Genomic DNA, 115,343 nt, shown 5'->3' with positions numbered 1-115,343 from the left:
TGTTTTTTAATGCGATGCCGACTTCAGGACTACCGGTAAATGTGATTGCTTTCACGTCAGAATGTTTTACTAACGCATCACCGATTTCGGATCCCTTTCCAGTAATTAGGTTAAACGCACCTTTAGGTAAATCCGTTTTATCGATCATTTCAGCTAATGCAATAGCAGAAAGCGGAGTTTGACTAGCAGGTTTTAAAACAATTGTATTTCCTGCAGCAATTGCTGGACCAACTTTATGTGCGACTAAATTAAATGGAAAATTAAACGGGGTAATTGCACCAATAACTCCAACTGGCTCTCTGACAGTATATGTGACTCGACCTTCACCACCTGCTACTGCATCAAGAGGGATTGTTTCACCGTATATTCTTTTTGCTTCTTCAGCGGCTATTTTATAAGTTGCAATCGTTCGATCAATTTCACCTAAAGCAGCTTTTAGTGGTTTGGATGCTTCTAATGCTAAAATCTCAGCAAGTTTTGAACGATTTTGTTTAAACTGGTCAACTAATTGCTCTAGAATGATACTTCTCTCATATGAGCTCAAGCTTTCCATTTTAGTTTTCGCGTTATTTGCCGATCTAATTGCTTCTTCTAAATTCTCGATCGTTGCGACTGGTATTTCGGCTAAAACTTCACCAGAATGAGGGGCAACAAGTTTTTCATATTTAACCCCTTCCACCCAAGTTCCATCTATATAAAATTGCTTTTTCATTCTACTTCACCTCTGTTACAAGCTGACTAGCAACTTGATCTATTGATTGTTTTATAATATCTAATCCTTCATTTAATTCATCGTCAGAAATAATTAAAGGTGTTAAGAAACGAAGAACATTACTATGAACACCTGCGCTAAGAATAATGACTCCATTTTCACAACATTTTTTTGTTAATGCTGCAACAAACTCTTTTGCTGGTTGACCAGAATTAGGATCTATAAATTCGATTCCTACCATCGCTCCTAGTCCCCTAACATCATAAATAATTGGAAAATCATTCTTCAACTGATCAAAAAATGATCTAATTTTTTCTCCAATCGATCTAGCTCGAATCCATAATTTTTCACTTTCAATTTTTTCAATCACCTCAAGCGCTGCTACACAACCTAAAGGACTTCCGCCATAAGTTCCACCTAATTCACCAGGTGATGCCGCATCCATTATTTTTGAACAACCAGTCACTGCACTAATTGGTACACCTGCTGCAATTGATTTTGACATCGTGATTAAATCTGGTTCAATTTCAAAAATCGTTGATGCAAACAATTCACCCGTTCGCCCAAATCCTGTTTGAATTTCATCCGCTATAAACAAAATTCCATGTGACTTACAAATAGTATAGATTTCTTTTACAAATTTCTTTGGTGGAACAATAAATCCTCCTTCTCCTTGTACAGGCTCCATAATAACCGCAGCCACTTCTTCTGGTGACACATCTGTTAACAGAAAATCCTTAAATTGAGAAATACAAAAATTAATATATTCTTCTTCAGATAACTCTTTTGGTCTATTTGATAAATAAGGGAATTTAGCTTTATATGTAGCCGGAGCAAATGGTCCCATTTTATATTTATATGGTTTTACTTTACTTGTTAAAGACATTCCTAATAATGTTCGACCATGAAATCCTCGTGTAAACGAAATAATTCCTGAACGACCAGTGTACTTCCTCGCAATTTTAACGGCATTTTCAACTGCTTCAGCACCACTATTTAATAGAATTGTTTTTTTCGCAAAATCGCCAGGCGTTATTTCAGTTAATTTTTTAGCTAAATCAATATATGGCTTATACATTCCTACATGAAAGCAAGAGTGGATTAATCGCTCCGACTGATTTTTAATCGCTTGTACTACATTCTTTGGCGTATGTCCGACATTTAAAGTACCAATTGCTCCAGCAAAATCTAAAAATTTATTTCCATCAACATCCTCAACGATTGTACCGTTTGCTTTTTCTACAAAAACAGGCGTATTATTTCCAACACCATTTGGCACAAACTCATTCCGTAATTCAATGAGTTCTTTTCCCTTTGGCCCTGGAACACCTGCTGAGACATTAACAAATTTGCGATTATTGCTCATGCTAACTCTCCCTCTCATCAATATAATTTCATTTAAAATCTATGAATTTAGTAAATTATTAGCTTCATTACTAATATACTCGCTTTCAAACATTTAAGAATGAAATATAATTATCAAAAAGGGAAAAGCCACTCTGGAAAGTGGCATTTTATTTTATAACATTAATAATTCGCGAATGTCTTCTTCTGTTAAATTATACGAAGCTTTTCCATTCGTTTCGATAATTTCTCCTATTAATTGTTTTTTCTTCTCTTGTAGTTCATTCATTTTATCTTCGATTGTTCCTTTAGCGACTAGTTTGATCACTTGAACATCATTCATTTGACCAAAACGGTATGCTCGGTCCATTGCTTGATTTTCAACCGCAGGATTCCACCAATTATCATAAAGAATAACAGTATCAGCACCAGTTAAATTGAGTCCTACTCCTCCTGCCTTTAATGAAATTAGGAAAAAGTTATGTTCCCCAGCATTAAATCGATTGCATATTGATAATCGTTCTTCTGCCGGAGTTTGCCCATCTAGATAAAAAAATGGCTCTCCCATTATTGATAGTTCTCTGCCGATTAAATCTAACATTTTCGTAAATTGAGAGAATATTAAAACTCTCCTACCGGCTATTTTTGATGCCTCAATAAGTTGAAATAGTTGTTCAAACTTGGCTGAACTACCTTCGTAACCATCTATAAAGAGTGCAGGATGGCAACAAATTTGTCTTAAACGTGTTAAACCGGCTAAAATTTTAATATGATTTTTACCTAAAGTAAGTTTATCTACAGCTAAATGCTTTAATGTATCGTGTCGTAGTTTTGCTAAATATGCTGCATATAATTTTTTTTGTTCCGGTAACAACTCTACAGATTCCTTCGATTCGATTTTCTCAGGAAGTTCCTTAAGTACATCTTCTTTTAATCTTCTTAATAAGAAAGGTCGAACTCTTTTAGAAATTGTTTTCCTAGTTAAATTACTAAAATCTTTTAATCCCCCAAATAATTCAGGAAAAACTACATGATAAATTGCCCAAAGTTCTTCGAGTGAATTTTCAATTGGTGTACCTGTTAAAGCAAACCGTTGCTTGGCATTTAGCTTTTTAACAACTTTAGCTGTTTGAGTAAAAGGATTTTTAAAATTCTGTGCCTCATCAAAAAATACTGTATGAAACTTTTGCTTTTCGTACCACTTTATATCATTTCTTAACAACGAATAAGAAGTAATTAAAACATCGATGTTGACTAGTTCTTTTTGTATTTTTAACCTCTCATTTTTATTTCCATCTATGACAAGTGCTTGAATTTCCGGTACAAATTTGAATATCTCGCTTAACCAGTTATACGTTAATGCACTGGGACAAACAATTAGGATCGGTGTATTTAATGTACGGATTTCGTTTAATACGGATTGAATATACGTTAAACTTTGAATTGTTTTACCTAATCCCATATCATCAGCTAAAATTCCTCCAAAACCGAATTTAGCTAAATTCTTCATCCATTTATACCCAAAAATTTGGTAGTCTCTTAACCAATTTATTAAGGATTTAGGAACTTCTTCTATTAATTCATTTGGATTGATTAAACTATCATAAAAATGCTGCAAACGATCTTCAATTTTAAATAAACTAGTATCTTCCGCTGAATCTAAAAAATATAGACTATTTTTTATCGGTAAGTTTAATACACTTTCATAATCAAACTCTTGTTCAGGTACTGCATTTAAAAATCGTCTTATCTCTTGTAATTCTTTCGTTTCAAACGAGTACAAAGTACCATCTTGTAACCGATAATATTTCCGTTTCTCTTTAAGTGCTAATAATACTTCTTTGATTTGTTTTTCTGGAATGTCTAATTCAAACTTAAATTCCAACCAATTCGTTCGTTCTCTTTTTAAATTAACGCGTATTTGTGGTTTCTTACTTTCTTTAAAAATTCTATTTCGAACTGCACTCGTAGCATAAATTTCAGTAAGTTTTTCAAGTTTCGGTAATCTATTTCTTAAAAACTCGTATTCAAGTTCTTCATTTTGTAGGAAATAGCCACCTTCTGTTTTTGAAAAAGAACTATCTTCCATTAATTGTAGTATTTCTAATTCTTTTTCTTCATCTCTAATTAACGTTTTACTAGGTTGAATTTCTCTTTTATCTAGCGGATTAATCACGATGCGATCATAATGAAATTCGAGCCCTGCAAGTAATTTATTTTTTATACGATCTAAATATAGCTTTGCTCTTAACGGGGTTTCTGAGTACTGGTTTGATAATTTTGTAGGTAAATGCACCTTACCTAGTTTGATAAGCCCTGGAATTACTTTCTCAACGTAAAGGTGGATTTGATCTGTTGGAATATTTATTTTTTCATGTGCGGTATATTTAACAATTTGTTTTAATTCAACAAGTCGATTAAATTCTTCTACTTTTAGTTGATATATTTTCCCGCGATACAAGACTGTTGAATAAGCTTCTATTATTGTTAATTGCTCGATTCCATTGACAGTTAAAAAATATTGACCTTCTAATTGCTCTATTTCAAATTCCAATGGTAATTTATCTTCGGTAAATGAAATTCCATTAAATAGTATTCCATTTTCAATTATTTTGACGTTTTCCAAATCTTTAACTAAATTAATGAATTGGCTCCAAATGATCGGTGAAATGAACATATATTCTTTTTTCTTAGTTAAAGATCCATTAAACATTTTTTCATCATCTAACAATTTTATTAAAAGTTCCCATATACGATTAACTCCATTTTGTACACAGTGTAAATTAGGGTCAAATATACGATCAGCCGAAATTTCACTTGATTTCCCTTCTTTAACATCCTTTAAAAAGTTGCGTAGATTTTCAATTTTCTTTTTTTCATATGCCATGGCAATTCCAAGAATTTTTTGCCCTTTACCTATTTCAACGACTTCGCAAATAAACTCGAAATCAATTAGTTGCCGATCGTCAAAATGGTTTAATTGTCCGCTTTTACGAATCGTTTTATCTTGAAAAAGTTCTAAAATACCATTTGACTTATTTGTATCGGAATCTTCTATAAGAACATTAATTTCATTGAGATTCCCCTCATTTTTCTGCTGTTCAAAAATCGAAATTAAAACTGCAGCTATATGCTGACAATCCGTTTTAATTGAAGCTAGTTTAGGACAAGTGCACTGACAATAATAATCACCATTCTCTTCTTTTATTACTTTAACGGTAAAATCTTCATTTCCTATAACTGTAGCTGTACAATGATCAATAGTATATTTTTCGATTTGTACTTTATTTGCGCGATAAAAAGAGTCACCTCTTTTGAAGGAGACTGTACCGCAGCGTTCTTTTATGATTTTGTGATTTAATTTTATCTTCAATCTAACTGCTCCTTCCAAAATAAATAAAACGAATATAATTATATTACCATTAATTAATTATTTATCTAAAATATTGAATCAAATCTTCTTATAAAAATAGAAAAAAGAAGCCATTTTCGACTTCTTTTTGTGAATATATTTATTTTTGTTCTACAATTCCATGTCTAAATGCATAGATAACAGCCTGGGTTCGATCGACCACTTCTAATTTCGTTAATATATTACTTACATGGGTTTTTACCGTTTTTAATGAAACAAACAAAGTATCGGCGATTTCCTGATTTGATTTACCTTCAGTCATTAAATGAAGCACTTCTTGTTCTCTAGCCGTTAAATCATCATGTAATTCGCGTTGAGTAGATTTTCTCATTCTATTCATCATTTTCCCAGTAACAACTGGTTCTAAAACTGATCCACCTTTATGTGTCGTTCGTATTGCATTTGCGATATCACTAGCTCTAGAAGTTTTTAACATATAACTAATTGCACCTGCATCAATTGCCGGATAAACATTCTCATCATCAATGAAGCTTGTAACAATAATGATTTTTGCTTCTGGCCATTTTGAAATAATTTGTTTCGTCGCTTCAATTCCATCCATTACTTCCATAATTAAGTCCATTAATACAATATCTGGGCGTTTTTCTAATACAAGTTCAACGCCTTCTTTTCCATTACTTGCTTGACCAACCACTTCAATATCAGATTGAGTACTTAAATATGTAGAAACACCCATTCTCACCATTTCATGATCATCAACTAATACGACTTTAATCAAAATTTCCCACCTCTATTCAATTACTGGAACTTTTACTTCAATCTGTGTTCCTCTTTTTGGTATACTTACTATTTTTGCCGTTCCACCAATTTCAGATGAACGTTCACTTATTGATTGCAATCCATACGAACCAGTTTTTCGGTTCTCGACATCAAAACCAATGCCATCATCAATCATTCGAACTAATACAAAATCTTCAATTTTTCTAATTCGTATTTCAAAAGTTTTTGCATTTGCATGCCTTAAAGTATTTGATAATGCTTCTTGTATAATCCTAAATAAATGATCTTCTACTCCTTTTGAAAGTGAAATATCATCGATTTTCCACTTTAATTGAAGAGCTTGGCGATTTGTTAATTCAGTTAGTAACTTTTCAACACCCTCTTTTAAGCTTTTCCCTTCTAACTGAACTGGTCTTAAATGTAATAAAAGTGCACGCATTTCTGATTGAGCATTAATCGCCATTTTTTCAATATATTGTAATTGTTCTTTAAACGTAGTTTCACCAAGTTCATTAATTGCAGAAATCATCATCGAAATCGCAAATAACTGTTGGCTCACTGAATCATGTAATTCCCTTGCTAGTCTATGACGCTCTTTTGTTACAACATCTTCCATTGTTTGAGATTCAATTAACTTCTTTTCATCTACTAATTTTTGAACAGTCTTTCTTGAACCTTCAATTTGTTTAGATATTTTTTGTAGTTGTAATTCAATTTCGTTATCAATTGATCGAATTGAGTGCTCTGATTCTTTATGGTAAATTCCATTTTCTGCCTTCACGATCCCTTCCAATAAAGCTTTTTCATTATGACGAATCGTGCTTAAAACAGCCGTACTATAAACAATTGATATGATTATGATTGCTACAAATAGGATGAATAGCAACGGAAAATTTCCAATTTTATACAAAACCAATTTATCAAAGAAAGTCTGATCGATGAAATAATAAACAACTCCACAGATCAAAATACTTGATGTAAATGCGGCAAGACAGATTGATAAAAAAATACCTTTGTCAATTTTCATTTGTTTGTCACCTCAATGTTTCCGATTGCTAAAGAAGTGACAATTTTTAACTTTCTAGAAGCTTCTTTATAATCATTAGAAGTGAACTTACAATTTTTGTTAAACCCGTTCAATTTATTTTTAAGGATATTAATTTTACCAAATAAAGTTGAATGTTGGATCGAGACTTCTAAATCATACGGCACATATAAAGTTATATTACCAATGATTCCATTTAAAACCAGCACTGTCTCTCCTTCAGGAATAAATGACTCTGAAAGGTCAATTATGACATCACCAATACCAAAATAATGATCTACATCTTCTAATTCAAATGAATCATTCTTTAAATGGATATTTGTTAAAAATCGATTTGAAATGAGTGAATTTGTTTCAAAGACACCTGTAATCGTTGTTTCAACTATGTTAGGTATAATGACTTTTGCATTAAATTTCGAATTAACAAATATTAAATAACCAACATAAATCACAATAAATGATAATACACCTAAGATGGATTTCAATTGAAATACATTACTGATAAATAAAATGATTCCTCCAAAAAACGCGATATTCGCAGAGGTAGAAGGGTAAACTTTACGTTTTTTTGCCCCATACTGAAATAAATAAATACCTACCCCAGCTGCGATTATTGCAAAAGGATTCATAAATAGATCGAATAATAATCCTATGCCTGCAATTATGAATAATAATCCAGTTAATTCATTGCTAGACAATCGTCTAAATCGCTTCATATAGCTCTCCTCTATTCACTAAACTAGCTTGTTAATAGCAATCGAAAGCTTTTGTTATTAACTATTCTACTATGTAGTTTATCTATTTTTTGTTCGTTTTGATACAAACTTAAGTATTGTCTTATCTCGGTCTTAAGACTGAGATTTTTTAAAGAAATATGTAACTGATCTTATACTAGTTGTGAGTAAGTTAATTGTGATTTTTTTCTATTTACATACTTAAGAGCCTTATAATAGCCATTTAATAAGCTTCTTCTTGAATTTATATTTCCTCATGCACCCCATATAAATCACTAAATTTCAAAAAGAAAAAGAAGAGTATTAAAACTCTTCTCTCTTATTTATAAGACTTAGTATTCATCATTTTACTAATTTTTTTCCACTTATCTCTTTCCTGTCTAGCTAGAGATGCATCTTGTTTCCGTTCTGCATACGCTAGTTCTCTCATTAATTTACGATAGCTTGTGAGCCTTTGGTGATCTAACTCGCCGTTTTCGATAGCTCGATTGACTGCACATCCTGGTTCGGTTTCATGTGTACAGTCTGAGAATTTACATGATTTAGCTAATTGTTCGACATCTGTAAATGTCGAGTTAATATGCTCTTCTCCACCCCAAAGTTGTAATTCTCGCATACCTGGTGTATCGATGACCATTCCGCCAGATGGTAGGAAAAATAATTCACGGTGCGTTGTTGTATGTTTCCCACGATCGTCACCTTCACGTACGTCCCCAGTTATTTGTATTACTTCACCGATTAATGCGTTTAATAATGTAGATTTACCAACACCTGAAGAACCTAGTAAGGAAACAGTCTTCCCGGATGTTATAAGCTGTTTCAGTTCTTCAATACCTTCTCCATTTGTACTATTCACAGAATAAATAGGTACACCAAATGCAATCTCTTCAACAGCTGCAATTTTGGAAGATAGGTCAGTGCATAAATCCTTTTTAGTTAAAATAATAATGGGATTTGCCCCACTATCATATGCAACAAGTAAATATCGTTCTAATCTTCTTATATTAAAATCGTTATTTAATGCCATTACTAAAAACACGTAATCGATATTAGCAGCTACTATTTGTTCTTCAGTTTTTTCTCCTGCAGATTGCCTTGAAAATTGACTTATTCTCGGCAATACCTTTTGAATAATTGCTTTGTTCTCACTTTTTAACAGTTCAATAACAACCCAATCTCCAACGGATGGATAATCACTTTTTACTTTTGCCTGGAATTGAAATTTCCCAGAAACTTCACCAGTTAGTTCGTTTTCTCCATCATGCAATTTATAAATTTGTCTTTGTTCAGATATTACTCTTGCAACTACAGTATTTTGATCCTTTTCTCCGAACGCTTCGTTCCAACCTAATTGTTTTAAATTCATTTTGTCCTCCAATTATATAAGGACAATAATGAAGAATCACTCCATTTTTTGTCCTCGACTTTTTACCTTCATCTGAACTAAATTCATTAACATTCCCATAATCATCACTCCGTTTCGTATATAGTACTTTTAGTATATCCAAATTTTAGAAAATCGTCCATATGAATTAATTGAATATTAAAAAAGGACGAAACACTCTTTTTTATTTCGACATTTTTTGACAATTCCCATTTTTTTGTTTAATTAAACTTTTATAATATTAAAGTAAAAAATAATAAAAACCCTTGAAATATTTCAAAAACTTATTATTATTTAGATATAGGTCTTTTTATTCAGGCTGTACTAATACAGGTCAATCGACAAAGTCTAAAAATACTAGTTTAATGCGAAAAATCAGTATTGCGAGATTTGTCTGACAATATAAAAAACTTTACACAAATACGCTATTGTGTGTTATACTAAGATAGTAAATTGGTCCTAAGTTATTTTGGACGAATCTAGATAATAAAATTAGTAGCATTGTTCTGTTGGAAATAGTTAGAAATTTTTTTTAACTTAAATTGTCGAAATTTGTTGAATTCGGAAATTATTTTTTACAATAAATTGACAGAATAGTATATGAATTGGCGACAATAAATATTCATACAGAAAATTACACAGAATAGCAATTATGAGGGAGGAATTTGAATGAGCGTAGCAGCAAAACAAAACGTTTCATCAAACGAGCAAAATCAAAAAACGAAACACCCACCTGGCCTTTACTTACTATTTGCAACAGAGGCTTGGGAGCGCTTTAGTTATTATGGAATGCGTGCACTTTTAGTTCTTTACTTGACTACTTCAGTAGTTCAAGGTGGTCTTGGATTTAAAGATGCTTGGGCACTACAACTTTATGGATTATTTACTGGTCTTGTATATTTCACTCCAATCATTGGTGGTTGGATTACAGATAATTTCCTTGCAAAGCGTTCTGCCATAACACTTGGTGGTATTATAATGGCAGCTGGTAATATCGCATTATTCGGTATTCATTCTTCAACTGGTTTATACCTTGGTTTAATTTTAATGATTATCGGTAATGGTTTCTTCAAGCCAAACATTTCTACAATTGTTGGTGAACTTTATGAAGATAATGACCCACGTCGTGATGGTGCATTCACTATCTTCTACATGGGGATCAACTTAGGTGCATTCTTTGCTCCACTTGTTACTGGTTATTTAGCTCAAACTTTATTTATGTCAAAAAATGCTGCTGGCGATGCTTTATACGGTTACCGTTATGGTTTCTTAGCAGCTGCAATCGGTATGATTATTGGTCAAATCATTTTCAACTTATTAGCTTCAAAATATCTTGGTGATTTAGGTACAAAACCTAACGCTAAAGTTGTGAAAGAGGGTAACAGCGCTTCTGTTAAGGATGTACCTCTTACTAAAAAGGAAAAACAACGTACGACTGTTATCTTTATCTTAGCTGCATTCGTAGTATTTTTCTGGGCTGGATTTGAACAAGCTGGTTCATCATTAACGCTTTATACTCAACGTTTCTTAGATCTTCAAGTTGGAAGTTTCAATGTACCTTCTGCTTGGTTCCAGTCTGTAAATCCATTATTCATTATGCTTTTCGCTCCAGTTGTTTCGATGATCTGGATTAAAATGGCAAAAAGTGGTAAAGACATTAGTGTTCCTGCGAAAATGGCAATGGGTCTTATCCTATTAGGTGTTGGTTTCGCTTTCACAATTATGGCAGTTTTAAAAACAGGTTCTGATCCAAATCATATTACTGTAAAAGCAAATATGTTATTCATGGTTATGACATATTTCTTCCATACAATTGCTGAATTAGTACTTTCACCAGTTGGTTTATCAGCAGTATCTCGTTATGCACCAGCTAAACTGGCTTCATTATTAATGGGTGTATGGTTATCATCAAGTTTCATTGCAAACTTAGTTGGTGGTCAATTAGCTGCTTTTACAACAACACTTGGAATGTTACAAGTATTCTTAGCAGTAGGTGGAGCAGCAATCGTAGTAGGATTAATCTTACTTGCTATATCACCAAAACTTGCAAGAATGTTAGACTAATTACAAAAAAGAACTCGAGTCTACTCGAGTTCTTTTCTTTTTCTACATTTTTATTTACCAGTACTACCAAACCCACTTACTCTTTCTTCCCCTGCGAAATCATCATCAGCTAATAAGAACTTTTGGAAAACAGCTTGTCCAATTCTTTCACCTTTTTGAATGATTACAGGCTCCTTTGATACGTTGATTAACTGCATCATGATATGGCCATCGTTTGAAGGGTTGCTGTAATAGTCTGAATCAATTACCCCTACCCCATTTCCTTTCATTAAACCTTTCTTAAGCGGAGTAGAAGAACGTACAAATAATGCTAAAAATTCGTCTTTTTGCATATACGCTTTTAATCCTGTACCAACAAGTTTGATCTCGTTTGGATTAATAATTGTCTCTTCAATACTTTCAATATCATAACCAGCAGCATGAGTCGTTGCTCTTTTCGGAAGATTCACCCCACAATTTTCAAATCCTTTTGCTACTTCAAAACCTCTTATTTTTTCCAAATCTTTCACCCTTTACCATTTAATCCATTCCTAGTGTAACATAGATATTTTCGTAATGAGAGAGGCTGTCTAAAAAAAAAAGACAGCCTCTTACTAATTATTTGTTCATCTTATAATAATCTTGAGTGTTATATTGTCTAAATCCACAATCGATATATAATTTCTTCGCGTTGCTGTTTTCTAGAGCAACTTCTAAATGAATTTCATTTCCAATCTCGTGTTCTTTTTGAATGATTTGGAGTAAAGCATTTTTTCCATATCCTTTCCCTTGGTATTCTGGAAGTATTGCAAAGCCAAATATCCAACTTTCATTATTTTCACGAAGCAAGCTCATTTTACCAATTTTTTCATTATTTACTTCTATTATATAAATATGACGATTTGGTTCATTTAAAATGCGTTGATTGTACTTCTGTGCATCACTATTTTCAAATCCAAAACATACAACATCTAAATTTGAAATAAATGCGAAATCGACTAGCTCTGCTTTCTTAAATTTAACGATTGGTGTATATTCTTTTACCTCTTGGTTTTTCCAAACCATTTGATATTCAGAAAATGAATAGGAACAATTTTTTTGATGTCGAATAAACTCTTTCGCTGATGCTGAAGCTTTAGGGGCATTTAATAAAATAGTCTTGACTGAAGATAATGAATTTAGTGCTTCATTTAACAAACTGGAAAAAATACCTTTTCGGCGAAAATTTGGGTGAACCATACCACAGATTTCAACTTTTTCTCCAAAGTAGTAAGTCGCTAAAAATCCAACTAATTGATCTTCTTCATAATGAAAAAAATCTTCATTTACATCATTTTTTCGATTTCTTAACATTTCCCAGTTTAGCTTTAAAGTTATTTCATCAAATTTTTCGCATGTATCTTGCAAGACGGTTATTTCGTTAAATTGTTTGTCTGTCATCAAATTTTCCACCTTCTTATTTCAATATTACGCTTAGTCCCTTTAGATTTATTCAACAAAAAAGCATTACTTCCTTTATTTAGAAGAATGCTTTCATTGAATCAATTTCTATTAATTTCCTCAAGAAGTACATCAAGTGCATTATTTTGATTTGATGATTTCATATTGGTAATGAAAAAGTCTTTTTTAGTTTGAAGTTGTTCAATTGATGCTTGAAGTGTTTTGTCCGTTAAATCTTCTTCTTCTAACATTAATGCAAAGCCTTTTTCTTTAAAAGAATTTGCATTTACTATTTGATCTCCCCTACTTTGGTTCTTCGTAAGAGGGATGATTAACATCGGCTTATGTAGCGCTAAAAATTCAAATATTGCATTTGAGCCACCTCTTGTAATAATCATTTGAGATGCGGCCAATACGTCTGCTAGTTCGTCATGAACATATTCAAATTGCTTATATCCTTGAATATTTGTTAAACTTTCATCAACATTACCTTTACCACATAAATGGACAATTTGATACTTTTTAGTGAGATCCTGTAATGATTGTCTAACAGTCTCATTGATTTTCTTTGCTCCTAAACTTCCACCCATAATTGTTAATATTGGTATATAGCTTTTAAAATTAAGGAATTCTAAGCCCTTTTGTCTTGAGCCATTTAATAGTTCCCTTCTAATTGGCGAACCAATTACTGTTGTTTTATTTTTTGGAAAATAATTTTTAGCCTCTTCAAATGAAGTAAAAATTTTCGTAGCAAATCGCTGTGAAATTTTATTTGCAAGTCCTGGTGTCATATCACTTTCATGTATAAAAATTGGAATTTTCAATGTGCTTGCTGCAATGATTACCGGTACAGAAACAAAGCCACCCTTTGAAAAAACTAAACTTGGCTTAATTTTTTTTAATACTTTTCTAGCATCAACACACCCTTTTATAACTCGAAACATATCAATAATATTTTCAAAATCTATATATCGTCTTAATTTTCCGCTTGAAATGCCGTAATAAGGTAATTCAATTTTATTAATTAATTCCTTCTCAATTCCTTTTTTAGACCCAATATAATGGATATCCCAATCATTTTTATTTAACTCATTTATAATGGCTATATTCGGTGTTACATGCCCTGCGGAGCCGCCACCTGTAAATACAATTGTTTTCTTTGACATATTAACTCCTATCTTTGTTCGTTTTCATACTATTAACTTAATCACAAATTTTAAACAAAACCAATACTACGGTCAACTTATTCAACTCAAATTTTCAAATTGCCCACACTATTATGAACTACTGTTATTCTCAATTGTATATCTTTATGAATCTTTGTAGCTAAAAAATGCATAGTAAGGTAAAGTATTATCTTGATAAATTCACCAAATCAAAATGTGTTTCCTTCAAAAAGAAAAAATGCATTACTTCACTTTTTAGAAGTAATGCATTTTATATGCTTCAAAACATGACTGATTTCAATGCTGATCTAGTTCATGTATTGAAAAAATAACAATTAAAATAATCAACCGAATTTATCTCTTATCAGTAGGATCAATTTCAAACCATTCAGACATCGATAAGTTAGTAGTAGTGTCCTCCCAGTCATCTATTGATAAATCAGAAAAATCCGTTTCTAATAATTGTTCAGATGTTTTCTTTTCATTAGTGACGTTTGTATGATTGTAATTTTGATGTTGTTCTTCCTTATGATTTGAAAAAACAGATGATATTTCTGAATAATTTTTTTGATTCATGCTAGTTAATTCATTTACTATGCCGCTAGATTGACTTTCGTCCAATGTACTTGCAGTATACTGATTTAGATCTGAAGTTTGATTATTAAACTTTTTCCTATTAGCTACTCTTGAGTTATGCTGTTTTTCCTCGACATGACCGTGTTCTTGCTGTTCATCTTGATGTTGATGCTCTTTGTGCGTATGATGCTCTTTATCACCTTTATGGTTAGGTTCGAATATACTTGCTGAAAATTCCTCCACATTATGGATTAAATTTTCAGCCCAATTAAGATGATCTTGTTGGTGTTCATGACCTATGTGCTGCTTTTGATGTCTGTTTTGCTTTTGATGTTCTTTATGCTCGTTTTTATGGTGATGTCCATTATCTTTATTTTGAAGTGAGCTTGTTTCATTTTCACTTTTAATCATTGATAGTGTAGTTTTTAATTCTTTTTCTATATTAACAATTTGATGGTCAAAACTATGTAATTGCTTTTTAATTTCTTCCATATGGGACTCTATTTCATCTATTCTTTTGTTGACCTTATGCATATTTTTTTGATGTTCATTTTTTTTCAAATCAAACTGCTCTAATAATTTATCAAATGAAAGATCCATTTTTCCTCACCTATTTCGTTTTTTAATATTATGTGTAAATCCTCTTTATCCAAATCCTATTTAATGTAAAATTAACATTATGAAGTTGTAAAATACAAAAGGGACTCCTTTTAGAAGTCCCAATTCGATTTAGTCTCATTCATATAATTTAAATAAAATTTTACCAGTTATCACTGTTACATCGTTTTGATTCTTTGCATTTACTTTAAAATGTAGATTGTTTTCATCAATTTTATGAAGAGTTGAATTTAATGTAATGACATCATTTAGAAATACCATATTCTTAAATCTAATCGAGTAATGTTCAATAAATCCGCCTTCTAAATAATCTGAAAAAAGCTTTGCTAAATTCCCCATAGTCCACATGCCATGTGCAATTATTCCAGGTAAACCAGCTTTCTTTGCTTCCTCATCAATGGTATGAATTGGATTATAATCACCTGATGCTCCTGCGTATTTTATTAAATCAATCCGAGATACTGGGTCAAGAACAACTGGTTTCAACGAGTCTCCAGCTTGTAAATCTAATATTACCGTCATACCGTTAGCACCTTCCTAACCTCTTCAGTTATGATCACAACTGATTTAGTAGTAAATATTATATTACCTGCTTGATCTTCACCGTTATCAGACAGTACTAGAAATCCCATAAAGCCATGTCCACCACGTTTTTCATAATAGTCCTTAATTTCTGTGTAACAATTAATGGTTTCACCTACGAAAAATGGCCTTTTATATTCAAATGTTTGCTCACCATGAATTAATCCAACATTCGGTAAGTTGAAATTTTCGATTTTCCCATAGTCAAATACTCTTGGAAAAGTAGTCGGAGCAATATTTTGTCCATATCTAGATTGTTTTCCGTATTCTTCATCAACATAAATTGGATGTAAATCTCCAATTGCTTCAGCAAATTTTTTCACAGCACCACGTTCTACAGTATTTTTTACGGATTTAGAGCGTTTTCCAATAAACGATTTAAACATTGAATTCACCTCTTTTTTTATGCTTTAGGTCCACCAGCAACATATAAAACTTGCCCATTTACATAGGAAGACTTCTCATCTGCAAAGAAAGCCACTGCATTTGCTATATCCTCTGGTTTACCTGTTCTTCCGGCTGGGATTTGGCTTAAACTTGCCTCAACAAGTTGTTCAAACGTAATACCAATTCGTTTTGCTGTTTCTTTTGTCATTTCAGTTTCGATAAACCCTGGTGCCACAGCGTTAGATGTGATTCCGTATTTACCTAGTTCAATTGCAAGGGTTTTCGTTAAACCTTGTAAACCAGCCTTAGCAGTTGCATAGTTTGATTGTCCACGGTTTCCAAGTGCTGATGTTGATGAAATATTAATGATTCTTCCATATTTTTGTTTAACCATATAAACTTGTGCAGCACGTACGACATTAAATGAACCTTTCAAGTGTACATCCATAACTGTATCCCAATCTGAGTCTGTCATTTTAAATAATAAATTATCGCGAATAACACCTGCATTATTGACAACAATATCTATTGAACCAAATGTATCATGTACTTCTTTCATAGCAGTTTCAACTTCATTAGAATTAGTAACGTTTGCAACTCTAGTATATATTTCATACTCTTTAAATTCTGAAGCAGTTTGTGATAGTGCTTCTTCATTCACATCAATAATGGCTACTTTTGCACCTTCTTTTGCAAATAATTCTACGATTCCTTTTCCGATTCCTCGACTACCGCCTGTTACAAAGGCTACTCGACCTTCAAATCTTCCTGACATATTCTTCTCTCCCATCTTTTAAATGTATTGACCTAATTTTACATGCCCTTTTAGTAAATTACGTGAGATGATTAAACGTTGGATTTCATCAGTTCCATCGTAAATTCTCCACAATCTTGCTTCACGGTACCATCTTTCAATTGGTAGTTCTTTTGTATAACCGATTCCACCATGAATTTGAAGTACGCGGTCAACAACTCGATTTCCCATATTCGAACCATATAATTTCGCCATTGATGCTAAATGCCTATTGTCCTCTCCTTGATCGAGTGTATATGCTGCATTTAACACGAGCCATTTGGCTGCTTCTATTTCAACAGCAGAATCCGCTATTTGCCATTGTATAGCTTGTCGTTGGGCAATTGGTTTTCCAAATGTTTCTCTTTCTTTTGAATAGTCAATGGCCATTTGTAATAAACGTTCAGCTGCTCCAACTGCCGTAGCCCCTACAATCCATCTTGCAAATCCAATCCATTCAAGTCCTAAATTATAGCCACCATTTAATTCTCCTAAAATATTCTCTTTTGGCACACGGACATTATCAAATACTAAACCAGCTGGTCCCCATTCGCCCATCGTATGGATAAATTCAGATTTCCAACCCATTTCCCGGTCGACTATAAAACAAGTTACACCCTCTCTTCCACCAGTTTTTTGATGTCTTTCTCTATCCGTAATGGCAATGACCATTACAAAATCCGCTTCGTTTCCGCCTGTAATAAATGTTTTCTCACCATTTAATACCCATTCATCCCCATCCTTTACAGCGGTCATTTTAATGTTTTGAGTATCAGAGCCCGCATTAGGTTCCGTCATCGCAAAGCATGATTTTTTCTCACCATTTATTGTAGGAATCAGGTATTTCTTTTTCTGTTCTTCGCTACAATAAAATAAAATATTATCCGCGTAACCACCAAATTTAAAAGGAACGAATGTTTTTGAAATTTCCATATAAATAATTGCTAACATCATTTGGCCTAAATCTGCACCACCATATTCAGTAGGAGTATTAATGCCCCAGAAACCAGCTTTTTTTGCTTTTAATTGAAGTTCCTTTTCAACTTTAGGATCTAAGCTTGGTCTACCTTCACGCTCATTTCTAAGTACTTCATTTTCTAAAGGGATTAATTCTTTTTCAACAAATTTTCGAATTGTTTTTTGAATCATTTTTTGTTCGTCAGTCAGGCGTAAATGCATTTAAATTCCCCCCGTTTCATCTGAATCACCGTTTATCATATCAAAAATTCATTACTTTCTAGGCTCTAAAATCACCTTTCCAACAGTTTTCCTTGATTGCAATAACGTATGGACATTGGCAGCTTCACTTAATGGAAATACCTCGCCAATCGTGATTTTTAATTTTCCTTCAGCTAAATAAGTAAATAACTCTTCTAAGCTTTGTTTAATTAATGCCTTTTTTCTCAAAAGAGGCGGTAAGAAAAAACCAATTACTGATTGATTTTTTGCCATTAATGAAGATGGGTAAAACTTACTTTGCTCACCACTTGCTACACCATAAATAACTAATCTTCCGAAATAAGCTAAACAATCTAACGTTTTATAAAAAACATCGCCACCTGCCATCTCTAAGGCAACATCTACACCTTTTCCATTTGTAGCTTCTAGTACTTTTTGTTCCCAGCCTACTTCTGTATAATTGATTAATACATCGGCTCCCATCTCTTTTGCTAGTTGTAATTTTTTGCCTGTACTTGCTGTAGCGATTACTTTACCGGCTCCAAAAAGCTTTGCTAATTGCACCGCTAATGTACCAAGCCCACCTGCTGCTGCATGAACTAAAACGGTTTCACCTGGTTCTAACATACCCATCGTTTTTAAAATATGATACGCGCTTAATCCTTGGACAGGTAGTGCGGCAGCTATTTTAAAATCCATTTCGTTTGGTAAATGAATAATCGACCGCTCATTCGTCAATGCAAACTGTGAGTAACCACCACATTCCAACATTGAAACAACTCGATCACCAATTTTAACTGAAGTAACCTCATCTCCAATTCCCACAACAACTCCAGCAACTTCAGCACCAGGTATATATGGTAAAGTAGTTTTGACTATATACTGATTTTCTCTTCGTGCAGTATCAGCATAATTGACACCTGCTGCATATACTTCAATTAATACTTCATTCCCCTTAGGTACTGGTCTTTCGAGTTCTACCTCTTCTAATACTTCAGGACCACCAAATTGCTTAAATTGAATTGATTGCATTATTAACTTCCTTTCAGTTTTTTATTTACGTATAAAAATCTCTTTCATATGAATCTATTTAACTGCTACATGATTGGCAATTCTAATCAGATTTTCAGCAAATTGGTCAAACTTTGCAAAACGCTGATCATTTGTTTGTCCAGCTTTAAATCGATAGAAGATTTGTTGAACGATTACCGCTAATTTAAAATAGGCGAAAGCCATATAGTAATGAATGTTTGATAAATCTCTCCCACTTTTCTTTGCATATGCCTCAATAAATTGATTTCTTGTCATAAATCCTTCTTGAATCGTAACAGGTGGCTTACCTAAGCCAAATTTTAATAAATCAGGATCATCATTTTGAATCCAATAGCATAAAGCTACACCTAAATCAGCTAATGGATCACCAATTGTTGCCATTTCCCAATCAAATAGTCCAATCATTTCTTTTAAATCGAGACTAAACATCGAATTATTCAATTTAAAATCATAATGTATGATTGATGACTGATGATTTATTGGAACATGATTGATTAACCAACGCATTAGCTGATCAACCTCGGCAATTTCACTAGTCTTTGCCCTGTTATACCGTCCAATCCAACCGTTTACTTGTCTTTCCATAAAATTTTCAGGTTTCGTTATTTCTAGGAGTTTTGTTTTTGTATAATCAATGGAGTGTAATTCTACCAGCTTAGTTACCATTACAGTAGATAATCTTTTACAATCTTCAATTGTTACATTTAAATATGGAGGAAATGAAGAATCAAATACTTCACCATTTTTTCTTTCCATGATGAAAAATGGACTACCTACAATTAGTTCATTTTCTGAATATAAAATTGGTTTAGGTGCAGCCGAAAAGTGAGGATGAATTTCTGATAAAATACGAAATTCTCTTTTCATATCGTGTGCTTTTGGAGCAACTGGACCGAGTGGCGGCCTTCTTAACACAACTTCCCATTCACCAATTTTTAGTAAATAGGTTAAGTTTGAATGACCAGCTGAGAACTGGCGGATTTCTAATTCTCCATCTGGAAGACCTTCAATGTTTTTTGCTAAAAATCTATGTAAAACTTGAAGATTTAACTCTTCACCTTTACGAACTTGTATCGTTTCTAATTCTAATTTTTCAGCCATATTAGCCCTTCTTCCTATTAGAAAATTCAGTTTATTTTACAACTAAATGTCTTTCTAACTGCTCTCTAAATAACTCAGGAAGTACTTCACTACGCTGCTCTTTGAAATTAAAAAATACGATGATCGCATTACCGGTTGCGATTAATTGATTTGTCTCTTCACAACAAATTTCATGTTCGAGATGAAAGCTTTTATTTCCAATTTTTGAAATATAAGTAGAGACTGTCATTTTTTGATTAAAGTGACCTTGATTCACAAAATCGCATTTTGTAGATGCTAGAATAAACTTCCAATCATCTAAATTCATTGAATAACCAAGAGATTGGAAGAATTTAATTCGCGCTTCTTCTAAATAGATAAAGTAACTAGTATTGTTTATATGTCCTAATGCATCGGTTTCACAAAATCTAGGTGTAACGGTGAATTTTTTCATAAATCAACCTACCTTTATCGATTATTTTGTATTTTTCAATACTAACTAGTCGGTATGTAAAGGAAAAGGAGACAAATAATTACTCCTCTACTTTAATCCCTTTTAAGATCATTTCTTGGAATGACTTCGTTATTTCAAGTGCATTTTTTTCCCCTTCAGCGTTATACCATTCATAGCTCCAGTTCATAACACCTAAAATACCGAATGAAACAATTGGTACGTCTAAATCTGATCTTACATCACCATTTTTAATTCCTTCATAAAGAAGTTTCTCAATATTAAATCTGTATACATCTCTTTTTGCCTTAATTTCTGTTAAGCTTTCAGGACTTAAATGTCTCATTTCACGATAAAATACTTTGGCGCTTGGACCTTGCTTTTTGATGTCCATTAAGCTTAAATAAATCACTTCAAATAGCTTATCTGAAAAGCTTTTCCTTGAATCATTAATAACTTCTTCCTGTTCATTTAATAATTCCTCAATAAATTGAAGGTGAATTTCCATAAGAAGCTGTTCTTTGCTTGTATAATAATAATAAAAAGTCCCTTTTGTAACACCGATTGATTCGACGATATCTTGAATGGATGTACTCGTAAATCCTTTTTTATCAAATAGCTGTATAGAATGTGCTTTTATTTTTTGTTTCATAAGAAATCCTCGCAATCTTAAAAATTAAGTAGAATTATATCATGATACAAGGGATGTTTTGATCATAACCTCAATCTATCATTTCATTTAAATTAACTTTTTATTGATGAGAAGTTTTTTTCTACAGCATGTTTTTTTAATTCTAATCTGGCTAATTGTGCTCGATGTACTTCATCAGGACCATCAGCTAATCTTAGCGTTCTGGCATTTGCCCATTGAGCAGCTAATGTATAATCATCAGAAACACCAGCAGCACCAAAGGCTTGAATAGCTCGATCAATTACTCTTAAAGCCATTGATGGCGCGACGACTTTTATCATTGCAATTTCTGCTTTCGCTTCTTTATTACCAACAGTATCCATCATATATGCAGCTTTTAAGGTTAGTAATCTAGCTTGCTCAATTTCGATTCTTGAATTAGCAATCCAATCTTGAACTACGCCTTGATTTGCAATCGGCTTACCAAATGTTTCTCGCGTTTGAACACGCTTACACATTTCTTCGAGTGCCCGTTCGGCAGCACCGATCAATCTCATACAATGGTGGATGCGACCTGGACCTAGTCTACCTTGTGCAATCGCAAACCCTTTTCCTTCTCCCCATAAAATATTGCTTGCAGGAACTTTTACATTTGTAAATGTAATTTCTGCATGTCCATGCGGTGCATGATCATAACCGAAAACAGGTAATACCCGCTCGATTTTTACACCAGGTGTATTTAAAGGGACTAGAATCATAGATTGCTGTTCATATTTAGGTGCGTCCGGATTCGTTTTGCCCATAAATATTGCAATTTTGCATCTAGGATCACCGGCTCCTGATGACCACCATTTTCGACCATTAATAATATAATAATCACCATCTTTTTTGATACTCGCTTCAATATTTGTCGCATCAGAAGAAGCGACCTCAGGTTCGGTCATTGAAAAGCAAGAACGAATTTCACCATTTAAAAGTGGTTCTAACCATTTTTCTTTTTGCTCTTTCGTACCATATCTCTCTAAAACTTCCATATTCCCTGTATCTGGTGCACTACAATTAAACACTTCTGGTCCAATCAAAGATCGTCCCATAATTTCGCATAATGGAGCATATTCTAAATTCGTTAACCCTGCTCCTAAGTCACTTTCAGATAAAAATAAATTCCATAAACCCGCTTGTTTTGCTTTTTGTTTTAATTCTTCCATAATCGGAGGTATATTACACCACCTAGTTTCTTGTGCATTTAACTGTTGCTCGTATATCCGTTCATTAGGATAAATATAGTTTTCCATAAATTTCGTTAATTTTAATTGAAGCTCTTTACTTTTTTGCGAATAGAAAAAATCCATTCAATCATCCCTTTCACACCCTGTTTTTTATCAATCAAGTTTAAGAGTTTAATAGTACACTATTTAAATAGTTTCCTTTGAAAGATTGACATTCACTACGCTTTTACCATCTACAAATATTGGTACAACATTAAACATACTTTTACTACAAACAAATTTTAATTCCTCTTCAAATCCATAACGGATTAACATTTTACCAACATTCGATTCCGCTAAAATCTCATTACATTTTTCTTTCAATCCTAAGTAAAAATAATGTGCAGATTTAGCTGCTTCAGATAAATCGAAAAGACATGATTCATTTACTAAGCACTCAATAAAATAACCTGCACCATAAAAGTCTTCCATATTAAAATGTCCTGACGACCCTGAACAGACTAAAATAACAGACTCTTCTTTGTAGTTTTGTCTTAAGTGATTTGCAACTGCGCATGCATTTAAAATTGATGCGGCGTATACTCTCTTTGCATTTTGAGAATTTTTTAACGCTACTGTTCCATTCGTTGTTGATAAGACGATTGACTGATTTGAAACAACTTTCTTTAAAGTTAATGGATTAGGAGATCGAAAACCTTCAATTGTATTTCCTTCATATTCCCCTATTAATAAATATTCTTTATCAAAATTTTTATTTGTGAAAAGAACTGCCTCTTGTCTATTCATAACAGGTATGACCTCTTTAGCGCCAAACGCTAATGCAGCTGTAATTGTTGAAGTAGCAAGTAATACATCAAAAACGACTACTATTTTTTCATCGTTTAATTTTTGAACATCTATTTCTTCTTTTTTCATCAAAAGATGAAGTTTACCCATTTACAAAACTCCTTTTTGATTAAACGATTGATGTTCCACCATCGACAACTAGAACAGACCCAGTCACATAATTTGAAGCCGGCGCTGCTAAAAATAATGCCGCACCTTTTAACTCGTTTTCATTTCCAAATTTCTTAAGCGGTATCGATTCTATTATTTGATCCGTTCCGTGGGAAATAACATCTTTAGACATTTTTGTCGGAAAAAATCCAGGAGCTAATGCATTAACATAAATACCACTCGGACCCCATTTCGCAGCTAAATCTTTTGTAAAACTGATCACTGCACCTTTACTTGCACTATAACCAACTGCATTCATTACGTTTGGATTCGTCCCTACTAAACCAGCAATTGATGCAATATTGATGATTTTTCCGGATTTTTGTGCTAACATGATTTTCCCTACTGCTTGAGACATTAAAAACGTACCAGTTACATTCACATTCATTACTTTATTCCATGCCTCTAATGGCATCTCTTCAGCTGGTGCTCCCCAAGAAGCACCACTATTGTTTACTAATATATCAATTCGGCCAAATTTCTCTTTTGTTTCATTAACTACTCTTTGCACATCCTCTTTGTTTGTAACATCACACTTCAACGCGAAAGATTCTACACCTAGATTTTTCAATTCTTCACTGATTTCCTGGCATGCTTCTACATTTCGAGAACAAAGTACAACATTTGCTCCCGCTTCAGCAAATCCTTTCGCAATTTGTTCACCAAGACCTCGTCCACCACCAGTTATAATTGCTACTTTCCCGGTTAAATCAAATAACTCTTTAACGTGCATTTTATTTCCTCCTAAAATTAGTATAAATTTCAAAAGCCCCCTATTATAGCTCAAAACTACATACTAACCAGTCGGTATGTTAGCTAATTAGATAATACAAGAAAAATTCTGAATTTTCAATATTAAGTGTTATTTAGCTTTTAATGTTACTTTTCATCAAGACTCATAACCATTACTATACGGCTCCATTTGTTTGTAGCTCTACAATTGGTTTTTAGTATTATCTTTTATCCAACTCATTCATGCCAATTGCAACCCATGAAAAACAAATTGGAGCCGTTTCATTCATTATGAAGCACTTTATTCAATTTCATGTTTTATAATCTTTTAGTTTAATCGGATCCATTATCAGGTGATGGTGTTTTAGATGAGGTATTTGATTTATTTTCACTATTAAACGTGAAAGTGTAAAGAAGAAGAATGAGGATTAGTAAACTGGCGATAACATCTTGTATATAAAAACTTGTTTTGTGTTCAGCCCAAAGTGTTTTGCTTAAACCAACTTTTTGTTTAGATTCATAGATGTATCGTTTTACTTCTGGGTGGTTCGGATAGATATGTTGGACTGCTTCGAATTTTGACAGTGCATTTTTGTAATAGCCGGCCCAGTAGAAAGTTAACCCTTCTTTGAATAATTTATCAGTTTGGCCATTTGTATCTTTAACGTCTGCTTTACTTACAACTTTTTTCAAAGTGTTCACAGGTACCGCAAAATGAAATCCTTGCACTTCTTGATCATTTACTGTATTTCCTCGGAATGTGAGTAAGCCAATCAATTGTCCTTTATTATTGATGATGGGTCCGCCACTATTTCCATGGGTAGATGCTGCATTGATTTGAAGGACCGGACTACCAGTTAATGTTGTTTTTGATATAGCTGAGATTTGCCCCTTATTCATCGTCGGAATAACATAACTATGCATGGAAAGCAATCTAGAATCTGCCGCAGCCGGGTAGCCAATCACCCAAATATTGTCTTGATCTTGAATAGAATCACTATTTCCAAGTGGAATCGTAGGGTAGTTAGAACCATCGATTTTTAAAAGAGCTACATCTTTTCCATGATCGGTAGGCTGCTGATAACTTTTGACGACCGCGCTTATAGGATCATCTACAGTTGGTAAGTATACATCGACGCCTTTTTGTAAGATTTCGTAACTAATATACTTTTTTAAGTACGCATCTGTCGATTTGTGTGTCCAATTATTTTCCATTGCAACATCATCCACAAGAACTGAAAATGCCTCAGAAACAATATCATGATCGCTCAATTGATGAGAATAAATGAGAACATGAGCGTTTGTTACGATATAACCGTCCGAATTAATAATAGCCCCTGACCCAAAACCGTCAAGTTCGGTCTTATAATCCCATTTCTTCAACACCCTCGTTACGCGTTCATCCTCTAAAGTAATCGTCCACTTTACAATCGCATAATCAACAATTCGAACAACCGCAGGCTTTGTCGTTTCAGCTAATTGTTGAGGTTTGAGTATGTAAGGGGTAGATGGTTTCGTTGAAATGAGCACAAACGATGTAGCAATTAAGATCGCCAATACAATACAAAGTGGAATGGTCACGAATGCCTTTTTTTTCATTCCAAACACCCTTTCATTTGTTTTGCTTACGTTTATCTCCCAATCGAGAGTACATACAAAGCAAAAAAATGACATAAAAAAAACAGCCCTTTTAAATATTGGCACATAAATCATTTCTTTAACTATTAAGTTCAATCTTTAAATAAACTCGATTTTATTATATATATTCTTTAACTTTATCTTTAATGCAATAAAAAAAGCCGCAGATAAGCAGCTTATACTCTTCTATTATTGCACGGATTATTGAATGTTAATTCCAAGTTACTTCAGCAATAACTTCATCTCTATTCAACATACATTAATTAGGAATTGTTGTTACTTGCACATTTAATAACCATTTATCGATTGCTGATTTAGGATAGTAAAATTCATATCCAATTTTTATGTGAGGGAGTTCACTCGTATAACTACCGTCTCCATTAGATAACTCTGTTAGTTTTTGAATTTCTTCCTTACTTAATCCTAGATATTCAACTAATTCCGACTGAGTTAATAATTGATGTTGTACAGCTTGCTTGGCTGAAACTTCTGTTTTCAACCCTCTAGAAATCATCCAACTTCCAATCACAATGCATATTCCTAAAAGAAATATCGATATAGCTATTACATAATTTTTCATATGATCACCTCTGTTAGTTTAATTCAACATAGGTACACATTAACCTTTATTCAAAAATTTTTCTCTAAATCACAATCATCGATACAAACTATTATTCTTCTTCACAAATTGGCAAAACAGTAGAATATTTAATTTCTCTTAAAGCTAAACTTGTTTGAATTCTTGTAATTCCAAGCTGATTAAGTTTACGAATAAAGTTCTCTAATTCCTTCCGTTCCCTGTTCGCTACTTTTAATAAATAGTCGTACTCTCCTGTTAATAAGTGGCACTCTAATACTTCAGGCATGGATTTTAATTCTTTCTCTAACACTTCTAATTGTTCAGCTTGATGGATATTTGTATTGATAAAAATAAAACAAAGTAAGTCAAATCCTAGCTTTTCTTGATTTAAGATTGCCACTTGACGATCGATATAGCCTTCATTTTCTAATCGTTTAACTCTCGCATGTGTAGCTGGTGGTGACAAGTTCACATGTCTAGCTAGTTCTGTATTGCTTATTTGGCTTTGTTTTTGTAACTTATCTAAAATTTTAAGATCTACTTCATCTAATACTTTATTTCCTTGAAATTCCACTTTAACTACTCCCTTTCAATAATTCGGAAAACGCTTTGGATTCAACATATAAAGTGAATTATATTCCATAAAACGATACCATTAATTAATTTTATTTCGTATTTATTCTAATATACAAAATATTATACGGTAAAACATACAATTGTGTTAAACTATTTTAAAAATAGTAAGAAATCACTGTGTATAGTCTTTTTTCACCTTAAATGAACAGTGATTAGGGGGTTTAGATATGCCAATCTTATATATACTGTTGTTATTATTAACAAGTTTTTTATGGGGAGGAAATTTTGTCGTTGGAAAATCACTTGTTGGTCATGCTTCTCCAATGACGTTGACTACTCTAAGATGGGGAATTGCAGTTATCATATTATTACCAATCGTATGGTGGAAAGAAAAGAAAATTTTACCTCCGCCAAAAGCTATTCTTCCATTAATCATGATGGGAGTAACAGGTGTTGTCCTTTTTAATCTTTTTCAATTTATGGCATTAGAAAAGACATCTGCAACGAATGTTGGATTAATATCAACCTTAAATACAATCTCCATTGCGTTATTTTCATCTTTATTTTTAAAAGAAAGAATGAACTTTTTACAAATTTTCTCGATGATTATTTCCTTCTTTGGGGTAATTCTTGTGCTTTCAAAAGGAGATATGAATCTATTATTTTCAATGAAGTTTAATATAGGTGATTTATGGATGGTCATTGCCGTATGCATATGGGGAATCTATTCAGTATGTAGTAGATGGGCAACGAAACTTGTATCACCTATGCTGTCTACACTATACTCAGGAATATTTGGGCTTGTTGCAATCATACCTTTTAATCTCTCAAATTTTACATTTGTAAATATAAATGGCTCATTTATCTTCTCAATTTTATATACGGGGATTATTTCAACAGTCTTATGTATGCTCTTTTGGAATATTGGGGTCCAAAAAATTGGAGCAACTTCAGCAGGTATTTTCCTAAATTTCAATCCAATATTCACAGCTATTTTAGCGTTTTTCATATTAAATGAAAAAATGACATGGGTTCAAGGAATTGGCAGCATAATCGTTATATTAGGTAGTTTCTTATTCACTTACTTTAAAACAAATGGAATGAAAAACAATCAAATGAAAAGAGAAACAATAAAGGCTCCAGCTTAAAGAGTCAAACTTGCTTTAGTTAAATGAACAAATATTAAATAAAAGGCCGTCCAAAAGGTAGATTTCAGCCATGAAATTTAAAAAAACAAAACGAAAGAATGTTGATTTAACAACATTCTTTCGTTTAATATTTTATACTCAGAACAGACTTTTCCCTTCTACTAAAACAAACGCTAAAAACTGTATGATACTTAGTGTATAATAAGTATGAGGTGTTTATATGAGTAAAGCTAAAGCTAAAGGCGGTACAGGTAGAGGTACAGATAAGAAGGGTTGGAATAGGTGGCAAGCGAGTGCAAAGAAAGCAAAAAACGCGAAGCCATATGTTAGTAAAGGTACTAAAAAAAATGGCAGTTCCAAAACAACTAATAATAATTCAAATGTCTAATCATAATTAATAGTTATTTTTATCTTCATTTTATTTGGGCTATAACCATTTTCTTTACCACGAACCATGTTAAATAGTAACCTTTTTCTTTTTTAGAATAAGGTTTTTTTATTTTTGGCTCTAAAAAAGGTTGTCCATTTGAGTAAACCTTAGGACCTTTTATAAATTCCCTATTGATCTATTTTTTCTCTAAATTACTTATTCTTTGCTCTAATTCTTCAATTTTTTTATTTGAAACAAACAAATTTTTTGTTGCAAATAAGCTTATTTTTTTAACAATCTTAATCAAGATATACACTACTGCAAATAGAATTATTAATTGTGCTAACGTAATGATTAGACTCATATGATTCATTTTACGCTCTCCTTTTCAAACTCAATCTACAATATTTTCATTATCTTAAATCCTTCATTAAACAGTCGCAAGCGTTCATTCAATAAAAAAGGAATTTCAAAATAGTAATATTCCTTTATAAAGCAGTCTTTTCATAGAAAAGTAAGTGACAGACTAATTCCCATATGGAATTCATCTCAACTGCTATTTTTATCCTTTTTATGTATAAAAAAGGTATCGAATAACTTCACACATGAATTTAGATTATAACATTGGCGCGATGATACTAGTAGCACCAACTAAAACGCACATTGTTCCTCCAAATCGTGTACTCCATTTATAAAAAGAAGATGGTTCTGTTGCACCATCGGATTTCCAACTTTCTGTAACAACCCAAAATGCTTCAGGTGCCACTATTAGAAAAAATCCAAATAAAATGAGTAATATTCCTATAAACATATAAGATACCCTCCAAAATAGTTTTTGAAGTTGTTCCGCATTAAATATTCTATTACTCTTATACACTTATCAAAACTTTATAATCCTTTTTCTTTAAGATAATTTTCTACAGTACTCTTAATTTCTTGCTCAAAGTAATTGGGTGCTACTGAGTTACTACTACTTATAGTAAGAGTTTTTAATTCCGAATTATATTCAAGCTCAACAGTATCCTTTTGTGAAACACCCAGTTCCTTAATGATTGTAGCAGGAAGAATTATACCTAATGAGTTTCCAATTTTCACTATCTTTCTTTCCATGAATCCCACCTACCTTTTTGTAATTATGTAATTTAAATGCCTTATGTTATTTACTATATTTTACCATTTCCTATTAAAATTCGAATAGGTATTTTTTCACCTTTAATCCGCTTTTAAACTTTTTTCAAGGTTGAAGAGCAGGGTTTAAAAGTGGACCATATTCTAAAGTTTTCCACGCATCACCCGCTTTTCAAACAACTACAAATAAGATCGATACTACCTAAAGGATTTTTAAACGAAGTAAAGAATAAATTAAGGTAGTAGAAAAAATGGATTTACTTGTAGTTTGGTTTTCGTCTATAATGTTCTTCTTTTCTCGTATTCAATGAATCAATTGAATAATACATGAAAGTTCCTAGGGAGGTTAAGGATGAAAGAAAATAACAAGACTCTTATATTAATAGGACTAATGATTGGAGTCATCTTCTCAGAGCTAGACGAGACGGTCGTTGCAACAGCTATGCCAACAATTATTAGGGATTTGGGTGGTTTAGCGCTTTACGGCTGGGTCGGTGGGGTTTATATGCTTTCGATGACCTCCTTTATGGCAATACTCGGCAAGCTCGCGGATTTATATGGTAGGAAAAAAATATATTTATTTAGTATGGGATTATTTATGGCTGGATCGATTATTAGTGGTACAGCCCAATCTATGGAAGTTCTTTTAATCGGTCGTGGGATTCAAGGGATTGGTGCAGGTGGGTTAATGCCGCTTGCGATGGTCATTTTTGGAGATAGTTTCCCTGTTGAACAACGTGCTAAGCTTCAAGGTATTTTCGGAGCTGTCATGTTTATACCTCAACTACTTGGACCGCTTATCGGAGGTTATTTTGTACAGCATATTTCATGGCACTGGATCTTCTTAGTCAATATTCCAGTTGGAGTTTTAGCTGCAATTTTATTAGCAATAGGATTAAATGAAACGAAAGTAGACAAAAAGATTCATATAGATTGGTTTGGTGGGATTTTACTAGTTACTATGTTAATAAGTTATCTGCTGACTCCTGTACTTCATCAAACAGAAGGGTATGCATGGAGTGATCCTAAAATGATTGGTTTACTAATTTTAGGAACTATTTTACTAGGTTTATTTATTTTTGTAGAGTCAAAAGCAAAAGAACCTATTATCCCATTGCACTTATTTAAAAATAGAAATTTCGTTGTCATTTCGGCACTAGTATTTGTATTTGTACTTGCGATCATGGGGTCACTTTCATCTTTCCCATTCTTCTCGCAAAATGTACTCGGTTTAACACCTACTGAATCTGGTTATTTAAATTTACCAATTATGGTTGGAGCAATGGGTGCAAGTATAATTGCTGGTCGAGTAATGAATAAATTCCCTTATCGAAATATTTACGGTATTTCATTTATCATTCCAATAGTCGGTTTCTATTTACTTACAAATATTTCTGCTCACACATCAATTTTTACATTCGTTATTTATTTCATCATTCTTGGCCTTGGATTTGGTGCATTATTTAACAATGCATTAATTGTTCAAGAATCAGTTGAAAAGGATAATGTTGGGATTGCTCAATCTTCCGTTATGTTATTTCAATCCATTGGTATGACAATTGGCTTTAGTTTATTTGGTTCTCTATTAGCTACGAAAATTACATCAGGGATGAAGTCATTAGCTGGAAGTCTTACGATGGATCAATTACTACAATTAAAAAATGTAGAAAATGGTATGATTCCACCTAATCTTGATCCTAACTTACTTGAAAAAGTAAAAACAGTCTTTACACATGCATTCCAAGATTTATATTGGGTATCTTTTGTGCTTGCCATCTTCACATTTTTAATTTGTTGGGGTCTGAAAAAGGAAATTTTAATAAAGAAAGATGAAGCAAGTGAAGTAAAGGAAGTAAATTCTATTTAACGAAAAAAACCATTCCGTCTTTTTGTGGAATGGTTTTTTAATTTATATTACTTGTTTATTATATGCTTAATTACATCTTCTAAAGATTTTTCTGCCATAGATGATAATCTTAAACTATGATTCTCAAACTCTAAATGTGATGTAACTTGATTCGGAACGATTACACAGTGTAATCCTGCTTTTGTTGCAGCGATTAATCCATTCAACGAATCTTCAAATGCGATAGCTTCTTTAGCTTGAACACCAATTGCCTCAATTGCTTTTAAATATAACTCCGGGTCTGGTTTTACATTCTTCACATCATCTTTCGTCTTAATGACTGAGAAGTATTCGTAAATATTTAATTTTTTTAAGAAGCCCTCTACCCATTCTCTTGATGAGCTAGAAGCCAGCGCTATTTTTAATCCTGCATTTTTTGCTGAAACTAAATAATCTTCTACACTTTCTCGAAGTGCAGGCTCGAGTAGTTTCTCATCAACTAACTCTTTAGCCATTTCTTCGATCAGTTCTTTTTCAATTGGTTCTTTTAAATTTGAATTAATAAAATCGAATAAAATTTCATCACTTGTTCCTACAACTTCTGAAAACTTTTGAAAAGTTAACCCCACTTCATATCGTTGTAGTACTTCCTTATATGCTTCGAACCAAACAGACTCAGTATCGACAATTAGACCATCAAAATCAAAAATTACAGCTTTAATCATTCTATTTCTCCCTTTCCTTCATTGGACTATTTTACTATATTATGAATATTTCAATTTATTATTGTTCGTTTAATTTTTCCCAATCAGGTTTAATAAGTGAAAATACGTTTAAATCATATGACTGGTCTCCTTGAACTAAATAGCCTCTAAGTAATCCTTCTTTTCGAAACCGTAACTTCTCAACTAATGTCGATGAAGCTGTATTATCTGGAAAAATAATAGCTCCAATTCGATATAATCCTAGTTGATTAAAGCAATATGATGTAATTTCCTTAATTGCTTCTGACATATATCCCTTTCTCCAATATTCAGGTAATAAATCATAACCAATTTCCGTTCTTCTAGCATGTAAAACTAAATTATTTAATCCAATTGTTCCGATTAATTTTTTGGATTCTTTTTCTACTATTCCAAAACGCATTCCTTGTTGATTTTCAAATCTAGTTTGAAATGAATCGATCATTTTAACAGCTTGATCTTTTTCAGTAAAGGGGTCCATACCATAGAATTTCATTAACTCTTTATTTGAAAAAATGGAAAAAACCTCATCAACATTTTTTTGTGTAATTTGCATTAATGATAATCTTTCTGTTTCTAAAATTGGAAAGTCCATCAAATTACCCCTTTCTTACACGTCGAATAATCTCATAAACCTAGTTTGTATACTTGAAGTACCTTATTTTACCATAAATCATGATTTAATCTTCTTAATTTTCATTTGATTTATTTATTATTCATTTATACCTAATTCCTCATGAAAATCATTCAGTGGATAAGTATTCTTTTTTTATACCATCCAAAATTTGGTAATAATCCTTTTTCACAGAAATAGAAATAAATAGACTCATTTCATTTATAAGGGAGAACAGTTACATGAATAATCAGTTAAAAATGAATCCACAGCATTTTTACAAAGACCCATACTCATTTTTTAGTACCGCAAGAAAAATTAGTCCTGTGCTTTACACAGAGCTATTTCAAAGAACCGGTTGGCTAGTAACAGGCTATAGAGAAGCAGAAGTCATGCTAAAAGACCCCCGTTTTATAAAAGAAGAAACAAAAGTCGCTCCACCTGAACAAATACCTGAAAGTGTTATGCCCGCAATTGCAATAAATCGAAAAATGATGTTATTTCGAGATGCTCCTGATCATACAAGACTAAGAAATCTTGTGAACAAAGCTTTTTCTCCAAGAATGGTTGAAAATTTACGGGTTACGGTAAATGAAATTGCTGATCATATTATCGCAAATATGAAGGGAAAATTTACCCACGAACTCATAAGTGATTTCTCATATTTACTACCTGTCTTTGTCATAACGGACCTTTTAGGTGTTCCTAAAGAAGATCGCGATTTATTTCGCAATTGGTCAGAAGCATTTATAAAATTTATAGATTTTAATACGACTATGAAGGATTTAGAATTAGTGTCAAAGGATATTCTTGATGCTTCTAATTATTTCAGAAATCTTATATCTAAAAGAAGAATTGAACCTAAAGAGGATTTAATCAGCCATTTAATCGTAGCAGAGGAATCTGGAGATAAATTAAGTGAAGATGAAATGATCGCAAGTTGTCTTCTTTTACTAATAGCTGGCCATGAAACTACTGTTAATTTAATCACGAATGGATATTATTTATTATTAAAACATCCTGAAGCATTGGAGCTATTAAAAAATGATTTAACATTAATTCCTTCAGCTATTGAAGAAATATTAAGATATGAATCACCTGTTATTTTTACTTCGAGATGGGCTAGAGAAGACTTTAAATTCTTTGGAAATTCGATCAAAAAAGGTGATTACTTTATGGTTTCATTAGGTGGAGCCAACTACGATCCAGCAGTCACTAATAATCCTGAAACATTTGATATCACTCGAAAAATTATTAAACATTTATCATTTTCATCTGGTCCACATTTTTGCTTAGGTGCCCCTCTTGCTAGACTAGAAGGGCAAATTGCAATTGAAAAACTGATTAAACATTTAGTTAATCCAGTTTTAATTGAAGAACCGACTCGACGTAAAAATGTTGCATTTCGTGGGTTTGAAAGCTTAAAGATTCAGGCAAGTGTTCAGTAAAGTTCGATCAAATTCAGCTAGTTTCAAAGAGAAAATTTTTTATTAATTTGAGTAACAGCATAACAAAAAAGAGCATCGAGATCTCGGTGCTCTTTCTCATAGTTTGAAATCGTTTTTTATTATCAACACTTCCAGATACAAAACATATCTACCTCTAAATAATTACAGTTGACTTATTTGTAGTAAAATAGTTAACCCCTTTTTTAACTCTTCCAATGATGCATAGGCATACGAAAGACGAATATGGTATAAATCTCTTGGTTCGTAAATATACCCTGGATTAATCAATATATTTTCTTTAAGTAATTTTAAAAAGAAAGACTTATTTACAATCGGTTTATGAAACTTGAGCCATATGTAGAAACCACCTTCAGACTTTTTCCATGAAGCTATTTTTGTGTATTTCTTTTCTAAAATTTCTTCTACGAATAGTGCTCTTCTTTGTAATTGTTCTCGGAGGTTTATAAGATGCTTTTCGTATAGACCGCTTGAGATCCAGTGAGATACGATTTCTTGTGAAAAGGCACTTGAACCATAATCTGTTTGCATTTTTATATCAGCTAATCGTTCAATTACAGGTGAAGGTGCAACAACCCAACCAATTCTTAATCCTGGACTAAGTGTTTTTGAAACACTCCCTATATAAAGAACTTGTCCTGATTTATCAAACGATTTTATAGCTGGTAGAGTTGATTCAAAAAGCAATTCATGATACACATCATCTTCAATAATCGGAATTTGTAGCTCCTTGCATGTATTAAAAAGATATTGCTTTTCTTCCAATGACCAATTATAACCTGTTGGATTGTTAAGTGTTGGAACGCAGTAGAATAAAGATTGCCTCCTTCCTTTATGCGCCCGTAAATTATCTTTTAATTGACATTCCCTTGAAATTGAAATCATTTGCATTCCATTAGATTGAAAGGGATGTACTGAATTTAAATACGAAAAGGGTTCATGGAATAAAATGGATCCCTCTTCTAATAATCCAACAGCAATCAATTGAAGTGCTTGAAGTGCACCCGAAACAATTAAAATGTTCTCTGGTGTTGATTCAATACCACGTTTTTTTAAATAATTACATAAAATTTTTCGGAGCTTTTCACTCCCTTGCGGAGATGAATAGCCAATTGCTTTGGAATCAAGTGAAATCTTTCTTAACGAATCTTCTATTTGTTTAGTTGGTAGTAAATCTGGTGATAATTCACCTGTACCAAGCCGTATGATATGATCCATCTGCTCATATTCATTTATGAGTTGAATCGTATGGAAGTTTGGTTTATGAATACTTGATTCAATATGTCTGTGCCAATTTGGTTGATATTTTTTCAATAATACATTCCAAGAATTATTTGCTACAAATACCCCTGAACCCATTTTTGATTCGATCAAACCATCTGCCCTTAATTCATCAAGTGCAAGTTGTACAGTACTGCGGTTCACATCAAATTGCGATGCTAGATGCCGCTGTGATGGAATCTTTGTGCCAACAGACCAATCACCTCGTTCAATACGAGATTTTATCCAATCTACAATTTGGTCTTGAAGTGTCAAATGAGAATCACGATTTAGTTTCCATTTCATCTAACTCCCCCTAAATTGGGTGGATATAAAACCATCCAATTGGTTGTTTTCTTTTAGTTTTATCATAGTAAGATAGTAATTGAAAGGGAGTTGATTAGATGGAAGCCATTATTCATGGTCTAGTCCTAGCATTCGGACTTATTTTACCTTTAGGGGTACAAAATGTATTTGTATTTTCACAAGGTGCCACACAGCCCAAACTAATTCGAGCGCTTCCTGCGACTCTTACTGCTTCGATCTGTGATACTTTTTTAATTCTTTTAGCTGTTTTTGGACTTTCCACAATCGTACTACAATTTGAATGGCTAAAAATTAGTCTGATGATTGCTGGTATTTTGTTTTTAGTTTACATGGGGTATGTTATTTGGATGTCTAAACCAGCAGCAATTGAATCGAACAGTGCATTACCTAGTAGGCAACAAATCATTTTTGCATTATCAGTTTCCTTATTAAATCCCCATGCAATCTTAGATACTGTCGGAGTAATTGGAACAAGTGCATTAAAATATGTCGGATGGGAACAAGTTTACTTTACGATCGCATGTATTATAGTATCTTGGATTTGGTTTTTTGGATTAACATTCGCAGGCTCAGTCATGAAGAAGGTAGACAATACAGGAGGCTTAATGAACATATTCAACAAATGCTCCGCCTTGTTTATTTGGGGAACTGCTATTTATCTTTTAATTGGATTAATTTAATGTACATAAGGGGGGGATAATTGAATGATGATTATCCTCTACATATGTTCTATCACCAATTTAGACATATGTCCCTTCATCAATTATTCCTTGCTATTGATAATTGTTTGAACCTTTTTACAGCAATTGATAAATAATTGTTAATAGATTATGTTAGTAAGTTTCTTCAATTCTTACAAAATGGAGTAAAATTCATCACCGTTTTTGATTTTTTCTTTAATCACCTCCTTTTTTGGACAAAATAAAAAAGCCCCTAATATAAGTTGAAAGAGCACGAGCTACTTTAGCCATTGTATTACACCTCCCGGAAAATTTTTAGCTGCCAAACTTTGCAGCCGGATTCTGAACACCCATTGTACCATTCCCCTATTGGAGTAAAATTGGTGTCATATCAAATCATAGATATTATACACCTATATTTCCAACTCCAAATATAGTTTAGTAGGAATACTCGTTAGCAAATCTCTTTTCTTTGAATAAACATCATATTTATCACCATTTTTTAAGGCTATCCATTCATCTTTCACACTTTCTTTGATAGACAAAATATTCATACTTTTATTTTCTATTTCAACTGCAGCTAATTTATTTCCAATTAGATTTTCATCTCTAATAGAGCCTACTAAAAAGTAATCATTAGTTAGAATAGGTAATTTGTTCTCTTCAGCAAAAGTTAATTTAGGGATAAACTGTATAGGTAAACTTTTTTGTTCTGCACTAACATAAAGACTTGTAATGCTTTCCATGATTGGATTTGATTTAATAACTAAATAGTCTTTTTCTCCATATTCGCTTAGTCTGTATGCCTCATCTTTCACTGAAAACAAATTATATAGATCGAAGTTAATCCACTTTTTTTGGTAGTTATATTCATTAACAATTATTCCTAATTTATTACCTATTTGCTCATTAACTTCGGAAGTAATGTACAAATAATTTACTCCGTTATAAGACAGTTTTTTCTCATCCTCCCCAGCATAGTAACCAATTGGTTTAGGCGTAGTGATCGCTTTATACATATATAAGAAAAAAACAATTAAAAATAGTAATAAAAAAACTTTAGTTATTTTTTTCATTAGATATGATTCCTTTCATTTGTATGGCTTGGTTGTTAGTATCTAATACTTTTGAATCTATTAATCTAAAAAATGAAGATTTTATTTCTTTATATCCAACCAACAATCCTTCCAAATCTGTTCCATTATCATTATAGACACATGTTAAAAAATTCACAAAATCTACAAAAGTAACGATGTCTTCTTCAATATCTTCATGCGGGACAATACCACTAATATTGCCGCTGTAACAATTTTATCATTGTTTGTAAGCCTAGGATTATGATTTAAAGTACTATGAATATAAAGTAATTAAAGTCTAATTCATTATCTAAAAAAACTAAAGGGACAAATTGTTCCTACCTAGTCTTTTTCACTTTCATTTATAATTTTACTGAAATATCTTCTAATAAAGGAGGGAGTTTATATAAGATACGCAAAGTGGCTATGAATGCTTGAGAAAGATTTTTCGACTGTACAAATGTAGCAACGAGGAAGTTCTTCACTTTATCAATCCACCAGATAGTATATTTACTGAATTGGACAAAGAAAGTAGTTTTGAGAGATCATAGAGTCCACCGTTTTTAACTTTCTATTTTCAGTAGGATTACAAAATTTAATTTCGCATACTGCAAATGAAAATCCGCATTCCAACTATCCATCAACACTTCTGTTTAGAAATCATTTGATCCTCCTTTCATCATTCTACTTTATTTCAACAGTTATATTAAGAAAGCTTTAAATCATTAATTAAAAAAATAAGATCCCTTGCTAACGTCATTTAATAAGAAAAATGACAGACTATAATCATTATTAGTCTGTCATTTTCTTTAAACTATTCAATTAGAAGCAACTAATTCAATTTCAGCTTGATAGTCACCAAGTTTAATTTCTTTTCCGTTCACATGATTCTTTACAACTAGTTTTCTCATTAATAAGTTTTCCTCAAGCATTCCTTTAAACTTTTCAATGATTTCAATAAACTCTGTCCTTGCTGTTATTCCAATGTCTACACGCATATTTATTGGTAGGTTTAATTCTTTACGGTATTCTTGAATCGATCTAATTAGTTCTCTTACCGTACCTTCGTGGATAAGCTCTTCTGTTAGTAAGGTGTCGAGTGTTACTGTATATTCACCATTTGTAGCTGATGCAAAACCTTCTTTTGCGCTTTTTTCAACTAAAATATCTTGGGCGTCGACTTTAACCGTTTCTCCTGTTTCAATTAATAAAGTAACATATCCGCTCTCAATTACTTTTTTTGCTTCTTCATTTGTTAATGTTTGTAGTGATTTATTGATTAAATTTGAAAGCTTTCCAAATTTTGCTCCTGATTTTTTAAAATCCAATTTCAATTTTAAGATCGAAAACTCATTTTCGTTGTTTACTTGTTGGAATTTTTTAACGTTTAACTCATCTAATACAATATCTTTATATAAATCCCAATCGATCTCCTCATTGTTACTAACAAATGTTAAACTACCTAAAGGCTGTTTAATCTTTAATGAATTGGCATTTCGGATGCTTCTTCCAAGTTCGACTACTTTTAGAACTGCATCCATTTCCTTTTCAAGTTGAGCGTCGATTAGTGTTTCATCGCAAACTGGAAAGTCAGATAAGTGGACGCTTTGTTTTGTTAAATTAAAAAATACATCTTCCGCTAAGAATGGCGTAAACGGAGCTAATAATTGACTAAATTTTGTTAAAACTTCAAACAGAGTATAGTAAGCCGCTGCCTTCTCTTTATCCATTCCATTTGACCAGAATCTTTCTCTTGATCTTCTTACATACCAATTGCTTACTTCATCTACTAATTTAGCGATGTCTCTTGCAGCATTTGTAAATTGATAATCCTCTAAATTTTTAGATACATTTTTTATTGTGCTATGCAAACGTGAAATGATCCATTTATCCAATGTACTTGATTCATACTCATATTGTGTATTTGCATTAAATCCATCTAAATTTGCATATAAACTGTAAAAACTATATACATTGTCGAATGTATCGATGAGTTTCGATTTCGCTTCTTGAACAACTCTTTCAGAAAAACGCTTCGGGTTCCATGGCGCACTGTCTACTAATAAAGCCCATCGTAATGAATCTGCACCATATTTTTCGATTAATTCTACTGGATCAAGTGCATTACCTTTACTTTTAGACATTTTTTGACCATTTTCATCTAATACATGACCTAGTGATAATACTCGTTTATATGGTACTTTCCCAGTAAATAAAGTAGATACCGCAAGTAAACTGTAGAACCAGCCTCTCGTTTGATCAATCCCTTCAATGACAACATCCGCAGGGAATTGTTGTTCAAATTTTTCTTTATTTTCAAAAGGATAATGATACTGGGCAAATGGCATCGAACCACTATCAAACCAAACGTCAATTACTTCAGGTGTTCTTTTCATATGCCCTTTACAATTTGGACAATTAAGAATGACTTCATCAACGAAAGGTTTATGCAGTTCAATTGAATCATCAATTTCTTCAACTGAATGGCTACATAACTCATTTATACTCTTTGGCGCTAATTGATGATGACACAAATCACATTCCCAAACATTTAATGGAGTGCCCCAATATCTTTTACGGCTAATATTCCAATCTACCATTTGTTCTAAAAAATTACCAAATCTACCGTGTTTTATATGTTCAGGATGCCATGTAACTTCTTCATTATTTTTAATAAACTCATCCTTTAAAACAGTCGTTTTGATAAACCAACTTTCATTCGCATAATAAAGTAATGGTGAATCACAGCGCCAACAATGCGGATAGCTGTGCTCATATTTTTCTTTACTAAATAATAATTCGTTTTCGGCTAAATACCTTACTATATCTACATCACACTCTTTAACAAAACGCCCTTGAAAACCAGGTACTTCATCAGTATATTGTCCCTTTTCATTCACTACATTGACAAAAGATAACCCATTTTCTTGTACAACCTTATAATCATCTTCACCGTATGCAGGTGCGATATGAACGATTCCAGTACCGCTACCTTCAGTTACAAAATCTGCTTTCACCACTTTATGTCCAACTTCAACTTTTACGAAATGAAATGGTGGTAAATAACTAATTCCGATTAGATCGGCCCCAAGAAATTCTGATAAAATGACGTAATCAGCCTTTAATACTTTTTCTACTAAAGCCTTCGCAAGAATATATACTTCCTCACCTTTTTTAGCACGAACATATTCCATTGTTGGATTCACAGCTAACGCTACATTTGCTGGAAGTGTCCAAGGAGTTGTCGTCCATCCAAGGAAATAGACATTATCTTCATTTTGCAATTTAAACTTAACAGTTGCAGACAAATCCTTTACGTCTTTATATCCTTGAGCTACCTCATGTGAGCTAAGTGATGTTTGACAACTAGGGCAATAAGGTGAAACACGATGACCTTTTACTAATAAACCTTTTTCATGAATTGTCCCAAGGATATTCCATACACTTTCGATATAAGAATTATCTAATGTTACATATGGATCATCCATATCCACCCAATAACCTAATTGCTCAGTAAAGTCACGCCATTGTTTTTCATAAGTAAAAACACTTTCCTTACATTTTTCAAGAAAAGCTTTTACACCATAACGTTCAATTTCTGCCTTACCTGAAATACCTAACATCTTTTCAACGCCGAGTTCAACTGGTAATCCATGAGTATCCCAACCAGCTTTGCGAACAACTTGGTAACCAGCCATTGTTTTATATCTAGCTACCACATCTTTGATCGTACGTCCTAATGCATGACCAACATGAGGTAAGCCATTTGCAGTTGGGGGGCCTTCATAAAAAACAAATGATTGATTATGTTCCCTTTGTTCAACTGATTTCATAAATGTATTTTCTTTAGACCAAAGTTTACTAATCCTTTTTTCACGATTTTGAACAGATTCTTTCTTGTTTTCTTTTTTCATATGATATCGCCTCTCTTATTTTTTTAAAGCACACAAAAACCCGCCCCTATCATAAGGGACGGGTTTAACCGCGATACCACCCTAATTCTATTGAAAACAGTCCGTTCTTCAATAGCACTCTAGTCACGTACAATCATACGCGTTCCTTTTAACGGTAGACACCCGTTCAAACCTACTTATATTTTCAGTTTGACTTCTCGGAGAGGATCTTCATTTAAGTACTATTCACCGGATTTCAGCTGCCCCGGCTCTCTGTAGAACAGTAACAAAAATTACTTTTCTCGTCATTGAATTCATTTGTGTGCTTTAATTGTTAATTATTATATCCATCGACTACTAAAAAGTCAAAGTTTTCTTAAATTTATTTTTTATTTAGATGGCCTCTTTGTGGATATCATCTACTTTTTTTCCTTTGGTACCTGAATGTATAGGCACCTTAATTTAAAATTTCAATGAATCTGCTGTTTTTTCAAACATAACACTTTGATCAATTAAACCACAAGTTCCACATTGAACTAAATAGTCTGGACCTTTATACGGAACAAAAAATGGATCTAGCCCACTTGAAACATATTCTTCTATTTCAACATCTCCGCTTTGAGCATTTAATTTAACTGCTTTTGGGTTTTGTTCAATTAAATAAAATCTACTTTTGTTTGTTTTACAGCGTGGACATGCTAATTTATGCATTTTTTCACCTCATTTTATTCATATAAGGTTACTATTCCATTAAATTATTCTATTTATTCATATCAATTCGTATTTAATCTACCTTCAAATACAATCTTTCTTCCAGTTGGTTCAATTTCTACCTTACCATTAACCATTTGCTCTGAAAATATTGGTACTTCCATTCTTTTAACTGGTGTATAGCCTTCTCTTTGCATTCTCTCTAAGCAATCATTAATTGTTTCATTTTCAAAGACTTCAAATTTTTTCTTACTCATCTATTTCCCTACTTTCTACTTTTGTCATTCTATTGAATTATGATCAAATTAAAAATCAAAATATAGTAAAAAACCTTACTTTCATTTGAGAGTAAGGTCAAACTGACTAAAATTAGTTAATCGCGAAGCCTCGAAAGGAATCGTAGTGCTTCAATATAAACCCAAATGACTGTTACTAATAAACCAAAAGCACAATACCATTCGAATTCTTTTGGTGCACCTTGTCTAACACTTGTTGTAATTAATTCAAAATCCAAAAATAGATTTAATGAAGCAATTACTAGTATTGCCAAACTAACAAATATTCCGATTGGACCCGATTGATGAATAAATGGAATTGGAACATGGAATAGTTGTAGGACCATCGTAAGTAAATAAAATAAAAATACACCAATTGTTAAGCCTAAAACGATTGATCTAAAACGGTGCGTTACTTTAACTAGTCCAGTAGCATAACAAATTAATGTTCCTGCAATAATTGCAATTGTTAATAGAACCGCTTGTAGGACAATCATTCCATATGTTGCTTCATAAACAGCTGAAATATTTCCAATTAAAATCCCTTCAACTGCTGCATAAATAGGTGTAGTAATCGGCGCAATTCTAGGTGAAAAAGATGTTACTAATCCAAGAATGAGTGCAACGATCAAACATCCTATAAACACTTTAGAATTAAGTGTTCCAGTTGCCGTTAGATAAAATGAGTATCCCGCTGTTGCGATTAGTAAGATTAATGCGATGATCGTTTTACCAATTGTCCCACCAATCGTCATCGCTTTAGTAGAATGCCTTGATTTCGATAATCGTTCAGAATTTAAGATAGGATTCGAACTCCTCATTTAAACTCCTCCTTTATTTTATACCTTTATTTTACCATTTTTAGTAAAATTCTTAAACTTTAAACAAGCTTTAGTAAAATATATGAAAAAAGATGTCCAAAAGGACACCTTCATTCAAAAAACTAAATTAAAATTTAATTTTATTTGATAAAAATGATTGTAATTCACTTATTGCAACACGAGTTTGCTCCATTGTGTCACGATCACGAACTGTTACTTTACCATCTTCAATTGATTCGAAGTCATAAGTAATACAGAAAGGAGTACCGATTTCATCTTGACGTCTATAACGTTTACCGATTGAACCAGTTTCATCGAAATCAACATTGAAATCTTCTGCTAAAGAAGCAAATACTTCTTGTGCATTTTCTGATAATTTTTTAGATAATGGTAAAATTGCTGCTTTATATGGTGCTAAAGCAGGATGTAGACGCATGACTGTACGAGATGTACCATCTTCTAATGCCTCTTCTTCATAAGCATCAATTAAAAATGCTAACGTCACACGATCTGCACCTAATGATGGCTCGATACAATATGGAACGTATTTTTCATTTGTAATTGGATCATGATATGTGAAATCTTCAGTTGAATATTCCATATGTTGTTTTAAATCATAATCTGTACGAGACGCAATACCCCATAATTCGCCCCAACCAAATGGGAATTTATATTCAAAGTCTGTTGTTGCATTACTATAATGTGATAATTCATCTTCACTATGTTCACGTAAACGAAGGTTTTCTTCTTTCATGCCTAAAGCTAAAAGCCATTTATTAGCTGTTTCTTTCCAATAAGAATACCACTCTAGCTCTTCACCTGGTTTACAGAAGAATTCAAGCTCCATTTGTTCAAATTCACGAGTACGGAACGTGAAATTTCCTGGAGTAATTTCGTTACGGAAGCTTTTACCGATTTGAGCGATCCCAAATGGAACTTTCTTTCTCATTGTACGTTGAACATTTTTGAAGTTTACGAAAATACCTTGAGCTGTCTCAGGGCGTAAGAAAATTTCATTCGTACTTGATTCAGTAACACCTTGGAATGTTTTAAACATTAAGTTGAATTGACGAATATCTGTAAAATCATGGCTACCACAATCAGGGCAAGCTATATTATGCTCCTCAATTAATTTAGCCATTTCTGAAAATGGAAGACCATCAACGACAATTTCCATTCCTTTTTCTTCAAGTGCATTTTCGATTAATTTATCTGCACGATGACGAGCTTTACAATTTTTGCAATCGATCATTGGATCATTAAAGTTACCAATATGACCTGAAGCTTCCCATGTACGTGGATTCATTAAGATTGCAGCATCTAATCCAACATTATATGGACTTTGTTGTACAAACTTTTTCCACCAAGCTTTTTTCACATTATTTTTTAATTCAACACCTAGTGGACCATAATCCCACGTATTTGCTAAACCACCGTAAATTTCAGAACCTGGGAATACAAATCCTCTGTGTTTAGCATGACTTACTACTACATCCATCGATTTTTCTGACATTTCATTTGCCTCCAATTTTCAAATTGTTTTTTAGAAAATGCAAGAATGAAATAAAAAAGCTCTCATCCTTAGGCATTTTCTGCCTAGGGACGAGAGCTGTATATGCACCCGCGGTTCCACCCTAGTTGACAATTAAAAAAATTGTCCACTTTAAAAATTAACTCAGGAATGCCTTTCGCTAAAGGTTTTGATTGAGCTCACACCATCCTCAACTCGCTTTTACAAAATAATCTTTAGGTACTTCTTTCCGTCAACGTTATATGTAATAAATAATATGTAGTTATTTTAACAAAGTGACTATGATTAAGTCAAATATTATTATGAACAATTTTGATAGAAAAAAACGGTGAATTTTTTGAATTTTTTTTGGAAATATAACATGTAAAGATAAAACCTTTACAGTATGAGCATTACTTGGTATGATAGAAAAGTTGTTTTATTTATATACTATACTATCAGAAGGGAGTGCTAGTTTTGAGTAGCAGCATTTTTTTAAAGAAAAAGAAACGTTCAGCAGTATTGCTTGATAAACATCATTCCATTCGTTTATTAAAGACAAACAAAAAGCGAATCATTAAAAAAAGAAACAATAAAATAAAAGGGTTCGAACAATTACTTGTTAAAGAATTAAACGAGGAAATGATTTCAACTTCAAACAGTACGGTAAATGAAATTTCTGAAAATGTAAATACAGTAGTGATCGAAGGACTTCCAGTAACATTTCTTCTAAAGCTTGGAAAAGAGTTTTTCTCAGATTTAGAAGCAGTGAAGTACTATTATAATAGTAAACATGAAGATTTTTACAAGAATCGTAGTTTACTAGAGGAATCACTTCAATCTTCAATTAACAATGCGTCAAGTGAAGAACAATTAAAAGTTTCAGAATTTATTTCTAATAAATAATAAATTTGTATTAATGAGGGAGCCAAGGTGTTCCCTCTTTTTATTATTTGTAAGTTCAAATTCATTTACATCAAAAAAGGATGTTCACAAGTCAGTAAAACCTGACCAATGAAACATCCTCTTTTTTACGTTACATTGTTTATTATGCTAAATATGCTTTTTTCACTTCTTCATTATTCATTAATGCTTTACCTTCACCAACCATTTGAATCTCACCAGTTTGAATGACATAGCCACGGTGAGCAATTTGTAATGCTTGGTAGGCGTTTTGTTCAACTAATAAGATGGTCATTCCTTGTTTGTTTAATTGCTCAATGATTTCAAATATTTGTTCAACGATAATTGGAGCAAGACCCATTGATGGTTCATCAAGCATTAGCAATGATGGCCCCATCATCAGTCCTCGACCAATTGCTAGCATTTGTTGTTCTCCTCCACTCATCGTACCGCCTTTTTGGCTGATCCGCTCTTTTAGTCTTGGAAAATAATCAAATACCATTTCCATACGAGCAGCGATTAGTTTTTTATCTTTAACTGAGAAAGCACCCATCTCTAAATTTTCTTTTACAGTTAATTTAGAAAAGATTCTTCTTCCTTCCGGTACATGAGCAATTCCTTTTAAGGCAATTTCATGAGATTGTAACTTTATTAATTCTTCACCTTTATAAATAAGCGTTCCAGATTTTGGTTTAACTTGACCACAAATCGTTTTTAGAGTAGTAGATTTTCCTGCACCGTTACTACCAATTAATGTTACTATTTCACCTTCATTTACTTCAATGTTTATATTTTTCAGTGCTTGTATACCACCGTAAAAAGAGTTAATATCTTTTAATTGTAATAGTGTCATCTTTTTGTACTCCTTTCACTATGCAGTAGTCACTGCACTTTTTCCTAAATAGGCTTCAATTACTTTTTGATTATTACGAATTTCGAGAGGTTTTCCTTCTGCAATTTTTTCACCATGATCAAGTACAAATAAATATTCCGATATTTCCATAACAAGTTTCATATCATGCTCGATTAAGACGATTGTTAAGTTAAGGTCATCTCTCATTTGATAAATTAAATCAGTCAATTCTTTCGTTTCTTTCGGATTCATCCCTGCTGCTGGTTCATCTAAAAGTAAGATTCTTGGCCTAGATGCTAATGCGCGAGCTATTTCGAGTCGTCTTTGTGCACCGTAAGATAGACTTGATGCTTCTTCATTATAAACATCAGCCAATCCTACGTATTCTAACCATTTATATGCCTCTTTCATTGCCGATTTTTCTGCTTTTTTAAATTTAGGTAAATGGAAAATTGTTGAAAAAACACCATATTTTAAATGCTGATGCATTCCTACCATGACGTTTTCTAAAGCAGTCATACTACTAAATAAACGAATATTTTGGAATGTACGCGCAATGCCTTTTTTATTAACAGAATGTGGCTTTAATCCGACTAAGCTCTCATTTCCTAACAATATTTCACCACTAGTAGGCGTATATACACCTGTGATCATATTAAAAAATGTTGTCTTTCCTGCACCATTTGGTCCAATTACGGCTGTAATTGAGCCTTCTTTAATTTCAATATTTACATTATTAACAGCTGTTAGACCGCCAAAACTTTTCGTTAAATTCGTTGTTTTTAACATTTGACAACCTCCCTCCTAAAATGAAACTGAGCTTGTTTTTTCTTCGACTATAGTTTGATCTACGACATCTTCTTTTGGAACAATCTTATTTTTAGCAGGCAATAATCCTTTTGGCCTGAAGATTGCTACAAGTACTAAAATTAGCCCGAAAATCATACGTTGCATTTTAGCAGGCGATAAAGCAGGTGGTAAATTAATCACGCCATCTAAAGTTAATTGGTTTAAATAATTTGTAATTTCTGTTAATACTTGTAGGTTTAAGATAGTTACTAGTGCTGCACCAAGGATTACACCTGGAACGCTGCCCATACCGCCTAAAATAACCATTACTAAGATTGTGATTGATTCAAGTAATGTAAAGCTTGTCGGATCGATGAACATTTGCTTTGCAGAGAATACTACCCCCATCATTCCTGAGAACGATGCACCGATTGCAAATGCAATTAATTTCGTACGTACTAAGTGAATCCCTGATGCTTGTGCAGCGATTTCATTTTCACGAACCGCCTGCCAAGAACGACCAAGCTTAGAATCTTGTAATCTCGTAACAGCTAAAATGACGATTGCCAATACAACTAGTACCACATAATAAAATTGGCTTGAATTAACAATCTCTAATCCAAATAAAGTAGGTGGCGAAATAGAAGAAATACCTTGTGCTCCTCCAGTTATATTTACTGGTTTATCTAAGTTATTAAATACAATTCGAATAATTTCTCCAAATCCAAGTGTTACAATTGCTAAATAATCACCTTTTACTCGAAGTACTGGTATACCTAATAATACGCCTGCGATTGCAGCGATAATTCCACCGATTATAATAAATGCCCAAAATGAGTTTCCTGAAAAAGGAAGAAAGTCAAAATGTAAGAAATTCGTTACTTGTTTTGTAGAAAAGATTGCATAAGTATATGAACCGATTGCAAAGAAAGCTACGAAACCTAAATCTAATAAACCTGCTAACCCAACTACTACGTTTAATCCAAGTGCCATTGCAACATAGATTCCTACTAAAGTCGCTACACCCATATATGATTCAAGTGCTGTACCTTGTGATGCTACATACGGCATGATCACTGTTAAAACTAGTATCCCAATACTCCACTTTAATTTGACTGGAAAATTCGTTTTATATAATAAGTAAAGTGAGAATAGAATTAATAGAAATGCTGTTACTGATTCTTGCAATAGGTATAATCCTAATGATGTAACAATAATATAAGCACCTAAGAAAATTCCTTGTAGTTTATTTGATTGTTTTACCCCATTTAATAAGCTCTTCATCTAATTCACCTACACTTTCTCAGCTACAGGTTTACCTAATAAACCTTCTGGCTTGAATATTAGAACTAGAATTAAAATTCCAAATGCAACAACATCTTTATATTCTGATGGGAAGATGCCATGTGTTAAAGTTGATAAATTTGTTGCCGCAAAGACTTCGATCAAACCGATTAATAAACCGCCAAGCATCGCACCACGGATATTTCCGATTCCACCTAATACCGCTGCTGTAAATGCTTTTAGACCTAAAATAAAGCCGATATACGGATCAATTGTGTTGTACTGTAATGCAAATAGTACGCCAGTTGCACCACCTAATCCAGAACCTAAAAAGAATGTTAAAGAAATGACTTTGTTAACGTTTACGGACATTAATGATGCAGTCTCACGATCTTGTGCAACTGCACGCATTGCTGTACCCCATTTTGTTTTATTGATGAAGTAATCTAATGAAATCATCATTACAACTGCAACGACTAAAATAATGATGGATGCTGATTTAATTTGTGCATTTCCAAACGAAGAAAGAATTGAGCTAGTTTTAATTTGGTGTTGTCCTGAAAATAGTGATGGACCAGTAATAATGTAATTTCCTTCTTTTAATTCAGCAATAAAACGTACGATATCTTGAAGTAAAAATGAAATACCGATTGCTGTAATTAATGTAATTAACTTTGGTGCTTTTCGCAATGGACGATAAGCAACTCTTTCAATCCCCATTCCCAGGAAACCAGTAGCTAATGAAGCTATGATTAATACGATTGCTAACACGATAATTGCAGGTAAACTACTTAATAAACCTAAACCAGTAAATGTAATTAATACCGCAGTACCTATAAACGCACCCGCCATGAATATTTCACCATGCGCAAAATTGATTAGTTCTAATATCCCATAAACCATCGTGTAACCAAGTGCTACGATTGCATATACTGCTCCTAAAACAAGACCGTCTATTAGAACTTGAGGTAGTGTTTGGATTACTTCATTCATGTATTTAGACCCCCTATATATAATTTATTACTTCAATTTCCAAAATTTTACAATTTTCTCAACTTATTGAGAGAAAAAGAGTATCTCGTTTTTTACGGGATACTCTTTTCTTTTTCTGGTTAGCAAAGTTCTAACATTATGGTTTAGTAACTTCGCCTTCTTGAGTACCAGGATATTTAGCTTCTTTAAACGTATAAATAAATACTTTTGCGTATTTGTTGTCCCCTTTGTTGTCAAAGCCCACCTTCGTTACTACTCCATCATAATCTTGGACTGCACGAACTGCTTTTTCAACTTGTTCACGAGTAGGAGTTTTTCCTTTGTTATCGTTGATCGCATTTTTTAGTCCTTCTAATAACACACCAGCAGAGTCATATCCGTAAGATGAGAACGACTCAATGTTTTTATTAAATTTAGCTTTATAAGCGTCAGCAAAAGCTTTACCTTTATCTGTTTTTAACGTATCACCAGCAACTGAAGTGTAGTAGAAGTTTTTAACAGCATCTCCAGCAATATCAACTAGACCTGAAGAGTCCATTCCATCTCCACCCATGAATGGGATGTTTAATCCTTTTTCACGAGCTTGTTTTAATAAAATTCCACCTTCAGCATAAAGTCCACCAAAGAATACTAAATCAGGCTTTTTCGCAATCGCATTATTTAGTACACCGTTAAAGTCTTTATCTCCAATTGAGATCCCTTCTTCACCTAAAATTTTAGCGCCTAATTTCTCAGCCGCAGCTTTGAATTCATTTGCTAAACCTGTTCCGTAAGGTGTTTTATCTTGAATGATAAAAATATTTTTAGCTTTTAATGTATTTACAGCGAAATTTGCACCTGCAGGACCTTGGAAGTCATCACGAGCACAAATTCGGTTAACTACTCCTAATCCACGATCAGTTACTTCATTTGCAGTATTTGAAGGCGATACCATTACGATATGGTCTTTCTCATACTTTACTGACGATGGAATTGCTACTCCAGAGTTTAAATGTCCTACAACTCCAAGAATTTTATTGTCTGCAGCTAATTGCTCAGCATTTGCTACACCTTTTTTTGGATCCCCTTGGTCATCATAAGGCACGATCTTTAAATCAAAGCCTAATTTTTTGAATTCTGCTTTTTGATCCTCTAACGCAAGCTGAGCTCCAAGTTTAATAGATTCACCTAAAATTGCATTATTACCAGATAATGGTGTATTTGTTGCAATTTTAATGACTTGGTTCCCATCTTTTGAACTACTATTACCACAGCCTGCTAAAATACCCGCAGTTAGTGATACTGATGCCAAAATAGCAAATCCCTTCTTTAAAACCATATGTACTCCCCCTTAATAACCTATTTTTTGAAAATTTAAAATTCTTAAGAAAATAGTAAGCTATATTTTTTCGTTAGACAAGTTCTTTTGATTCAAAAAATTTCGACAATTCTGTCGATTTACTTTTGTTTTAGGTAATTATTCCCATTAAAATACTATCAAAAACCTTTTTTCCTTATTTTCGAAATATAAAATTAAAGGATTTTAATCAATTTTACTAGGATACTCCTAAAATAATATTTTCCTAGTATTATTTTACATTTTTCGACAAATCCGACAAAAAAACCTATTCCAAAAAACTTGGAATAGGTCTGTTTTTAACTATTTTCTTCTTTTTTATATCGAATGATTGTCTTTATTTCACCAGAATCATCTGTATCCATAACAAAGGATCCATTACTATATTGATCACTATTTCTTAAATCAGTTGGGTCAACTGTCTCAAATTGTCCAGATTTACTTAGTAGAGCAAACATATCATTTTCATTAATTGCGTATACCCCAATTAATAAATGAGGATTATTTTTTAAATCTCGAAGGACTTTAACACCGCGTGTACCTCTAGAACTTTGAGGGATCGTATCGAGTCTCATTTTTTTTATGGCCCCTCGATGTGTTGCACAGAATATTTCTTTCACTTCATTACTAATTGTGTCTGCAGAAACTACAAAATCATGTTCCTTTAGGTTAATTCCTTTAACTCCACCAGCTCTTAAGCCTTGAATACTAATCTCTTCAATATTAAATAACAATGTGTAGCCTAAACTTGTAGCTAATAACACTTGATCTGTTTCTGACGTGACACCAGCAAAGATTAGTGAATCATCAGCCTTAATTGACATACCGACAAGTGGTTTTGAATATCGTTGTACTTTTAATTGCTGTATACTTGTCCGTTTAACAACACCATTTTTAGTGACAAATAAAATATAATCCTTATTTTCTTCAAAATTATTTACGACTGTAGCTGAAAGAATTGCTTCGTCTCGTTCAATCGGAATAATATTAGCAACATGTTGTCCCATATCTTTCCATCTAATATCCTGCATCTCATGAATTGGTAAATATAAATAGTTACCTTTTGACGTAAATAAAATAAGTGTATCTGTCGTTGTACTTTCTATTTGATAAATTAAACGGTCGCCTTCTTTCATACCGTAATCTTTACCATTCGAAGCTGAATAAGATCTTGGACTAGTTCGTTTAACGTATCCTTCACTCGTAACCGTGACAATTACGTCTTCTTGAGCGATTATATCTTCTCTAGAAATTTTAATTTCCTCGATCTCTTCTTGAATTGTCGAACGTCTGTCGTCTTCATATTTTAACTTAATTTTCTTTAAATCTGTTTTTATAACTGACATTAATTTTGCTTCACTATTTAGAATAGCTTCAAGCTGTTTAATTTTTTTATCTAACTCATCTGCTTCTGCTTGTAATGCAGTAATATCAGTATTTGTTAAACGATATAACTGTAACATAACAATCGCTTCTGCTTGTTGTTCAGTAAACTCAAATTGAGCAATTAACTTATCTTTTGCATCGCGTTTATCATTTGCAGAACGGATTGTTGTAATGACTTCATCTAAAATAGATAAAGCCTTCATTAAACCTTCTACAACATGACCGCGAGCTTTTGCTTTTCTTAGATCAAAATTTGTACGATTTGTTATGACTTCTTTTTGATGTTCGATATACGCATCAAGAATAGCTGGTAATGACATCTGTTTAGGTGTGCGATTATAAATCGCAACCATATTAAAGTTATAAGGAATTTGAAGCTCGGTATTTTTATATAAGTAATTTAAAATGGCTTCGTTATTAGCATCTTTTTTTAGTTCAATGACAATACGTAGACCAGTACGATCTGTTTCATCACGGACTTCCGTAATTCCATCAACTTTTCGATCAAGACGAACCTCATCTATTTTCTTAACTAAATTCGCTTTATTAACTTCTGAAGGAATTTCAGTAATGATTAATGCCTGCTTTCCACCACGTAAATCCTCGGTATGAACACGGCTTCGAATAATGATTTTTCCTTTTCCTGTTTCATAAGCTTTTTTAATACCATCTTTACCTTGAATAATCCCTCCAGTCGCAAAATCGGGACCGTGAATGACAGTCATTAATTCATCTACTGTACAGTTTTTATTTTCAATGCGCATAATCGTTGCATCGATTACTTCTCCAAGGTGGTGCGAAGGTATTTCAGTTGCATATCCTGCAGATATTCCAGTGCTACCGTTAACTAATAAATTTGGAAACATTGATGGTAAAACAACTGGCTCCATACTCGTATCATCAAAGTTTGGCACAAAATCAACTGTTTCTTTATCAATATCTCTCAATAATTCACTTGCTATTGCTGATAACCTAGCTTCCGTATAACGCATTGCTGCTGGAGGATCTCCATCGATACTACCGTTATTACCATGCATTTGAATTAATACGTTTCTTAATTTCCAATCTTGACTTAGTCGTACCATCGCATCATAAACAGAAGTATCACCATGTGGATGGTAATTACCTATTACATTTCCGACTGTTTTTGCAGATTTACGGTAAGGCTTATCTTGTGTGTTTCCTTCAACATGCATTGAATATAAAATACGACGTTGAACTGGCTTTAACCCGTCACGAGCGTCAGGTAAAGCACGTTCTTGAATAATATACTTACTATATCGACCAAAGCGGTCACCAATTATATCTTCTAAAGGGATATTATATAATTTTTCCGATGATTGCATCAGATATCGCTCCCCTCTGATTCAACTTCAACTTGCTCATTGTTTAAAATTTTATCCTCTTCGTCTAAATCAAATACTACATTCGATTCAATCCACTTACGTCTAGGTTCAACTTTATCACCCATTAATGTCGTTACACGACGATCAGCTCTTGCTGCATCATCAATTTTCACACGAATAAGCGTTCTCGTTTCGGGATCCATCGTTGTTTCCCAAAGTTGGTCAGCATTCATCTCACCAAGACCTTTGTAACGTTGAATCATATACCCTTTACCAACTTTTTTGATTGCATCTTGTAGGTCTACTTCTGACCATGCGTATTCGATTACTTCTTTTTTTCCGGTACCTTTACTTACTTTGAATAAAGGAGGTAAGGCAATATACACTTTACCAGCCTCTACTAATGGCTTCATATAACGGTAAAAGAATGTTAATAAAAGTACTTGAATATGCGCTCCATCAGTATCAGCATCGGTCATTATAACAATTTTGTCATAGTTAACATCTTCAACTTCAAAGTCACTACCAACTCCAGCACCAATCGCATGAATAATCGTATTGATCTCTTCATTTTTCATGATGTCTGCTAGTTTTGCCTTCTCGGTATTGATAACCTTACCACGTAAAGGTAGAATTGCTTGGAAACGTCGATCACGACCTTGTTTTGCACTACCACCAGCTGAATCACCCTCAACAAGGTATAATTCATTTTTTTGTGGATTACGTGACTGTGCAGGTGTAAGCTTACCGCTTAACGAAGTTTCTGAGCGTTTTCTCTTTTTACCACTTCTTGCTTCTTCACGTGCTTTTCTTGCAGCTTCTCTAGCTTGAAAAGCCTTAATAGATTTCTTTACTAATGAAGTCGCAATGTCTGGATTTTCTTCCAGGAAATAGGCTAACTGGTCTGAAACAACAGAGTCAACAGCTGATCTTGCTTCACTAGTCCCTAATTTACCTTTCGTTTGTCCTTCAAATTGAAGCAATTCTTCAGGAATTCGTACAGATACAATTGCTGCTAATCCTTCTCGAATATCCGCTCCATCTAGATTTTTATCTTTTTCTTTTAAGAGGTTCACTTTTCTTGCATATTCATTAAATGCTCTTGTTAAAGCGGTTTTTGCACCAACTTCATGCGTACCACCATCTTTTGTACGTACATTGTTTACAAAAGAAAGCATTGTTTCCGAATATCCGTCATTAAATTGGAACGAGAATTCAACCTCTATTTTATTTTGTATTCCTTCAAAGAATACGACAGGATGTAATGCTTCTTTTTCTTCGTTTAAATACGATACAAATGCTTCGATACCGTTTTCATAATAAAACTCTTCGAAGGTATCATGTCGTTCATCTTTGATTGTAATTTTTAAGCCTTTTAATAAAAATGCTGACTCTCTAAGTCTTTCGCATAAAGTATCAAAATTAAAATTTGTAGTGCTAAAAATAGTTGGATCTGGTTTAAAATGGATCGTCGTACCAGTTCGTCTTGTCTTACCAACGATTTCTAAAGAAGTGACTGCTTTACCGCCATTTTCAAAACGTTGCTTGTAAATAGATCCTTCACGGTGAATTTCAACAGTTAACCATTCTGATAAAGCATTAACTACTGATGCACCAACACCATGAAGACCACCACTTGTTTTATAGCCGCCTTGTCCAAATTTACCACCTGCGTGTAATACAGTTAAAATAATTTCTGGAGTTGGTTTCCCCATTTTGTGCATTCCAGTAGGCATCCCACGGCCATGGTCTTTTACGCTTAAGCTATTATCTTTATGAATAATCACATCTATTTGAGTCCCGTGACCAGCTAATGCTTCATCTACAGAGTTATCTACGATTTCATAAACTAAATGGTGCAGACCTCTACTATCTGTGCTGCCAATATACATTCCAGGTCGTTTACGTACAGCTTCTAAACCTTCTAGTACCTGTATCGCATCTTCGTTATATGTTGTTTCATTCTTTGCCAACACCATTTCTCCTTTCTAACTAAAAACTTACATAAGAACATCTGTTCCATTATATCATATTATAAATAAAATGTTTCTTCTAATCGTTCATGTTAATGGTTTTTTTCCTAACTTACAAGTCGAACATAAAAAAAAATAAAGGACAAGTCGATAAAAAACTAGATTTTAGAATCAAGAAAATGAAGAATTAATGCTGAAAATTGACAAATGAAATTAACAAAATTCAATTTAACAGATTCTACAAACTGATATTTTAATTCACTATTACTCTTGATGTATGTCCGTACATTTATTCGGCACGCTCTAGGTCGATCTTCCGTTAAAAAAACTCACTGATTAACAGTGAGCCAGATTTAAAACAAATTTCAAAATTTGATGTTCAAACTGATAGGTGCTTGTCGTTCTATGAATGGCAGGCTTGTAATGCGGCCAATTTACATAAGCGGTAATAGCGCACCTTAGGTCCAGTCGAAGCAAAAAATAAAATGCGTATGTACGCCAGTCTGTTCCAGTGAGCTTTTTTAACGGTCTATCTTGTCATAGCATGCTCTACTTTAATACAACGATCCATAATGACCGTTTTACCATTTTCTTTTAACAATTGATATGCTTCTTCGTTTTCAATACCAAGTTGCGCAAAGAAAACATCGCAATCAATTTTAAGAAACTCTTGTGCGACAGGTAATAGATGTTCAGGTCTTCTAAAAACATTTACAATATCAACTTTTTCATTTATATCTGTTAAACTTGCTACTGCTTTTTCTCCTAATACAGTATCGACTGTTGGATTTACTGGAATAATTTTATATCCCGCATCTTGCATTGCCTTACTAACCATGTAAGACGTTTTAGACGGGTCACCTGATAGACCAACAACTGCAATTACTTTACTTGATTTTAAAATTTTGCCAATTTCTTCTCTTGATGGGTATTTACTCATTTACTAATCACCCTTTCTGTTTGCAAATAAGCGAAAAGATTAACTTTTCGCTTATTTATTATTCTTTTATCATATTTCCAAAGTCAACTTCCTGTCAATCATTGACTAGAAGCTAATGTTAATGTTGAATTCGTTAATTTACCATCACGGTAATAAGAAATCTTTAATTTATCTCCAACCTTTTTATGCGAATAGAGGTATTCTCTAACAGAAATTACGTCACTTACAGGTTTGTCATCAAGTGCAACAATAACGTCTAATTGTTTCATTCCAATTTTCGCAGCAGGAGTATTTGGATCAACATGTGTAACAACTACACCTTTTGTCACTGAGCGAGGTAATTTTAATGTTTCTTCAATATTAAATTGTGGTATTTCATCAAGTGATTTTAACCCTACACCGATTACAGGTCGAGTCACTTCACCAAATTTTTCGATTTGATCTAAAGCTGGTTTTGCAATATTCATTGGGATTGCAAATCCAATTCCTTCAACTGCTTGTTCGGAAATTTTGCTTGAATTAATTCCGATTACTTCACCTTTTGCATTGATTAAAGCACCACCACTATTACCAGGATTAATCGCAGCATCCGTTTGAATTACTTGGGTTTGGTAATCTGCAACTCCGTCTCCATCAATATCTTGTGGTATTTCACGAGCTTTACTACTTACAATTCCTTGTGTTACAGTACTTTCTAAAAATCCAAGTGGATTTCCAATGGCAATAGCAGTTTCACCAACGTTAATTTTTTCTGAATCACCTAATTTAGCGATATTTGTAACATATTTTGCATCAATTGCTACAACAGCTAAATCTAATAATTCATCAGTTCCTACAAGTTTCGCATCAATTAATTGACCATCTGCCATTTTTACTTTTAATTGCTTTGCACCTGCAACAACGTGGTTATTTGTAGCTACTAAAGCTTTATTTCCTACCTTTTTATAAACAACTCCAGAACCAGATCCAGCTTCTTCAGTTTCCATTGAAAACGGGTTTGTAGATTGATAATTATTAACCCCTACTACAAATTTGCGAGCATTTTGGATGGTAGTTGTTAACTCATCCCTTGATACATTAATAACTTGTGTTGGTACTGTATTTGTATCATTTGATAAGTTTGCAGGTTTATTTGTTAAGTTAAAAACATCAGGGGATACGATTGAAATCGTTACAGCTCCAATGATTGCTCCAATAAAACCTGTAACGAGCGGATACCCTCCACGTCTACTTCTCTTTTGTCTTTTATGATTATTTTCATCGTGTAAATCTGTTTCATCATAATATCCCATAATTCATTCCTCCAATATGTAGGTAACTTTATTTGATATTAATTTAACCCACTCGTGTGTATTTGCTGTGAACTTTTTGATTTAATTTAAATATTTTTTCAAATTAAAAATAAACTCAACTCCATCTTCCTTATTATGAACTTTTATAGTTGAATGATGTAAATTAAGGATTGTTTTTACGATTGCTAAACCTAGTCCTGTTCCACCATTATGTCTACTTCTCGATTCATCAATTCGATAGAAACGATCCCAAATTTTATCAATTTTATCAGCAGGGATGGGATTTCCTTCATTAAAAATAGAGATATTTACATATTCTTCTTCATCGAATACACTCATTTTTATGACACTATCTTTGTTACCATAATGGATTGCATTTGATAGGATGTTAATGAGCACTTGTTCTATTTTTCTTTTTTCACCTATTACTAGCGTATCTTCATCTACATTAAAATTGAAATCACAATGATTATGACTATTTTCAAACATGCGAATAATCACATTTTCGATGCAATCCACAATTAAGAAAGGTTCATTTTTAAGTGTGTAAGTTCCCGATTGAAGTTTGGATAGTTCAAGCATATCGATCACTAGACCGTTCATTCGATCAACTTCTTCAAGAATTACATCTGCATAATAACCATTTTTTTCAACATTTAATCCATCTTTTAAACCTTCAGCGTAACTTTGTACAATACTTAGTGGAGTTTTAAGCTCATGTGAAACACCACTTATAAACTCTTTTCTTATTCGTTCTAGCTGCTTTTCTTTTTCAATATCCTTCATTAATTTTAAATTTGCCTGCTGTAAATTTTCGATTGTACAAGCTAAATTCTCGGATAATGAATTGATTGATTTTGATAATTGTCCAATTTCATCATCTGATTGAATATCGATTTTCTCGTTAAAATTTAACTTTGCTAATTGATTTGTTACAGCGTTCATTTTCAATAACGGCTTCGTAATCAATTTCGAATAGTAAAAAGAAACAATCACGATTAATAATAAAGCAATAATAAATGCGTAAATATAAAAATCTTTTAACACATACATTGCTTCATTTACTGGTTGTAAAGATGTAATGGCAAAAATAACTTCTTTTGAACCTTTATTCGTACTAATTGGGTATATAAAAACTTTATTTTCTAATCCATTTACTTTATCTAAGTAACGATAAATTAAAGGAAAATCTCCTTGTGTATAGGTAGAAAAATCTTCATTACTCTTTGTCCAATCAGTAATAGCTCCCATTAATGAATTCATTTGAGCTGAATACGTATATTGATTAGCAATTGGTAAATGTAAATTAACAACTTTCCCTTTAATTTCAATATTCACCATTTCTTGTAGACTATTTTTAGTAGATAATTGAACAGCGTTAGCAGGTTGATTTTCCTCTTGCCACACACCCATATTCGTTTTTATATAAAGCGGAATAAAATAATCATCTTGAATATAGCCCCTGATTGTAATCCTTGAATTTTCTTTAATATTGAGTCCTAAAATACGATCAATTTGATCCGAATATAATAGATTATTTAAAGGAACATATACCCTTTTCCCTTCATTCGTAAGAACGGTTAAATCAAAATTATTCTCAGCCTTTAGGATCCCTCTTTTATCTAAAACCGCTAAAGTTGTATTATATTTCAAAAATAGTTTTGATAGTTCTTGTTGAAACTGATTGTCGTTAAATTTACCCTTTTTATAATCTTTTGCAAATTGTGTTAGCTCTTGTGTTACAATATTAACTTTCTTATTCGTATAAAAAGATTGCATAAAGATTGATTGACCGACAAACACAATTAATAAAAAAATCACTAATAATAACGTGATTGATAAAAAAAGTTTACGGACTATACTATTTTTCATTTTCTACTCCTCAAACTTATAGCCTACTCTAATAACTGTTGCTATATGCTTTGCTTTGTCTTTCAGTTTATGTCTAAGCTTTTTTATATGAGTATCAACGGTTCGACCATCACCAAAATAATCAAAGCCCCAAATATGATTTAATAATTGATCTCTTGTTAGTACGATGCCTTTATTATCAATTAAATAACATAATAACTCGAACTCTTTATTTGTAAGTTGCAATAACTCATTATTTACCGAGGCTGTCCTTGATGAGGTATTGATCGTAATTCCACAAATCGTCTTCGTTTCTTTATCATCTTCTTTTAGATCTGCTGTTCTTCTAAGTACACTCTTTGCTTTTGCGACAAGTACTTTAGGACTAAATGGCTTTGTCACATATTCATCAGTACCAATATCAAAACCAAGTAATTGATCTTCTTCTTCCGAACGAGCAGTGGTCATAATGATCGGAATACTTGATTGCTCCCTAATTTGCTTACAAACTTCCCATCCATCTAATTTCGGTAGCATTAAATCTAGAATAATTAAGTCTACTTGATTTTCATTAAATTTCTTTATGCCTTGTTCTCCATCTTCTGCTTCAATGACTGTAAATTGATCATTTTCAAAATACTCTCTGACAATTTCTCTTAATCTTTTTTCATCTTCAATGATTAAAACTGTTGGGTTCATATTTTTTCCTTCCATTTAATTTGATTGATATAAGAACTTAAATAAATTGTCCCTTTACTTGTTCGTTTGAATGAATATTCTAAAGCAACTATCTACATATTCGCTTAAAACTGTGATAAAATTATATGATACTGCACTAATTTATTATTGTTTGAAAAGGAGCTAGAAAATGAGTTTGGTCATTATTGTACTAGCCTATTTAATCGGATCTGTACCATTCGGTTTAGTAGTTGGAAAAATATTTTACGGAGTAGATATCCGTCAACACGGTAGTGGAAATCTTGGTGCGACAAATACATTCCGCACATTAGGTAAAAAAGCAGGTATTATTGTAACACTAGGGGATATTTTAAAAGGAACACTAGCAGCTTCATTACCAGTATTATTCCATTATCACGGAATACATCCTTTAATTATCGGCCTAGTTGCTGTTGTAGGTCATATGTATCCAATATTTGCCGGTTTTAGAGGTGGTAAAGCGGTAGCAACCTCTGCAGGGATCTTATTATATGCATCTCCACTACTTTTTGTATGCTTAATTATTATCTTCGCTATTAGCTTAAAAACAACAAAATACGTTTCACTTTCATCAATGTTAACAGCTTTTATCGGTACAATTTTAGCTTTTATAATGGAATACACGGGACTAATTAAAGACAATGGGTATATTTTAACTTATATTTTAATTGTACTTACAATCTTTGTCGTATATAAACATCGTCCTAATATAAAAAGAATTAAAGAGAAAACAGAACCAAAAGTTAAATTTTAAATGCTCTAAAGATTAGCGATTGAAAGATAAATGATCTTCAATCGCTAATTTTTTATTTTCATTAGTCGTACTTCTTTCTACCCGTTTAATCCTGCTCCATTGCTCTCTCATATGCCTCATACCAGTCAGGGAACATTTTTTTAAATTTAATCGGTCTAAATGTTTCTTTATGAACAAGGACATGTGTCGAATTTCCTATACAACAAATATCGCCTTCTTCATTTGTAATTTCATATTCGTAGATTACTTTAAGTGGTGTAAGTGATTTTATTTTTGTTTTTACGGTAGCAGTCTGTCCATAACGTAAACTTTTCTTATATGAAACATTCAAATCAATCACAGGAGATATGACACCTTGTGATTCCATTTCTGCATAATTAAACCCCAAATCTTTTATTAATTGAGTACGGCCAATTTCAAACCATACTAAATAGTTTGCATGGTACACAACACCCATTGCATCTGTTTCTGCATATCTTACTTCAACTAATTTTTCTGAAATAAACATAATTTCACCTCATATTCTTCTACAGAATACTTTACCAAAAAATTAATAATTGTTCTATTTTTTAACTTATCATAAATGTTATAATTTTCTTATAGTAATCTAATGGTTTTCTAACATTAGAAATTAGGGGGTCGATCTTCTTGAAAGTGCTAGTTGGCTCAATCTTAATCATCCTTCTTTTATTATGCGGTATATGGCTTCTTCTTTCTCCCACATTTGAAAAAATTGGTGAAAAATCAGCTAAAGTTAAAAATATTTTAAAGGATAAGGAGGACAAAAATAATGGAAATCCGTCCAAATGAAAAAAAGAAATCAATTTTCAATCGTAAACTAATCGGAGGAATCATCGCAGGTATTGCACTGCTCTTAATCGCAACAATCCCAACATTATTTATTGAAAAAATTACCCCTGGTTATGTAGGTGTTGTTTATTCACCAAATGGAGGAATACAGAAAAATACATTATCACAAGGTTGGAATTTTGTTGGTTTATTCGATAAAGTTACCGAATATCCTGTCCGACTTCGTACTGTCGAATATAAAGATGTTGCATTAGCTACTTCAGACGGTAAAAGGATTGAAATGGATTTATCTTATACATATAAAATTGATCCTTCTAAAGTAGTATCGATGTTTAACGAGTTCGGACCTGTGTCAATCGAAGAAATTGAGGATACATATTTAAAGAAACGATTACAAGATGCCGCACGAATTGCCGTTTCAAAATACACAGTTTTACAATTATACGGTGAGAGATCAAGTAATGCCTCAGCTGATATTGAAACGATTTATAAAGACGATGTAAAAGTACTTGGTTTCTTTGTTGAAAATTTAACTTTAGGAACACCAAAACCAGACGCTAAAACACAGGATGCAATTGATGCACGTGTTCAAGCTGCCCAAGAAAATGATCGTAAAAAAATCGAACTAGAAACAGCTAGAATTGAAGCAGAAAAGAAAAAAGTAGAAGCAAAGGCTGATGCAGATTCACAACTAATCCGAGCACAAGGTCAAGCAAAAGCGAACCAAGTAATCCAACAATCGTTAACGAATGAATTAATTGAATACAAAAAAGCAGAGAAATGGGATGGAAAACTCCCTACTGTCTCAGGCAGTAGTTCAAATATTATTCAATTCCCACTTGATCCTAATAGTGATAAAGAATCAAAAAAATAACTATTTCTCTCAAAAAACCTGGCTTTGGCTAGGTTTTTTATTTTCAAAATCAATTTCTTTGCTTTTCCACCTATTTCCTTCTAATCCAAACTCTTTGGCATATATTTATTAGAGACGAATATCTACGATTAATGGAAGGAGATAAACTGGATGCAAATTCATGTTGTAAAAAGTGGAGAAACAGTTATGAGTATTGCAGATTTTTATGGAGTCCAACGCCAATCACTCATTAATTCAAATGCTCTTGTAGCTCCTTATAAAATAATAAAAGGTCAATCGCTTGTCGTACCAACTACAGGTAACGAATATTTTGTCCAACCTGGTGATAACTTATATGATTTAGCTTTAACTTACGGTGTTACATCAAGTCAAATAGCAACTTTAAGCGGAATTAGTCCGTATGCATCATTACATGTCGGTCAAAAGCTACATCTTCCACCACGAAAAAAAAGAAATATTGAATCAATTGGTTATTTACAACCTACTTCAAACCCAATTAAACCTGCACTTGAAGAAGCAGCTCGAACAGAAAGCAAGTTTTTAACCTATTTAGCACATTTTAGCTTTGATGCAAAAAGAGATGGCACACTAACAGAACCACCACTTGGTAACATTCCTCAAATCGCTAGAGATAATCGCTGTATTTATATGATGGTTGTCTCTAATCTTGAAAATGGACAGTTTTCAACATCACTAGCAACCGACATCCTACAAAGTCCGGCAGTTCAAGATAAATTGATAAATACAATTATTAGTACTGCTAATAAATACGGATTTAGAGAAGTAAATATAGACTTTGAAGACGTTGCTGCTACTGATCGTGTAGCTTATATAAATTTTTTAAATAAAGTTAAATCTAGGCTACCTCAAGGATTTATATTAAGTGCTACTTTAATACCAAAAACAAGTTCAACTCAAAAAGGTAGATTTTACGAAGCGCATGATTATGCCAACATAGGAAAAGCTGTGGACTTTGTTGTAATCATGACATATGATTGGGGTTGGCAAGGCGGCCCTCCTATGGCCGTATCACCGATTGATCAAGTTCGAAGAGTAATCCGCTATGCAAAGACCGTTATTCCTGTACCAAAAATAGTCATGGGTCAAAATTTATATGGATTTGACTGGAAAGTGCCATTTAAACAAGGTACGATGGCGAAAGCATTAAGTGCTGAAGCTGCTACTAATTTAGCAATCCAAATGACAAACGAAATTCTATTTGATAACAAAGCAAGAGCACCTCATTTCCGGTATACAGAATCAAATGGTCAAAAACATGAAGTGTGGTTTGAAGATGCAAGATCAATTCAAGCCAAGTTCAACCTAATAAAAGAAGAAAAAATACGAGGGATTTCGTATTGGAAATTAGGATTACCATTTATTCAAAACTGGGAGCTTCTTGAAGCTAATTTTAATATCGTTAAAAGAGCATAAATAAAAGCTAGGTATTTATGAGGTAACTCTAAATACCTAGCTTATTTTTAATTAGTCATTTGTATTATTAAATGCTTGTTCGTCTCTTAGTTCACTTTCTAATGCTTCCAAAGCTACCTCGCGACGTTGATTTTTCGCCAATACATTTTGACGATCTTGTTCATTTCCAAATTTCATTGAAGCCTCTGCTTCTTTCATATTTTCCTTCGTATGATTAATCATATTTTGGATTTTATTTGCATTATCACTACGATCATCTGGATTTGGTGTATGTTGTGTTTGTTCCATCATTATTCACTCCAATTCAAAATGTTTTTTGATATTACCCATTATCTACAATTGGTTGTTTGCCAGTAGGATCTTTATACTGCATTTGTTTTCCCTTATTCCCACCAGCTGCTTTGTTTTGAGTACCGATATGATTAGGTACAAAATCTTTAGGATGTTTTTTTGGATTTCCCATCTTTTTCGCCCCCCTAGCGATAGTATTAGTTTTGTTGCTCTAAATATGTAATAGGAAATTAAAATAATCACCAATTTTGACAACAAAAAAAGAAGGAAATTATTCCTTCTCGTGTATAAACAAAAATAGACTAATTTACTCCGCTTTAGCTTTTCTTTCCAAACGTTCTTCTAGACGATCATATATTTTATTTAAAGCTTCTTCATCATTTAATAGTGAATTTTTATTTTCAATAATTAATTCCTGAAACGATTTATGTCTTTTCTTTCTCAAAACAATCACCTCTTCTTTTTATATTAGTATTGCCAAAAAAAAGAGTTTTCTTACATTTTAGTAAATTTTTCTTATTTTAAAAATGCATTTAATTGTTTTTCAGTTAATGGTCCAATTTGCTTATAAACTACTTCTCCATCCGGATTAATAAAGTATGTAGTTGGGATCGAAATCACACCATATTTACGAAAATTATCACCGTTTTCATCAATTAAAATTCTATAATTCATACTATTTTTATTTACAAAGTTTTTAATAAAATTTAAATCTTTTTTCTCTCCAATATAATCAGCAACACCAATCATTTCAATATCCTTATGTTCTTGATGGAATTTTTCCAATGCTGGTATCTCATCCTGACAAGGAGGGCACCAAGTAGCCCAAAAGTTTAAGATTACTTTCTTCCCTTTGAATGAAGATAAATAAACCTTCTTTTCATCTAAAGTCATCAATTGTATATCAGGTGCCTGCTCTCCAACTCGAACACCTAATTTTTGAATTGAAGCAATATAAGCATCATTATTATTACTAACTTTTTTATCTTCTTCATTTTTCTCAACTAATTGAAAAATTGAATAGCCAAAAGCTACTAAAAGTAGTAGCAAAGGAATTACTTTTTTCATACAAATCACCCTTTTAATGAACTATCTCTATTTAACCATAATAAATACAAAAGTGGAACAAGCTCGCATTTCTTCTTAAGATGATCTTAATATAAAAACACTTATTTACTATTTTTTACAGGGTGTCACCTGTTAATTCGTGATTTTTTTATCGATTTAGTTCATTTTAGAGTATGGCTGATTGTTTATATTCTGGATTTTTCTGTTTTAATTCCAATTTCTCCACTAAAAAAAACACGGTCCAATAAAGACCGTGTTTTCAATAAAAATTAATGAGTTACTTTAGAATTATTTAATTTATCACGTAATACCATTTGTAAGATCCCACCATGACGGTAGTAGTCGATTTCAACTTCACTGTCGAAACGAGCAACTACATCAAATTCAACAGTTGTATTATCTTCTCTTGTTGCAATTACTTTTACAAGATCACGTGGTTTAACATTCTCATCTACATTAACAGCAAATACTTCTTTACCTGTTAATCCGTATGTTTCAGCATTTTCGCCATCTTTAAATTGTAGTGGTAAAACACCCATTAATACTAAGTTACTTCTATGAATACGCTCAAAGCTTTCAGCAAGTACTGTTTTGATACCTAAAAGATTTGTTCCTTTAGCAGCCCAGTCACGAGAACTTCCCATACCGTAGTCATTTCCAGCTAAGATCATTAATCCAGTACCATCTTCTTTATAACGCATTGCTGCATCATAAATTGACATTACTTCGCCAGTTGGCCAGTAAGTTGTATATCCACCCTCTGTACCTGGAGCGATTTGGTTACGAATACGGATATTAGCAAATGTACCACGCATCATTACATCGTGGTTACCACGACGAGAACCGTATGAGTTAAAGTCTACTGGTTTTACGCCTTTACTTTGTAAGTAAAGTCCTGCAGGAGTTGTTTTACCGATTGAACCAGCTGGTGAAATGTGGTCAGTTGTTACTGAATCACCGAATTTACCAACGATTTTTAAACCAGCTAATGGTTTTACAACGCCTGGCTCTTTTGATAATCCTTCAAAGAATGGTGGATTTGCGATATAAGTTGATTCGCTATCCCATTTGTATAATGAATCATCAGTCGTTTGAATTTCGTTCCAACGTTTGTTATCTTCAAATACTCTTTCGTATTCTTTTTTGAATAATTCAGGAGTAACTGTCGATGCAACTACTTCTTGAACTTCAGCAGATGTTGGCCAAATATCTTTTAAGAATACATCTTTACCATCTTTATCTTGACCGATTGGCTCAACTGCGAAGTCGATATTTACATTACCTGCTAATGCGTAAGCAACTACTAATGGTGGTGATGCTAAATAGTTACCTTTAACTTGAGGATGAATACGTCCTTCGAAGTTACGGTTACCAGAAAGTACAGATGTTACTAACATATCATTTTCAGCAATAGCTGCTTCCATTTCAGGAGCTAATGGACCTGAGTTACCGATACATGTAGTACAACCATAACCAACGATGTTAAATCCTAATTGATTTAAGAAAGGAATTAAGCCAGCTTCTTGTAAATATCCACTAACAACTTTAGAACCAGGAGCTAATGAAGTTTTTACATAAGCAGGTACTGTTAAACCTTTTTCAACAGCTTTTTTAGCTACTAAACCAGCACCTAACATAACGTATGGGTTTGAAGTATTTGTACAACTTGTGATTGCTGCAATTGCAACTGCACCAGTTTTAAAAGTTGTTTCCGTACCGTTTTCAAATTTAACTGTAACCTCTTTGTCTAATGCTTCCTCAGTTAAACCGAATCCTGCATTACCCATTGGAGCAGAAACTGCCGCTTGGAATGATTTTTTCATTTCAGATAATGGAATCAAATCTTGTGGACGTTTTGGACCAGAAAGATTTGATTCAATTTCAGAAAGATTGATTTCAACTAAATCAGTAAATGTAGGATCTTCTAAATCAGCTGTATAGAATAAATCATTAGCTTTGCAGTATGCTTCAACTAATTGAATTTGTTCTTCAGAACGACCTGTTAAACGTAAATAGTTAAGTGCTTCAGCATCAACTGGGAAGAATCCACAAGTTGCACCGTATTCAGGAGCCATATTTGCAATTGTAGCACGGTCTGCTAGAGGCATGCTTTGTAAACCTGGTCCAAAGAACTCAACAAATTTATTTACAACACCTTTTTTACGTAAAACTTCAGTCACTTTTAATGCTACATCAGTTGCAGTTGTTCCACTTGGTAGAGAACCAGTTAATTTAACACCGATAACTTCTGGAACTGGGAAATATGATGGTTGACCAAGCATACCTGCTTCAGCTTCAATACCCCCTACACCCCAACCTAGAACTCCAATACCATTAATCATAGTAGTATGTGAGTCAGTACCTACTAATGTATCAGGGAATGCAACAACTTCACCGTCTTCATTTGTATTTGCATGTACTACATTTGCTAAGTATTCTAAGTTAACTTGGTGTACGATACCAGTTGCTGGTGGTACTGCACGATAGTTATTAAATGCTTTTTGAGCCCAGCTTAAGAATTGGTAGCGTTCTTCGTTACGAGAAAATTCTAAATCCATATTGAAATCTAATGCATCCGCTGAACCAGCTTTATCAACCATTACAGAGTGGTCAATTACTAGATCTACTGGAATTTCTGGATTAATTACTTCAGGGTCTCCACCCATATCAGCCATTGCCTTACGTAATGAAGCTAAGTCAACTACAGCTGGAACTCCTGTGAAGTCTTGTAAAATAACACGAGAAGGTTTAAATGGAACATCTACATCTTGTAGCTCGCTTGTTCCCCATTTTGCTAAATTTTCAACATGCTCTTTTGTAATTACTCTTCCATCTACTTGACGAAGAACTGATTCTAGTAACACTTTAATCGAATAAGGTAATTTACCGATTTTAGCTACTCCAGCTTCCTCAATTGCTTTTAAGCGATAATAATGATAAGTTTTATCGTTCGCAGTAAATGTCGAACGAGATTTGAAAACGTCATTTTTCCCCATGTTTTCTTTCCCCCTATTGCAAAAAAATGTCTGAATATATTAACTATCCAAACTTTTCAATACCTTACAATAATATATTATTACAATGTATATCATAAGTAAATAACAAGTAACTTATCATTTGCAATAAGTATTGCTTATGACCTTTTAAATCAAAGTTACGATAATTATCTTTACCCCATTAGAACAATGTTTATATCAAAATAATATAATTTAATTTTCGGTAATGTAATATGATATTTTTAATGCGTAAGAGTGTATACTTGTTGCCAAATTCATTGAAATGGATGCTATATGTAAAGATTAAAACAAACCCTGTACACTACTACTGATACAGGGTTTGAACCAATTTTATTTTTTACTTTTAATGGTTTTAATGAGATTTTACCTTTTCTTAATCAAATAATTTTGCCCAAGTTTTTGGACCTACTTTTCCATCTACGGTCAGTCCATTTTTCTTTTGAAAGTTTCTTACTGCCCGATCCGTTATTGGACCGAAAATACCGTCTGCGGTAATTCCTAATTCTTTTTGAACTAATTTAACATTATTTCCTCTTGAACCTGATTTTAATATCGTACCCGGATATGCTGGTGGTTTAGCTTCCACTACTTTATCTGTACCATATCCTTTATATTCGAATTGTAAATGTGGCTGATCTACAAAGCTATTCCAATCCCCACCCCATGTGAAGCCAATGGATTTAGCATATTTTATAGCAGATTTAAATGGTTCCGAGTTGTATGAGTTCCACCCTTCTTTACCATTTATAATTGGAACAAAATCTAATGCTTGACCTACTAGATGGTATGATTTTCTAGTTTGGGACTTACCATTATCAACTAGTGCTTCTTGACGTTCTTTCGTTCGTGTCGTTTCGTAAATTAAAACATCGATATTGTTTTTTATACAATAATTGTACCATTTTAAAGCTGCTTGTTTTGTATTAGGAGCTAGCTTGTTTATGTTTGATAAATTTCTTTCGTGATAAGTTGGATTTTTCATTTTTGATTTCCCCTTTTCATCAATTTAAATAGCCAACCTACTTAGGAAGACTTTATCCTTAAGAAACGTACATCGCTTGCTTTCATACTTTTAACACTTCTAAATAAACCAACAATTCATACATATAAGCCAATATATTCACAAAATTAAATTTTCGATTGAATAAATAGTCCAAAAGGAATCGTTTTTTACAATAACAAGTCTTTAATCCTGTTTTTAGATGTGCTGTCAAAAAACTATATTGCCTTTCACATTTTTTACCAATTTAATTTTGGGTACTAAAAAAAATATGGGAAAGAATAACGGTTATAAAGGTCCGTTTTTAAACCAATTTCATCAAAAGGTTTTCTCGAAACGGCCGATATAAGGAGGAATAATCATGTCTAGACGTAAAAATAATTCTGGTAGCGGAATGTCAGCTTCAATCGAGCAAGGAAAAGCTGCAGGTTTTAATGAAGAAACTGCACAAGAACCACTTTCAGCTGAATATAAATTAAACAATAAAAAGACGAAAAAAAGACAATAAAAAAATAGCAAGCAATTTGGATGAATTGCTTGCTATTTTTTATAGTTTTTGATCATTACTCAACCTCATCTTTTCGCTTTCTTAATATGCCTTTGTTCAACGTAGATTGAGGCATTAAATAAATAATATCTCCTGTTCTTTTCGTATCTCTATTAACATTACTTTTTCTTCGATTATAGTATAGGAAAAAATTAATTACATTTTTTTGTCTCTTATTATATTGAACTTTCTTGAACAAGAGATAGAGTATGATCACACCCGAATATATAAGACAAACTGTTAGGACTTGCATAATCAGTATCAGTCTCCTCTTTCATTTTGACTATTACTAGTATTGGTCAAATTACTTGTTTCATACATCAAAAGAGTCAGACAAACTAAAAAAATTAACTTTTACTCTATTAATTTCTTAGATTTAATGTTGTTTGTCGTTTTTTATTATGAAAAATAATTTTCTCAACATTCATTTTTTACAATCAATATTCAATAAATTAGATCATAAGAAATACCTCCCTTTCCTTAACTTATTTATATATATGGAAAATGGTTATCGAAAATTATTAGAAAAAAATGATTAAAACGCTTTCAATTTTAAATTAGTAAATATTTCATTTTGGCATATTTTTTCGCTAACAACTAAAGCTATTCATAAAGGAAGGTGACAAGAATGGCGAACAAATCATCAAAAAGAAATAGCCCAATTGACCATGAAAGTGGACAACCAAAACCATTAAGTGGTTCTCATAAAGTGAAAAACCAAAATCATACAAGACAGAAAAAGCATAGTCACCACGATATGTAATTAAATTAGTTAGTGATAATGGAGGGTTTTAAATTGAAAAAGAAAAAAAGTACTTTTAATTCAAACTTTGATAAGAATATAAAGCCTGATGGACTTGATGTGGAGTATTCAGCGGAATTAGCAGATCACGATGACATTGAAGCACAAGAACGATCTGCTCAAGCAGATGCACGCGTAAAGAGAAAAATGTAATTTACTAATACAAAAAAGGTATGCGTATAGTTGGCGCATACCTTTTTAACATTATTTGTTTATTTCCGCATCAATTGCAGCTTTAATTGATTCTAAGCTAGGATTGTCCACTGCTTTACCATTTACAAAAATTGTAGGTGTTCCGTTCACACCATAATGGTTAGCAATGGCAACATCGTTAGCAACTTGTTTCATTACGTCTTTTTTGTATAAATCTTTTTTAAATTGTTTTTCATCTAAATCCGGAATAACAGATTTTGCAATGCTTGTTAGTTTATCAGGTGTTGCCCACGTTGTTGTTTCATCTTCTTGTTTTAAATAGAGTTGCTCTTGAAACTTCCAAAATGAATCTTTATAAGTTTTATAAACTACTTCTGACGCTAGTGCAGCTAAATTTGAATCTTTGGAAATAAACGGATAATTAATAAATGAAAAATTGATTAGACCATTATCGATATAATCGGCTTTAAGTTGTGGAAAAACTACTTCATTCCATTGAGCACAAATTGGACATTTATAATCTCCAAATTCAACTACTTCAACTTTTGCATCTTTATTGCTAAATGTTGGTTGGTTCTTTGTATCAAATCCATCAACTTTTACTTCATTTACTCCAGCAATTGTTGGGTATACTTCTTCAGTCTTTTTATCTTGCAATTTAGAAACTAAAAATAATGCTCCAACTAAAACAACTATTCCAACAAATACAGAAATAGCAAACGTTTGATTACCATTAGATTTTTTCTTTTTACTCATTAGTGCTATACTCCCCCTACAATTATGTACTTGTATATTATTGTAACATAAACGAAAGGAACCTAACTATTCATAACCATTGTGTAAATAATACTTAATTTTAAAATCTTTCAATTTTATATCGTGTTATTGAAATAACTTTTTAATTTTGACATAAATAAAAAGCATTTTTCAATACAAAGAAATAATTCTATTTTAAAATATACATTTTCTACTTATTCAATATATAAACTTATAATAAAAGATTAATGCAGGTTATGTTGCTAAGGCTAATGCTTTACTTTAGCCACTCTATATTCGCAAAAAAAAATACCAGACACTTTTTAGCGTCTGATATTCTTCACTTAGTACACTTATTTTCTCAAAGTTTTTAATGCACCACTCCAAGCAACAACTTGCTCAAGCATTGCATTTACATTATTAAGATGTAATTCAGCTGGTTTGAAAGTAGTATAGTTTTCAAAATCGGTAAATAAAGAAAGTGTAGGGTGAACACGAACATCTGCAATCAATAGCTCACCCATGATCCCTCGTAAATGTTCAGCTGCACGGGCACCGCCAGTTGAACCATAACTAACGATACCTGCTGCTTTGTTATTCCACGCTTCACGAGCTAAATCAATTGCGTTTTTTAATGCCCCCGTTATACTGTGATTATATTCTGCAACGATAAATACGAATCCATCCAAGCTGTTAAGTTTTTCGTTCCAAGCTGCAATTCCTGGTTCAGTTCCATCAGTAGTGCCTAAAAAAGGTAATTGATAATCAGCAATATCTACAATTTCATAATTTGCATCTCCACGTTTGTCAGCAATTCCTTTAACCCATTCTCCCACTTGCGGGCTAACTCGTCCCTGTCTTGTACTTCCTAAAATAATACCTACATTTAAATTTGTCATTAATTTTCCTCCTTTTTCAGCTAATTTATTTTTTCCAAGTATTTGTGAACCAATTCCAGTTCTCTTGTTCTTTTTTCATTCAAGATCAAAGAAAAATTTTTGAGAAATGATTGGAACATTTTGGGAAAAACCTCGTTAAATACTACTCTTTCTTCATCAGGCTGTTGACATCAGTAACCTTCTATCATTTTGGTTTGCATGTCGTTTTACAAAGATCGCTTGGTGTATATCTAGTCACAAATCAAATTATATCCTTCAAACTTTTATATATACTCAACACTATTATTTTTTTTGGATTTTTTTACCACAAAATAATAATTTCTCTATACTATGTAAATACTCCTTTAAATTTATAAACTTTATCAATCTAAAAAAACATTTAGAAAATAGATAACTGAAATAAACTTTTTTAAAAATTTATAATCGGAGTAAGACAGACTTCAATATTTTACAAAGCAAAAAGCCAAGTCTACATTTCATTAAACTTGGCTTTCATTTATTAGTTATTTTTATTCACTAAAATAATCAATTCTTCATCAAATAGAATGTTAGAATTTAAATTTAAAAGTTCTCTTATAAAGGCTTTTGGATTTTCAAGGGTTAAAATGATTGGTTGCACTGACTCGTTAATATGAATTAATAAAGTAATTATTTCTTTATTTTTCCCATAAACTTCAACTAGTTGCTTAATTTCTGTAATGTCATTAACATTCAATTTAACAGTTAGAAAGCCTTTATGAATGATTATTTCATCTTTTATTAAAACAATATCACTTCTTATTAGGCGGAAAGCTGTAATACTTAAAACAATTACAACTACAGCGATTTGCAAATATGTCTTTAAATCATTTCCGTTTCCTACAAGCATCGATATTAACTTGTACAGAATGATTAGGAATATTGAACTTGCGGCCATATAAAATAAAATGCTTAGAAAAGTAAAGTGAGAAGAGAATTTTGTTTGGTTCACATTCTTTCGCCTCCTCTACGACTTTTTTCTTTATTTTTTCTACTATATGATTCAAATACATAAAATGAAACTAGTACATAAAAATAAATGGTCATTTTTTGACAAAAAAATATGTACTTGCTTGATACTTGTCATATTTTCTTACTATAATAGTGGTATGTTTACCTAATACAAGGAGGATACATATGTTTTCGTTCTTTTCTCAAATTATGATTGTCTTATGGACAATTTTCTTGTTAGGAATGATGTCAATTGGCGGATACTTTATGTTCAGAAAGTTTTTGAAAAGATTACCTAAAGAAGATGGGAAGTCGATTTTAGATTGGCAAGAAGAATATTTACAAAAAACAAGACATTTATGGTCGACTGAACAGAAAGAATTACTTGAAGAATTAGTAAAACCAGTTCCATCTTTATTTAGAGACATAGCTCGAGATAAAATAGCTGGCAAAATTGGTGAATTGGCGTTACTAAATAACGCACCACAAATTACTCAAGGCTTAATTATTGAAGGATATATTAAAGCAACTCCAAAGAGAGATCATGCATTTTTAATTAAAACACTAAAGAAAAAAGAAATTGATTTTACTGAATTTAAGCATTTACTTGCAAAATAAAACGTGTACCAAAAAAAGGTACACGTTTTTTCATGTGATAATTGTATTTGAAGGAAGCTGTCTTCTCATTTTTTGATATGATTTATACATTGCTAAGCGCCAAGGTACAATCATTGAAAAGGCTAATAAGAAGAACATTCCACTCAGTTGACCTACATCGATTGATGAACTTAAATATAACTTCATTACGATTCGAACGACTAATAACCCAAGTAGGATAAAGACAAAAGCTTTCGATCTTTTTAAATAAATTTCATTATCGACAATTTCAAATTTAGATGTTTTAATCAAAAATAACGAAAAAAATACTCCTATACAAACAGCTTCTACTATTTCAGAACCAGTTAATCTAAACTCCGGTACTAAGTACATTAAGGCTCCACTACTCATAAAAAATGGAGGTAAAATTATTTTTTTAAGGTTTGTAGGCTTTTTAGCAGCTTTTAGTCTAACGACAATTACACCTAATGCCATAAAAGTTGCTACTACTGTGCTAAATATAATACTCATATCTTTACTCATTTTTTCACTACCTTTTTTCTCAATCTTAAAGTATAACAATCTTATGTTATTGACCCCTCATAATCGTTCTTACATAGAAACTGATTATATAATACTTCTTCTAGCACATCGATGCAAATCCAATAACTACAAATCCTGCATTTTTTTACAATGGAAAATCTAATTTAAAATCCAGTAAAGCCTCCATAAAATCTAGTAAAATAAATTGTTATTTTAGTCAACCAATCAAAATATAACATGATTCCCATTATGATCATCATATATCCACCAAAAACGACGATTTTATGTGAATACTTTTTAATCCATCTTAGTGACCCCAAATAAAATGATAAAACAAAAAATGGAATGGAGAATCCAAGTGTATAAGCTAGCATATAAAATAAACTTGAACTTGGATTACTTACTGCAAGTGCAAATACCGAAGTTAAGATTGGTCCAGTACAAGGTGTCCAACCTGCTGCAAATGCTAATCCAATTAAAGTAGAACCTAAATATCCTGAAGGACGTTTTGAAAATTGAAACCTTCGATCATTCATTAAAAACTTCGGTTGAAAAATCCCCGTCACGACTAATCCTAAAAATACAATTAAAATAGCACCAACTTGTCGAATAAAATCTTGATAACGCATAAAAAATGAACCAATTATAGAAGTACTAAATCCTAATACGATAAAAATGATTGTAAAACCTAGTAAAAAGAACAAAGTATGTAGTAAAGTTTTACTTTTATGTATTCTTTTTTCATTCTGTAAATCACTTAAAGATACCCCTGTAATATACGATAAAAACGCTGGATAAATCGGTAGACAACATGGAGAAATAAAAGAGAGAAATCCCGCTCCAAATGCAATACCAATATTTAAATCCCCCATTAACTTACATCCCTTCTCATCTTTACATTCTAGATAATATTATAACAGAATTGTTTTTTATTTAATATTAAAAGTAGTTAATAGACCCGCAATCGTACACCAATATTAATAACCTTTAATAATAGATTCATTACCAAAAATTGAAGAATAATGATTAAAATGGAATATTTTCATTAAAATTTCGGCACACTTCATAATAAACTAATTTATTTAAGGTGGAAAAATGTTTAAAAAAATATGGCCAAGTATGTTTTTATTATTAATCATTATCATTTATTTTTGGAAAATATTACCTATAATTTATAAATTTCGTGAATAAGTCGAAAATTTTTTATGGCATTTCAAACTATTCCTCTAATTAACTTCAAACGTAAATTAATATAAAAAAATTCAGTAAAGATCTCAAGTCTATAAAAATTTATATTTTCAGTACTATAAAAATTTTCTTAATTTTATAGTATAATCATATGATAATCTTTTAGTAGCACAACATTTTTCAAATACTAAAGAAACAAAAAAATATAAAATAGGTTTTTATCTAGCTGTCATCACAGTTATTGAACTATATTGTTTTAATTCAGGTAATAGAAGGGAGTTTATAACTTAATATGTCTACTGTTTTGCAACAATCAAAAACTACACACACAAAAGCGAATCGTAGTAAGGAAATAAAGGAAGGATTTTTAGCGTCTGTTCCTTTAATTATTGGCTATTTGCCGGTTGCTTTTACATTTGGATTAATTGCAAAGCAAGCTGACATTGATGTACTAAATACGATTTCATTTAGTGCGCTAGTTTATGCTGGAGCTAGTCAGTTTATGGGGTTATCAATGTATTTGGTAGGAGTTAGTTTGTTCCAAATCTACATCGCAACATTTATTTTAAATTTTAGAAACTTTGTTATGAGTCTATCATTTAATCATCAGTTTAAAACACTGCCATTTTGGCATAGAGTCTACTTATCTATCACACTAACAGATGAAAATTTTGCCGTTACAACTTTAGGTAAAAAAAGCAGTTCAGAAAGTTATTCGTCCATTTATTTGATTACATTACATACAATTGCTTATTGTACTTGGATAAGCGGTACAATTTTAGGAGTCGTTTTTTCTAAACTGATACCTAAGATTATTAGCGACAGCATGGGAATCTCTTTATATGCTATGTTTATTGGGTTACTAACACCAGCCATTCGTACAAATTGGAGAGCCTGTTTAATCGTTTTTGTGAGCATGCTATTAAACTTCATCCTTTCATCTTTTTTAAGCCAAGGCTGGTCTCTAATCATGTCTTCCATACTTGCTAGTTTACTTGCGATCATATTAATGAAGGGAGATCACAAAGAATGATTGTCTTTTTACTTGTTTTAGGAATGTGTTTAGTGACAATGATTCCTCGAATTATTCCAGTATTTATTGTTGATCGGATTCAATTTCCAAACTGGGTATCCTCTTGGTTAAAAGGCGTTCCATATGCTGCATTAGGTGCATTAATTTTCCCAGGAATACTAAGTGTTCAAAAAGGAAATATCAGTGTCGGACTGATTGGTGGATTAGTCGCAATTATCTTATCATTATTTAGATTACATATCATTTTCGTTGTTTTTGGAGCAATCGGAACGGTTTTAGTTATGAAACTTTATTTTTAGTTTTTTCTCTACAAAAAAAGTCGCATATGCTGCGACTTTTTCTTTTTACTCGGCTAATAATAAAGAGCCTTTATTTTGTAATAGATACATATTATAGTACAATCCTTGCTTAGCCAATAGCTGTTGATGGTTGCCTTCTTCTACGATTTTCCCTTTGTGCAATACATATATGCAGTCAACATCTTGAATGGTTGATAAACGATGCGCAATGATCACAGTCGTTCGACCTTTTCTCATCTCTGTTAACGCTTCTTGAATTGCTTCTTCTGTTTCACTATCAATATTTGCAGTTGCTTCATCTAAAATTAGAATAGTTGGTTTAGCAGCGATCGTTCTTGCAAAGGTAATTAATTGGCGCTGTCCACTTGATAAAGTTGAACCTCTTTCAACAACTGCTTCGTCATAACCATTTGGTAATTTTTCAATAAATTCATTCGCTCGAACTAATTCGGATGCTTCTTTAATTTCTCGTTCAGTAATTTTGTTATTATACATCGAGATATTCCCTTTTATATCTCCGACGAATAAATATGGATCCTGTAAAACTAAACCAATATTAGAACGTAATTCACTTTCTTCAAATGTTGATAGTTTTTGTTGATCAATCTGAATTTCCCCGTCCTTCACATCGTAAAAACGTAATAATAAATTCATAATTGTTGACTTACCACTTCCCGTATGACCAACAAATGCCACGGATTGACCTGGTTTAACTGAGAATGAAATATCATGAATGACATTGTGCACTCCGTCATATGAAAAAGATACATTTTTAAAATCAATGCTTCCTTCTTTTACTTTTGGTAAGTCAGTTCCAACTTTAGTAGGAGCTTTTTGTTCTTCATCCATTAAGTCAAATACTCTAGATGAGGATACGACTGCTTGCTGTAATAAAGATAATTTCATCATCATTTGGGTGATTGGTTCAAAAAATCTTTCTAAATAACTTACAAAAGCATAGACCGTACCGATCTCAACTGGGTTACTAAAAGAAGTAATACCAAAGAAGCTAAGAACAAACATGATTCCAATTGTATAAATTAAATCGGTTGCCGGTCTTAAAAATAGAGAATCTAATCGGATTGTTTTTACACCTGCATTAAAGTGCGACTTATTAACTTCCTCAAATTCATTTTGTAATCTTTTTTGTTGGTTAAATGCTTGAATGATTGACATACCTTGTAAGTGTTCGTTTAATTTAGCATTTAGATTACTTAACTGCCCTCTAGTTTCCATAAAAAATGGAAAACTCTTTTTACGATAGGTTAGTATAATAAAATAAACAATGAAAACTAACCCTACACAAATCGTTGCTAACTTAGCGTCTAATGAGTACATTGCAATAATGATTCCCACTAAAAAGACAATTTGTTGGATAAACGTTGCTAATACACTCACGTAAAAATCTTTTATAGCTTCTGTATCATTCGTAATTCTTGACACAATACTTCCAATCGGCGTTTTATCAAAAAACGAAAAAGCTAATGAATGTACATGTTCATAAACTTTCATCCTTATATCTTGAACAACTTTAAAAGCAATTTGTTGAAACATTAATAGCTGTAAATACGATAAAACGATTTTCCCGATTGTAATTGCAACATAGATAGAAAATAACGTTACGATTGCATCTTTTGGAAAATATCTCTTCATTAAATGATCATCAAGAAATCTTTTAACTAAAATTGGGCCATACATTTCACATGCTGTTGCAAGGAATAAGAAAATAAATGCAAAAGTCAGTAACACTTTATATTTTTTTAGAAATGATAGAAGACGAATTAAATCTTTTTTCTGCCTTTTCACATCGATTTCAATCTCCTGGTTCATTTTATCTCCCTCCTTGCTCTACAAGTTCTTCTAGTTGTTGTCTTTCAAACATTTCTTTGTACCAACCATCTATTTGAACCAATTGATCATGCGTACCTCTTTGAATAATTTTTCCTTCATCTAAAACGATGATTAAATCACTATGCATGACAGCACTCAAGCGATGAGAAGTAATAAACGTTGTTTTTCCACTTCTTTCATCTTTTAAAGATTGTAATATTTTTTCCTCCGTTTTAGCATCCACCGCAGATAAACAATCGTCTAATATTAAAATATTAGGATTTTTAATTAAAGATCTAGCGATTGAAATTCTTTGTTTCTGGCCACCAGATAATGATACCCCTCTTTCTCCAACAATCGTGTCGTAGCCTAATGGGAATTCTAAAATATCATCATGAATATTCGCAATCTCGGCAGCTTTGTGTACTGTTTCGATTGAAGAATCAATTTGGCTAAACGCAATATTTTCCTTAACTGTAGTTGAAAATAAGAAATGTTCTTGAGGTACATAACCAATATGAGATCTCAATGATAATAAAGTTGTATCTTTAATATCTAAATCCCCGACTGCAATACTCCCGTATACTACTTCATATTCTCTAAGTAGAAGTTTTAAAAGAGTTGTTTTTCCTTGACCGGTTTTACCAACTATTCCAATTGTTTGGCCTTCTTGAACATTAAAATAAATATCCTTTAATTCAAAATTTGATTCTTCATTAAACTTAAATGAATCGATTGAATACGTAATTTCACCCATCGGAATTTTTTCTAACGCATTTTTTTTATTTTTAATTTCAGGTTCAACAGCTAGTAAAGATCGTATTCGATCATAAGAAGCGCGTCCTCTTTCGACAATATTAAATAACCAACCTATTGCAAGCATTGGCCATATTAAAATACCTAAATAAGTAACAAATGTAATTAATTGCCCTACAGTAATATCGTCTGCAATTACTAATCTAGAACCATACACAACCGCAATCATATAGCAAATCGAAACAACTAACATAATTGTTGGATCGAAAAGAGCATCAATTCTGGCAACTCTCATATTATATTTCACTACTAAATCCGCTTGATTTTTAAAAGCACTTACATCTTCTTTTGTTTGCCCTAAACTTCTAATAACCTTTAAACCACTCATACTTTCTTGAACCTTATTATTTAATTCTGAAAATGATTCTTGCGCTAGATGAAAACGTTGATGCAATAATTTACCATAGTATTGAGTCAAAATGGCCATAATCGGTAATGGCAATAAACTAATAAGCGTTAACTTCCAACTTATTGAAACTGCCATCATAATTAGTACCGATCCACCTAAAATAATCGAATCAACAAAAGTTAAAATCCCAGCCCCAGCTGTTTCACGTACAGCTTGAACATCATTCGTTGCATGAGCCATTAAATCTCCAATTCTATTTTTTTGATAAAAAGACGGAGACATTTTCGAAAAATGATTATATAAATCATCTCTAAGCTGTCTGGCTAATTTTAAAGAAGAGCCAAATATTAATCTCCTCCACCAATATCGAAATGCATAAAGAAGCAACCCATTAACAAAAATTAAACCTACCCAAAAAAGTAAATTTTTACTATTAAGTGAGTTTTTTATCATTTCATCAATTACATAACCAATAACCTTCGGAGGTAGTAGCTCTAAAATTGCAACGATTACTAATAGAGATATACCCCATACATAACTTCTTTTTTCTTGTTTAAAAAACCAAAACAAATCTTTAAAAACTGACATTTCTTCACCCCCGCAATGCTACTAAACTTAAATTTATAATTTTTAGAAAACTCAAAACATAGTGTTCATTATAACATAAAATTTAAATTATTCTTAATTATCTGCTCATTCAAAATGGTTGTTAATTTAAGGTACAGCTACATTTATGAGATTCTTTAAAATGAACTAGAATGACAAAAAATAGAAACTTGCTTCAATTTAAATATTCCACTAAAAACATAAAAACCACTTACTATTGGAAAATTCCAATAAAATAAGTGGTTTCTGATTCGTAAAATGATTCATGATTTAAATAATTACAAATTCTTAATGAAGGATTTTATAAATACTGTTTCCTAAATAGAAAATGTTCAATATTTATTACATAACAAGCTATAAAGCCTTATATTTTAAAAGGTTTTATTATTTTGTTTGGTTGTTCATAGCCTTCATCATTTGGTTAATTTTCTTTTGTGAAGGTTTTTGTCCCATTTGAGCCATCATTACTTTTAACATTTGTTCATTAATTGGTGGATTTTTCTTTAGGTAGTTCATTGTATATTGACGAGCTATGAAAAATCCAATCGCTACACCTGCAATTAATGCTAAGATGCCGACTAGAAAGTATACCCACATTTTATTGCTTCCTCCTTAAAATCATCTAGAAACAATTTTACTAAAACTAACCAGTTTATACAAGAGCAAACTGCAATTTAATCGTTTAAATATACTTTTGATAGGCGATAGGTCGTAGCCAGCCAAATCGCTGATCCTTCACATCAATAGCAATGAATGTTGAACGAAATTTTCTTAATAGCTCAAAGAATATTGTTTCTGCCTCTAAAGATCCTTCTGCATATAAAATAAGTTCGTGAGGATAAAGTTTTAGCTGAGCTTTAGCACCATCAACAAGTTCGAGAAGATACTCTCCAGTTTCCTCATAAAAGTAAATCTGTTGAGAATCAAATTTGCGAATAAATGTATGTAGCTCGAATAATGGTATTGGTTCTGTTATATATTCTAATTGTTTTTCGATTATTTTCCTTAAATCAATAGATGAATAATAATACTCATATACTAGTTGATATATTTTATGCTCTTTCCCATAAAATTCTATAGACAGTGGTTCTCGAATTAAAAAAATTTTATATTCCCTCATATCTTGTCCACTCCCAACAACTATCTGTAAGGAAGATTATATATAATTCCATTCAAAATATTTGTCATTTTAAAGGAGTGAAAATCAACTAGTTTTGTCGAAAAATCTTTAAAAAAGCATTATATTGAAAAAGGTTTAGGAAAAAGGAAAAGAATTTAAAATTCTTTCCCTACTTTTCCCATCTTATTCCTTATTTTAAAACTTTTTTTGCTGCTGAAACAACGTGATCAACAGTAAATCCGAATTTCTCCATTAATAAGTTACCTGGAGCAGATGCGCCAAATGTATCGATTGAAATAACTTCTCCATCAAATCCTACATATTTATGCCAACCGAATGAAGAACCCATTTCTACGGCTACACGTTTTGTAACCTCTTTTGGTAATACTGATTGTTTATATTCTTCAGATTGCTTTTCAAATAAGTCCATTGAAGGCATCGAAACAACTGATGCGGAAATTCCTTCTGCTGCTAATTTTTCTTGTGCCCCAACTGCTAATTGTACTTCACTACCTGCTGCAATTAAGACAACATCAATTTTATCTTGTTTTGCAGGAGAAATAACGTAAGCACCTTTGGAAACTTTGTTATAAATATCAGTAGTTGTCCCTTCTAATGTTGGTAAATCTTGACGAGACAATACTAACATTGTAGGTGCATCTTTAGCTTCTACTGCCACTTTCCAAGCTGCAGAGCTTTCATTTCCATCTGCTGGACGAATGACATTTAAATTAGGTAATGATCTGAATGCTGCTAGTTGTTCTACAGGTTCATGAGTAGGTCCGTCTTCACCAACTGCGATACTATCATGTGTAAATACATAAGTAACTGGTAAATTCATTAAAGCAGCTAAACGAATTGCAGGTTTTAAGTAATCTGAGAATACAAAGAATGTTGCGCCAAACGCATGAACACCACCATGTAGCGCCATACCATTTAGTGCTGCACCCATTGCAAATTCACGTACACCAAACCAAATATTACGTCCATCATAGCTTTCTCTCGTAAAGTCACCTTTACCATTCATATACGTTTTATTAGACCCAGCTAAGTCAGCAGATCCACCAAAGAAACTAGGTAGTACGTTTGCAATTGCGTTAATTGCTTCACCTGAAGATGAACGCGTCGCAATTTTTTTACCTACTTCATATTTCGGTAATACTGTTTCTAAATCTACAGTAATATTACCTTCAATTGCATTCTTTAATTGAGCTGCTAATTCAGGATATTTTTCTTCGTATTTTGCAAAAGTAGCATTCCATTCTGCTTCTTTCTTTGCACCAGCTTCAACAATTACTTTATTAAAATGCGCATACACTTCTTCTGGAACATGGAATGCATTTTCATAACCCCAAGCATACGCTTGTTTTGTTAAAATTGTTTCTTCTTTTCCTAATGGCTCACCGTGAGATTTTGATTTACCAGATTTATTCGGAGATCCGTAACCGATTGTTGTTTTCACTTCGATTAAAGTAGGTTTTGATAATTCTTCTTGCGCTTTTTGGATCGCTTCAGTAATTTCATCTAAGTTATTACCATCTTCTACTCGAATAACTTGCCATCCATAAGCTTTAAAACGGTCTTCTACACTTTCAGAGAATGAACGATTTAATTCACCGTCTAGTGAAATATCATTTGAATCATAAAGAACTACTAAACGACCTAATTGTAAATGTCCTGCTAATGAAGCTGCTTCTGCAGAAACACCTTCCATTAAATCTCCATCACCACAAATTGAGTATGTAAAGTGGTCAACTACATTTAAATCTTCTTTATTATATGTACCTGCTAAATGACGCTCTGCTAAAGCCATCCCAACAGCCATTGCTATACCTTGTCCTAATGGACCTGTTGTAGCTTCAACACCGTGTGTATGTCCAAATTCAGGATGTCCTGGCGTGTTGCTTCCCCATTGACGGAAGTTTTTAATATCTTCAATTGAAACTTCATAGCCTGATAAATGTAGCATGCTATATAGTAACATTGAACCATGCCCTGCAGATAACACAAATCGGTCTCTGTTAAACCATTTTGAATTTTTTGGGTTATGATTCATAAATTTTGCAAACAATGCATACGCCATCGGTGCAGCGCCCATTGGCATCCCTGGGTGGCCAGAATTTGATTTCTCGATTGCATCAATTGATAATGTACGAATCGTATTAATTGCTAATTGTTCAATATTATTAGACATAATTTTCGCTCCTTTAGCTTATTCATAGATATTATCATATAATTTACCATGATTTATTACAATAACTAACACTTAATTTTGACATTTTTAAGAAATTCTTACCAAGAAATAGAAAAAAGCAGAACATTCGTCTGCTTTTTTCTGTTATTTTCACGAAATATTAAATTGTTAAACCTTATTTTAATGTAAGTTATTTTTACGCTTTGCTTTTTCATATTTTAACTTAGCAGGTGTAATATCATTCCCTTTTTCATCGACAATTTTAAGTGAAGTTAATTCATCCATCATACGAGAACGGAAATCTGCTAAATATTCTTTTCTTAATTGATCTTGTTCAATTTTCTCTTCAGGACTTAACCCTACTTCTTTTGCCTTTTTTGATAATGCATTTATTCTATCTAATGTTTTTTTAGTAACCATTAGTAACCTCTCCTTTATTTGTATCTTATCTATTTATTGTTAGTTCCATCACTTTGATATCTGACGACTAGATCTATGTTCTTTCTAAGCGAAAAACTCTCGCTAACTAAACAGAGGCAAAAGATCCACTAAGTAAACTTTTGAAATGAAGAAAGCGTTCGTTAGTGTCTGATATCTATTCAATGTATCCCATCTTACAATAAATTGCATTAGCTTTCAATATTGGAGATTACTTTCGTCTGTCCATTATACTTTCTATTAACAGTTGCCTTTGTAACGTTAAATCCAAATCCTATTTAGGGTAGCTGCAATTTTTTCTTCAAATGTAAGTTCGTTTTTACATAATCTTACAATTTCGAGTAATTTCAATTACTCTCTACCAACTAAAAAAATTTACTATTTAATAATATATTTACTTGTTAATAAAAAAAATAAGACCATTTTATCTTAGCTTTATAGACAAATTTAAATGAAAATAGCAAAACTAATACATAATACTAATACAATATGATTGTTTTGTCGGCCGTACAAAAGAGCTCTGTCACTATCTATAAAAATAGTCTTAGCTTATCTAATTAATTCGTAGTATTTAATTCTTGTTTCTGTTTTTTGGAATAAACACTTATAAAGATAAATGATGAGACTAAGAAAATGAAAAGAATGACTCCTACGATTTCGAAATCTAGTTCTGCCCATGGGTTAAAAAATGTAAATGCTAGATAGAAGGAAACCCCATATGCCAAGACGACAATCACCCAACCCATTACTCTTGACGCAGTTTGACCGATTTTACTGGACTGGTTCACCATTTTATAGACAATCATCGAATCAATTGTATCCGTAATCATCATCCCAAACATAAAAACTAATCCTAATATTAAAGGTGTATATTCACTAACATTTCCTGCTGCTAAGGACCAGACTGCTGTTTGACTTACTGTCTCTGCAGCCAAGGCAAATAAAGCACCTACTAAAATAATTAGAAAAGGATTTGTCGTCCCCTTGGCAATTTTTGGTATAAACTTTCCTTTTAATCCGCTAAGTTGAAACTCTTCTTGATTGTTTCTAGTTCGTAAAAGATTATATGTATTTAACGTTCCAATAAGGAATAAAGAAGTAATCGATACCCAAGATGCAATATTATCAAAATAAGCTGGGAATGAAAAATTCTCTATCACCATTCCTAAAATACCTGCTGTTAGTGCAACCATTCCTCCGTGTCCGAATGAAAATAATGTCCCTACCCAACGAGCAAACGAACTGCCCATTCTCCAATTATAACGAGTTTGTCCATCAATAAAGGCAAGATGATCAGCATCCAGCCCATGTCGAAGCCCCAATACAAAAACAAGTAAATACAATGATATAGTTTCCATAAAAAATTCCTCCTTATTTTAAACAGTTGCAACATAAAAAAAACAATCCTAACTGACAGATTAAGGATTTTTTTAGGACGTACAAATAGTAGACAAACTATAATGTCTGTAATTACCACCCCGAGATTAAAGATGATCCATTTATACAAGCCCCTTGACTAAACACGTAGCCCCTTTTTTGAAATCAAACTTTTTGAATTATTCAAAATATTACCTATTCCTTGCTTTCATAAAGAAATAAATTTATCGGTACACCCTTATAAGCGAGTGACATTTCCCTAATTAAGTGTGAAACCACCAATTCACTGTTTGGAAGATTTCCATCTAGTAAAATACCAGCGACCGTTCCACTGTGGGCGACAACGATTCCGCCATGATAGCGATTAGCCAACTGATCTAATAGAGGAAAAACAGGTTTTGGCAATAATTTTTGATTTACCCGTGCACTGAGGGTTGCTGCCTCACCAATATACGTTATATTTTTTTCCTTAAACCCTCTTTTAGCTAGATCAATAGCTTTAATGAATAGTTGTTGATCGTCCTGGCTGTATACTTTCGGAACTTCATTAAACTCTATTGTGTTGATCATACCTCCAAGATCAATACCAACGAGGATAAATGGGGGCAAGGTCCCAAAGCTTGCGATTAGCTGACCGGAAATATATTCATAGACCACGACATCCTCATACATTACCCCGTCGGTAGGTTCCACTTTTGCGGCAATCATCGAGATTATTTCATTTGTGAGAGGAATACTATAGCTGTCAGCAATTGCTCTTAATGTAGCAACAATATCCGCCGAACTGCTAGCCATGCCCTTACCGGAAGGGATATTGGAATGTATTTCGAGATACCCGCCTCCTCTTATTGCAAAAAGTTGGAGTAAGCTTTCCCCCGCTTTTTTCGCTTTCATTTTGGAGTTTACCCCCCTTATCCTGGAGGTGGCTGTGTCTGGAACAAATCTAGCCTCACTTCGTAAACTCTCGATTGGGAAAGTGATTAAAAACGGACGCTCTTCCATGATACCTTGGACCAATTCTCCAAATGTTCCATTGCAACTTCCTCTACCTATTTTCATTGTATTGACTTCTATCCCCCTACTTCATTCCCAGCTCTACTAATATCGAAAGTAACATAAATAACACTACACAAATGATGGAAGTAGTTTTCATAACTATTACTGTAAGTAAAATATCATCTGCTTTAATCTTCCGTAATGGTTCACCCATTTTTGCCCGTTCTGAGACTTTACCGAAATAATAATTCGTTCCGCCAAGTTGTATTTGAAGCGCTCCTGCGATTGTCGCCTCTGGGTAACCGCTATTTGGACTCGGATGAAGTTTCGCATCGCGTTTCATCATTTTCCAAGCGCCCAGTACATCGAGTCGTTTAATCAAACAAGCAAGCAGCATCATTCCAAATGTTAACCGTGCAGGCAAATAGTTTAATAGATCATCTAGTCGGGCCGATGCCCAGCCTAGATTTTGATATTTTTCATTCTTATATCCAACCATGGAATCTAACGTATTAACCGCTCGGTAAAACATAGCAAGTGGGGCACCCCCGATAAGGGCAAAGCATAATGGTGATATAATGGCATCAACGATGTTTTCGGCTACGGTTTCCACTGCCCCGCGCGAAATTTCACTTTCCTCAAGGTTTTCTGTATCTCTTCCGACAATCATTCCCAGACTTTTTCGTGCAGCTCTTAAATCCTGATTTTTCAAATGGCGAAATACTTCCAACCCTGCATCAGCCAAACCTTTAGTCGCGATCGTCGTTGAAATTAACCAGATTTCCACAATGACTGAATAGACGTGATTTAACTGATCAAGACCGTAAAGAACCAAAGTAATTATTAAATAGCTTCCACCAGCAATTAAAATAGGAAATAAGAGTCCTGCCAGTTTCATATACTTTTCCTTTACGGTGAAAAAACGAATCGCTTTTTCCAAACGACTAATAAACTTTCCAATGATGACCACCGGATGTAGCAGTATTCGAGGGTCACCAATGATTCGATCAATAAGATAAGCAAAAACAATATAAATGGCATGAACTAACATCGAATTCTAAGCCCTCCTGATTCCTTGCTGCTTCACATGTGTCATCATAACAGCTGCTATTTAGCAATCCGCTCCTACCTCATTAGTAACGCTAATCACATGCAGATGATTTTCTTGAATCACCATAATCAAAAGATTCACTTCCTCTATTAAACTGGTTTTCTGGTTTTCTGGTTTTCTTCTACCAGTTCCTTTTCAGTTAACCACATGAGATGATTAGACAGCCAACGAAGAAATATAACCAACTATAATAAGATCGTATACTTGAAAGAAAAACTTGAACGAAAGTGGGTTCCGGCTCTTGTAATACGCCTCATTCAGTTGGACGTAAGTTTCTTATGGCTATCAATGCTTCTTTTTATTTCTTGATCGGTTTTGAACTCCGACTGCATCAAAAAGGACTCGGCTTTCATAAAAGAAAGCCAAGCGTTTGCGGAAATAATGACATAAATTAGGGACATAATGGATTAACCTCTTTGCTTACTTCAATTAAAGCTTGAATCAAGCATTGATTTTCTTCTTCTGTACGAATCGCAATCCGAAAATCTTGATCCGTTAGTCCCGGATACATGTTACAGGAACGGATTAAAATTCCTTTATGACCCATGCGCCACTGTAATCCAGTTGCCGTAATGCCAGCTGTTATCCTAACTAACAGAAAATTCGCTTGTCCCGGAAAAACCTTCCACCCAAGCTTCTCTTCAATGGCTGTTTTGACATAGCTTCTTTGCTTTTGAATTAGGGTAATCGTTTCTTCCTCGTATACTTTTTCGTTTAGGACCGCTTCTCCGGCCAATAGGGCCATTTGATTGACACTCCAAGTTACTTGTTTCGCCTGTAGCTTTACGATCAGGGATGGTTCAGCCACCATATAACCGAGCCGAAGACCGGGGATTGCATAAAACTTTGTCATCGATCGAACCAAGATTACTTGTTTCCAACTTTGCAATTCCTCAAGCAAAGTGATTCTTGATTCGTTTGGTAGAAAATCTATAAATGCCTCGTCTATTATCAAATATGTATTTGTCTTCTTTGCCTGTTCTGCCATCTCGACAAGCTCTTCCTTCGAATATGTGACACCAGTAGGATTGTTAGGATGTCCCACAAATACAAGATCGGTTTTCGCTATTAATTGAAGGAATTCTGACCTATTAGGCTTAAAATCATTTTCTTCTTTGCCAACAATTGGGTTGATGGTAGCACCATAAGCTCTAGCTAGCTGTTCGTACTCCGAGAAGCAAGGATATACGACTCCCACTGTTTCTGGCTGCAAGGCTAATATCGCAAGGGCGATACATTCTGCTGCTCCATTTCCGATCAAAATCTGTTCTGGTGAAACAAAGTGTTTTTCTGCCAACTTTTGTTTAAGAACACGATGTGCGGGATCGGGATAATGAACAATCGATTCTAGTTGCTCCTTTATCAACCTCAATAAACAAGTAGGTGGGCCAAGAGGATTGATATTCGCACTGAAATCAAGGAGCTGAGATGGATCTTTACGAAACAATTGTTGGGCTGTCAGTAAATCCCCACCATGTCCAAATTTTTCAATATAGACCATTAAAATTCAATTCCCTTCAGGGCAGGAATTCCTTCGTTATAATAATGCTTAACGGGCTTCATTTCGGTTACTAAATCCGCACAAGCAATGATTTCTTCTTTGGCTGATCGTCCGGTAATTACTAAATGCATTCCCTTAGGGCGCTGTTGAATCAACTCAATTACTTCTGTTAACGGAAGTACATCGTCTATTAGGAATTTATCAATCGCCAGAGCATTATTTAATTCATCTAAAATGACAACATCATAGCCTCCAAATTGAACCTTTTCTTTCGTAAAAGACCACGCAGTTTTTAGAGCTTCCCGATGTTCCTCTGGTGTTTTCGTCCATGTAAAGCCGATTCCTGTCTGCACGATTTCAATCCCTAATTTTTCAAACGTAATTTTTTCCCCATATGTTCGTTCAGGGGATTTAATAAATTGAATCATCACCACCCGTTTCCCCCTGCCTGCTGCACGAACTGCGAGCCCAAGAGCAGCCGTCGTTTTTCCTTTTCCATCACCTGTGTATACTAATGTAAGGCCGCTCTTAGCTTTGTTTTTTGTGATTTCTTCCATCCGCTTCACTCCTTGTTACAGCCAGACTGTCTTTTCTTCAAATGTTGTCCGAATCGGCACCTTCGCTTTTTTTATTACTTCTAGATCAGGATAACCGATAAACAAATTTCCGATGATTTTCTTGTTTTCGGGTGAGCCAATAAACTCATACATTCGTTGGTCACGCACAAGACCGACTCCTCTTGTCCGCCAGACAAGACCTAATCCCAACTCTTTAGCGGTAAGCCACATCGAATGGATCGCACAGCAAACGGCATATTCATTATCAGCAGATGCCTCTTCATCGTCTGGAACGATGTCAGCGGTAACGACAATATGGACCGGTGTTGTTTTTAATACCTTTAAGGAGCTTTCAATTAAATTTGGTTTCGTTGGAAAGCGTTCTTGTAAATATTCATAGGCTAACGCTTCATAGCGTTTTTTTGCTTCACCTTTAATTACATAAAAGCTCCATGGTTCACGCATTCGGTCATTCGGTGCCCATGTCGCTGCTTCTAATAAGGTGTGAATCTTTTCGTCCTCGACCTCTTGAGGTGCATAATCACGGATCGCTCTTCGGTTTTTGATTTCTGCTAAAATCGACATGTTAGCCCCTCCCTATCCCAACTAATTGTTTTTCTTCTGTTTCTTGAAACCAGCGTATTTTCTCGCGAAGGCCTACCACATCACCTACAAGAACAATCGCTGGATGAGTAATCCCTGCTTCTAGTACCAGTACTTCGATATCCTTTAAACTTCCGGTCACCGTTTTCTGCTTATCTGTGGTACCCCATTGGATAATGGCGGCTTTCGTATCAGGACTTTTTCCATTCTCTATTAATCGCGAAACAATATAAGGTAAATTGCCAATTCCCATATAAAAGGCAATCGTATCGATTCCTTGAGCGAGAGCTGACCAATTTATTTGATCCCCATCCTTTTCTGCACGGCTGTGGCCAGTGACAATCGCGAAAGTGGAAGCAAAATCGCGGTGGGTTACCGGAATTCCTGCATAAGCAGGCGCTGCAATACCAGCTGTAATCCCCGGTACTATTTCATAGTGAATCCCATGTTCTACAAGAACTTCCGCTTCTTCACCGACACGGCCGAAAACGCAAGGATCTCCTCCTTTTAATCTAGTGACTGTCTTTCCCTGACTAGCTTTTTCAATTAACAGCTGATGAATTTGATCTTGAATGAGTTGATGTTTCCCTGGCAGTTTTCCGCAAAATATCAACTCTGCCTCCGCCTTTGCATACTTAAGCAGTTCTTCATTTACTAAACGGTCATATAAAATTACATCCGCTTGTTGGATACACTCCATCCCGTAAACTGTGATCAGCTTAGGGTCTCCCGGACCAGCACCAACAAGATACACTTTTCCATTTGTCATTTTCTCGCTCCTTCCTAAATCATTCTTTCGAAATTCCAGCTGATGCAAAAGTGGCCATTTCTTTCAGCATTAAGGTCGCTGATTGTAAGATTGGAAAGGCTATTGCTGCCCCACTTCCTTCTCCTAGCCGCAAATCTAAATCAAGCAGTGGCTTCTTGCCTAATAACTGTAGGGCAATTTCATGTCCAGGCTCGACGGAACGATGGCCGACAATCATATACTCCGCTGCTGTCTCACAGATTTCCTTTGCCAAAAGAGCTGCAATCGTGCAAATAAAACCATCTACTAATATAGGAATGCGGTTTTGTGCGGCGCAGAGCATTGCGCCTGTCATTCCGGCAATTTCCAAACCGCCAATTTTTGCTAAAATATCAATAGGATCATTCCGGTCAGGGTTTCTTTCCTTTAGTGCCCTTGTAATGACCTCTTGTTTATGACGAATTTTTTCTTGTGCAATCCCTGTGCCTCGCCCGACGAGTACATCGATGTCTAGACCGCTTAAAACCGCTGCAATCGCACTGCTTGACGTCGTATTACCTATCCCCATCTCACCAACAATAAGGCATTTGATTCCTTTTTGAATCATCTCTTTTGCGCGTTCATAACCAACGGCGATGGCTTGTTTTGCCTCTTTTCTTGTTAATGCATCCTGTTGACAAAAATTATTCGTCCCATAGCGAATTTTCTGATTCACAAACCCGTCAGCCTCAATATCTGCTGCCACACCAATATCGACGACTTCAAACATAGCTCCGATTTGTTTGGAAAAAACATTGATGGCCGCTCCGCTGTTTAAAAAGTTTTTGACCATTTGCACGGTAACTTCCTGCGGGAAAGCGGACACTCCTTCTTCCACTACACCATGATCAGCGGCAAAAACGATCACACCTGGTGGTGAAACGACCGGGAATGCTTCAGATGTTATTTCTGACAGATGAATGGCTAATTCCTCTAATCTCCCCAAACTGCCCGAAGGTTTTGTTAACGTTTCGATATACTCACGAACTTGCTGTCCCACTTCTCTATCAAGAGACTGGATTCCTGTTATTAAGCTATTCATTAGGTGATCTCCTTTTTTGATAATCCATCATTAAATGTTCAATGACATCCAGCTTAACGTGTCCCCTTACATGTTCTGCCAGTCGGTCAAACGCTTCTTCCCGCAATTGGTTAAAAGATGGGCGCATGTAGATGGGCTCCAAACCTTTTTTACGACGGAGTTGATTAAGTAATTCCTCACGAAACTCATCATTATGGAATATCCCATGAAAATAAGTACCAATGATCGTTTCGTCTGGGGAATGACAACCATCCCATTTTTCATTAGTAAAAATAAGACCTTTGGAGGCTCCGGTCGCCACGGTTTCACCCATATGAATCTCGTAACCTGTTACATGGAAGTTTTTTCCGAAAAGATGCAAATTTCCATTTGATAGGTTTGTCGTCTTTTCTTTCGTAATGGTAGTTTCAATTGGCAGTAGTTGAAGGCCTTCACTTTCTTTATGTAAAGACTCGATCGCTAATGGATCCTCGATTTTATCACCGAGCATTTGATAGCCACCGCAGATTCCGAAAAGAACGGACTGTTTCTCATCACTTATTTCTGCTATTTTTTGAGCGATGCCGCTTTTTCGTAAAAACAGCAAATCTTCAATTGTATTCTTGCTGCCCGGTAGAATGACCAAATCTGGTTGATGTAATTGATCTGCTCTTGTTATAAAACGGACATGACAATCCGGCTCAGCAAAAAACGGATCGACATCTGTGAAATTGGAGATTTTCGGATACTGAATCACCGCGATATCCAATTCTTTTTCAGAATTTTGGGTATGTGTATATTGATTTAAAATCACGGAATCTTCGGCATCAATATTTAGATTCTCCAAGTAAGGAATTACGCCGAGAATGGGTTTTCCTGTATATTCCTCAAACCACGTTAATCCAGATTCTAGCAAGCTGAGATCCCCACGGAATTTATTAATAATTACCCCTATTACACGATCGCGGTCCTCTTGTTCCATCAGCTGAAGGGTTCCTACTAAACTAGCAAACACTCCACCTTTTTCGATATCCCCAATTAAAATCACAGGGGCATCCGCCATTTTGGCGACCCTCATATTCACCAGTTCCCGGTCATTTAAATTAATTTCGGCCGGACTACCAGCCCCTTCAATGACAATTCGGTCATAATTTTTGGAAAGGGTGGACAGTGATTGTTGAATAAGTTCCAATCCCATTTGAAAGAATTCCCTACGGTACCTTCCTGCTTCCATATTTCTAAATGGTTTACCGTGGACGACAATTTGGGATTGGTTATTCCTGTTCGGCTTTAGTAGAATTGGGTTCATATCGGTAGTTGCCTGAATATATGCAGCTTCAGCCTGGACTCCCTGTGCTCTACCGATTTCTTTCCCATCCACTGTAATATAGGAATTTAACGCCATATTTTGTGATTTAAACGGAACGGTTTTATATCCATCCTGGGCGAAAATCCGGCAAAATGCAGTCACGACAACACTTTTGCCGACATCCGAATTGGTACCTTGAAACATAATTGGAAGAGCTTTAGTCATTTTGTTTAAACTCCTTACATTTCTTCACCCAATTTTTGACAAGCTCAGGGCATGAGCCAAAATGAAAATGGGTATAACCTGCAATTAAATTCCCTTTCTGATAGCCCTCCTGCTTAAACCCACGCATTCCTTTCGTTTGGTAGGCCGGTTTGAAGACCGTTCTCGGATGAAAAGTGGAGTAGTGAAATTCATGGCCTCTTGCACTCAGATTTCCCGCTAACAAGAAATTTTCTTTTTCTGCAGTGATTTCCCGGTATCCTAATGCTGCTAGTTTTGTCTGCATTTTCACTATTCCAGGGATGATCCCGACCATTTTGTAACTTGTTTCATCGGTTGTTTCCAATGATTCAGTTAAGTACATAAACCCGCCGCATTCCGCCAAGGTTGGCAGTCCTTTTTCGATGGCCGATCGAATCGAGTTGTTTACGTCTGTCTGTTTTGATAGCTCCTCGGCAAATTCCTCTGGGAAACCACCACCAATATACAGACCATCGACTTGTTCCGGCAGGCATTCACCTTTTAAAGGAGAGAACTCGATTAGCTCGGCTCCAGCGGCTACTAACATGTCGAGGTTTTCCTGATAGTAAAAATTAAAAGCGGCATCCCGTGCGACAGCAATTTTTACAATTGGCTGTTCCGCTCTTTTAAACTGGGATTCTTTTATTTTTAAACGGGGGGCTTGTGCCAATTCATATAACGAATCTACATCAACCGTTTCAAGGACTAAATCACCTAGTTGTTCAAAAAATGGATCCAATTCTCCTCGTTCAACGGATGGGATCAACCCTAAATGTCGTTCCGGAATCGTGAGTTCCTCGTTTCTTTTTAAATAGCCAAGGACGGGAATACCGCATTCTTGATCAATCGCAGTTTGAACGATTTTAAAATGCCCTTCACTACCCACCCGATTGGCGATTACACCGACAATATTTGCTTCCTTCAGAAACGTTTGAAATCCCTTCACAATGGCCGCTGCACTACGGGCCATGCTGGCACAATTCACAACCAAAATAACCGGACTTTCGGTGACGAGGCTGATTTCGGCAGTTGATCCTGTATTATTTAGAGGATTTTTCCCATCAAAGAATCCCATTACTCCTTCTATGACGGAAATATCCGCCCCATTACTAGCACGGTTGACAATTTCTTTGACCATTTCATGATTGAGCATCCAGCTGTCAATGTTTCTTGATGTTCTTCCCGTGACGGCCGTATGATAAGTTGGATCGATATAATCCGGACCACATTTAAAGCCCTGGACGGTATAGCCCTTTTTCCTTAAAGCAGACATTAGCCCGATTGTCAGCGTCGTTTTTCCGACACCGCTGCCTGTCCCTGCAATCACAAGTCTACGAGTAGACATCCTATTTCCCTCCTTTTTTCAATAGGGAATCACCGCAACTGATATAGTGACATTACCTGATTTCTTCTTCATCAATGTTAGATGTTTTGCTCCGCTGTACAATAAAGCAGCTGGCTCACTGACGCCATATGCACCTGTAAATTTAAAAACTGTTTCAGAAGGGTTCTCTAGCTTAATGGCATTCAATTCATCTGGTGTGTAATAAATAAACTCCCAGTCGTTTTTGTTCACTACTTCGAGCAGTCCCACTTCATCCTTTTTTAGATCAATTGTACAAACGGCTTTGACACTTTTTTTTGAAAACTGTAATTCCCCAAGCGTTTCGTCGATTACTGCTTCGATTTCCGCTGCAGTGGTACCGCGGTTGCAGCCCACCCCAAGGACAATCACCTTTGGTCGATATAAAACGCCATTCTGTAAAATGTTTTCTTCGTCTTCGGATAAATTCCGATGAGTTACTACTAAGGCAGCATCTGGCTTTTGGGCTAGTGCTTCTTGGATCGATGAATAAGGTTGAATATTCATCGGTAGCGGACGGTCATATGGCCACCAGTCTTTTTCGCCTGACTCCTGAATGACGGCGATTTTTTCTTCATTCACAACCGAAGCGCTAACGGGCGTCAACTTATCAGCGGAGTCCCAAACCCAGCCAAATCGTTTTCCAAACAAATCAACCGCAATGGTTTCCTGAACATCTGAAGCTGTTGTAATAATGGGACGGGCCTGTAAAGTAGCCGCTACTTCTTTCGTTAGTTCATTGGCACCGCCGATATGGCCTGAAAGCACGCTAATCACATGTTCTCCCTTATCATCGATAACGACAACCGCAGGATCTGTTTTTTTATCCTTTAAAATAGGTGCAATCATTCGTACCACAGCTCCAAGGGAAATAATGATGATTAGTCCTTTATAGGCCTCGAAAAGAGACGGTAGAAGAAGGCGAACGCTTCCGGTAAATAATTGGATGTCTTTGTCCTTCTCATCACCAATTTCAAACTTCGCCATATAGTACACATCAGCATTTTGAAATGAATGTAAAAGCCTACGGGCCAGTTTGACCCCATGCTTTGTAATGGCTACAATCGCATAGTCCCCCTTCTGATGGATGAGTGCCCTTTGCGCTTCTTGGAGCTCGATCATTACGATTCGACCCCCTTGCGGAATCCGTGTGTAAACGTTTTGTCATATAGCTTAGAACGATAATCTTGTTTGTGGATGTTTTCATCTAATGCCCATCCGGCTAAAATCATCGCCTGTTTACGAATCCCGTTTACGCGCATATCCTCGTCCAAGTGTTCTAGTGTGGTTCGGACAATTTTTTGATCCGGCCACGACGCTTTATACACAACCGCAACAGGAGTATCCTTACTCCAGCCTGCCCCTGTCAATTCCTTGACAAGTTTCTTCGTTAGAGTAGCGCTTAAGAAAAGAGAAATCGTACAATGATGTTTTGCTAAATCCGCCAGCTTTTCAAATTCTGGCACAGGTGTTCTACCCTCGGCTCTTGTTAGGATCACGGTTTGTGTTAAATCAGGAATTGTCAGCTCAGCTTGAGCAGCCGCGGCGGCCGCAAACACAGAGCTCACACCTGGAACAATCTCTATTTCGATTCCTCTCTTCTTTAACAATACGATTTGTTCCATAATTGCCCCATAGACAGCTGGATCGCCCGTGTGGACACGAACAACCTTTTTCCCTTGCAGAATTCTCTCAGCCATGACGTCAACCATTTCTTCTAAGTGCATCCCGGCGGTTTTCAATATTTCGGCGGAAGATTTTGCTTTCGCAATTAAGTCTTCGTTTACTAGAGAATCCGCATATAGAATGACATCTGCCTCCTGAAGATGCTTAAGACCTTTTACTGTAATTAAATCAGGATCGCCTGGTCCCGCACCAATGATATAAAGCTTCATTTTCTCACCACCATTAATGTTAAATATTCTAGCTCTGCTCCTTCGAGCTCATCTGCCCTCCAAATAATTTCTTCATCCGATGTTACCTTCGTGACAACTGAAGCCTTGTCAAGCAAATCTAAATCACGTAATACTTCTAGCATTAAATCAATCACTTTTGCTACTTTTATAAAAATGACACAATCATTGTCTTGGATGACTTTTCTCATCGTTTCGTAGTCATCCCGTGCTGGCACAATCGCCACATGCTCATCCCCATCTGCTAATGGAATTCCAAGTCTGGAAGCTGCACCGTTAATGGACGAAATCCCCGGAACAACTTCAATCGGAACTTGTGGGTACTTCTCCTGCATCAAACGCATCATATGAATAAACGTACTGTATAAAAGAGGGTCCCCTTCAGTTACAAAAGCTACATCTTTTCCTTCCTGCAGCTTCGCCCATACATTTTCTACGGTTTCCGTCCATTTTCTTTCCAATGTAGCTGGATCCTTTGTCATCGGAAAGACAAGGCCGAGCATTTCTTTTTCGTTCGGCTGAAAATAAACATCTATAATACGATGAGCATAACTTTTGCTGCCCTTTTGTTTTTTCGGATAGGCAATAACCGGTGATTCCTTTAATTTACGAAATGCCTTAACGGTAATGAGCTCTGGATCCCCCGGGCCAACCCCAAGGCCGTATAATGTACCTAACATGTTTACTCCCCTTCCTTGCGCCAAGCTTCTATTATATAAATTGGATTTAATGCATCGAATCTTGTTAAATTTAAAATGGGCTTACTTCTGGATATTTGAGCAAGTGTAATATTCGTCTCATATCCTCGCTCTTTAAACAAAAGCATCGCTTCTGATAGATTTTCAATCGTAACGGCATTTAAAACAATGCGTCCACCCGTACTCAAGCGGCTACAGCAAATTTCCAAAACGTCTTCCATCCCGCCTGCCGTCCCGCCAATAAAAACTGCATCCGGATCCGGGAAAGTTTCTAACCCCTCTGGTGCTTTTCCATGAATAAGTGTTGCATCGACACGGAACTTTGCTAAATTTTGCTTACAGTTTTCTAGGTCGCCCTCGTTTTTTTCGATCGCAAACACTTGTCCTTCCCTAGCGATTTTCGCTGCCTCAATCGCTACAGAACCTGTGCATGTTCCAATATCCCAAACAATGCTATCTTCTTTTAACCTTAAGGCGCTAATGCTTAATGTGCGAATTTCCTTTTTAGTAATTAAGCCTTTATCTGGTTTTCGCTGTAAAAATTCCGAATCATCAATGCCAATCGACCAATGTGGGCTTTTCCCCTTTTTCTTAAGAATGATTACATTTAGAGGTGAAAACTCCTCATCACTCATTTCTGCAAGGGTAAACCAGCGGCATCGTTCCTGATCACCACCAAGGTTCTCGCCCACAAACGCCTCATATTCAGACATGCCAAAGGAAAGCAAATACTGAGCGATTTTATTTGGAGAATTTTCTGTGTCCGTTAAGATTGCGACTGTTGTTTTCCCATCGACTCGCTGTGCCAGCCCTTTTATACTCCTACCGTGAACACTAGTAAAATAAGCATCCTGCCATCTTTCTTTCATTCTGGCAAAAGCTAGTTGGATTGAACTTATATACGGATAAATTTCCAAATCGATTTTAGTAGATAAATAGCTTCCAATTCCATAGAACAACGGGTCTCCGGAAGCTAGAATCACTACATTTCTAGTCTCCGATTGAAGCCGTTCCACTAGAGAATAAAGCCCACCTTCAATCACCATTTTTTCGCCAGTAAATTCAGAAAAAAAAGAAAGTTGCCTCTTTCCTCCTATTAATAATTCACTTTCATTAATCCACTTTTCGTACATCGGGAGCAGACTGACTTTCCCTTCGTCCCCAATGCCGATCATTTTAATTGATGCCACTTTTTCGAACCGCCTTTCCTAACAATTGCCCCTTCATGGTATATAAAGTTGTATCTATGTCAATCCCTCCATCGACTTCCTTTAACGCAGCGCAGCAGCAATAGTCGCTAAGCATTTCGAAAAAGGATAGATGGCCTTGTGCTGTCATCAAATCACCCACCTGTGATGCTGTATTGGCAGTTCGAATTTCCTCTACCAGGGTAGTATCAGCACCTGTACGGCTTGCCACCTCAGCTAAAAAATCAAAATCTATCGGGGCACTTTTCGAGTGAACCATCATGATCCCCATTGCCACTTTTGAGAATTTCCCCATCATGCCGACCATCGAAACTCTTTTAACCCCTTGCTTCTTGCATTGTTTAAGGGTAAACCCAACAAAATCACCCATTTCAATAAAAGCTTCCTCAGACAGCTCGGGGAATTGTTTCATAGCATTTTTCTCGCTCCGCCCACCTGTAGTAATGACAACATGCTCGCAACCACTGGCACGGGCAACACTAATAGCTTGGATGATACTAGCTTTATAAGCAGCTGTGGAAAAAGGAACGACAATCCCGCGGGTTCCGAGAATAGAAATCCCCCCAATGATTCCTAAGCGTCCATTGAGCGTTTTTTTAGCAATTTCTTCACCATCAGGTACGGAAATAACGATTTTAATACCTCTTGTAATCCCGAATTCTTTTAATACCCCTTCTGCCGTATCAAGGATCATCTTACGAGGAACGGGATTAATCGCGGCCTCTCCAACAGGAACGGGCAAGCCATCCTTTGTGACGCGGCCAACCCCAATTCCCCCATCCAGCACGATGCCTGGTTCATCGAGCCATGACACAGTGGAAATAATCAAGGCTCCGTGGGTGGCATCTGGGTCATCTCCTGCGTCTTTAATCGTACTAGCGGTTACTGATTGGTCCTCTACATCACAGCTTTCTATCTGGAAAGTTGCAAACCGCTTGATTGGCAAGTAAATCGTTGATTCTGTTTGAGGTTCTCTTGTAATTAATGCCGTCAGCGCTGCTTTGGTGGTAGCTGTTGCGCAGGCCCCAGTCGTATATCCTTCCCGAAGCTTTCCTTTTGGTACTTCCTGCATCGGTTATCCCTGTTCAGCCATAATGGAAATGGCATTTAATGCAGCTACGGTCACGGTACTGCCACCTTTCCTGCCAATATTAGTGATGAATGGGATATCAAGCTTAGCTAGTTCTTCTTTTGACTCAGCTGCAGAAACAAACCCAACAGGCAATCCAATCACAAGACCTGGTTTTGCTTCTCCTTCTTTAATCAAACGGATCAGTTCGAGTAGAGCGGTTGGAGCATTCCCAATGGCAAAAATACCGCCATCTGCTTCTTTAATTGCCTTCCGCATTGAAATAATCGCCCTTGTCGTATTTAGCCGTTTGGCTTCCTGGATGACATCCGGGTCGGAAATATAGACCTTAATTTCTCCTCCAAATTTTTCAATTCGTGCTTTATTTGCTCCGCTTTGAATCATTTGAACATCTGCAACGACCATTTTTCCGCTTCGAATTGCTCGAATACCGGACGAAATAGCGTCAGGATGAAAGAGGACGCTTTGCCCAAGTTCAAAATCAGCGGATGCATGGATGATCCGTTGGACGACTGGATACTGCTCCTCTGTAAAAGGATGCTCCCCAATTTCTTCATTAATCATTTCAAAACTTCTACCTTCAATCTGTTCTGGTTGGACGGTTAAAGGTTTAAATTCAGTACGAAAATCCATTTCTCTCACTCCTGTATTAAAATGATTGTTCTGTAGTGACGATTGGTGTATTATCAATCTTTTTATTTAATTCTGCGATGACATCGATAAAATTAGCATAGACGGTTCCATAATTCAGTTTCGGGCGGCCAATAAGAATAACCTTAATCCCCAGCTCCTTGGCAGCTTCCACCTTTTCATCGACCGATCCGACTTTCCCGCTCTCTTTAGTCACCATTAAGGTGACGCCATATTGCTTATATAAAGCTTTGTCGAACTCTTTTGAAAATGGACCCTGCATTGCAATAATATTTTTCTGCGGCAGCCCTAGCTGCTCACATTTTTCCATATTATCTATACGGGGAAGCATCCTGGCAATCAAGCGAATGTCCGGGTTCCCTAAAAGTTTTTCTGTGAAAATTTGAAGCGTCTTGCTACCTGTAGTCAGCATTACCACGCCTTTATTGGTTGATGCAAGATCCGCAGCTTCCTCGTAGCTTTCGACTACTTTCATTTTGTCATATTGGAACTTTTGTGACTCGCGTTCATACCGAATATAGGGAATTTTCACCGTTTCGGCCGCCTTGATTGCATTTTTAGAAGCTTCTTCAGCAAACGGATGACTGGCATCGACAACAGCTTGAATCCCTTTTGTGGCAATCAACCCCACCATGTCTGCATCCGTTAATCTTCCTACTTGAACACATATCCCCACCTCCCTTAATTCAACTGCCGCATTTTCTGTGACTACTGAGGCAAGGAGATCGAAGCCTTCTTTTTTTATTTCTAAAGCAAGGGCTCTTGCATCACTTGTTCCGGCTAATACGAAGATCATCCTCTATCTCCAACCTTTTGCACCGTATGTTCGTGATCATAGTGGTGGTCATGATGATGATGGTGGTCGTGATGGTGGTCATGATCATGGTGGTGGTGATGATCGATATGTTCCATCACATTAAGTCGGTATTGGCAAGTATCACAGTTCATTTTCACCTCATCACGTAGAGCTTCTTCCACCCGATCGATTAAAATCGTCTGTAATTTTGGATGATAACCAAAATAGTCAGCCAACTGAATGTCAACAGAGGAATATTGCTTTTGAAGAGGAACCATCATATCTTCTAAGCGTTTAATCAGGATGCCAGTGAATAAAAAGTAAGGTAAGATTACTACTTTTTTTGCTCCCAGCTTAATACAGCGTTCGATCCCTTCATTCACTAAGGGATTGGTCACGCCCATAAAAGCAGGTTCGACGATTTTATAATTTGTTTTTTCCCATAGTAATCTAGCAATCTTATATAAATCACTGTTCGCATCGGGATCGCTTCCGCCCCTTCCTAACAAAAGGACAGCCGTATCGTCTTCGATGGATTCAACATTCTCGCCAATTTCCATTAATCTAGTTTTTAGAATTTCAAATGTTTCCTCATGAACACCAATTGGACGGCCATAAGTAAATTGAACAAGCGGATATTTATTCTTTGCCTCATCAATAGCTGCTGGAATATGAATTTTGGAGTGTCCTGCCTGTAAGAGCATGATTGGAATCACGACAACATGGTCGGCCCCTTTCTCTACACATAGATCGATACCTTGATTCACTGTTGGTCGTTCAAATTCTAAAAAACACGTCTCGACCAAATAGGAACCTTCCCAAGTCTTTCTCATCTCACGGATGAACTCACGAACCTGCTCATTTCCCTCTTGATCTTTACTTCCATGCCCCACAAATAAAATTGCTTTCACACTATTTACTCCCCTTTGTATATAAATTCCTTACCTTCCAATTACTGCTCATCTTCTCTCATTTATTCTCCGCAGACAGCTGCTTCGATTTTAAGGTTTGGTGTGATATCTTGGTACACAAAACCTTTAATCTCTTTGACCCGTTTAAAAAATTTATAGAAACGTTCATTTGGATAGGCCTTTTGTTTGTACTCTTGAACAATCCCCTCTATTACCCCGACTATTTTGTCAGGTGCGATTCCTTCAGCTACGATTTGGCCTGGATGTGCGGTTCTTCCTGCTGTTTTGGCTCCTAGAAATAAATCAAACGCTCCCTTTCGATAAACAATGCCAATATCTTCTTTTACGGCTCCATAACAGGCCATTCCACATCCATTTACACCAAGTTTCAGTTCTTTTGGGAGTTCCATGCCACCAAGCCTTTCTTGAAGCTCATCAGCATAAGGAATAGAATCCTTTTTTTCTCCGTCACAAAAATCACAAGCTTTTACGGTTAATACGTCGCCAACAGGAGCAATCAAAAAGTTGGCTGCCGTTAGTTTTTCAATAATCTCATCAGGCTTTGAGGTTAAAATTTGCAACTTCATAAAATGGTCTTGTGTGTATTCCATCACTCCTTCTTCTCCGACAATTTCGGAAAGAATGGCCATCTGAAGTGCAGTAAATTTTTTATTAACGACACCAGGGCTGACAGCTACCTCAAAAATAGATTGAAAGTCTTGCTTCACAATTAAATCGTTTGTTCGTTCATAAGGCTCACCAACAATCATTTGCAAAGCTTCCTCAGCCAACTCTCTTGACGACTCTTTCACAGAGATTGGAGTGACTAGTTTCTTGTTTTGCGGCATTACATCTTCTGTTTGCTCTAGTGCCCATGGTTCGGCTTCCTTTTGCAGACGCTGATGCGGTTTCAACGGCTGAATTACTTGATTTAAAGTATATTTCCGCTGATAACCGCGCGGCGTGATCATCAATTCATCGTAGAAAAACGTTGAAGAGTTGCCAATTAAAACGGTGGTTAACATGCCAATTTCATGTTCTAACATCTCTTGCAAATTGGTTATAACGATCTTTTGACTATCACGGTATGCACTCTTTACTAATCCTACAGGTGTGTCTGGTGCACGATATTTTAATAGAATTCTTTGTGCTTCCATGATTTGCCGTGTTCTTCTCCCGCTTTTTGGATTGTATAAGGCAATTACAAAATCAGCTTGAGCGGCCGCTTCGATTCGTTTCTCAATTAAGCTCCAAGGTGTTAAATGGTCACTTAAACTAATCGTACAAGCATCATGCATAACCGGCGCGCCTAATAAAGCAGCACAAGAGTTGATGGCTGAAATGCCAGGGACTACCTCCACTCTTATCCCTGAGTCTTTTTTCCATCCTTTTTCAATTAGAACTTCGTAAACAAGTCCTGCCATTCCATATACACCGGCATCACCGCTCGAAATGACAGCTACCGTGTAACCAAGCTCAGCTTGTTTTACAGCCTCCTGGGCACGGCTCACTTCTTCAGTCATTCCTGTGCTAATGATTTTTTTTCCAGTTATTAATCCCTTAATTAAATCAACATAGGTTTTGTAACCAATGATGATATCACTTTCTTTTATGGCTTCCTTTGCCCGTCCAGTAATATGTTTTTCATCACCAGGGCCAAATCCTATAACCAATAATTTGCCTTTCACTCTATTACGCCACCTTCCACAATTTAAAAACTAGTATCCAGTTACTCGTTGTTAAATCTTTTCTTTAACTGCTTTTTGTACTCCTTCGATGCATTCCGACCCTTCTGGATGTATGAATCCAGAATCGGAATATTGATAGATCAAATGCTCCTTTAGGCAATGACCTTCTGCCAGATGACTTTTTACAATGGTAGCCCCCACTTCTGGGGTTACGTTTTTATACCAAGCCCCAGACGGATAGACAATGGCAACGGGAGCATCCTTACATCTCCCATTACATCTCGTTCTTGTTGTATGTACGATCGAATCTAAGCTTAAATTGGTGATTTCATTCCGGATCGCTTGAGTTGCTTCCTCCCCACCCTTTCTCATACAGCTGCTACCGTTACAAATTAATACATGCTGTTTCGTCCCTTGCAAATTCCAAGTAGTCATGTCACTCACTCCTATTCGTTTTTTTCAAAAAAAAGCACCCCTATGGACATAGGGATGCAGAAAAATATACACACAAAAAAAATTAGCGATGTAAGTTCAGCACTTCTACCTATGTTCCCGTAGGTTATTTCAAGCTATTAGGTATAGGCAGGTCTCCTGACTTAGGTTCATCATTCTACTTGCGTCTTCCCGAATTCCTTCAGTGACATCTGCAAAAGAACTCCCCCTTACAGTGGCGGGTACCGTGACGGATTTAAACCGTACTTCCCTATTAAGCACTAATTTCCAAAGTGCACCAATCCTAATCTATTCAATTGTTAAAAAGACTTGTTTCTTCTATAGGCATACAATAAAAATTAAAAAAGATTTAGAAGCAATAAAACAAAAAATCCGTCCAACAAAAGTTGAACGGATAAAACGTCAGCACAAAGAAAGTTAATAAATAAGCCTTTTTGTCCAAACGTTTCATCTTCTCAACCCCCGAAGAAATCGAAACTAAAAAAGCTAAGACAGGTCTCCTGACTTGTGTATCTTCCTACTTTAGACCCTTCCCAAAAACGTACTAATAAACGTTTTTAGTGGTTTGTCTATTTCGTCCACACTTACAGTTGCGGGGACAGTTCTGGTAATGCTCCAGATTCCCTATTAAGCCCTAAGGCATCTTAACTGAATGTTTGCAAATTTGTATTTAATTTATTAGCTATTAATATACTAGTCTATTAGATTTAATATTTCAAGAGTTTAATAACGTCATATGAGAAAACGCTACCATCCAATAACTTCAAATGTAATTGAAAGTAATATGGGGATCATTCGAAATTAATCTTTAAAACAAAAAAATAATATCAATAGATTTATTACGGTATCTTATTATAAAATTATAGTTTTTTGCAACTTTATTGTAAAATCCAGTGGATATACTATAAATTACAACATCTAAATTTTCTTTAATTCTTAATAGAATCATGATTTAGTTCATCAAAATATTCCTTATACCTTCTATGAACAGTAGCCCTACTAACTTCATAACCTAAACCTCGTAATGTAGCTGCTATTTCATGAAAAGTAAGTTTCTTGTTTCGAAGATTTATAATTTCTTCCACAGGCAGTTCTTTTTTCTCCCTACCTCCTAAATGATTATTTGATATATTCTTGTGAGGTTCGAAACCATTCTCGATGGCTCTACGCATTCCCCTGCTTATTTTATAATTAGCAATTCTTCGTTGAAACTCTTCTACTGTACTCAATATTTCCAAGACCATTAAATCCGCATCCGATAAAGATATCTCCCCTTGATCTTGAATTGTAAAAACTTTTACTGCCATTTTACGTAATTCATGAATCAGGGCAATTTTCGAATGTCCCCTTCCTAATCGGGTATCGTCTTGTAAAAGTAAGATCTCTGCCTGTTTATCCTTAAATAATGCTAAAGCCTCAATTATCCCTTCCCGTTCTATATCAAATCCACTATGTCTTTCTTCTATGATTTTTATCACATCGAAATTTTGTAACTCTGCTAATTTTTCTAGCTCTTCTCTTTGTCTTTTTAAAGAGGTATCTTGAGTATTTTTTTCTGTACTAACCCGACAATAAATAATCGCTTTCAATTTTTCTCCTCCTAATCTACGAATCGGACTTAAGCAATTTGACCGTAAATAAGAAATTAACAAAGCATTAATCTTGTTCTTTTTTGAATAGCTTGAATAGACCTTCTTTTTCTACTTCAAAACCACTAGCCTGTTCGCCTATTGTTTCTAGAATACACATTCCCATCCGCTAACCTAATTTGGTTCATTAATTTGTTTATGTAATGAAGTTTCTTGTGAATCCTATGCTGTCATTACCCCTTTAAGTATATTAGTGCATTCATAAACTGTTCCCTCCATACGAACACGAAAACTACTTTAAGAAAAAATAGAACTAACGTTTGTATATCATATCCTATCATGATATAATGAAAAAAATAAAGAGGAACGTATTATCTACTTTATAGGTAAGGGGGAAATTCGAATGAACAAACTATCGAAAAGGCAAGCAGAAATTTTAGCTTATATTAAAGACGAAGTAAAAATTAAAGGTTATCCACCTTCAGTTCGAGAGATTGCTGAGGCTGTTGGTTTAGCTTCAAGTTCTACAGTACATGGTCATTTAGAGAGACTAGAACAAAAAGGCTATATTCGAAGAGATCCTACGAAACCGCGTGCAATCGAGATTCTTGGCGATACAGCTCCGGTTGTGAATGAAGTACAAGCATCATATAGTGAAGTCTATAACGATATTATTAACATTCCTGTAATCGGTAAAGTAACTGCAGGTATTCCAATTACTGCAGTCGAAAATGTAGAAGAATATTTCCCTTTACCGACATCTGTCGCTCCATCTAATGAACAAGTTTTTATGCTTCGAGTAGAAGGAGATAGCATGATCAATGCTGGAATTTTAAATGGCGATCTTGTAATCGTTAAAAAACAATTCACTGCGGAAAATGGAGAAATTGTTGTTGCCATGACTGAAGATAGTGAAGCTACTGTAAAGCGTTTTTATAAAGAAAGCGACCATTTTAGACTTCAACCTGAAAATGATGCCCTGTTTCCAATTTTATTAAAACAAGTATCAATTTTAGGAAAAGTAATTGGAGTTTATCGTACATATCATTAAACTTTTTAAGAGCAATTACATGATTATGTGATTGCTTTTTGTTTTTAACATGCAAAGACATAACCTAATCAAACCGAAACTGACTTAAAATTAAGGGAGTTTTTTGTGAGTTGAAAAAACACATAAAGAAATCTATATTTCTGATGCAAGAAAAACTCAACCCGATAAATTGAAAACTGTATTAAGATTTCAAGTCAAAGAACGATAAATAAATTAAAAGAGCTTGGAATATCCAAGCTCTTTTAGAGTCGTTGAAATATAAATCCTACATAAACGAGCATCCTTTAGTGAAAATCAACCTTTAAAAAATCTCTTTACGAAACTATAAACATAAATTTTTTCATTCACTATAACTCTCAAAAGTCTTCTCTAAATCATCTCTAAACGCAATTGCTAAATAATTATCGATTATATTTCTAGTAATAGGCGATTGAAATACTTGACTTTTATATGCCCCACCATCATATTCAATTATATCAATCTTATTTTCAACTTGTTCATTTTGCACTTCATCAAAATATTTAATACTTACTACTACCCCAGCGTCATCAATCGTAATTAATAACTCTCTTTGATTTAATAAGACCTCAATAACATTCTCTTTATCAATCATAATATCAAATTCACCATTCGAAACTTCTATTTCCTTTTTTAAAGACTCCCTTAAATCAACAAAATAAGATTCGAATTTCTCACACATCTTACTGTACGCCATATTTTCTGTAACAGTTTCTTTATATATAGCTTTTGTTTTTAAAATGAATTCCCTTTTAAAATCCATATTTCCACTCCTTGTAATGATATAATTGGAGCATTTATATATTATTACTATTCCTCATGCATAGAAAAATAGAATAACAGGAAGAATGTATTTAAAAATTTTTTTAACTAACTCTCCTAAAGTAACAAATTAATGATTACATCAGGACTTTTTACATACTTTTTATAATTAAAATATGAAAAAAACGAGAAACGTATGAAAGTATTTTAGATGGGATTTAGTAGTGGCTTATGATCTTTGGGGTAATAAAAATTATTTTTATCCTTACTTAAAAAACAATTGCTGAAAAATCGTTTAATCTAATAATTTAACATAAATAATTTCTGGGTCGCCTTCATCTAAATGATCAATGAATCCACTTTTAATATATCCTAGAGATTGAAATACTTTTTGCATTTTAATATTTGATTTGTTAGTAGAAGAAAATAATTTCCTTTCTGAATAAAATTCAACATATTTCATGAGATTTTTTGCAATACCCAGTCTCCTCATTTCTAGTGAAACAATGATCAAATCAATAAATAAATGGCCAAAGAAAAATTTATGATAAATTAGAAAACCTACAATCCTTTTATTTATTTCACATACGAGGCATCGATTTTCTTCAATCGAGCTTTTAATTAGATGTTCTCTAATTCGACTGTCAATAATTTGAGAATCCAAAATTACGATTGATTCACAATCATTCATTTTTGCATGTCTAATTTCCACTTTCGTCTCCTCTTCCTAAAATGGTTATAGTTACTTTTCGATAAAACACCCTCAAACCCTTTTATGTATTAATTTAAATGTAAAAAAACCTGTATATAAAATCATACAGGTCATTTAAATAAAGAATATCTTATAAATTTGTTGGATTGAAAAGTTTCCCCCACGTTTTTACTCCAACAATTCCATCAACTACTAAATCATTTTTTCTTTGAAAATCTTTTACTGCTTTTTCAGTTAGTATCCCAAAAATCCCATCCACTTTAACGCCAACTTTTTCTTGAATTTCCTTTACTCGCTCTCCTCTTGATCCTTTTTTTAAGATTCCTTTATAAGGATGTAACTCAACTTGAATAATTTTTTTATATAATCCATTTTTAATATTTGCATTATTAACCGAGATGAGCACATCTGCGTAATTAGTAGCTACTGCCCATCCTGCTTGAGCTATCGCCTTAAATTGTTCATCTGCAGTTTTGTATGTTTTAACTTTACTGTACCTCGGATTATTTAAAATAAAATCAACATATCCCTGAATTGGATCATTATATTTTATATAATACCCGCCTTCATTTTTAGGCCTAGCTGTTCCTCTACTACTAAGAGGTAAGCCTGGATGCCACGTCTGACCTGCGATATTGTTATTTTCCTTAAAATTTTTGGACGTAAAGTGTGCTGTTTCTACTTGCCATTGGGTATAAATCACTTCAGGTAACCAGCCAATTTTTTTGGAAACTTCTTGGGCATATTGGAAATATTTAATTGTATTAGACACTATAGACCTATTCCTCTCTTTAAAGTGCTTGTCCTATAGCGTATTCATTTTTTTTATTCTTGGTACTAAGGAAATAGTATAAAAGTAGTGAAATTTTAACTTTCTTTTATTTAACAACAAGTAAAGTTTCTTCATACAATAGTTAAAAATTGGAGCTGATAAAATGACCAATTGGATATATATTTCAACATCGAACCGCCAATTAAAACTTTTCGACGGCAACAAATTGCTTAAAACTTACCCAATCGGTGTCGGTAAAATGCTTACCCCTACTCCTTCAGGTACCTACACAATTATTAATAAAGATCCTAATCCTGGTGGACCTTTTGGGGTACTTTGGATGGGACTATCAGCTCCACACTACGGAATTCATGGAACTAATAATCCTGCATCAATTGGTCATTTTGTTTCGCATGGTTGCGTTCGTATGTATAATAAGGATGTTCTTGAATTATCTTCAATGGTTTCAATTGGTACAGGTGTCGTTATTCATCAATAATTAAGGTCTTCATAGATTAATAGATGCAATAGAGATTTAAAACCCTTACTCTACTGTAAGGGTTTTGGAAAATGTCGAATGTTTCCATTCAACTGATTTAAAAGGTTTCGTCTCTTTAGCAAATATGAACATTTAAGATATTAGGACATTGGATTAAAATCCTTCCAGATTGTTACTGATAATAGTTCATGGGTAATATCTTTACTAAACCAAGTTTCATTCCATTCTCCCTGACTTCTTTCAAATCTCGTTCGTTCTTCATATTCTTCAATACTTCTATACTTAATAAATAAATTGATATAATAATATTGCTCATCTTCTCTTTGCATAAAATTCATTCCAATATTCGATGGTTCTGAATGAAATTTTGGATGCGCTGACTTTTTTAATCTTGATTTAAAATCCTCTAAAAACTTCTTTTCAAATTTATATTCAAATAAGACGGTTATCAATGATTCAACTCATTTCTATTATTAGTTGTCTAGTAGCTAATCACTATTATAAGTATTCAACTTCTTATTTATTCTTTATACATAATCAATTTAATTCGTGAAGATAATATATAAAAATAGAAATTTCTAGAGGTGCTCATGGAAGAAACAAGCTCACCTAACTCATCTGAAAGCATTACTAGTCTTATTTGGAAATTATCAATTGGTTCTGGATTAGCATGGGAAATCTCAAAATTATTTGGTTCGTCACATCCATACTTAGGTCCAGTTTCACTTATACTTACGGTTCAATCGACAATTGACAAAACAATTAGTTTATCAATCAAACGCGTAATTGGAACAATGATTGGAATTGGTATTACTGTAATCATTGCTAGTTATATGAAAGTCACTGGTTGGAACTTAGGACTTTTAATTTTAATTGGTACATATATTGCTTACTATTTAAAATTAGACAAAAAAGTACTTCACCAGGTCGCTCTAACGATTCTATTTGTCTTTGCATTTGAACACAAATCAAAGGATTATGCGATGGATCGGATGAGGGACACGCTTGTAGGTGTCTTGACTGCTGGATTAATCCAGTTCGTTTGGTCTTCATTCACTTCAAGGAATAAAAAATTGAAATAGCCTAAATCTAAACCGGAATTGGTCACTTTCCAAGTGTAAAGAGGATTAAATTAAAATGCTTTTTAATTCAATCCTCTTTATTCTTTAGGTTATTCGATTGTACAATAAATCTTCAGTCTTCCACGTTCTCATAAAAGACAATTCGATTACCAAATGGATCTCCAACCCGTACCTCCCGTGTTTTCCAAGGAGTTTCTTCAATGCCTGGGCGAGCATATTTATATTTTTTTGAGAGTAACTTTGAATGAAGTAAGTCCAAATTTACTACCTCAATTCTAAGTGCAGCACCTGGACTACAATCACCATGGTGCTCAGAAAGATGTATGACACAATTGTTATAAGATATTTGCATATATAAAGGAAAATCATCTTCAAACCGATGCTCCCAATCAATCTCAAATTCTAAAAATGATATGTAAAATTCTTTTGCTTTAATTTCATCAAACATCCGTAGAATAGGTGTTGGACTTTTCATTGAAATTTCTGATGTACTCACTACTTTCCTCTCCTTTTCGTTTAACTACTATCTAGCTTAGCTTATAGAATCAATAATTCCTAGGTTGACCTTCATACTCTCAATGTCTTTTGGACGAAGTTTGCGTCCTGTACCTTTTTTTGAATTAAAGTGACTAAAATAATATGCGTGTTCACCAGTCACTTTTCCAAGTAAAAAATTAAACTACCAACCCCTTCGTTTCCAGAGATGAAGATTATAATTTAAACAAATGAGGTATATATCTTTTAATATCTTGCTTTTCTACTTTACTGATATTGTCCAATCTCATCACACCTCTTTTACATCTACTTACTTCTTTCTACATTGTAAGCATTGGCACCTTTTTCCTTTAATCTGTATTTCCAAATAAATAAAAAAGGCTGCGAAAAAGTAGCAGTGACAATAAATTGTAATAGAAGATCCAAAAGTTCCAAAAGATATTTTTATACTTGCCATACCTAAAAATCATCTAGATCAAGTCATACATACAAACCCGCTGTCTGAATGAAACATGATCATGTAACTCTCGAACTAATCAGGAGATTTTTTTAAAATGCCATAAAAAAAAGCTTCTTCAATCGAAGAAGCCTCAGACTGCCCGAAAACNNCTTCGCGCCTCGAAAGACAAGCGCTTGCAATCAGTCTGAAATCAGATTTTTTGTACTTTGTCTACACACTGAAAACTTGAAGCTACATCAATTGAGGAAACCATGCTTAATGTCCAACTTTTTGTTTGATACCATTTGGTTTGTTAAATACAGCTACTGAATCTACAATTGATTTACTTCCTGAATTTAACCCAACGATAATCGTTTTTATACCCTTTTCGTGAAATTTAATGACAATTTTATCAATTGCCGATACACCTGATTCGTCCCATATATGAGCTTTTGATAAATCAACCTCGACTATTTTTACATCATCTTTAAAATTAAATGCTTCAACAAAATCCGTGACAGAAGCAAAGAACAATTGACCTTCTACTTTATAGACGCGCTTATTTTTTCCAAGTTGAGAAGTGACTTTTACTTTCGAGATTTTCGCTGCAAAGAAAACAGCACTTAACAAAATTCCAAGAATAACACCAATCGCTAAATTATGAGTAGCTACAACTACTCCAACCGTTATAACCATCACTGCCGCATCAGTTCTAGGTAATTTGTGTAATGTTTTTAGAGATGACCAATCGAATGTTCCTATTGATACCATAATCATTACAGAAACTAACGCTGCCAATGGAATTTGAACGACTAATTTATTTAATACAAGAATTAGAAACATTAAAAATGAACCAGCAACAAATGTAGATAATCTACTACGACCACCTGATTTAACATTTATAACAGACTGTCCAATCATTGCACATCCTGCCATTCCCCCAAATAACCCATTTATAATATTGGCAATACCTTGTCCTTTGGATTCAGTATTTTTATTACTTGAAGTATCTGTCAGATCATCAACTATTTGAGCAGTCAATAATGATTCAATTAAGCCAACAAACGCTAACGAAACTGCATATGGAAATATAATCATTAGTGTTTCAATACTAAACGGAACATTTGGTAAAATAAAACTTGGTAGAGATCCTGAAATATTCCCCATATCTCCTACTTTATTAACATCACTTCCAGAAAATATTGCAATCATACTAATAACAATGATCGCCACTAAAGGGGATGGGATGATTTTTGTAATTCTTGGAAACAAATAAATAATCGCTAATCCGCCTGCAACCATTGCGTACATTTGCCATGATTGACCTACAAAATAAGGTAATTGCGCCATAAAAATTAAAATTGCTAAAGAATTCACAAAACCTGTCATAACTGACTTTGGAATAAACTTGACTAATTTACCAATTCCTAGAAATCCTAGTATTACTTGAATAATACCTGTTAAAATAGTTGCTGCAAGCATATACTCAATTCCATGTTTTTTTACTAGACCAGCTAACACAAGTGCCATTGCACCAGTCGCAGCTGATATCATACCTGGACGACCACCAACAAACGAGATCACAACTGCAATGCAGAAAGAAGCATATAATCCAATCATTGGATCGACACCTGCAATAATCGAAAATCCAATTGCTTCAGGAATAAGCGCTAACGCAACGACAATCCCCGCTAATACATCTGCTCTAATATTAGAAAACCATTCATTTTTTATTTTTTCTATCAATTAATTTCCACCTCAACTTACGATTAATCACTAAAAAATAGTCTATCATCATTATTCCCAAAAAGGAACCTTTTTTGGGAATGTTATATGTTATGATAATGGAAACCCCTATACAGTTAGGAGATTATTTATGATAATCGGATATATGCGACCAAATCACGACGATCCAAAATGTGAACATCAGCTAGTTCAATTAAAAAAACTAAATTGTGATGAGATTATTTCAGAAGAGCATTCATCTGCAAAAAAAAGACATCAGCTTGAAGTAATTTTAACTAATCTTAAACAAGGCGATACGATTGCGATCCCAAAACTATTTACATTAGCAGATTCTACCCGTCATCTTATGGAAATTTTAGAAAATTTAGATTCAAAAGGCGCATTTTTACAATCTTTAGAGGAAAATATTAATACATGTACTCAATCTAAATACTTTTTCATCGAGATCGTAAAGCACCTACTTTCTTTTCAAAGCGATGTAATAAGCGAAAATACGAAAAAGGGAATCTATGAAGCCAAACAAAAAGGAATCACTTCGGGACGTCCTAAAAAGCCTGATGAAAATGTAAAACGGGCAATTATTATGTATGAAAGTAAGAAATATACTCTTGAAGAAATTAAACAGGAGACTGGGATCAGTAAATCAACTCTATATCGTTATTTAGAAAACTAAAAATGACCTTTAGGTTAGGTCATTTTAGCATAGTGTTGAAAATGAGCTTGTCAACTACGCCAATTTGTGGTCGATTTCCACTAAATCCTGTAATGAGTAAGGAACTTTCTATTTTTCGGTGGTTTACTTCCTCATGAACCTATCATGAGGAAGTATCTTGCTATTTTTGACTGATTTACTTCTTCATGAA

The 115,343-nt window shown here is 34.0% G+C and carries 114 protein-coding genes, 1 pseudogene, 2 riboswitches and 2 other annotated features (1 of these 119 running past the window's edge); of the genes and pseudogenes, 21 read left to right on the top strand and 94 right to left on the bottom strand.

Annotated elements, in window-relative coordinates; all coding sequences use genetic code 11:
* The 7 genes from CN925_RS17655 to rsgA form a co-directional block, all read right to left on the bottom strand.
* Positions 1-712, bottom strand: the 5' portion of a protein-coding gene (locus CN925_RS17655; RefSeq protein ID WP_098848105.1) for an aldehyde dehydrogenase family protein. Its footprint begins 722 nt before the window's first position; the window shows 712 of its 1,434 coding nt (coding positions 1-712); the start codon lies at positions 710-712; the stop codon falls past the left edge of the window.
* Position 713: 1 nt separating this feature from the next.
* Positions 714-2,078: a 4-aminobutyrate--2-oxoglutarate transaminase gene (gene gabT, locus CN925_RS17650; protein WP_098848104.1), complete on the bottom strand. Its 1,365-nt coding sequence runs from the start codon at positions 2,076-2,078 to the stop codon at positions 714-716.
* A gap of 153 nt (positions 2,079-2,231) precedes the next feature.
* On the bottom strand, positions 2,232-5,429 hold the full coding sequence (locus tag CN925_RS17645) for a DEAD/DEAH box helicase (protein ID WP_098848103.1): 3,198 nt from the start codon (positions 5,427-5,429) through the stop codon (positions 2,232-2,234).
* Positions 5,430-5,568: 139 nt separating this feature from the next.
* Complete coding sequence (locus CN925_RS17640) at positions 5,569-6,207, bottom strand: response regulator transcription factor (protein ID WP_056476946.1); 639 nt, start codon at positions 6,205-6,207, stop codon at positions 5,569-5,571.
* Positions 6,208-6,219: 12 nt separating this feature from the next.
* Positions 6,220-7,236 carry a sensor histidine kinase gene (locus CN925_RS17635; RefSeq protein ID WP_098848101.1) on the bottom strand — a complete coding sequence of 339 codons (1,017 nt, stop codon included), beginning with the start codon at positions 7,234-7,236 and terminating at the stop codon, positions 6,220-6,222.
* Positions 7,233-7,970, bottom strand: coding sequence for a cell wall-active antibiotics response protein LiaF (gene liaF / locus CN925_RS17630; protein ID WP_098848100.1), 738 nt, complete (start codon positions 7,968-7,970; stop codon positions 7,233-7,235). The genes CN925_RS17635 and liaF overlap by 4 nt, the downstream gene beginning before the upstream one ends.
* Before the next feature lie 337 nt (positions 7,971-8,307).
* Positions 8,308-9,354 (bottom strand): ribosome small subunit-dependent GTPase A, encoded by a 1,047-nt coding sequence (gene rsgA / locus CN925_RS17625; protein WP_098848098.1) that lies wholly within the window; start codon positions 9,352-9,354, stop codon positions 8,308-8,310.
* A gap of 687 nt (positions 9,355-10,041) precedes the next feature.
* Here rsgA and CN925_RS17620 point away from each other — a divergent pair.
* The gene (locus CN925_RS17620; RefSeq protein WP_098848096.1) at positions 10,042-11,436 is read left to right on the top strand and encodes a peptide MFS transporter; all 1,395 of its coding nucleotides are present in this window, start codon (positions 10,042-10,044) and stop codon (positions 11,434-11,436) included.
* Positions 11,437-11,486: 50 nt separating this feature from the next.
* Here the strand turns inward: CN925_RS17620 and CN925_RS17615 are convergent, their stop codons facing one another.
* The 18 genes from CN925_RS17615 to CN925_RS17530 form a co-directional block, all read right to left on the bottom strand.
* Positions 11,487-11,936: a dCTP deaminase domain-containing protein gene (locus tag CN925_RS17615; protein ID WP_387365873.1), complete on the bottom strand. Its 450-nt coding sequence runs from the start codon at positions 11,934-11,936 to the stop codon at positions 11,487-11,489.
* A 97-nt stretch (positions 11,937-12,033) separates the two neighbouring features.
* The gene (locus CN925_RS17610; RefSeq protein ID WP_098848094.1) at positions 12,034-12,855 is read right to left on the bottom strand and encodes a GNAT family N-acetyltransferase; all 822 of its coding nucleotides are present in this window, start codon (positions 12,853-12,855) and stop codon (positions 12,034-12,036) included.
* A gap of 101 nt (positions 12,856-12,956) precedes the next feature.
* Positions 12,957-14,021, bottom strand: a complete 1,065-nt coding sequence (locus CN925_RS17605) for an undecaprenyldiphospho-muramoylpentapeptide beta-N-acetylglucosaminyltransferase (RefSeq protein ID WP_098848092.1) — start codon at positions 14,019-14,021, stop codon at positions 12,957-12,959.
* Between the two features lie 354 nt (positions 14,022-14,375).
* Positions 14,376-15,197: a hypothetical protein gene (locus CN925_RS17600; RefSeq protein ID WP_098848090.1), complete on the bottom strand. Its 822-nt coding sequence runs from the start codon at positions 15,195-15,197 to the stop codon at positions 14,376-14,378.
* Between the two features lie 135 nt (positions 15,198-15,332).
* The gene (locus CN925_RS17595; RefSeq protein WP_098848088.1) at positions 15,333-15,737 is read right to left on the bottom strand and encodes a MaoC/PaaZ C-terminal domain-containing protein; all 405 of its coding nucleotides are present in this window, start codon (positions 15,735-15,737) and stop codon (positions 15,333-15,335) included.
* Positions 15,734-16,183, bottom strand: coding sequence for a MaoC family dehydratase N-terminal domain-containing protein (locus tag CN925_RS17590; RefSeq protein WP_098848086.1), 450 nt, complete (start codon positions 16,181-16,183; stop codon positions 15,734-15,736). Before CN925_RS17590 ends, CN925_RS17595 begins: the two co-directional genes overlap by 4 nt.
* Positions 16,184-16,200: 17 nt before the next feature.
* On the bottom strand, positions 16,201-16,959 hold the full coding sequence (fabG, locus tag CN925_RS17585) for a 3-oxoacyl-ACP reductase FabG (protein WP_098848084.1): 759 nt from the start codon (positions 16,957-16,959) through the stop codon (positions 16,201-16,203).
* 18 nt (positions 16,960-16,977) lie between these two features.
* On the bottom strand, positions 16,978-18,156 hold the full coding sequence (locus CN925_RS17580) for an acyl-CoA dehydrogenase family protein (RefSeq protein ID WP_098848083.1): 1,179 nt from the start codon (positions 18,154-18,156) through the stop codon (positions 16,978-16,980).
* Between the two features lie 51 nt (positions 18,157-18,207).
* Positions 18,208-19,188 (bottom strand): quinone oxidoreductase family protein, encoded by a 981-nt coding sequence (locus CN925_RS17575; protein ID WP_098848081.1) that lies wholly within the window; start codon positions 19,186-19,188, stop codon positions 18,208-18,210.
* 54 nt (positions 19,189-19,242) lie between these two features.
* Positions 19,243-20,310, bottom strand: coding sequence for a phosphotransferase family protein (locus CN925_RS17570; protein WP_098848079.1), 1,068 nt, complete (start codon positions 20,308-20,310; stop codon positions 19,243-19,245).
* A 31-nt stretch (positions 20,311-20,341) separates the two neighbouring features.
* Positions 20,342-20,743, bottom strand: coding sequence for an acyl-CoA thioesterase (locus CN925_RS17565; protein WP_098848077.1), 402 nt, complete (start codon positions 20,741-20,743; stop codon positions 20,342-20,344).
* Positions 20,744-20,822: 79 nt separating this feature from the next.
* On the bottom strand, positions 20,823-21,392 hold the full coding sequence (locus CN925_RS17560; RefSeq protein ID WP_098848075.1) for a TetR/AcrR family transcriptional regulator: 570 nt from the start codon (positions 21,390-21,392) through the stop codon (positions 20,823-20,825).
* 92 nt (positions 21,393-21,484) lie between these two features.
* On the bottom strand, positions 21,485-22,723 hold the full coding sequence (locus CN925_RS17555; RefSeq protein ID WP_098848073.1) for an acyl-CoA dehydrogenase: 1,239 nt from the start codon (positions 22,721-22,723) through the stop codon (positions 21,485-21,487).
* Between the two features lie 63 nt (positions 22,724-22,786).
* Positions 22,787-23,536 carry a 2-phosphosulfolactate phosphatase gene (locus tag CN925_RS17550; protein ID WP_098848071.1) on the bottom strand — a complete coding sequence of 250 codons (750 nt, stop codon included), beginning with the start codon at positions 23,534-23,536 and terminating at the stop codon, positions 22,787-22,789.
* A gap of 19 nt (positions 23,537-23,555) precedes the next feature.
* Entirely contained in the window at positions 23,556-24,329 is a 774-nt protein-coding gene (locus CN925_RS17545; RefSeq protein WP_098848069.1) for an SDR family oxidoreductase, read from the bottom strand.
* A 332-nt stretch (positions 24,330-24,661) separates the two neighbouring features.
* Positions 24,662-25,927 (bottom strand): S1C family serine protease, encoded by a 1,266-nt coding sequence (locus CN925_RS17540; protein WP_180233009.1) that lies wholly within the window; start codon positions 25,925-25,927, stop codon positions 24,662-24,664.
* Between the two features lie 298 nt (positions 25,928-26,225).
* Complete coding sequence (locus tag CN925_RS17535; RefSeq protein WP_098848065.1) at positions 26,226-26,546, bottom strand: helix-turn-helix domain-containing protein; 321 nt, start codon at positions 26,544-26,546, stop codon at positions 26,226-26,228.
* A 91-nt stretch (positions 26,547-26,637) separates the two neighbouring features.
* Positions 26,638-27,120 carry an Lrp/AsnC family transcriptional regulator gene (locus CN925_RS17530; protein WP_098848063.1) on the bottom strand — a complete coding sequence of 161 codons (483 nt, stop codon included), beginning with the start codon at positions 27,118-27,120 and terminating at the stop codon, positions 26,638-26,640.
* A gap of 229 nt (positions 27,121-27,349) precedes the next feature.
* Here CN925_RS17530 and CN925_RS17525 point away from each other — a divergent pair, with 229 nt between their 5' ends.
* Both CN925_RS17525 and CN925_RS17520 read left to right on the top strand, forming a co-directional pair.
* Entirely contained in the window at positions 27,350-28,270 is a 921-nt protein-coding gene (locus CN925_RS17525) for a DMT family transporter (RefSeq protein WP_098848061.1), read from the top strand.
* A 220-nt stretch (positions 28,271-28,490) separates the two neighbouring features.
* A complete protein-coding gene (locus tag CN925_RS17520) occupies positions 28,491-28,658 on the top strand; it encodes a DUF3934 domain-containing protein (RefSeq protein WP_098848060.1) in 168 nt (55 codons plus the stop codon).
* Between the two features lie 178 nt (positions 28,659-28,836).
* Here the strand turns inward: CN925_RS17520 and CN925_RS21405 are convergent, their stop codons facing one another.
* From CN925_RS21405 to CN925_RS17510, 3 genes are all read right to left on the bottom strand, one after another.
* Positions 28,837-29,013, bottom strand: coding sequence for a hypothetical protein (locus tag CN925_RS21405; protein ID WP_180233008.1), 177 nt, complete (start codon positions 29,011-29,013; stop codon positions 28,837-28,839).
* Between the two features lie 243 nt (positions 29,014-29,256).
* The gene (locus tag CN925_RS17515) at positions 29,257-29,451 is read right to left on the bottom strand and encodes a DUF6199 family natural product biosynthesis protein (protein ID WP_098848058.1); all 195 of its coding nucleotides are present in this window, start codon (positions 29,449-29,451) and stop codon (positions 29,257-29,259) included.
* Between the two features lie 77 nt (positions 29,452-29,528).
* Positions 29,529-29,750 (bottom strand): AbrB/MazE/SpoVT family DNA-binding domain-containing protein, encoded by a 222-nt coding sequence (locus CN925_RS17510; protein WP_098848056.1) that lies wholly within the window; start codon positions 29,748-29,750, stop codon positions 29,529-29,531.
* Positions 29,751-30,120: 370 nt separating this feature from the next.
* On the opposite strand from CN925_RS17510, the gene CN925_RS17505 reads away from it, so the two are divergent.
* Positions 30,121-31,635: an MDR family MFS transporter gene (locus tag CN925_RS17505; protein ID WP_098848054.1), complete on the top strand. Its 1,515-nt coding sequence runs from the start codon at positions 30,121-30,123 to the stop codon at positions 31,633-31,635.
* 47 nt (positions 31,636-31,682) lie between these two features.
* Here CN925_RS17505 and CN925_RS17500 read toward each other — a convergent pair whose 3' ends face one another.
* Together CN925_RS17500 and CN925_RS17495 are read right to left on the bottom strand one after the other, a co-directional pair.
* Positions 31,683-32,339 (bottom strand): HAD family hydrolase, encoded by a 657-nt coding sequence (locus tag CN925_RS17500; RefSeq protein ID WP_098848051.1) that lies wholly within the window; start codon positions 32,337-32,339, stop codon positions 31,683-31,685.
* A 58-nt stretch (positions 32,340-32,397) separates the two neighbouring features.
* Complete coding sequence (locus CN925_RS17495; protein WP_098848048.1) at positions 32,398-32,952, bottom strand: GNAT family N-acetyltransferase; 555 nt, start codon at positions 32,950-32,952, stop codon at positions 32,398-32,400.
* Between the two features lie 260 nt (positions 32,953-33,212).
* On the opposite strand from CN925_RS17495, the gene CN925_RS17490 reads away from it, so the two are divergent.
* A complete protein-coding gene (locus CN925_RS17490) occupies positions 33,213-34,418 on the top strand; it encodes a cytochrome P450 (protein ID WP_098848045.1) in 1,206 nt (401 codons plus the stop codon).
* Between the two features lie 162 nt (positions 34,419-34,580).
* Here the strand turns inward: CN925_RS17490 and CN925_RS17485 are convergent, their stop codons facing one another.
* Positions 34,581-36,002 carry an aminotransferase-like domain-containing protein gene (locus CN925_RS17485; RefSeq protein ID WP_098848042.1) on the bottom strand — a complete coding sequence of 474 codons (1,422 nt, stop codon included), beginning with the start codon at positions 36,000-36,002 and terminating at the stop codon, positions 34,581-34,583.
* 98 nt (positions 36,003-36,100) lie between these two features.
* Between CN925_RS17485 and CN925_RS17480 the strand changes: the two genes are divergently transcribed.
* Positions 36,101-36,703 (top strand): LysE/ArgO family amino acid transporter, encoded by a 603-nt coding sequence (locus CN925_RS17480; RefSeq protein WP_098848039.1) that lies wholly within the window; start codon positions 36,101-36,103, stop codon positions 36,701-36,703.
* A gap of 413 nt (positions 36,704-37,116) precedes the next feature.
* On the opposite strand, the gene CN925_RS17475 is transcribed toward CN925_RS17480, so the two are convergent.
* From CN925_RS17475 to CN925_RS17450, 6 genes are all read right to left on the bottom strand, one after another.
* A complete protein-coding gene (locus tag CN925_RS17475; RefSeq protein ID WP_098848036.1) occupies positions 37,117-37,779 on the bottom strand; it encodes a hypothetical protein in 663 nt (220 codons plus the stop codon).
* Positions 37,780-38,597: 818 nt separating this feature from the next.
* Entirely contained in the window at positions 38,598-41,693 is a 3,096-nt protein-coding gene (ileS, locus tag CN925_RS17470) for an isoleucine--tRNA ligase (protein ID WP_098848034.1), read from the bottom strand.
* 51 nt (positions 41,694-41,744) lie between these two features.
* Positions 41,745-41,990: a binding site (T-box leader), on the bottom strand.
* A 144-nt stretch (positions 41,991-42,134) separates the two neighbouring features.
* Positions 42,135-42,383, bottom strand: a complete 249-nt coding sequence (locus CN925_RS17465) for a DNA alkylation repair protein (RefSeq protein ID WP_098848031.1) — start codon at positions 42,381-42,383, stop codon at positions 42,135-42,137.
* Between the two features lie 62 nt (positions 42,384-42,445).
* Positions 42,446-42,640 (bottom strand): NETI motif-containing protein, encoded by a 195-nt coding sequence (locus tag CN925_RS17460; protein ID WP_098848029.1) that lies wholly within the window; start codon positions 42,638-42,640, stop codon positions 42,446-42,448.
* 116 nt (positions 42,641-42,756) lie between these two features.
* A complete protein-coding gene (locus CN925_RS17455) occupies positions 42,757-43,479 on the bottom strand; it encodes a Bax inhibitor-1/YccA family protein (RefSeq protein WP_098848026.1) in 723 nt (240 codons plus the stop codon).
* Positions 43,480-43,606: 127 nt separating this feature from the next.
* Positions 43,607-44,992 carry a glycine--tRNA ligase gene (locus CN925_RS17450; protein WP_098848024.1) on the bottom strand — a complete coding sequence of 462 codons (1,386 nt, stop codon included), beginning with the start codon at positions 44,990-44,992 and terminating at the stop codon, positions 43,607-43,609.
* An 82-nt stretch (positions 44,993-45,074) separates the two neighbouring features.
* Positions 45,075-45,255 (bottom strand) — a binding site (T-box leader).
* 211 nt (positions 45,256-45,466) lie between these two features.
* Here CN925_RS17450 and CN925_RS17445 point away from each other — a divergent pair.
* Entirely contained in the window at positions 45,467-45,895 is a 429-nt protein-coding gene (locus tag CN925_RS17445; RefSeq protein ID WP_098848022.1) for a hypothetical protein, read from the top strand.
* Between the two features lie 142 nt (positions 45,896-46,037).
* On the opposite strand, the gene CN925_RS17440 is transcribed toward CN925_RS17445, so the two are convergent.
* The 11 genes from CN925_RS17440 to CN925_RS17390 form a co-directional block, all read right to left on the bottom strand.
* The gene (locus tag CN925_RS17440) at positions 46,038-46,745 is read right to left on the bottom strand and encodes an ABC transporter ATP-binding protein (protein WP_098848019.1); all 708 of its coding nucleotides are present in this window, start codon (positions 46,743-46,745) and stop codon (positions 46,038-46,040) included.
* An 18-nt stretch (positions 46,746-46,763) separates the two neighbouring features.
* Positions 46,764-47,534, bottom strand: a complete 771-nt coding sequence (locus CN925_RS17435) for an ABC transporter ATP-binding protein (RefSeq protein WP_098848017.1) — start codon at positions 47,532-47,534, stop codon at positions 46,764-46,766.
* Positions 47,535-47,549: 15 nt separating this feature from the next.
* Positions 47,550-48,818, bottom strand: a complete 1,269-nt coding sequence (locus CN925_RS17430) for an ABC transporter permease subunit (protein WP_098848015.1) — start codon at positions 48,816-48,818, stop codon at positions 47,550-47,552.
* Positions 48,819-48,827: 9 nt separating this feature from the next.
* Positions 48,828-49,811, bottom strand: a complete 984-nt coding sequence (locus tag CN925_RS17425; protein ID WP_098848013.1) for a branched-chain amino acid ABC transporter permease — start codon at positions 49,809-49,811, stop codon at positions 48,828-48,830.
* A gap of 136 nt (positions 49,812-49,947) precedes the next feature.
* Entirely contained in the window at positions 49,948-51,129 is a 1,182-nt protein-coding gene (locus CN925_RS17420) for a branched-chain amino acid ABC transporter substrate-binding protein (protein WP_098848011.1), read from the bottom strand.
* Between the two features lie 317 nt (positions 51,130-51,446).
* Positions 51,447-53,879 (bottom strand): DNA topoisomerase IV subunit A, encoded by a 2,433-nt coding sequence (parC, locus tag CN925_RS17415; protein WP_098848009.1) that lies wholly within the window; start codon positions 53,877-53,879, stop codon positions 51,447-51,449.
* Complete coding sequence (gene parE, locus CN925_RS17410; protein ID WP_098848007.1) at positions 53,879-55,852, bottom strand: DNA topoisomerase IV subunit B; 1,974 nt, start codon at positions 55,850-55,852, stop codon at positions 53,879-53,881. The genes parC and parE overlap by 1 nt, the downstream gene beginning before the upstream one ends.
* 529 nt (positions 55,853-56,381) lie before the next feature.
* The gene (locus CN925_RS17405) at positions 56,382-56,792 is read right to left on the bottom strand and encodes a CoA-binding protein (RefSeq protein WP_098848005.1); all 411 of its coding nucleotides are present in this window, start codon (positions 56,790-56,792) and stop codon (positions 56,382-56,384) included.
* A gap of 98 nt (positions 56,793-56,890) precedes the next feature.
* Entirely contained in the window at positions 56,891-58,084 is a 1,194-nt protein-coding gene (locus CN925_RS17400) for a S1C family serine protease (RefSeq protein WP_098848003.1), read from the bottom strand.
* Positions 58,085-58,165: 81 nt separating this feature from the next.
* Positions 58,166-59,956 (bottom strand): sensor histidine kinase, encoded by a 1,791-nt coding sequence (locus CN925_RS17395; protein WP_098848001.1) that lies wholly within the window; start codon positions 59,954-59,956, stop codon positions 58,166-58,168.
* Positions 59,957-59,959: 3 nt separating this feature from the next.
* On the bottom strand, positions 59,960-60,634 hold the full coding sequence (locus CN925_RS17390) for a response regulator transcription factor (RefSeq protein WP_098847999.1): 675 nt from the start codon (positions 60,632-60,634) through the stop codon (positions 59,960-59,962).
* A gap of 169 nt (positions 60,635-60,803) precedes the next feature.
* Here CN925_RS17390 and plsY point away from each other — a divergent pair, with 169 nt between their 5' ends.
* On the top strand, positions 60,804-61,406 hold the full coding sequence (gene plsY / locus CN925_RS17385) for a glycerol-3-phosphate 1-O-acyltransferase PlsY (protein ID WP_098847997.1): 603 nt from the start codon (positions 60,804-60,806) through the stop codon (positions 61,404-61,406).
* 85 nt (positions 61,407-61,491) lie between these two features.
* On the opposite strand, the gene CN925_RS17380 is transcribed toward plsY, so the two are convergent.
* Positions 61,492-61,914, bottom strand: a complete 423-nt coding sequence (locus CN925_RS17380; RefSeq protein WP_098847995.1) for an acyl-CoA thioesterase — start codon at positions 61,912-61,914, stop codon at positions 61,492-61,494.
* A 140-nt stretch (positions 61,915-62,054) separates the two neighbouring features.
* On the opposite strand from CN925_RS17380, the gene CN925_RS21400 reads away from it, so the two are divergent.
* The 3 genes from CN925_RS21400 (at position 62,055) to CN925_RS17370 (ending at position 64,524) form a co-directional block, all read left to right on the top strand.
* Entirely contained in the window at positions 62,055-62,216 is a 162-nt protein-coding gene (locus CN925_RS21400) for a hypothetical protein (RefSeq protein ID WP_180233006.1), read from the top strand.
* The gene (locus CN925_RS17375; protein WP_098847993.1) at positions 62,197-63,090 is read left to right on the top strand and encodes a prohibitin family protein; all 894 of its coding nucleotides are present in this window, start codon (positions 62,197-62,199) and stop codon (positions 63,088-63,090) included. The genes CN925_RS21400 and CN925_RS17375 overlap by 20 nt, the downstream gene beginning before the upstream one ends.
* 150 nt (positions 63,091-63,240) lie before the next feature.
* Positions 63,241-64,524 (top strand): glycosyl hydrolase family 18 protein, encoded by a 1,284-nt coding sequence (locus CN925_RS17370; protein WP_098847991.1) that lies wholly within the window; start codon positions 63,241-63,243, stop codon positions 64,522-64,524.
* A gap of 51 nt (positions 64,525-64,575) precedes the next feature.
* Here CN925_RS17370 and tlp read toward each other — a convergent pair whose 3' ends face one another.
* The 7 genes and pseudogenes from tlp to CN925_RS21480 form a co-directional block, all read right to left on the bottom strand.
* Positions 64,576-64,812, bottom strand: a complete 237-nt coding sequence (gene tlp / locus CN925_RS17365; protein WP_098847989.1) for a small acid-soluble spore protein Tlp — start codon at positions 64,810-64,812, stop codon at positions 64,576-64,578.
* Positions 64,813-64,846: 34 nt separating this feature from the next.
* Positions 64,847-64,987 (bottom strand): acid-soluble spore protein N, encoded by a 141-nt coding sequence (locus CN925_RS17360; protein ID WP_056476763.1) that lies wholly within the window; start codon positions 64,985-64,987, stop codon positions 64,847-64,849.
* A gap of 135 nt (positions 64,988-65,122) precedes the next feature.
* Positions 65,123-65,260, bottom strand: a complete 138-nt coding sequence (locus CN925_RS17355; RefSeq protein ID WP_098809171.1) for an FbpB family small basic protein — start codon at positions 65,258-65,260, stop codon at positions 65,123-65,125.
* A 71-nt stretch (positions 65,261-65,331) separates the two neighbouring features.
* Positions 65,332-65,883, bottom strand: coding sequence for a TlpA family protein disulfide reductase (locus tag CN925_RS17350; protein ID WP_098847987.1), 552 nt, complete (start codon positions 65,881-65,883; stop codon positions 65,332-65,334).
* 269 nt (positions 65,884-66,152) lie between these two features.
* Positions 66,153-68,879 carry an aconitate hydratase AcnA gene (acnA, locus tag CN925_RS17345; protein ID WP_098847985.1) on the bottom strand — a complete coding sequence of 909 codons (2,727 nt, stop codon included), beginning with the start codon at positions 68,877-68,879 and terminating at the stop codon, positions 66,153-66,155.
* A 394-nt stretch (positions 68,880-69,273) separates the two neighbouring features.
* The gene (locus CN925_RS21810; protein ID WP_407920498.1) at positions 69,274-69,396 is read right to left on the bottom strand and encodes a peptidoglycan-binding domain-containing protein; all 123 of its coding nucleotides are present in this window, start codon (positions 69,394-69,396) and stop codon (positions 69,274-69,276) included.
* A gap of 18 nt (positions 69,397-69,414) precedes the next feature.
* Positions 69,415-69,882, bottom strand: a pseudogene (locus CN925_RS21480) (M15 family metallopeptidase); the annotation flags it as partial.
* Positions 69,883-70,261: 379 nt separating this feature from the next.
* Between CN925_RS21480 and sspO the strand changes: the two are divergent.
* The 3 genes from sspO to CN925_RS17320 all read left to right on the top strand — a co-directional run bounded on the left by sspO (position 70,262) and on the right by CN925_RS17320 (position 71,402).
* Positions 70,262-70,408 (top strand): small acid-soluble spore protein O, encoded by a 147-nt coding sequence (gene sspO / locus CN925_RS17335; protein WP_098847981.1) that lies wholly within the window; start codon positions 70,262-70,264, stop codon positions 70,406-70,408.
* Positions 70,409-71,075: 667 nt separating this feature from the next.
* On the top strand, positions 71,076-71,210 hold the full coding sequence (locus CN925_RS17325; RefSeq protein WP_098847977.1) for a small acid-soluble spore protein P: 135 nt from the start codon (positions 71,076-71,078) through the stop codon (positions 71,208-71,210).
* An 18-nt stretch (positions 71,211-71,228) separates the two neighbouring features.
* Positions 71,229-71,402, top strand: a complete 174-nt coding sequence (locus tag CN925_RS17320; RefSeq protein ID WP_098847974.1) for a YfhD family protein — start codon at positions 71,229-71,231, stop codon at positions 71,400-71,402.
* A 51-nt stretch (positions 71,403-71,453) separates the two neighbouring features.
* On the opposite strand, the gene CN925_RS17315 is transcribed toward CN925_RS17320, so the two are convergent.
* The 3 genes from CN925_RS17315 to CN925_RS17305 all read right to left on the bottom strand — a co-directional run bounded on the left by CN925_RS17315 (position 71,454) and on the right by CN925_RS17305 (position 74,027).
* Positions 71,454-72,158 (bottom strand): DsbA family protein, encoded by a 705-nt coding sequence (locus CN925_RS17315; protein ID WP_098847971.1) that lies wholly within the window; start codon positions 72,156-72,158, stop codon positions 71,454-71,456.
* A gap of 353 nt (positions 72,159-72,511) precedes the next feature.
* Entirely contained in the window at positions 72,512-73,057 is a 546-nt protein-coding gene (locus CN925_RS17310) for an NADPH-dependent FMN reductase (RefSeq protein WP_098847969.1), read from the bottom strand.
* 499 nt (positions 73,058-73,556) lie between these two features.
* Positions 73,557-74,027, bottom strand: coding sequence for a hypothetical protein (locus tag CN925_RS17305; RefSeq protein WP_098847967.1), 471 nt, complete (start codon positions 74,025-74,027; stop codon positions 73,557-73,559).
* A 185-nt stretch (positions 74,028-74,212) separates the two neighbouring features.
* On the opposite strand from CN925_RS17305, the gene CN925_RS17300 reads away from it, so the two are divergent.
* The gene (locus CN925_RS17300; protein WP_098847965.1) at positions 74,213-74,644 is read left to right on the top strand and encodes a DUF2621 family protein; all 432 of its coding nucleotides are present in this window, start codon (positions 74,213-74,215) and stop codon (positions 74,642-74,644) included.
* Between the two features lie 30 nt (positions 74,645-74,674).
* On the opposite strand, the gene CN925_RS17295 is transcribed toward CN925_RS17300, so the two are convergent.
* Complete coding sequence (locus CN925_RS17295) at positions 74,675-75,154, bottom strand: CcdC family protein (protein WP_098848197.1); 480 nt, start codon at positions 75,152-75,154, stop codon at positions 74,675-74,677.
* Positions 75,155-75,330: 176 nt separating this feature from the next.
* Complete coding sequence (locus CN925_RS17290) at positions 75,331-76,038, bottom strand: cytochrome c biogenesis CcdA family protein (protein ID WP_098847963.1); 708 nt, start codon at positions 76,036-76,038, stop codon at positions 75,331-75,333.
* Positions 76,039-76,646: 608 nt separating this feature from the next.
* Here CN925_RS17290 and CN925_RS17285 point away from each other — a divergent pair.
* On the top strand, positions 76,647-77,387 hold the full coding sequence (locus CN925_RS17285) for an AzlC family ABC transporter permease (protein ID WP_098847960.1): 741 nt from the start codon (positions 76,647-76,649) through the stop codon (positions 77,385-77,387).
* The gene (locus CN925_RS17280) at positions 77,384-77,686 is read left to right on the top strand and encodes an AzlD domain-containing protein (protein WP_098847957.1); all 303 of its coding nucleotides are present in this window, start codon (positions 77,384-77,386) and stop codon (positions 77,684-77,686) included. The genes CN925_RS17285 and CN925_RS17280 overlap by 4 nt, the downstream gene beginning before the upstream one ends.
* 45 nt (positions 77,687-77,731) lie before the next feature.
* Here CN925_RS17280 and CN925_RS17275 read toward each other — a convergent pair whose 3' ends face one another.
* The 27 genes from CN925_RS17275 to CN925_RS17145 all read right to left on the bottom strand — a co-directional run bounded on the left by CN925_RS17275 (position 77,732) and on the right by CN925_RS17145 (position 106,904).
* Positions 77,732-79,516, bottom strand: a complete 1,785-nt coding sequence (locus tag CN925_RS17275; RefSeq protein ID WP_098847954.1) for an ABC transporter ATP-binding protein — start codon at positions 79,514-79,516, stop codon at positions 77,732-77,734.
* Position 79,517: 1 nt separating this feature from the next.
* Complete coding sequence (locus tag CN925_RS17270) at positions 79,518-81,269, bottom strand: ABC transporter transmembrane domain-containing protein (protein ID WP_098847952.1); 1,752 nt, start codon at positions 81,267-81,269, stop codon at positions 79,518-79,520.
* A gap of 402 nt (positions 81,270-81,671) precedes the next feature.
* Positions 81,672-81,884: a YneF family protein gene (locus CN925_RS17265; RefSeq protein ID WP_056476721.1), complete on the bottom strand. Its 213-nt coding sequence runs from the start codon at positions 81,882-81,884 to the stop codon at positions 81,672-81,674.
* An 85-nt stretch (positions 81,885-81,969) separates the two neighbouring features.
* Positions 81,970-82,407 (bottom strand): sporulation inhibitor of replication protein SirA, encoded by a 438-nt coding sequence (sirA, locus tag CN925_RS17260; RefSeq protein ID WP_098847950.1) that lies wholly within the window; start codon positions 82,405-82,407, stop codon positions 81,970-81,972.
* A 190-nt stretch (positions 82,408-82,597) separates the two neighbouring features.
* On the bottom strand, positions 82,598-84,601 hold the full coding sequence (gene tkt / locus CN925_RS17255) for a transketolase (RefSeq protein WP_098847948.1): 2,004 nt from the start codon (positions 84,599-84,601) through the stop codon (positions 82,598-82,600).
* 180 nt (positions 84,602-84,781) lie between these two features.
* Complete coding sequence (locus tag CN925_RS17250; protein WP_098847946.1) at positions 84,782-85,021, bottom strand: DUF896 domain-containing protein; 240 nt, start codon at positions 85,019-85,021, stop codon at positions 84,782-84,784.
* Between the two features lie 575 nt (positions 85,022-85,596).
* On the bottom strand, positions 85,597-86,397 hold the full coding sequence (locus CN925_RS17245; RefSeq protein ID WP_098847944.1) for a HoxN/HupN/NixA family nickel/cobalt transporter: 801 nt from the start codon (positions 86,395-86,397) through the stop codon (positions 85,597-85,599).
* A 214-nt stretch (positions 86,398-86,611) separates the two neighbouring features.
* Positions 86,612-87,310: a GHMP family kinase ATP-binding protein gene (locus CN925_RS17240; RefSeq protein WP_180233005.1), complete on the bottom strand. Its 699-nt coding sequence runs from the start codon at positions 87,308-87,310 to the stop codon at positions 86,612-86,614.
* A gap of 184 nt (positions 87,311-87,494) precedes the next feature.
* Entirely contained in the window at positions 87,495-88,463 is a 969-nt protein-coding gene (cbiB, locus tag CN925_RS17235) for an adenosylcobinamide-phosphate synthase CbiB (protein WP_098847939.1), read from the bottom strand.
* Positions 88,464-88,914: 451 nt separating this feature from the next.
* On the bottom strand, positions 88,915-90,024 hold the full coding sequence (cobD, locus tag CN925_RS17230; protein ID WP_098847936.1) for a threonine-phosphate decarboxylase CobD: 1,110 nt from the start codon (positions 90,022-90,024) through the stop codon (positions 88,915-88,917).
* Positions 90,024-90,581 carry a cob(I)yrinic acid a,c-diamide adenosyltransferase gene (cobO, locus tag CN925_RS17225; protein WP_098847934.1) on the bottom strand — a complete coding sequence of 186 codons (558 nt, stop codon included), beginning with the start codon at positions 90,579-90,581 and terminating at the stop codon, positions 90,024-90,026. Before cobO ends, cobD begins: the two co-directional genes overlap by 1 nt.
* 15 nt (positions 90,582-90,596) lie before the next feature.
* Positions 90,597-91,166, bottom strand: a complete 570-nt coding sequence (locus CN925_RS17220) for a nitroreductase family protein (protein WP_098847933.1) — start codon at positions 91,164-91,166, stop codon at positions 90,597-90,599.
* A 1-nt stretch (position 91,167) separates the two neighbouring features.
* Positions 91,168-91,953, bottom strand: a complete 786-nt coding sequence (cobA, locus tag CN925_RS17215; protein ID WP_098847931.1) for a uroporphyrinogen-III C-methyltransferase — start codon at positions 91,951-91,953, stop codon at positions 91,168-91,170.
* A 19-nt stretch (positions 91,954-91,972) separates the two neighbouring features.
* The gene (gene cobT / locus CN925_RS17210; protein ID WP_098847929.1) at positions 91,973-93,013 is read right to left on the bottom strand and encodes a nicotinate-nucleotide--dimethylbenzimidazole phosphoribosyltransferase; all 1,041 of its coding nucleotides are present in this window, start codon (positions 93,011-93,013) and stop codon (positions 91,973-91,975) included.
* Positions 93,006-94,526 carry a cobyric acid synthase gene (locus tag CN925_RS17205; protein ID WP_098847926.1) on the bottom strand — a complete coding sequence of 507 codons (1,521 nt, stop codon included), beginning with the start codon at positions 94,524-94,526 and terminating at the stop codon, positions 93,006-93,008. The genes cobT and CN925_RS17205 overlap by 8 nt, the downstream gene beginning before the upstream one ends.
* The gene (locus CN925_RS17200; RefSeq protein WP_098847923.1) at positions 94,519-95,889 is read right to left on the bottom strand and encodes a cobyrinic acid a,c-diamide synthase CobB; all 1,371 of its coding nucleotides are present in this window, start codon (positions 95,887-95,889) and stop codon (positions 94,519-94,521) included. The genes CN925_RS17205 and CN925_RS17200 overlap by 8 nt, the downstream gene beginning before the upstream one ends.
* Positions 95,890-95,907: 18 nt before the next feature.
* Positions 95,908-97,029, bottom strand: coding sequence for a cobalt-precorrin 5A hydrolase (locus CN925_RS17195; protein ID WP_098847921.1), 1,122 nt, complete (start codon positions 97,027-97,029; stop codon positions 95,908-95,910).
* Positions 97,029-97,802, bottom strand: a complete 774-nt coding sequence (gene cobM / locus CN925_RS17190) for a precorrin-4 C(11)-methyltransferase (protein WP_098847918.1) — start codon at positions 97,800-97,802, stop codon at positions 97,029-97,031. Before cobM ends, CN925_RS17195 begins: the two co-directional genes overlap by 1 nt.
* The gene (gene cobI / locus CN925_RS17185) at positions 97,799-98,500 is read right to left on the bottom strand and encodes a precorrin-2 C(20)-methyltransferase (protein WP_098847917.1); all 702 of its coding nucleotides are present in this window, start codon (positions 98,498-98,500) and stop codon (positions 97,799-97,801) included. The genes cobM and cobI overlap by 4 nt, the downstream gene beginning before the upstream one ends.
* A 2-nt stretch (positions 98,501-98,502) precedes the next feature.
* Positions 98,503-99,693, bottom strand: a complete 1,191-nt coding sequence (gene cbiE / locus CN925_RS17180; protein ID WP_098848196.1) for a precorrin-6y C5,15-methyltransferase (decarboxylating) subunit CbiE — start codon at positions 99,691-99,693, stop codon at positions 98,503-98,505.
* A gap of 1 nt (position 99,694) precedes the next feature.
* A complete protein-coding gene (locus tag CN925_RS17175) occupies positions 99,695-100,798 on the bottom strand; it encodes a cobalt-precorrin-5B (C(1))-methyltransferase (protein WP_098847914.1) in 1,104 nt (367 codons plus the stop codon).
* Between the two features lie 3 nt (positions 100,799-100,801).
* Positions 100,802-101,449, bottom strand: coding sequence for a precorrin-8X methylmutase (locus CN925_RS17170; RefSeq protein ID WP_098847911.1), 648 nt, complete (start codon positions 101,447-101,449; stop codon positions 100,802-100,804).
* A gap of 16 nt (positions 101,450-101,465) precedes the next feature.
* Positions 101,466-102,263, bottom strand: coding sequence for a precorrin-6A reductase (gene cobK / locus CN925_RS17165; RefSeq protein WP_098847909.1), 798 nt, complete (start codon positions 102,261-102,263; stop codon positions 101,466-101,468).
* Positions 102,260-103,174 carry a sirohydrochlorin chelatase gene (locus tag CN925_RS17160; RefSeq protein ID WP_098847907.1) on the bottom strand — a complete coding sequence of 305 codons (915 nt, stop codon included), beginning with the start codon at positions 103,172-103,174 and terminating at the stop codon, positions 102,260-102,262. Before CN925_RS17160 ends, cobK begins: the two co-directional genes overlap by 4 nt.
* A 62-nt stretch (positions 103,175-103,236) precedes the next feature.
* Positions 103,237-104,862: a precorrin-3B C(17)-methyltransferase gene (cobJ, locus tag CN925_RS17155; RefSeq protein WP_098847905.1), complete on the bottom strand. Its 1,626-nt coding sequence runs from the start codon at positions 104,860-104,862 to the stop codon at positions 103,237-103,239.
* Between the two features lie 51 nt (positions 104,863-104,913).
* Positions 104,914-105,297 carry a (2Fe-2S) ferredoxin domain-containing protein gene (locus CN925_RS17150; RefSeq protein ID WP_098847903.1) on the bottom strand — a complete coding sequence of 128 codons (384 nt, stop codon included), beginning with the start codon at positions 105,295-105,297 and terminating at the stop codon, positions 104,914-104,916.
* A gap of 129 nt (positions 105,298-105,426) precedes the next feature.
* Positions 105,427-105,612, bottom strand: a riboswitch (cobalamin riboswitch).
* Positions 105,613-105,788: 176 nt separating this feature from the next.
* Positions 105,789-105,977: riboswitch (cobalamin riboswitch) on the bottom strand.
* 267 nt (positions 105,978-106,244) lie between these two features.
* Positions 106,245-106,904 (bottom strand): YneB family resolvase-like protein, encoded by a 660-nt coding sequence (locus CN925_RS17145; RefSeq protein WP_098847901.1) that lies wholly within the window; start codon positions 106,902-106,904, stop codon positions 106,245-106,247.
* 403 nt (positions 106,905-107,307) lie between these two features.
* On the opposite strand from CN925_RS17145, the gene lexA reads away from it, so the two are divergent.
* Positions 107,308-107,955, top strand: a complete 648-nt coding sequence (lexA, locus tag CN925_RS17140) for a transcriptional repressor LexA (protein WP_098847898.1) — start codon at positions 107,308-107,310, stop codon at positions 107,953-107,955.
* A gap of 340 nt (positions 107,956-108,295) precedes the next feature.
* Here the strand turns inward: lexA and CN925_RS17135 are convergent, their stop codons facing one another.
* From CN925_RS17135 to CN925_RS21635, 3 genes are all read right to left on the bottom strand, one after another.
* Complete coding sequence (locus CN925_RS17135) at positions 108,296-108,736, bottom strand: hypothetical protein (protein ID WP_098847896.1); 441 nt, start codon at positions 108,734-108,736, stop codon at positions 108,296-108,298.
* Positions 108,737-109,030: 294 nt separating this feature from the next.
* Positions 109,031-109,447, bottom strand: a complete 417-nt coding sequence (locus CN925_RS17130; RefSeq protein WP_286138457.1) for a GNAT family N-acetyltransferase — start codon at positions 109,445-109,447, stop codon at positions 109,031-109,033.
* A gap of 130 nt (positions 109,448-109,577) precedes the next feature.
* On the bottom strand, positions 109,578-110,219 hold the full coding sequence (locus CN925_RS21635) for a glucosaminidase domain-containing protein (RefSeq protein ID WP_098847894.1): 642 nt from the start codon (positions 110,217-110,219) through the stop codon (positions 109,578-109,580).
* A 163-nt stretch (positions 110,220-110,382) separates the two neighbouring features.
* On the opposite strand from CN925_RS21635, the gene CN925_RS17120 reads away from it, so the two are divergent.
* Positions 110,383-110,718 carry a L,D-transpeptidase gene (locus CN925_RS17120; protein WP_098847892.1) on the top strand — a complete coding sequence of 112 codons (336 nt, stop codon included), beginning with the start codon at positions 110,383-110,385 and terminating at the stop codon, positions 110,716-110,718.
* Positions 110,719-110,858: 140 nt separating this feature from the next.
* Here the strand turns inward: CN925_RS17120 and CN925_RS17115 are convergent, their stop codons facing one another.
* On the bottom strand, positions 110,859-111,170 hold the full coding sequence (locus CN925_RS17115) for an antibiotic biosynthesis monooxygenase (RefSeq protein WP_098847889.1): 312 nt from the start codon (positions 111,168-111,170) through the stop codon (positions 110,859-110,861).
* 138 nt (positions 111,171-111,308) lie between these two features.
* Here CN925_RS17115 and CN925_RS17110 point away from each other — a divergent pair, with 138 nt between their 5' ends.
* The gene (locus CN925_RS17110; RefSeq protein ID WP_098847887.1) at positions 111,309-111,800 is read left to right on the top strand and encodes an FUSC family protein; all 492 of its coding nucleotides are present in this window, start codon (positions 111,309-111,311) and stop codon (positions 111,798-111,800) included.
* 112 nt (positions 111,801-111,912) lie between these two features.
* On the opposite strand, the gene CN925_RS17105 is transcribed toward CN925_RS17110, so the two are convergent.
* Together CN925_RS17105 and CN925_RS17100 are read right to left on the bottom strand one after the other, a co-directional pair.
* Entirely contained in the window at positions 111,913-112,296 is a 384-nt protein-coding gene (locus CN925_RS17105; RefSeq protein ID WP_286138452.1) for a glyoxalase superfamily protein, read from the bottom strand.
* Positions 112,297-113,010: 714 nt separating this feature from the next.
* Entirely contained in the window at positions 113,011-114,480 is a 1,470-nt protein-coding gene (locus CN925_RS17100) for a SulP family inorganic anion transporter (RefSeq protein ID WP_483295212.1), read from the bottom strand.
* Between the two features lie 130 nt (positions 114,481-114,610).
* On the opposite strand from CN925_RS17100, the gene CN925_RS17095 reads away from it, so the two are divergent.
* Entirely contained in the window at positions 114,611-115,153 is a 543-nt protein-coding gene (locus tag CN925_RS17095; RefSeq protein WP_098847885.1) for a recombinase family protein, read from the top strand.
* The last annotated feature ends 190 nt before the right edge of the window (positions 115,154-115,343 follow it).

This window comes from Bacillus sp. AFS055030 (genome assembly GCF_002574545.1).
Taxonomy (GTDB): domain Bacteria; phylum Bacillota; class Bacilli; order Bacillales; family Bacillaceae_G; genus Gottfriedia.
This window is presented reverse-complemented; position numbering and strand designations above follow the sequence as displayed.

Excerpts from the sequence above, each read along its gene's own strand:
- cobD (WP_098847936.1), bottom strand. The coding sequence starts at position 90,024 with ATGGTCTATATTGAAAAATTTGGACATGGTGGGGATTTACTGACAGCC.
- CN925_RS17200 (WP_098847923.1), bottom strand. The coding sequence starts at position 95,889 with ATGTCTACTCGTAGACTTGTGATTGCAGGGACAGGCAGCGGTGTCGGA.
- CN925_RS17120 (WP_098847892.1), top strand. The coding sequence starts at position 110,383 with ATGACCAATTGGATATATATTTCAACATCGAACCGCCAATTAAAACTT.
- cbiE (WP_098848196.1), bottom strand. The coding sequence starts at position 99,693 with ATGATCGGCATTGGGGACGAAGGGAAAGTCAGTCTGCTCCCGATGTAC.
- CN925_RS17370 (WP_098847991.1), top strand. The coding sequence starts at position 63,241 with ATGCAAATTCATGTTGTAAAAAGTGGAGAAACAGTTATGAGTATTGCA.
- CN925_RS17505 (WP_098848054.1), top strand. The coding sequence starts at position 30,121 with ATGAAAGAAAATAACAAGACTCTTATATTAATAGGACTAATGATTGGA.
- CN925_RS17560 (WP_098848075.1), bottom strand. The coding sequence starts at position 21,392 with ATGAAACAAAAAATAAAAGCACATTCTATACAGCTATTTGATAAAAAA.
- CN925_RS17295 (WP_098848197.1), bottom strand. The coding sequence starts at position 75,154 with ATGAGTATTATATTTAGCACAGTAGTAGCAACTTTTATGGCATTAGGT.
- CN925_RS17265 (WP_056476721.1), bottom strand. The coding sequence starts at position 81,884 with ATGTGGGTATACTTTCTAGTCGGCATCTTAGCATTAATTGCAGGTGTA.
- CN925_RS17565 (WP_098848077.1), bottom strand. The coding sequence starts at position 20,743 with ATGAAAAAATTCACCGTTACACCTAGATTTTGTGAAACCGATGCATTA.
- CN925_RS17170 (WP_098847911.1), bottom strand. The coding sequence starts at position 101,449 with ATGGATTTTCGTACTGAATTTAAACCTTTAACCGTCCAACCAGAACAG.
- CN925_RS17520 (WP_098848060.1), top strand. The coding sequence starts at position 28,491 with ATGAGTAAAGCTAAAGCTAAAGGCGGTACAGGTAGAGGTACAGATAAG.
- CN925_RS17360 (WP_056476763.1), bottom strand. The coding sequence starts at position 64,987 with ATGGGAAATCCAAAAAAACATCCTAAAGATTTTGTACCTAATCATATC.
- CN925_RS17250 (WP_098847946.1), bottom strand. The coding sequence starts at position 85,021 with ATGGTTACTAAAAAAACATTAGATAGAATAAATGCATTATCAAAAAAG.
- CN925_RS17510 (WP_098848056.1), bottom strand. The coding sequence starts at position 29,750 with ATGGAAAGAAAGATAGTGAAAATTGGAAACTCATTAGGTATAATTCTT.
- CN925_RS17400 (WP_098848003.1), bottom strand. The coding sequence starts at position 58,084 with ATGGGATATTATGATGAAACAGATTTACACGATGAAAATAATCATAAA.
- CN925_RS17300 (WP_098847965.1), top strand. The coding sequence starts at position 74,213 with ATGTTTTCGTTCTTTTCTCAAATTATGATTGTCTTATGGACAATTTTC.
- CN925_RS17545 (WP_098848069.1), bottom strand. The coding sequence starts at position 24,329 with ATGCACGTTAAAGAGTTATTTGATTTAACCGGGAAAGTAGCAATTATA.
- cobO (WP_098847934.1), bottom strand. The coding sequence starts at position 90,581 with ATGGAAGAAATCACAAAAAACAAAGCTAAGAGCGGCCTTACATTAGTA.
- gabT (WP_098848104.1), bottom strand. The coding sequence starts at position 2,078 with ATGAGCAATAATCGCAAATTTGTTAATGTCTCAGCAGGTGTTCCAGGG.
- CN925_RS17320 (WP_098847974.1), top strand. The coding sequence starts at position 71,229 with ATGGAGGGTTTTAAATTGAAAAAGAAAAAAAGTACTTTTAATTCAAAC.
- CN925_RS17440 (WP_098848019.1), bottom strand. The coding sequence starts at position 46,745 with ATGACACTATTACAATTAAAAGATATTAACTCTTTTTACGGTGGTATA.
- CN925_RS17425 (WP_098848013.1), bottom strand. The coding sequence starts at position 49,811 with ATGAATGAAGTAATCCAAACACTACCTCAAGTTCTAATAGACGGTCTT.
- cobI (WP_098847917.1), bottom strand. The coding sequence starts at position 98,500 with ATGTTAGGTACATTATACGGCCTTGGGGTTGGCCCGGGGGATCCAGAG.
- CN925_RS17325 (WP_098847977.1), top strand. The coding sequence starts at position 71,076 with ATGGCGAACAAATCATCAAAAAGAAATAGCCCAATTGACCATGAAAGT.
- CN925_RS17570 (WP_098848079.1), bottom strand. The coding sequence starts at position 20,310 with ATGGCTGAAAAATTAGAATTAGAAACGATACAAGTTCGTAAAGGTGAA.
- cobK (WP_098847909.1), bottom strand. The coding sequence starts at position 102,263 with ATGATCTTCGTATTAGCCGGAACAAGTGATGCAAGAGCCCTTGCTTTA.
- CN925_RS17550 (WP_098848071.1), bottom strand. The coding sequence starts at position 23,536 with ATGGGTAAACTTCATCTTTTGATGAAAAAAGAAGAAATAGATGTTCAA.
- CN925_RS17605 (WP_098848092.1), bottom strand. The coding sequence starts at position 14,021 with ATGTCAAAGAAAACAATTGTATTTACAGGTGGCGGCTCCGCAGGGCAT.
- rsgA (WP_098848098.1), bottom strand. The coding sequence starts at position 9,354 with ATGAATTTAAAACAATTAGGTTGGAACGAAGCGTTCGGAGAAAAGGAT.
- CN925_RS17620 (WP_098848096.1), top strand. The coding sequence starts at position 10,042 with ATGAGCGTAGCAGCAAAACAAAACGTTTCATCAAACGAGCAAAATCAA.
- acnA (WP_098847985.1), bottom strand. The coding sequence starts at position 68,879 with ATGGGGAAAAATGACGTTTTCAAATCTCGTTCGACATTTACTGCGAAC.
- CN925_RS17535 (WP_098848065.1), bottom strand. The coding sequence starts at position 26,546 with ATGAAAAATTATGTAATAGCTATATCGATATTTCTTTTAGGAATATGC.
- CN925_RS17315 (WP_098847971.1), bottom strand. The coding sequence starts at position 72,158 with ATGAGTAAAAAGAAAAAATCTAATGGTAATCAAACGTTTGCTATTTCT.
- tkt (WP_098847948.1), bottom strand. The coding sequence starts at position 84,601 with ATGTCTAATAATATTGAACAATTAGCAATTAATACGATTCGTACATTA.
- liaF (WP_098848100.1), bottom strand. The coding sequence starts at position 7,970 with ATGAAGCGATTTAGACGATTGTCTAGCAATGAATTAACTGGATTATTA.
- CN925_RS17475 (WP_098848036.1), bottom strand. The coding sequence starts at position 37,779 with ATGAAAAAAATAACTAAAGTTTTTTTATTACTATTTTTAATTGTTTTT.
- CN925_RS17465 (WP_098848031.1), bottom strand. The coding sequence starts at position 42,383 with ATGCATAAATTAGCATGTCCACGCTGTAAAACAAACAAAAGTAGATTT.
- CN925_RS17500 (WP_098848051.1), bottom strand. The coding sequence starts at position 32,339 with ATGATTAAAGCTGTAATTTTTGATTTTGATGGTCTAATTGTCGATACT.
- CN925_RS17420 (WP_098848011.1), bottom strand. The coding sequence starts at position 51,129 with ATGGTTTTAAAGAAGGGATTTGCTATTTTGGCATCAGTATCACTAACT.
- CN925_RS17375 (WP_098847993.1), top strand. The coding sequence starts at position 62,197 with ATGGAAATCCGTCCAAATGAAAAAAAGAAATCAATTTTCAATCGTAAA.
- CN925_RS17280 (WP_098847957.1), top strand. The coding sequence starts at position 77,384 with ATGATTGTCTTTTTACTTGTTTTAGGAATGTGTTTAGTGACAATGATT.
- CN925_RS17590 (WP_098848086.1), bottom strand. The coding sequence starts at position 16,183 with ATGTTTAAATCGTTTATTGGAAAACGCTCTAAATCCGTAAAAAATACT.
- CN925_RS17150 (WP_098847903.1), bottom strand. The coding sequence starts at position 105,297 with ATGACTACTTGGAATTTGCAAGGGACGAAACAGCATGTATTAATTTGT.
- plsY (WP_098847997.1), top strand. The coding sequence starts at position 60,804 with ATGAGTTTGGTCATTATTGTACTAGCCTATTTAATCGGATCTGTACCA.
- CN925_RS17285 (WP_098847960.1), top strand. The coding sequence starts at position 76,647 with ATGTCTACTGTTTTGCAACAATCAAAAACTACACACACAAAAGCGAAT.
- CN925_RS17110 (WP_098847887.1), top strand. The coding sequence starts at position 111,309 with ATGGAAGAAACAAGCTCACCTAACTCATCTGAAAGCATTACTAGTCTT.
- CN925_RS17310 (WP_098847969.1), bottom strand. The coding sequence starts at position 73,057 with ATGACAAATTTAAATGTAGGTATTATTTTAGGAAGTACAAGACAGGGA.
- CN925_RS21405 (WP_180233008.1), bottom strand. The coding sequence starts at position 29,013 with ATGAATCATATGAGTCTAATCATTACGTTAGCACAATTAATAATTCTA.
- CN925_RS17245 (WP_098847944.1), bottom strand. The coding sequence starts at position 86,397 with ATGGAAACTATATCATTGTATTTACTTGTTTTTGTATTGGGGCTTCGA.
- CN925_RS17390 (WP_098847999.1), bottom strand. The coding sequence starts at position 60,634 with ATGAACCCAACAGTTTTAATCATTGAAGATGAAAAAAGATTAAGAGAA.
- CN925_RS17595 (WP_098848088.1), bottom strand. The coding sequence starts at position 15,737 with ATGACGGTAATATTAGATTTACAAGCTGGAGACTCGTTGAAACCAGTT.
- CN925_RS17575 (WP_098848081.1), bottom strand. The coding sequence starts at position 19,188 with ATGCAATCAATTCAATTTAAGCAATTTGGTGGTCCTGAAGTATTAGAA.
- CN925_RS17380 (WP_098847995.1), bottom strand. The coding sequence starts at position 61,914 with ATGTTTATTTCAGAAAAATTAGTTGAAGTAAGATATGCAGAAACAGAT.
- cbiB (WP_098847939.1), bottom strand. The coding sequence starts at position 88,463 with ATGTTAGTTCATGCCATTTATATTGTTTTTGCTTATCTTATTGATCGA.
- cobM (WP_098847918.1), bottom strand. The coding sequence starts at position 97,802 with ATGAAGCTTTATATCATTGGTGCGGGACCAGGCGATCCTGATTTAATT.
- sspO (WP_098847981.1), top strand. The coding sequence starts at position 70,262 with ATGTCTAGACGTAAAAATAATTCTGGTAGCGGAATGTCAGCTTCAATC.
- CN925_RS17485 (WP_098848042.1), bottom strand. The coding sequence starts at position 36,002 with ATGAAATGGAAACTAAATCGTGATTCTCATTTGACACTTCAAGACCAA.
- CN925_RS17095 (WP_098847885.1), top strand. The coding sequence starts at position 114,611 with ATGATAATCGGATATATGCGACCAAATCACGACGATCCAAAATGTGAA.
- CN925_RS17240 (WP_180233005.1), bottom strand. The coding sequence starts at position 87,310 with ATGAAAGCGAAAAAAGCGGGGGAAAGCTTACTCCAACTTTTTGCAATA.
- CN925_RS17460 (WP_098848029.1), bottom strand. The coding sequence starts at position 42,640 with ATGAGTAAGAAAAAATTTGAAGTCTTTGAAAATGAAACAATTAATGAT.
- CN925_RS17455 (WP_098848026.1), bottom strand. The coding sequence starts at position 43,479 with ATGAGGAGTTCGAATCCTATCTTAAATTCTGAACGATTATCGAAATCA.
- sirA (WP_098847950.1), bottom strand. The coding sequence starts at position 82,407 with ATGAGGGAATATAAAATTTTTTTAATTCGAGAACCACTGTCTATAGAA.
- fabG (WP_098848084.1), bottom strand. The coding sequence starts at position 16,959 with ATGTCAGGAAGATTTGAAGGTCGAGTAGCCTTTGTAACAGGCGGTAGT.
- cobT (WP_098847929.1), bottom strand. The coding sequence starts at position 93,013 with ATGAATAGCTTAATAACAGGAATCCAGTCTCTTGATAGAGAAGTGGGA.
- CN925_RS17175 (WP_098847914.1), bottom strand. The coding sequence starts at position 100,798 with ATGCAGGAAGTACCAAAAGGAAAGCTTCGGGAAGGATATACGACTGGG.
- cobA (WP_098847931.1), bottom strand. The coding sequence starts at position 91,953 with ATGACAAATGGAAAAGTGTATCTTGTTGGTGCTGGTCCGGGAGACCCT.
- CN925_RS17490 (WP_098848045.1), top strand. The coding sequence starts at position 33,213 with ATGAATAATCAGTTAAAAATGAATCCACAGCATTTTTACAAAGACCCA.
- ileS (WP_098848034.1), bottom strand. The coding sequence starts at position 41,693 with ATGAAAAAAGAAAACAAGAAAGAATCTGTTCAAAATCGTGAAAAAAGG.
- CN925_RS17220 (WP_098847933.1), bottom strand. The coding sequence starts at position 91,166 with ATGTCGATTTTAGCAGAAATCAAAAACCGAAGAGCGATCCGTGATTAT.
- CN925_RS17350 (WP_098847987.1), bottom strand. The coding sequence starts at position 65,883 with ATGAAAAAAGTAATTCCTTTGCTACTACTTTTAGTAGCTTTTGGCTAT.
- CN925_RS17480 (WP_098848039.1), top strand. The coding sequence starts at position 36,101 with ATGGAAGCCATTATTCATGGTCTAGTCCTAGCATTCGGACTTATTTTA.
- CN925_RS17275 (WP_098847954.1), bottom strand. The coding sequence starts at position 79,516 with ATGAACCAGGAGATTGAAATCGATGTGAAAAGGCAGAAAAAAGATTTA.
- CN925_RS17540 (WP_180233009.1), bottom strand. The coding sequence starts at position 25,927 with ATGAAAAAAAAGGCATTCGTGACCATTCCACTTTGTATTGTATTGGCG.
- tlp (WP_098847989.1), bottom strand. The coding sequence starts at position 64,812 with ATGGAACAAACACAACATACACCAAATCCAGATGATCGTAGTGATAAT.
- CN925_RS17610 (WP_098848094.1), bottom strand. The coding sequence starts at position 12,855 with ATGACAGACAAACAATTTAACGAAATAACCGTCTTGCAAGATACATGC.
- CN925_RS17450 (WP_098848024.1), bottom strand. The coding sequence starts at position 44,992 with ATGTCAGAAAAATCGATGGATGTAGTAGTAAGTCATGCTAAACACAGA.
- CN925_RS17205 (WP_098847926.1), bottom strand. The coding sequence starts at position 94,526 with ATGACTAAAGCTCTTCCAATTATGTTTCAAGGTACCAATTCGGATGTC.
- CN925_RS17495 (WP_098848048.1), bottom strand. The coding sequence starts at position 32,952 with ATGGACTTTCCAATTTTAGAAACAGAAAGATTATCATTAATGCAAATT.
- CN925_RS17515 (WP_098848058.1), bottom strand. The coding sequence starts at position 29,451 with ATGTTTATAGGAATATTACTCATTTTATTTGGATTTTTTCTAATAGTG.
- CN925_RS17580 (WP_098848083.1), bottom strand. The coding sequence starts at position 18,156 with ATGCATTTACGCCTGACTGACGAACAAAAAATGATTCAAAAAACAATT.
- CN925_RS17430 (WP_098848015.1), bottom strand. The coding sequence starts at position 48,818 with ATGAAGAGCTTATTAAATGGGGTAAAACAATCAAATAAACTACAAGGA.
- CN925_RS17555 (WP_098848073.1), bottom strand. The coding sequence starts at position 22,723 with ATGGATTTTTTCTATTCGCAAAAAAGTAAAGAGCTTCAATTAAAATTA.
- CN925_RS17270 (WP_098847952.1), bottom strand. The coding sequence starts at position 81,269 with ATGTCAGTTTTTAAAGATTTGTTTTGGTTTTTTAAACAAGAAAAAAGA.
- CN925_RS17635 (WP_098848101.1), bottom strand. The coding sequence starts at position 7,236 with ATGAAAATTGACAAAGGTATTTTTTTATCAATCTGTCTTGCCGCATTT.
- CN925_RS17435 (WP_098848017.1), bottom strand. The coding sequence starts at position 47,534 with ATGTTAAAAACAACGAATTTAACGAAAAGTTTTGGCGGTCTAACAGCT.
- CN925_RS17405 (WP_098848005.1), bottom strand. The coding sequence starts at position 56,792 with ATGAGTAAATACCCATCAAGAGAAGAAATTGGCAAAATTTTAAAATCA.
- lexA (WP_098847898.1), top strand. The coding sequence starts at position 107,308 with ATGAACAAACTATCGAAAAGGCAAGCAGAAATTTTAGCTTATATTAAA.
- CN925_RS17290 (WP_098847963.1), bottom strand. The coding sequence starts at position 76,038 with ATGGGGGATTTAAATATTGGTATTGCATTTGGAGCGGGATTTCTCTCT.
- CN925_RS17525 (WP_098848061.1), top strand. The coding sequence starts at position 27,350 with ATGCCAATCTTATATATACTGTTGTTATTATTAACAAGTTTTTTATGG.
- CN925_RS17195 (WP_098847921.1), bottom strand. The coding sequence starts at position 97,029 with ATGATCGAGCTCCAAGAAGCGCAAAGGGCACTCATCCATCAGAAGGGG.
- CN925_RS17600 (WP_098848090.1), bottom strand. The coding sequence starts at position 15,197 with ATGGATCTTTCATTTGATAAATTATTAGAGCAGTTTGATTTGAAAAAA.
- CN925_RS17135 (WP_098847896.1), bottom strand. The coding sequence starts at position 108,736 with ATGGATTTTAAAAGGGAATTCATTTTAAAAACAAAAGCTATATATAAA.
- CN925_RS17395 (WP_098848001.1), bottom strand. The coding sequence starts at position 59,956 with ATGAAAAATAGTATAGTCCGTAAACTTTTTTTATCAATCACGTTATTA.
- parC (WP_098848009.1), bottom strand. The coding sequence starts at position 53,879 with ATGCAATCATCGGAAAAATTATATAATATCCCTTTAGAAGATATAATT.